We start from the raw sequence: 93,325 nt of genomic DNA, 5'->3' as shown, positions 1-93,325 counted from the left end.
CCGTTCTCCTGATCGGAAAGATAATCTTCGATTAACGCTAAGGGATCCATGGCCCTGTTTCTCCTTTGTCCAAATCTAGGTTGGATCCAGGGCCAATTCAATTTTACAGAACTTTCGTTACGCTACCGGTCGCGGCACTGGATCAGCACCTGACCATTTCCATCCAGGGACGGCTTACCCAAACCGACCTGTTTCAGACCCTGGTAGGGATGGCCGCGAGGCAGCAATCGGTTCACTCGATCGCCGGGTTTTTGGAGCATGTACCCTGTGAGACGTCATTTCGCTATCATCTCAAAAAACAGGATATGGATGATCTGGAGCAGAAGAGCACTGCTATCCTCACCCACCTTGTGCACCACGTCCTGAAACCCGGGAACGCGTATCAGTTCGCGATCGACTCCACCAACGATCCCTACTACGGAGCAACCTCCGGCGAGAATGAATCCTACATTGTGAGAAGTAAACGCAAGCAATCGACGAACGAGTTCTACTCCTATGTCACCCTCTATGTGACTACCAGCGACCGGCAGCTGACGCTGGCCATGTACCCGGTGCGGCAGGGGATCTCAAAGGTTGGGTACATCGCCCGGTGCCTCAACCAGATCGCCGAACTCGGGCTCAAGGTCGAAGTACTCTGTCTTGATCGGGAGTTCTCTACCCGGAAGGTCTTCGGGTTTCTGACCCAGGTACAGGTACCGTTCATCGTCCCCGTCAGGAAACATGGCAACCGCATGAAAGAGCTGCTGCAAGGGACGCAGTCCCGGTATGCCGAGTACCGGATGAGAGCCAAACCGCCGCTTTTCCTGACGGTTGCCATTGCCGTGAAGTATGCGAAGGGAAGACGAGGGAAGCGCGGTATCGAGAATCTGGGCTACGTTGTCGGCGGTATTGCCTGGCATCCGCTCTGGGTGCATCGGACCTACCGATCACGGTCCTCGATCGAATCATCCTACCGGATGCGGAATCGGGTGAAACCGAGGACGAGCACGAGGAACCCGGTGATCCGGTACCTTTATGCCATTATCTCCTTCCTCTCGAAGAATATCTGGATCGCTCTCTTGTGGAGGTATTTCTCGCCGGTGAAGCAAGGGCCGAGAACTAGCGATATGCGCGCCTTCCGGTTCGATTACTTCATTGTCATAATCTGGGAAGTTATCCGGGCATCGATGGGAATGGTGAAGGGAATTCCCATCCTACGGCACCCGGTTTAGAGGAAGGGTGGCGGAACAAAGTCAAACAGAAGAAGAGGTGAGGGGAATTTAGCGAAGTACTGGTGCGACATGTAAAGCTGTATTGCGGATTGCGGAACGCCATGCCTTCCTTTCGGCATGACTCCCATGACATGCACCCCTGGTAACGGCGGTATGTGAAGCTCATGGGACAATGTGATGACCTCTGGGAGCCTTCCCGGGATAAATTGCTAGAGTAAGGATGCTATGGAGAAGCAGACGCTGAACCACCGTATGGGTGTGCGACAAGAAGCTGAAATATGGATTGCGTAATGCTATCCTCTCCGTTCGGGATATCCCTACCGTAGCATGCACTTCTGGTAACGGGAGTGGGTGAAGCCTGCGGGACAACGTGGAGACCCCCGGGAGTCTGACCCAGACAATCTGCCAGGGAAAGGATGTCATGGAGAAGCAAACGCTGAATTCATTGAAAGGGTCGTTAGGTGGAACAGGCGAAACCAGACTGCGCCTGAACCAAAATGGTATGGAATAGGGTTATACTGGATATCCTTACGGTATAACGAACGGACGGACGATTCCCGGCCTAGAGATGCCTCCTAAAACACCCATAATTACCCATATTTCGGAACTTGGAAACCCGCATGCAACCCTCGAATGAGGTATGGAGGCCGTGAGGTCAACAGATGGTGCAGGCGGAACAGGATATCCCAAAAAGCGAATGCCTGCCTGTAATGGGCAGGATAGGGACATCTGTCCCGACCTGAAAGGGTGCAGACTTACTCCTGGCGCTTCACGGCAACGAAGGGAGGTATACCTGGGAAAGTATGTCATTCAACGACGCCGACCGGCGAGAAGCATGCCGACAAGGTATTGTTAACAGGCTACAGACCCGGACTGCAAAGGCAATATACGAAGTCCTTCGCATATTGCCGCCCGAAGCTTGGGTTGTGAAGTGCTTGAACGGAGTGCGGTGAAAGTCGCACGCTCCGTTCTGAGAAGGAGGCGTGGGAGTAATCCTACGCCCCTATTCGACAGTCCACAGATCATCGTCTATTTCTCAGAATGCTATGACCCTGTTTTTTATTTGAAAGGGACATAGAATTTTAGGACCACCTCTTTGATACTCTGTCGGTTACCTCTCCTACCTACCTACTAGACCATTTCATCTTACTTTGCGGGTTCTGGCGTGGATCACCAACCGCTCGCGTGAGGCAATGGTGCCCATGCAACGACCATGAGGCTACGCTTTCCTGGCTCCCCGGGCAGTGGACCGTGGTGGGAATCGCCCTGGGGGGTGGGGACAGGGGAGGGGGAGACCCCCTCCCCGCACAAACCGGACCCGGAGCACGGTTGAATAGAGCAGGGGAGCCTCCCCATCGCCAACCCGGGATGTCTTCGTGGAAAATTTAGGTGAAATGCTCTACTACCTACCTACCTACCTACCTACCTACCTACCTACCTACCTACCTACCTACCGGTGATGAAGAAGAGCATCCGCCGATAAACCCCACCTTTCAGGCAGATTTTAGTTATTCTCTCATCTATCTGGTGATCGCAATCTCACATGGACTTTAATGTTTATTTGAAGAATTTTGATTTTTTGTAAAAAATAACAGAACAAGGGCGAATATGATAAACACCGACAGGATGGCGGCGACCGCAGCCCGCCAGGTTGTGGTGTCGTGGAATTCCCTGATCCCGATAATACAGAGGACCAGACTCCAGACAATCCCGATGAGAGGCAAGATCGGGATCCCATGGATGAAGATAGGGAGCCAACCAAGGAGCACGAGGGGAGTGGCACTATATGCCACGGCTTTGACTGTTTCTTCCCAACCATTCCCGCCGATGAGGCGACCGACGACGAAGTGGACGAGCACGGAGGCGATGCCGAGAACGATGAACCAGCCTACGGCCATGTAGATGATCAGAGTGATACCTGAGGTGAGGTGAGTCTCAAGGGGAATACCATAATAGTAGAGGTCGGCGATGAGCGCGGCCATTATCAGCAGTCCAAGTATGATAAGATCGATACTGACGATGAAGAGAAAGTAAGTGAGCGCCTTACCGATGTTGTCCTCCTTTGCATCCCTGAACGTCTCTATCGGATTTATGATGATTCCTTTAAGTCTTCCAACAATTGCCACGGGATCGACCTTCCGTCATCACTGCGATCTCATTTCTGCTGTAAAACGGTTGAATCCCGCCTGCCAGGCAGATCAATTCTTTTCCAAACATTAAATGCGGAGATGGCATATTTTTTCCCTCAGTATAATCCTAGATAGTTCACATGGCAATATAAATTTTAGGATTTTTATCCAGACCTCCTTGTGTCCAGTTAAACATTCAGGCTCTTCCGAGGCGTTATTATCTAAAAATATTCTTTTTTACAGTATATTCGGGGAATGAACCTATCATAATTACGCAGGTATCCATATCCGGAGGGAACCAGTGAGTGCTTCAAGCAACAGGGGAATTCCTCTATGAGTCATCCAAAAACATCCCAATAGTTGGAGACCTGGAGGGTTGCACGGATAATGGTCAGATATGATTCCCTCACAACAGATCTGAAGCACCGTCAGTTACACAGAAGACTCCTCTTGCACCTGCTCTTGATTAGTCGCCTAGCGAGGCAATGCCCAATAGATGTTTTTCTTCCTCTCACCCCTAACGGGCTTTATCTCCCACTTCCATCATGCCTCCCTCATAAGTGTCCGGCTCTAAATCCCCAACGTTTAAATACGGGTGCTCCCAATTATTTGCGGTGAAACCCACTATGAGTGATTGTTTTATTTGTTGAACCGATCCGCTTTTTTGACACTACCTTACGGGACGGGGAACAGACACCGGGTGTCTCTCTCACGCCGGCCGAGAAACTTGAGATTGCAACGCACCTCGCCGACGTCGGCGTCCACGTGATTGAAGCCGGCTCAGCAGCCGCATCCGTCGGAGAGCGTGAATCCATCCGCTCGATAGCCGACGCCGGACTTGCCGCCGAGTGCTGCACCTACGTCCGGGCTCTACCCGGGGACATCGACCTTGCCGCCGATGCCGGTGCCGACTCCGTCCACCTCGTCGTCCCGGTGAGCGATCTCCACATCGGCAAGAAGCTTCGCAAAACCCGCGAGCAGGTCTCTCAAATGGCCTGGAGCGCCGTCGAGTACGCCAAGAGCCGCGGCCTCATCGTCGAACTCTCGGGAGAAGACGCGTCACGCGCCGACCAGGCGTTCCTCGGGGAGGTCTTCCGGGAAGGAGTGGAGCGGGGAGCCGACCGGCTCTGCTTCTGCGACACCGTCGGTCTCCTCACGCCCGAGCGGGCGGCCGCGATCATACCGCCGCTCCTCTTCGCCCCGTTTTCCATCCACTGCCACGACGACCTCGGGTTCGGGCTCGCGACCACCGTCGCCGCCCTCCGGGCGGGGGCGACCTGTGCCCACGTCACCGTCAACGGCCTCGGGGAACGGGCGGGAAACACGTCCCTCGAAGAACTGGTGATGTCGCTCGAGGTGCTCTACGGGGTCGATACCGGGATCAGGACCGAAGAACTCTACCCGCTCTCGACCCACGTCGCCCGGCTGACCGGGGTGCCGCTCGCGACCAACAAGCCGATCGTCGGCGAGATGGCCTTCACCCACGAGAGCGGGATCCACGCTCACGGGGTGATGCGGGACACGAGCACCTACGAGCCGCTCCGGCCGGAGCGGGTGGGGCGGAAGCGCCGGATCGTCCTCGGGAAGCACTCGGGATCGGCGGCGGTCGAGGCCGCGCTCCACGACATGGGGTATGTGCCGGACGCGGCGCAGCTCAAGGAGATCGTCGACCGGATCAAACGTCTCGGGGATGCCGGGATGCGGATAACCGACGCCGACATCATGGCGATCGCCGATACCGTCATGGAGATCGAGTTTGCGCCCTGTATCGAACTGCGCCAGTTCACCATCGTCTCGGGGAGCAACGCGATCCCGACCGCCTCGGTTACGATGCTCGTCCGCGGCGACGAGATCACCGGCGCCGCAGTCGGGACCGGGCCGGTGGATGCGGCGATCCGCGCGCTCCAGCGATCGGTCGCGGACGTCGGGAGCGTGCAGCTCGATGAATACAGCGTCGATGCCATAACCGGCGGCACGGATGCCCTCGTTGACGTATCGGTGAAGCTCAGCAGGAACGGGAAGACCGTGACCTCGCGGGGCGCCCGGACCGACATCATCATGGCAAGCGTCGAAGCAGTTATCGCCGGGATGAACAGATTACTCAGGGAAGAGCATGAAGACCGGAGCCAGGACTCTCATTGAAGCGCTGCAGCGAGAAGGGGTGGATACCATATTCGGCTACCCCGGCGGCGTGGTGTTGCCGATCTACGATGAACTCTACGACTCGTCGATCCGGCACATACTGGTAAGGCATGAGCAGGCAGCGGCGCACGCGGCCGACGGATACGCGCGTGCAAGCGGCCGCGTAGGCGTATGCCTTGCCACCTCCGGCCCCGGCGCGTGCAACCTGGTCACGGGGATCGCGACGGCCTACATGGACTCTATCCCCGTCGTGGCGCTCACCGGCCAGGTGCCGACCGGCCTCCTCGGGAACGACGCGTTCCAGGAGTCGGACATCACCGGGATCACGATGCCGGTCACCAAGCACAACTATCTGGTGAAGGACGCTGCCGATATCGATCGCGTGGTGCAGGAGGCGTTCTACGTCGCCCGAACCGGCCGGCCCGGCCCGGTGCTGGTCGATCTCCCCAAAGACGTCAGCACGGGCCGGGTGTTGGAGAAAACGCCCGTCCCGGAGACGGTCTCCCTCCGGGGCTACCAGCCCACCTACCAGGGGCACGTCCGCCAGATCGATAAGGCACTCGACCTGATCGCGAAAGCCGAGCGGCCGCTCGTCTACGCCGGCGGCGGGGTGGTCCTCTCGGGAGCGTCGGCTGAACTCCTGGAGTTTATCGAGACCGCCGCCGTCCCGGTGACAACGACCCTGATGGGGCTCGGCGCCGTCCCCGGCGACCACCCGCTCAACCTCGGGATGCTCGGGATGCACGGCACCCAGTCCGCGAACTATGCGGTGACGGAGTGCGATCTCCTGATCGCCGTCGGCGTCCGGTTCGATGACCGGGTCACCGGAAAGATCGAGACGTTCGCGCCGAACGCCGCGGTCATCCACATCGATATCGACCCGGCGGAGATCGGGAAGAACAAGGTGGTCGACGTCCCGATCGTGGGCGACGTGAGAGCGGTGCTCCAGGCGCTTTTATCCCGGATGCAGAAGCGCGGCGACACGACGAGCTGGGTTTCCCGGATCAACGCCTGGAAGGCGCAGTACCCGCTCGGTTACCGCGACGACGACCATCTCCGTCCGCAGTACGTCGTGGAGCAGCTCTCCGATCTCCTGAAAGGCGAGGGGATCGTCGTGAGCGAGGTCGGCCAGAACCAGATGTGGACCGCGCTCTACTACTGCTTCAAAAAACCCCGGACCTGGATCACCTCAGGCGGCCTCGGGACGATGGGCTACGGGTTTCCGGCGGCCATCGGCGCACACTACGCCCGGCCCGACCTCCCGGTCGTCGACATCGCCGGCGACGGGAGTTTCCAGATGAACATCCAGGAGCTCGGGACGGTGGCGCAGTATAACATCCCCGTCAAGGTCGTGATCTTGAACAACATGTACCTCGGGATGGTGCGGCAGTGGCAGGAGCTCTTCTACGACCGCCGCTACTCCTACACGGAGCTGCCGCCGGTGGACTTCGTCAAGATCGCGAACGCTTACGGGGTCGAAGGGCTCATGGTCGACGAGAAGGCCGGCGTGCGGGAGGCGCTCGAGACCGCCCTCGGCACGGACGGGCCGTTCGTTCTGGACTTCCGGGTCGAGCGGGAGGAGAACGTCTTCCCGATGGTCCCTGCCGGTGCCGCCATCAACGAGATGATCGGGGTGCGGCAGCCATGAAACCGCATACCCTGAGCGTTCTCGTCGAGAACCGGGCGGGTGTCCTGAGCCGGGTCGCCGGGATGTTCTCGCGGCGGGGGTTCAACATCGAGAGCCTGGCCGTCGGGACCTGCGAGGAGCCGAACATGAGCCGGATCACCATCGTGGTGAACGGCGACGACGGCGTCATCGAGCAGGTGATGAAGCAGACCAACAAGCTCATCGACGTCATCAAGGTCTCGGACCTGACGAAGCGGGAGAGCGTGGAGCGGGAACTCGCCCTCATCAAGGTTGCCGCCGAGACCGGCCCGGTCCGCGCCGAGATCCTCCAGATCGCCGATATCTTCCGTGCCCAGGTCGTGGACGTCGGGTCGAAGACCCTGGTGCTCCAGGTGACCGGGGATACGGAGAAGATCGACGCCCTGGAGAAACTCCTGCGCCAGTACGGCATCAAGGAATTCGTCCGCACAGGAAAGATCGCGCTCCTCCGGGGTGCAAAGACCGTAAAGAGTTCCAAATAATTCTTTTTCCGGCGCAAGGCGCCGATTGCGTCATCGGGACGACAACCCGGCCGATCGCGTTATCACCTACGACATTCCACCTTAACACAGCATGTTCTTTGGATTGCCGTTCCATACAGGAATCATCGTGGGCGGAGCAGTCGCTCTGGTCGTCGTGCTGCTCGCCCTCTGGGGGCTCCGGTTTAAGGAGGCCCCGTAATGGCAGAGATACTGACACTCGCGCTGGTCGGACTCTACTTCGTCTTTCTCGTCGGCATTGGGAGCTGGGCATCGAAGAAGATTCACAGCACTGAAGACTATATGCTCGCCGGGCGATCGCTCGGGTTCTGGGTCTTCACGATCCTGGTCGTCTGCTCGATCTGCAGCGGGATGACCCTGCTCGGCGTGAGCGGATTCGGCTATACATCCGGCTGGCCGGGGATCTGGGAGCAGATCTTTGTCCCGCTCGCGGCCGCGTTCTGCATCATCTTTTTTGGGGTGAAGCTGAACGCCATCGGGAAGGAACGGGGCTACCTGACCGTCCAGGACTACCTCGCCGAACGGTTCGAGAGCCCGCGAGCGCTCAGGGGTCTCTCGGCAATCTCCGGGATCGTTGTCTCGCTGGTCTACCTGGTCGGGCAGTATGCCGCGATCAGCATCGTTCTCGTCTGGCTCTTCGGCATTCCTCACTGGCAGGCGCTCCTCATCGCCGGGGTCATCATCACGGCCTACACGGTCGTCGGCGGTCTCTACGCCGTCTCCTGGACGACCCTCTTTCACGGCGGGATCCTGATCATCGGCGTCCTCCTGATGGCCCCGGCCGTCGTCATGAGTGCCGGCGGGATCGAGCATATCAACACCGTCCTTGCCGGGGTTGACCCGAACTTTGTCGAGCCCTGGTTCCCGAGCCCGGCCTACGCATCATACGCCTACGCGACGCCGGAGTTCCTGGTCTCGTTCGGCATCCTCCTGATGGTAGGCCTCGCCTGCGCGCCGCACGTCGTCAACAACGTCCTTGCCGCAAAAGAGGCCCGGTTCTTCAAGTGGGCGCCCCTTGTGGCGTTCATCATCTACGCGGTCATCATGTTCCTCGTCAAGTTCACCGGGTTTGCCGTCCGCTCGCTCGTCGAGGAAGGAAAACTGGTGCTCCCGGACGCCGTCAACGCCCAGGACTTCGCCTTCATCGTCGGCGTCGAACACGCGATGCCGAACGTGGCGCTCTGGGCGTTCTTCGCGGTGATCGTCCTCGCGGCGGTGATGTCGACGACCGATCGGCTGATGCTCACCATCGGGACCTCGTTTGCATGGGACGTCTACAAGAACATCCTCCGCCCTTCGGCGCCCGATAAGGAGGTACTCCTCGTCTCGAAGGTCGCGATCATCCTCGGCGCCGGCAGCACGCTCCTCCTCGCCATCAACCCGCCGGAGATGCTGGCGTGGCTGATCTGGATGGGTATCGGGGTGATGCTTGCGACGTTTGCGGTTCCGCTGCTCGCCGGACTCTACTGGCGCGGCGCGACGAAAGAGGGAGCGATCGCGAGCATGGCGGTCGGGCTCGTCTCAGCCGTGGGCTTCGGCTACTGGCACCAGTTCGTAGGAGGGCTCCCCATGCATTTCAGTTTCTTTGCGCTCGCGCTTTCGCTCGCTGCCCTGGTTGTCGTCAGCCTCATGACCGCCAAAAACTCCGAGGCCGTGCTTGACGGCACCCGGACCGGCTGGTTCATCCAGCCACCTGGTCGGTCTTCGCGGGCCGGGAGCCCGGGGGAGACCTGGCTCGTCGACCAGGACCCGCACCGCCCGGAGTGACGGGGGGAGCGTCCCCTGATCTCCGCGGTCAATTTTTGTCGTTGGATATACTACTCCCCGGACTCCGGTAACTCGATACCCGTCTCCGGGCACCCGATCCCGAACGCCTTTGCGTAGTTCCTGTTTGCCTGCTCGAAGGCCGAGAGATCTCCGCCGAAGAAGTCTGAGCCTGCAGACCTCCGCTTGATGTCCGCAAGGTAGGTGACGACATGGAGGGGAAGGGGAGGGAGCGAAGCGGCCGGGTTGAACGGGAGGCCGTCATGCAGCCGGTACCAGTGCCGGGCCTGCAGGGGTCGCGGCATCGATGAACGGAACTCTTCCGGCCGGATTTCGTCGCCGGCCTCCGCAAGGTAGGCGATCCCGAAGATGTACTCGAAGATGTCCAGAGATTCGTAGAAGGCGTAGCGGTTCGGGAAGAGGCCCTGCAGTATGGCGTACAGGGCGAGGTACGGGTAGTCCCGGTAGGAGGCATCGCTCCCGAACCGGTCCTGCGCGAGATCGGTGAGCCAGCCCGGGTTAAAGCCAAGGACGTTTGCGATGTTGACGAGATCGTAGATGGGGACGGTCTCCTGGAGCGTCCCGCCGTAACGATACCTCTTCGGTCTCCGGATGATCGCTTCGAGCATGTTGAAGTGCCTGGCGCGGGCGGCGGCGATGCCGGAGGCGTAGATCGCGAGGAGGGCCGGGTAGTACCGCAACAGAAGGAGCCCCCTGGTGTAACCCTGGTCTGTCCTGGGTTCGGTATTCTGGAACCCGGCAATCTCGGGCGCGACGGGAGGGATGTTGATCAGCCGCACGAGCATGTCGGTGACGAGGTCGGTGGAGGTGTCGTTGTAGTGCGCCACCGTGGCGACCATCGCGGCCAGCGGTGCGGCGGTATCTTCGAGATCCCGGAGCATCGCCTGGTAATTTTCTTTGCTGTTGGTGCCGGCGGACTGGCGCCGCTGCCGGGCCGCGATGGACTCAAGAACGCGATCCGTCTCTTCATGGATGAGATCGGCGAGGACAAGTTCGGGCCGCTGCTCCCGCAGGATGCGCTTGACCTTCTGCACCGCGGTCGAGACGCTCATCGGCTCTTTGTGGTCGTAACGGCGCAGAACTTCGATGCGGGAGTGGAGTTCGGCGAAGAACTCATCCGCAGAGGTGATCTCGATCTCTGAGGGGTGGAGCGTCTCTGCAACCGCTGCCGGGATGGGGGTGGAGCCCTTGCGCCGGCACCAGATGGTCGAGTACCTCCGGACTCGTTCTCTGTCATGCTCTTCCCCGGCAAGAATCCTCACGAGCCCGGTATCGTCCTTTGCCGACCAGCCGCAGATGATCAGCCCGTACTCCGAGATGATCCTGTGCAGGTAGTCCTTGATGTTCGGGTCGTAGTCCTTGAGGTCCTCGGGGGTCATCCGCAGGTCGGTGCTCGGGTAGTCGCCGTTCACTTTGACGATCCGGCACCGGTCGGGAAAGACGGACATCATCTCCGGGTCGCTCAGTTCCGTGATCACCACCGGCTGGATCCCCTGGTCCAGGAGCGCCCGCTCCATGAGGTTGTCGAAGTTCGTGGTGACGATGAGGCCGATCAGCCCTTCTTTCACCATCACTGCGATCGTCCGGTGGGCGGGTGTCGGGCCGGGGGCGATCCGCTTCCCTTCCTCGTCTGCGATGGTGAAGTAACCGTCGAGGATCGCCTCTTCATCACCGTCGCGGGCCTTCAACATCTTGAAAAGGCCGGGGAACGTCGGTTCTCCGCGGTAGCGCCGCCGGTACCAGTCCAGGGTATCCCCGTCGATCCGCTCTACCGAGACGGCGGCAATCCTCTGGATCAGGCCTCTTGTGATCTCCCTGCCGGTGGGGAGTTTCCCTCCTGATATGCCCGAACCCAGGAGCAGGGCATAGCGTTTCGGCGATGAGGCGACGGCGAACGCGACCGGGATGACATCGTCGGAGATCACGGTATCTTCCTACGTTACCTTCTCCGGTGACCGGCATAAGGTGTTCCCCTGCTGTGATCGCTTGCGGCGAACCGACCGCTTTCTGCCGATGGTGGCCGGATGCGGGTCCGGGCGCTCATCCCCGGGATAACATTTATTGGCTCGATGGCAGTGTAACCAACAGGGCATGAACCCGGGAACCGACATCCATACCCTCCTTGTCCAGAAGCGGGACGAAATCCTTTCTCTCGCCCCTCTTCTCCGGGCGAGAAATGTCCGGGTTTTTGGGTCGGTGGCAACGAAGCCCGGGCGGACAGCGATATCGATCTCCTGATGACCTCGAACCCGACCGGAGTCTTCTCGATGTAGGGGGGGTCTTGCCATGGATCTCTCTCGATCGTCCGGTCGACGTCGTGACAGAAACGGGGCTCCGGGAACGTATCCGGTCAAGGGTCCTGCAGGAAACGCGGCCCTTATGAGACGATCGTGAACGGGTACTGGATATCATCGAAGCCATCGAACGGATCCAAAGAGTGTCGGGCCGGGGCCGTGAGTATTTCTACAACGACGAAATGGCGCAAGTCTGGGTCATTCACCACCTCCAGATCATCGGGGAAGCGGCTGCACGCCTCTCACCGGATCTTTGATGCGCTTCTCCCGGGGTTCCCTGGAAGTAGATCGTCGGCCTTCGGGACGTTCTGACCCATGCATACTTCCACATGCCCCTCGGTGAATTGTGGGCGGGTGTGGACCGTGATATCCCCGCGCTCAGGGAGGCTATTCTGACTCTTTTCTCTGCCTCCTCAGACGGGGAAGTTCCGGTTAGTGCCCCCCGCCTGCCTCATCCACGGGCACCATAAAGCAAGGGGCCGCACCAGGCGTGCCAGTTAATAAGTTGGGACTGATCTATTCGTTTCGCAGTTTTCGCGACACATCAATATTTCCGATAGACGTTACTCCGGTTTCCGACCTCGATCACGGTGATGGTCATCACCCCGTTCTCGATGGCGAGAATGATCCGGTACGGCCCCACACGATGAGAATACAGCGGGCTACTCTGGTGTCCTTTCAGTTTTTTGACATGTAAATGGGGAAACGGTTCTTCCGCGAGAGCCGTTAATTCATCTTTCGTTGTCCATCGGACTTCGGGAGATGTTTCAGATCACGTTCCGCTCCGTGGGTGAATTCGATCCGCCAGATCATTCCAGGCCCAGTTCCTGAGCGATCTCCTCAAGCGAGCGGCAGCGACCGGCCCGCATGTCTGCAAGCCCTTCCTCGATACGCTGCAGCGTCTCTTCGGAGAGCGGTTCCGGATCGAATAATACGTCCATGATGCGGTTAAGCGTCTCGTCATCGCTCTCCTGAGGGTGGGCTTTCAGGGCGTCCAGACGGGACTTGGTCTCCGGTTGAACCTGGATCGTCGTGGACTAAACCATAGGTTCATGAGGAGTATAAGGATTTTGGGTCGCATTACACAGAGCACCCCGGCGATCGCGGAGGCCATCCGGAACGTTCCGGTCCATGCATACTTCCGCGTGGATCTCGGGTAGAACCCTTCGCGGATCCGGCAGCACATACGCCGTATCGCCGGACAAGATCTCCACGGCAAAGAGCCGGGCTGCGGTGAATGTCGAACTGGTCCTGCTGTACCGGCATATCGGCGGCCGAATCCTGAGGGATATCCTCCGGGAACAACGTGCTGCCCACGGGAGAAAGATAGTCTCGACAGTGTCGAGGGAATTGGTAGCAGAATACGGACCGGGATACAGTGGCAAAAATCTCCGGCGGATGATCAGGTTTTCCACCCGGTTCCATCTCAAGAACCCTGATGATATCCGGGCTGCTAACAACCGGAAGCTCTGGCAACGGAATGCACCTGGAGTTCTGTCTGCGTCAGAATTGTGATCTGTTCTTCCGGTTCGAGTTCATCCTCGAAATACAAAAGCACGGCTTCTTCGATGTTCTTGAGGAGTTCTTCAAAGTCTCTCCCATCGGTGAAGATGCTATGCCCGATTGCGTGAGCAGACCAGCACCCGTCTTCATAGACCGTTTCAAATCGGATGATGATGATGTGAACTCCCGGACGAGTATGGAACTTGAGGAATAATGATTTTTGTTGTAGTTATTTTGCGGGGGTGAAGGGGGCGGGGCGGCACGTCCAAAAATCGGTAGGGAGGCGATCAGGAACCTGGAACGTGGTCGAACGCGACCCGCCGGCGCTGAAGGAACAACTCTTGCCCTTGATCCGGAAGTAACGGCTTGTATAGGCAGGGTTGCCAGTACACAGCTCACGTTACAGGAGAGGATCTAACGCTGCCCGACCACACGCTTCATATCCTATAATGGCCTATAGGCACCTACATGTCCGCCACTACCGTCTGGATCACACTGGCGAACAAAGACCGCCTGGAGGGTCTTAAACGGCACCCAAAGGAGTCCTATAACGACGTTATCGGCCGCCTGCTCGACATGGCCGTCGATGAAGAGCCCCTCTCGGAGGAGGCCATCCGGGGTATCGAGGAAGCCCTGGAGGACATCAAGGCCGGCCGGCTCTACTCCGAGGACGATATCAAAAAGGAGTTTGGTGTAGAGGAATGACCTACACGGTCACCTACACCGCCCGGGCACGGCGGGATCTCCAGAAGCTTCCTCCCGAAGCGGCCCGCCGGATAATCCGCTCGGTCGCCGGGATCCGGGAGGACTCCTATCGGCATGTCCGGAAACTGGCCGGGTTTTCCGGAACGCCCGTCTACCGGCTCCGGGAAGGCCGGTACCGGGTTGTTCTCACGATCGAGGATGAACGCCTCCTGATTCTCGTACTGGAGGCGGGAAACCGGAGCAGCATCTACCGGTAGGAAGGCGATCAGGGAACATAACCGTTCCCGGTCTTCTGCTGTCTATGGAACGGTGCGGTAAGAGGCCGTGCCTCCGGGATAAGATTTATAGGTCTGGTGGCGATGTATTTACTATTGGAGCTATGAACCCGGGAACCGACATCTATACCCAACTCACCCGGAGACGGGACGAAATTCTCACCCTCGCGCACCGGAGGGGGGCAAAAAACGTCCGGGTCTTCGGGTCCGTGGCGCGGAAGGAAGCCCGGGAAGACAGTGATCTCGATATCCTGATCGATCTGGATCCCGACCGGAGTCTTCTCGACGTGGGAGGCCTTGCTATGGACCTTTCCCTCCTGCTCGACCGTCCGGTCGATGTCGTGACAGAAGCGGGACTCCGGGAGCGGATCCGCTCAAGGGTCCTGCGGGAAGCGCGGGCTCTATGAGAGACGATCCTTGAGCGGGTACTGGATATTCTCGAAGCGATTGAGCGGATTGAACGGGTGTCGGTGCGGGGCCGAGAGTTTTTCTACGATGACGAAATGGCACAAGTCTGGGTGATCCACCACCTCCAGATCATCGGGGAAGCCGTACGGGGGATCTCTTCGGAATTCAGAACCGCGAACCCGGACATTCCGTGGTCAGACATCATCGGGATGAGAAACGTTCTCATCCACCACTATTTCGGGATCGACCGGGATGCGGTCTGGAATGTGGTCGAACACGATCTTCCGGCGCTGAAAAGCCAACTCCAGTCCCTGGTCCGGGAATAGCGGCCACTTCGAGAGCGATTCCCGGCTATCGATGACCGGGCATCACCCGGATCATCGACATCAGTCCGCTCATCCGGGTCATGGTTCATAGGCATTCGTCCGGTGATAGAAAAGGTGCTACTACGCATAAATTACGCATCATTACGCACGGATCACGCAGATACCATCCAGAATCATAGTGAGTTCCTGAGCGAGGCGAGGACGTAGTGCGTGTCCCGTTTTGATCTGCCCCGCCGCTCAAGTATGCGCTTTTCGACGAGGTCATTTAAGTCGTTCAGTGCGGTTCTTGCAGCAACGGCGTTGAGTCTCTGATACCGATTGTTGGTGATAGTGTCGTGTTCCTTGAGGAAGGAGACCGCGGCAAGCTGCCGCTCGTTCAGCCCGAGCGTCTGCATGAACTCTTTGGTGAAGGGGTCCTTACGCATGACAGGGGTGAACCCGAGGGGCGTGCTGATGATCTCAGGTGAGGGCAGGCTCACCGCCTCCAGGGCTTTGATGAATCGGTAGGAAGACGGCCCGGGGCGACTGGCCGGGCGTTAGATCGTACGCCTCCGACTTACGCGGATACCGCGCATCGCGACGCACGGACCCATCCGGGCCCGGAAATTCCCCCTCCCGTGCCGCACCCCGGGAGCGCCGCCGGGGGCCTGTATTATACGCCGGAGCCGATGAATTTGTATTTTCTCCAGAACCGCATTTCCGGCCCGTTTGTTCTTTTCAACAACTCCTTTATGCCATGAAAGATCCTTTCGCAGAGGCGCTGATGGCGATATTAAATCGTTCCGGAAAGAATCACTACGATATATCTATATATAATTGGAAAGTAGGTTGTTTCATCGACCGACATCCCCATCGGGGCACAGAGTCGGAAGAGGTGTATGATGAACTTCAAGCAGAATGAAGAAGCAGTATCGCCGGTGATCGGCGTTATCCTCATGGTCGCCATCACGGTGATCCTCGCCGCGGTTATTGCGGCGTTTGTGTTTGGGATGACCGGGAACGTGCAGACGACGAAGACAGTTGCAGTTACTGCACATGTTAATGATGGCCAATACCTTGTGGTAACCTTCCAGGGTGGTGCTGATGCTGGTTCTGTGAAGAACTTGACACTGATGATAAACGGTAATGAAACACCAGCAGCGACTCTTGGCAACGAGACAGTACCGCCTAAGATTGGCGCATCCAATAATAGTACTGAAAAAATTATTCCTGGAGATTGTCACGCAGTAGTTGTGGCAACGTTCAAGGACGGTTCATCCCAGGTCGTCCTGGAGCGGAACTTCTAAAACTACCTTTTTTCGGGCCAGAATTACCTTCCCAATGCGTTGCAACAAATAAACCCTAACTGCACAGTCGATTTTCTACGGTGAGAGTTCCCATTCGACATTCTCCTCACAACCCCCACCCATTGATCACCAGTAGAACATATCGCTGGTGACGCCTGGATTAAATGAAAATTGTTCACCAGAGCCGAACACCTTCCCGTAAAAACCAACAAAATCATACCAGCGGTCTTTTTAGTCCGCCAGCCAAGGATCTACCAAACACCCATCCAAAAGGAGATATCAGAATGCCCATAACCACAAGATCCCTCCTCCCCGCTCTCCTCACCGCCACCCTCCTCCTCCCGGCGAACATCTACGTCATCGGCGGTGCCGTCGGCGCCGGCCTCCGTTTCCCCCTGTTCTTGTACCAGGATACCACCTACGGCGCCTCCCTGATTCCGGTCTGGCGGGAGATCTTCTATGTCACATCCGGCACCATTGGCGGCCGGTCGGCCATCTCCATCCTTCTCTGGGTTCTCGGCACCGCCTTCCTCATCGCCGCAGTCGTTTACTTCGCCGTCAAGCGGGAGGATTGCTACGAAGTGTTCAGAAAACCGCTCGCCCTCCTCGTCGCCGGGGGTGCCGTCGCCTACCTCCTCTCCTGCGTCGCCCAGTACGGCCCCACCCTCCAAGGCCCGGCGGGGTTCGCCGTCCCGGTCGGCGTGCCGCTTATCCTCGCTGTAGCATGGTATGTCATGAAGGTGGAGGACGACGATGAACCGGAGTATGAGGGAGAAGAGGAAGAATACGAGGACGAAAGGGAAGGGGAACAGTAATCATCTCTTTCTGTGGGTTGAATCCCCTTTTTGTTCGTTCTCGCTGCTTGCTATAATTTACACTAACGGTGTTCACACACCTTTCAGTCATTTATACCTGAACACGGCTTTCGAGGGAATATCGCGATTGGGGGTGGGGCTGACGGGGAGGGGGGAGCATCCCCCTCCCCTGTCTCTACCCCGTAAGACTAACTTGTGACCCCCACCCCGCCCGGCCTCCGGCCTCCTCCCCCGCCCCGGGGGCGGGGGCAGTGCGTGGCGATGGCCCCACGGTCCACTGTACGGGGCCAGCCTATAATTCAAAACAGTGCACGCACCGCACTCATTGGGCGGAATCCCACACCGGAAAAATAGTAACCAAACCCTCAAACCTCCCCACGACCACAACCCGCACCGGATCCGGGACGACACGCACCTCAAACGCCCCGGGCCGGGTCCGCCGCGTTCTTCCAGGTCTCGCCGCTCTCGTTCTTCGCCCTCCTCCTCGCCGCGGCGGCCGGGTATGCCCTCATCCGCCGGAGGCCAACCGGGATCGACTCACGGGACGCACGGCTCCTCGCCTTCTTCGCCCTCGCCGCCGTCCTGGTGGTGCTCACCTACGCCCGGTCCATCCCCGGGATGCCGGCAAGCCCCGGGATCGTCCCCGACATGCGCTACCTCTCCCCGGCCTATCTTCCCATGCTCGTCATCGGGGTCTACGCCCTCAAGCACGCCGGGATGGACGGCGACGGGGTGCGGGAGTCCCTCAAAACCCTCTTCTGGCTCGCGGTCATCGACCTCCCGCTCATCTTCGTCGTCCTCCAGGTCATCGCCGGCCGGAACCTCGGCGGGCAGGTGACGTTCCTCACGTACCTCACCTACCTCTTCCTCGCCGGGACCGCGGCGCTCTATGTCGCCGTGCTCGCCCGCCGGGCCTCCCCACGCCTCCTCGCCTACGCCGTCCCGGTGCTGATGCTCTTTCCGCTCGCGTGGGAACTCGTCGTCGACTTCCGGTTCGCCACCGGCTGCTGGGAGGGCTACCACTTCTGGATACCGGTGGTGGAGTATATCTGGTACATCCAGTACGCGATCTTCCCGCTGTGAGAACAGGGGGTTGGCATTCTCAGGTTCGCCGTTCCCGTCGGGATGCCGCTCATCCTCGCCGTCGCGGGGTACGTCGTGACGGCGGAGGAGGACGATGAATCGGGGTATCCTCCCACGGTCCACTGTACGGGGCTAGTCTATAATTCAAAACCGTTCACGCACCGCACTCATTGAGCGGAATCCCACACCGGAAAAATAGTAGCCAAACCCTCAAACCACCCTATCAAACAATATCCACGGCTCGCTATCCTCAAACCTCCCCCACGACCACAACCCGCGCCGCGGCCGGGACGGTGCGCACTTCCACCGCCCTGGCCCGGAGATCGAGCGTGAAGTTCTCGTCCTCCGGACCCGTCCCGCCGATCCGGCACGGGATCTCTGACACCCGGTCCGGGCCGATTTTGGGATTCGAGTACCTGTCATGGGCCGACTACCATCTGCACCCCTGGCTTTTGTCTCCCAAAACACGCAGCGATCCCCCGACACGGGTCGGCCTGCCGGGCCGGGTCGCCGTGAACCGATATGAGCACACCCAGTTTTTTAGTCATAGAGAGAGGGGACAGGGGCCTTTGCCCTAAATCATTAAATGGTACCTGTGCATCATAAGGGGTACGAACCCGGTTGGCGGCGTTGTACTGAGCCTTTTAACCCGGTCCTTGCGGGAGGGACGAAGTTCCGGCATTGAACGCCCCGACCGTGGTGTTGACACGATGAGGGAGACGAGCATACTCGGCGAAACGGATATCCGGGTCCTCCTCCTTCGGCAGGGAGTTGCTTTCCGGCCACAGGCCGGCGGCGATGACCGGCATCAGCGATTCGGCAACCGCAGGCGCATCCCGATACCCCGGGGGGTTCGCCCGGTGACAATGTTTGAGTAACAGACGGTAGATGAGAGAACACCATGCCGGCGATACAATGTCCCCGAGAGAGAGGCGGACGCACGCTTATTGCCATAATCATCGTGATAACAGCCGTTTGCGCCGTTGTGCTGGCATTGCATTTTCAGCCGTGGAAACCGGCTCCGTCCGGCCCACCGGTGCCGGCAATACCGACTCCCGCGGTGCCGACAGTGACAGGACCCACCATCATCGTCGCAGCGAGCGACAGCAGTGCGGCATCGAAAGACGGAGCAGATTATGTCTGTGACGGTATCGACGATCAATATGAAATTCAGGCTGCGATCGATGCCCTCCCCGCCAGCGGCGGGACCGTCCAGCTGACGGAAGGAACGTTCAACTGTGCCGGAAGCGTTCTGCCCGGGTCATATACGACCCTGAAAGGGCGGGGTGATGAGTCTACCCACCTGATTTTTACAAATAACGGCCTGATCTGGATGAAAAACGACTCTATTGCGCTGGAAAGTTTCCGGGCAACCGGATCCGGCTATTCAGGGAAATCGGCACATATGGGTGTGATCTATATCACTGCAAGCCATATGTGGATCAAAGACGTCACGGCCACGGCTGACAGGTCCATCCAGGCTGTGTTTTACGTGCAGTCCATCGAAGGCTATGACAGGGATATCGAGTACATTGCGTTCATCGGCTGTGTGGCCGATAGTCCCGGAACGTACGGATTTCTTCATAGTTCGCAGGATACCGAGTACAAGGTACACAGATACGTCCAGTATACCGATTGCAGGGCGATCGACTGCGGCCGAGATTCCAGATTCAATAACTGGGTCACAGGATTCGACTTTGCGGAGCTCAACGACATCGAGAGCCTGCGGGTGAACCGGTGCATCGCCGAAGGCAGCTGGGAATCGGGGTTTCACCTCGAATGGGCCCCCACCAAGAACGACATCGTTTTCTCCGACTGTATCAGCAGAAACAACGGCCAGAAACCCTACCCCGACTATTACGACACAAGCGGCGAGTACTACTTCGGTGCCGGCTACATGGCACCGCGGGGCTCGTACACGTTCAACAACTGCACCGCGGAAGGGAACAGCGCCTACGGGTTCTTCTTCAGTTACCCTGACGGCGTCTACCTCTACGACTGCACGGACCTTGAGACGGGCCGGGGGAAGACCGACTACTCGCAGGTGAAACCGACGTCGTTCTTCATCGTACAGTCGTTATTGACGGATGCCAACCCCTCGATCGTCATGGAGAACTGTGAAAGCATCGAATCTTTCGGATACGGTCTGCACATTGCGCTGATGGATCACGTACGGATCAACAACTTCCGGTTGACTGATCCGGCCGGGATCGACGGCAGGGGCGCTGTGGTGGGGGGTTCACCGCGAGGAGCGTTATTTGTGGATTCCAGCATCGATATCCATGCGACGGGGGATCGAGTCTCTACTCTGATATACGCGATGGGCAACAGGAATGTCGTATACTCCGGGCAGATAAATTCAAACGCGGTGCAGCCATTTGTTATCGACGGATACGGGACCAGTAATGTACGGGTACAGAATATGCAGATTTTACCGGTTGGCTCAACGGGCATAACGTTGACACGGGATGTGCCCGAGGGTGCAGTAACGATCGTGAAGTCATGACACATATCGGTAGACACGAGAATCGCCCGCTGAGTATGGAGAGCTTCCGCTTGTACCGCATCCGCACTCCTCCTCTCCACTCTCCGGCAGCAAAAGGCCTCCGGGTTCGATACGTCCTGATCGCTCCTGTCGTCCGGGATCCGGTTTCAGGGCGTATTCCGCCTGTTTCGGCTGACGGCCTTTTCATCGGCCGGGGATAGAGCCGTTCGACACCTGCGGGCACGGTGTCCGGCGGCGCTGTTTACGGACACGCGATCGCCCCCGGATCCTTTCTGCGATTTAAAGGCATCAAATGAATATCGGGCTGCACAAAGTCTTCATTTTGCACACCGGTAGTCCCTTCGGACAACCATACGGCCGCGTGCGAGTTCGCGTTGTCTATGTTCATAGTTTAAATAGCAGGATAAATATGCTATTTTTATATTAAAAACGTAATTTAATTGTATTTTAGATTTAGCACATTTTTAATCAATCTGATTAAAAATATCTCTGATTATATATCTCTAATGAATTTAAATATTATTATATATCTCAATTTTCTGATACTGGGTATCGCCCGAACGAGGTGACTTAGTGATAGTCAAAAGAACAACGAGGCTAATTATTGCAGTATTCCTGGTATTCGGCATGGTGCCGTTTGTCGGAGCACTTGAGCCCGGCACGGCCACAGTAACCGTGGCTGCAAGTGATAGCACCAGCGCAGCGAAGGCTCAGGCCGACTATGTCTGTGACGGATCAAACGATCAGGCGGAGATCCAGAACGCCATCAACGCCCTCCCCGCCAGCGGCGGAACCGTCCAGCTGACGGAAGGGACGTTCAACTGTGCCGGAAGCGTTCTGCCTAAGGCGCATACGACCCTCTCCGGCCAGGGCGACGATAAGACCTTTATCCGGTTCACGAACGACGGGATTCTCCGGGTCGATACCGAATACGTGACGCTGGAGAACTTCCACGTCGAAGGCACCGGCTACAGCGCATCGCGCGACTTCGGCGTGGTGTACATCCGTGCAGGGCACAACGCTGTCCGGGACGTCACCGGCACCGCTGACCGGACCATCCAGGGGCTCTTCTATGTGCGCTCCGTCGGTCTCGGCAACAAGAACATCGAGGACATCGAGTTCACCCGGGTGGTTGCGGACAGTCCCGGAACCTACGGGTTTCTCCACAGTTCATGGGGCACCGACTACAAGGTGCACAAGAACGTACGGTATACCGACTGCAGGGCAATCGACTGCGGTCGATACAGCGCCTACAACCCCTGGGTTACCGGATTCGACTTTGCGGAGCTCAACGACATCGAGAACCTGCGGGTGACCCGGTGCGTCGCCGAAGGCACGCTTGAGTCCGGGTTCCACTTCGAGTACGGTCCAACCAAGAAGGATATCGTTCTCACCGACTGCATCAGCAGAAACAACGGCCAGAAGCCGTTCCCGAAGACCTACAGCCTGGGCGGCGAGGACTATTTCGGTTCCGGTTACTACGCGCCTAAGGGCTCGTACACGTTCAACAACTGCACCGCAGAAGGGAACAGCGCCTACGGGTTCTTCTTCAGTTACCCCGACGGCGTCCACCTCTACGACTGCACGGACTTCGAGACGGGCCGGGGGAAGACCGACTACTCGGCGGTGAAACCGACATCGTTCTTCATCGTACAGTCGCAGTTGACGAACGCCAACCCCTCGATAGTCATGGAGGACTGCGCGAGCATCAACTCCCACGGTCGCGGTCTCTACGCAACGCTTGTTGACTACGTACAGATCAAGAACTTCACGATGACCAACCCCGGAGGCATCGACGGTGTCGGCGCTCTGATAGGAGACCCGGCACTGGGAGTGGGTTTCGTCTCTTCAAACCTCGACATCCATGCCTCAGGGAACAGCGCGTCCAGACTTGTCACGGTGAACAGTGCTTCCAACTCGAAATTCACCGGGAGCATTGTATCCGATGTGGCGACGCCGTTCACCGTAGCGGGAGGAGGAACCAACAACGTCGTCGTTGAAGGCATCAAGACGGTTTCGAATACACTTCCGGTGGGTTCGTCGGGAATCACGACGAGCAGCGTCAACTCGGGAGCAGTCAGGATCACCGACTGTACGGTCGTAAAGCCCGGCAGCGCTCCGCTCCCGACGCCGGTCCCCACCACGCCGGCTCCCTCCGGGAAGCCGGACCTCGTGGTGACCGACATCTCCTGGACGCCGACAAACCCGGCCTCCGGTGATGCGGTGACGATGAAGGCCACGATCAAGAACCAGGGCGACGCCCCGACGCCTGCGGGCGCGAAACACGGCGTCCTCTTCACGTTCGATGACGGCGCGGCAGGCCCCGGCATCTGGTCCGATGCCCACACGGCATCGATTGCCCCCGGGTCCTGGGTCACCGTGACCGCGAACGGCGGCTCAAGCGGTGCAACCTGGAAGGCCGTCGAGGGCGCCCACACCGTGAAGGCGCACGTCGACGACGTCAACAGGATTGCGGAGTCGAACGATGCGAACAACGTTCGCACCGAACAGATCACGGTCTCGAAGACCGCGTCGGGGTCTACCCCGACCCCCACCCCCACCACGCCGGCTCCCTCCGGGAAGCCCGACCTCGTGGTGACCGGCATCTCCTGGACGCCGGCGAACCCGGCCTCCGGTGATGCGGTGACGATGAAGGCCACGATCAAGAACCAGGGTACCGCCCCGACGCCTGCGGGCACGAAACACGGCGTCCTCTTCACGTTCGACGACGGCGCCGCCGGGCCCGGCGTCTGGTCCGACACTTACACTTCGGCCATCGCCCCGGGCGCATCGGTCACGCTGACCGCGAACGGCGGCTCAAGCGGTGCAACCTGGAAAGCCGCCGACGGCACGCACACCGTGAAGGCGCACGTCGACGACGTCAACCGGATCGCCGAGAGCGTTGAGGACAACAACGTCATGAGCAAGGAGATCGTCGTCGGAAGCCTGCCGGTTCCCGTCAGGGGCGACCTGAACGGAGACGGCAACGTTGACTGGGCCGACGTGACGATTGCCGCCGAGATGGCGCAGAAAACCACTCCGTCCGACCCCGCTGCCGACGTTAATGGAGACGGCACTGTGGACTGGAAGGACGTTGCCCTGCTCACCGATTTCTTCTTCGGCAGGACCTCTTCTCTCTAAAGCGTCTACCTGGAGGAGTGGTTAATCCCTCCCCTCCTCCCGGTTTTGCCACAGGTGCCGCCCCGTAACACCTGTACAGTACGTGGTCATATTGGTTATGGACGGGTTTTTTCCACCTGAGCCGGGGATGCCCGGATCCGTCGCCAGTAACGGCCTATTCTCTTTTGGGCTACGGCGACACCGCACTTCGCGCCTGTCGCAGAACAGGAGGATGCGTGGATATGCCAGCCGTTCTGGATCCTTTTTTGCCGGAATAGACCCATCGATACGGCGATACCGGTGCAGGAGAGCCGTCAGGACGGATAATTTGATATACGCGATACATCCATTGGGGGGGTAATGCACGCGTTCCCAAAAAGCCCCGTTGAGCTGAAAACCTATCTTGTAGACCCCCTGTACAGGAATACGTTTTTCATCATCATCACATCAATCTCAAGCGCAGGCTTTGGTTTCGTCTTCTGGATGCTTGCAGCACGATTCTACCCGCAAGAAGACGTAGGAGTTGCGACGGCCCTTATCTCATCCATGGGGATGCTGATCCTCTTATCGAAGCTCGGATTCGATCAATCGATCATACGGTTTTTTCCGACACGGGATAAATCCAGAGTCCTCGGGACGGCAATAATCGTCACGACACTATTCGGGTTTGTCCTGGGAGTCCTGTTCATAGCTACGGTGGATATCTGGTCGCCCGGGTTGCACCAGGTCAAGGACTATGCGCTCCTCTACATCGCCTTTCTGATAGCCAATTCCGTAACGGCCTTCATCGGTGCAGCATTCATTGCACTGCGGAAATCCGAATTCTACTTTCTCCAGAGCCTCCTTTTCGGTTCAAGGCTCCTTATTCTCATTCCTCTGGTCTTTCTCGGAGCACTTGGAATCTTCAGTTCGCTGGGTCTTTCATTCATCATTGCCCTCATAGTTTCGGTCTTCTTACTCTACAGGTCCGGGATTCGTCTATCCGGCGTTGATAGGGAATTTTTGCTCGATTCGTTCCGCTTTTCCGCCGGGAACTACGTTTCCGGGTTGTTCATTGCGGCTCCGAGCACGATCCTCCCCATCCTTGTGTTGAACATTCTCGGTGCGGAACAAGCCGCTCAGTACTTCATTGCGTATGCGATTGTCATGTTCCTGTTCCTCATACCCACGTCTTTCACGACATCGCTCTTTGTCGAGGGGAGCCACGGCGGAGCACTGAAGAGAAACGTACTGAAATCGCTCGCCGGAATTTTTGCGCTCCTCGTTCCGGCGGTTGTGGCCCTCTTCTTATTCGGAGAGTATATCCTCGGTTTGATCGGTCCGGATTATGTAGCAGGGCTCGAATTAGTCAAGGTCCTGGCGATTTCAAGTTTTTTCTTCTCGTTTTCGGAAGTATTTATTGCAATCAAGAAAGTTCAGTACGGGTTGAAGAGTCTGATCGTTATCAGCGCCATCATCTTCATCCTGCTTCTGGGATCCAGTTACTTTTTGATGCTGCAATTCGGGATCCTCGGCGTGGGGTATGCATGGATCCTGACATACGCGTTGATCGGCATCGTTGTCGTGCTGTCCATGGTCAGACGGTACGTTCTGTGATTCACCCTCCCACGCACATTTTCGGACGTCAGGGGTGAACGCCAATCCCGGGACGGCAGCAGCATGGAGGAAGTGTCACCCGTTCAGGTAGATCTCGCTCTGATGGTTTGAATACACCTTGTTGTTGCGGTTGATCGCGGGATATATCTCTTCGATGCTCCAGTAATCATAATACTCCTCAGGACCGCTTGCGGAACGCTCGACGATGTTATATGTCCCCAGATAGGTATATGCGCCCCAAACCGGTTTGAAATCCGTTTTGGGCAAAAAGGGGGGGTTCCTCGCGATGTTGCCGTAAGATGTCAATACATTATCTTTCCGTGTTCTATCCGCATAGACGATCGAACCGTCCTCCATGTACTCACCCAGCCAGCGGGCACCAAAAACGTCCTGCTCCGGTATGAACGTTCCATAGAAGACATTTTTCGGTGTATCGCCTCCGTATTTCGTGATCGAATCCTGGCTCAGCGCGATGGACGACGGCTGATCGTTGGCGCACTCGTAGACCCAACCCGTACTGAAGAGGAACAGCAGTGAGAAGAGAACCGAGATCAGTACCAGCGGTGTTCGTCCCGCGAGCCATCCGCTCCGGAGTTTACTGATATATGTTCCCGGCACTGTAAGTATGCTGATGCCGCCGATAACGCAGAGCGGGGAGAGGAAGATGAGCACAATCTGGTAGAGTCTTGAGGTGTTGAGTGTGCTGGAGAAGTTCGGCACGAGGACGCCCGCAACTCCGAAAAGGAGTGCAATAAAAGAGAACGCAACGTATTCTCTTGAAAAATCGATGTTGGTGCACCGGAAACAGATGGTGATGAACCCGACGACGATGAGTGCCAGAGTTATAAGGTGGAGGCCCTTGGCGACGGTATGCAGGGGCGATTGAGGAGTACTGATGAGGAGATCCAGTCCTTCGGTTTCCTCGGGGTTCAGCAGGTCCACAAAGATCGTATTCCCGATGTGATCGATGATCGAGACGATCGTATCAAAGGAGGTCCCTCCCGCGACGAACATATACCACCCTAGTGTAAACCCGGTAAAGAAGAGGACATGGGCGAGGGTTATCGTCCTGCCGCCGTCTCTGTTCACGGAGTCTCCGCCTGACGAATTTTCCCCTGCTTTTCGCGAACGTTTGAGAATAGTATCGCCGCGGGTTGCGGCGACTGAGGAGAGAGTCACGTACAGCCAGACCGCGATGAGGGAGAGCAGATAGATATATGATGTTCCGTAATGCGAGACAGCCAGAGAGGCACCGAATACAGCAAATAACGCGAAATGTGTTCTTCTGGGAATATTTCTCGCGACCATCAGCATGAGGAGGAGGACAAGAAAGAGTTCTGCAATCTCCTGACGCGCCAGAGAGGCCATCTCCGCGTAAAATATGATGAACGAGACGAAGAAGAAGCATGCAAGGAAAGCGCTCTTTGCCTCCACCTGCCTTCGGAAAACATGATACAGCCCCAGGGGCACAAGGGCGAAGATGATGGGGTAGACTGATTTGAATACCCAGGTCAGGTCCAGTCCCGTGATATACGAGTAGATCGGAGCCAGCAGGACGACGGAGAGCATTGCGTTCACGTTTCCGGGACTAGTGGAGTCCCAGAATGCGTTGTCCATAACGAGGTTTGCAAGGAATGTCTCATAATGAATATCGTACCCCCAGAGATACGGGGATACGAGCGATGTGTGAAGCAACAGCGAGACGGAGATGGATAAGATTGCCAGTGGGTATAACGCTTCCGGGATCACCCGGTCAAATCCAATCAGTACGGGTATAACCGCGATGAACGCGATCACCAGCATGAGAAGTCCGTTGCTGTGATACTGGTTTACAAAATAAGTCCCGATGATTGTCAGCACCGGCACCAGGTACAGGAGAAGCGCAGGTCTTGAGAGAACCATCCCCGTATCGATATAGCCCGGTTCGACGGGTTTTTTATCTCTGACGAGGCTGAGCAAGAGCAGGATTGATGTCATGACATTGATCGTCATCAGGGTTGAACCGGATGACAGCGGCCGGGAGATCCCAACTAGGGGATAAAGCGCACTCATGAGCAATCCGGTGAACATGAGGATTGCTATACTCAATCCAACTGCATAGAGAAGCGTCTCGATGGTGCTTAGATGATGTATCCTCATGATTCTGAGGACGATTATACCCGGAACGAATGAGAAAAAGGCAAATTCCAGGATCGCCTGCAGAACCAGGATATGCGAGTTCATACTTCCGAGGAGTTGTATAACCAGCAGCCCCAGCTGGAACCCCAGGATCGCAATGAAATAACTCCGGATCTTCCAGTCGTTTAGCGTAATGGGGTTTCGGATCTGCATGACATCATCTATGCGAAGCCGGTATGACGGGCACCTGACTCCGAAACCAGCGTCCGGTACAGGTCTTCCAGGTTCCCTCCGATTATTCGCCAGTCATATTTCTCTTCGGCCAGTGCTCGAGCATTATCTCCAATCCTCTTCCGTTCGTCTTTATGTTCGATCAGATACCTGATCCCCGCTATGAACTCTTCGTCGATGTCGTCGACGATGATCGCATGCTCATAATGCTCAGCATCGATCCCTTCGATTCCTTTCTTCGTGGTCACAATGGGGAGACAGGCGCTCATATAATCGAATATCTTCAGTCTCGTTCCTCCTCCGCTTCTCAGAGGTACGATGGCGATATCCGCGCCGGCGATATTCTGGATATCGCTGATGAATCCAAGCGACCTGACGTTTGCTTCTTCAAACTCCGGAACCTGCGTCCCACCGATGACAAATGATACATCCGGGTATGTATCGGCAAAACGAGGGGCGATATACGATTGAATAAGATCAAACCCTTCCCGGTTCGGCGGATGCCTGTAGAGGCCGTGGAAGAATACGGCAACATCCGTGGGGTGCAGCCCCATCTCTTCACGAATCTTATCTCTTGCTCCGTCAGACATCCTCGAACGAATGGTGCAACCCGAAGGAATGACGCTGATTGTCCCGTCTTTGAGATGATACCTCCTCCTGAACGTAGCTGCATCATTGTCGCTCACGGCGGTGATGTGGTCGAAGAGGTATTTGCAGGAGACCCTCTCCAGTAGGTTCGTATAGGCGGGTATGAGTTTTCGCTCCATCGGAGAGTAGTGGTTATGGTTCGCGAAGGTCTGTTGAATGAAATCGGATTCAACATTGTGAGCGTCGTACACTATTTTTATCTTCCTGCGCGTAAGGAAACCGAGTATCCTGGCCGCCAATGCTCCACTGGGATGGGTGATCTGGATGAGATCAATCTCTTCGTCCCTGATGATCCGTGCCGCCTTACGGATGAAATCGGGATTGCTGTCCCTGAATATGGATAGTTTCCTACGGAACGCCTCGATATCATGATAGGTGTATACCTGCGCGACATCGTCATCGCTCTCATCATACAGGTGAGTCGGTTCAAGCACAACGATGCGGTTATTTGCGGCCTGGCATTTGACGAGGTTGCAAAACCTGTTCTGGCCCCCACTCTGGGGTTTTGACAACCCGACGGTTGTCGGGATTGCCAGTATGTTCATAGGCACTTCCGGTATTCCTGTTCGAGTTTTTTCACGACCCGGTCCCATGTCAGATTCTTTCGAACGAACTCCTGTCCTCGCTGAATCATTTTTCTCCCTTCCCCGGGATTTTCAAGGCAAAATGCCATTTTTTCCGCCAGATCCGCACAGTCCCCATACCGTACAGTCAGGCCGCAGTCGCCTTCCCTGATGAGCTCTCCGCTGCCGTTGCCGTCTGTGACAATCACCGGGGTTCCGCTTATGATCGCCTCGAACGGAACAAGCCCGAATATCTCATACTTTCCCGGATAGACGAGCAGATCGGCATCCTGGTAGGCAGAGCCGACGTCATCGATATAGCCGACAAACCGTACCCGATCCTGAATTCCGAGAGCCCGCACTCTCTCCTCGAGTTCCCGTTTGTAACCCCATTCCGGCCCGACAATGACCAGGATGGCATCTGTTTGCTCCTGTACCAGCCGGTGAAACGCTTCTATCAGAAAATCAATTCCCTTGATTCTATCGATTCTGCCCAGGTATAGAACGAGGCTGCTTCCGTTCTCTATCCCGCAAAACTTCCGGAATTCCCCTTTGCTCCTGGCGGTAACGCACCTCTCGAAACTGATGCCGTTGGGAATGACGGCGATCTTATCCTCATGAATGCCCATCAGTATATTCTGTTCCTTTTCCATGCTGTTCATGACAATCAGTCTTGATGCGGAATCTAAAATGGCGGATCCAAAGATAAAATCAAAGATATTTTTCACCCTTGCCTTACCCAGAGTTCTATTTTTCGGGAGCGACCCATGCGGTTGCAGAACGTATGGAACACCGTATTCCCTGGCATAGTGACTTACCATGGCCGCAAGGAGTGTTCTGTGCTCGTGGATGTGAATTATATCGTAATTCTGTAGATCCCGGTGTGCAACGAACGGTAAGTAGTACGGGACTATGGGCAGCGCTGCGCCCGGAAAATACTTCCGTAAATTTTCAAAATAGTAAACCTTCATCCCATCGACATTGAGGGGTCTGTTCGTGGGAAGCCCGGTCGGATAGGTGCTCCGATTCGTCGTATATACCGTGACGTCGTGGCCTGCTCTCTGGAGACGCTTTGAGATCTCATATGCCGCACGTGCCACACCCCCGGACTCCCAGCTCGGCTTGAAGAACGGTGTCACCTGTAGAATCTTCATACACGATCACGAACCTGCTGCTTGAGCCGTTGTCTGATTATTCCCGCGCACCTGTTCCGGCGGAATGGGGTGAGATGCCGGACCCCGCATTCGGCGAGGGATGTGAACCCATGCTCTCCGATGCGGTACGGGCAGGCTGCAAGGGTGCCGGTGAGTGCCTCCTCACCATTTGTAGTAAGCCGGTGTTTCCGGCTCCGGCTGACGGCGTCGGAGAAGACCACCTCCTGGTCCCCGGAAAGCCGATCGCTCCGGTGAGGTTCTTCACGCACCCTCTCAGACGGATTTTTCGCGTTGTTTGTCCAGAGAGGGATATCCCCAATGTCCTGCAGCCGTATCGACGTCATCCGACATCCTCTGTAGGGTAGACACTGTTCAACCACCGGCACCCTGTGCCTGAATGCCAGGGAGGCTTACACACCGTATCGATCGAGCAAAACTCCATCAGGTGAGCATAGCGCCGAATATCACTCCCCCCCAGGTATTGAGTTCCAGCATGGAACTCATATCATATAATACTTTGCTCGCGATATTCAACCATTAGTGTAGATGCATGAATACATGCAACTTCTTGAGGGTTTGATTGGTAAACAGAACGGCCTGCGACAGAAGCTATGATCGACCTTCATCTCCCCCCCGGTAGGGTGTGCTCCGGTCGAATGCTAACCATTTTACCCGTATGGGAAAAGTTCCGCAGAAAATCAGCAGCATTTCTGCAGACGTTGCCGGAAATATTGTCGGGATGAAAACGACTTCGTCTCTCACTCGCGCCTTGACCGGGAAAAGGAGCCGGGCAGGCGCGATGCATCCGCCCGCTGCTTACATGAACGCCCCGACAAATCCGCGACGACGCCGTGGTGTGGGTCGCCCGGCTGGGGAACCGGCGGGACCTTGCCGCGATGCGCTGACCGGCAGGGCACCTGGTCCTTCTGCGATAGTTATAATAAAAAACTCGGGGTCATAACAGTCCAGGGGAGAATCTATGTGGCCACCAGCCCCTCCACCTTCCGGCAGAAGGTGGCCCATGGCAGGCCTCCCAGAACATCCCTGCGGCCCTATAGACACATAAGAGATCCCTGTTTTTATTATAAAAATTTAAGAATAAATCACCGTAAAAGATATATATTTATACCGCTATCCACCCATTCACCGGCTACCATATGACCGGGTCTTAAATCGGAATTCGCTCTCCGTCTGCCGGACGCCCCGGCGAGCACCTGCGTTAGCCAGCCTGTTTGCGCTACCGGCAGGTCTGCGCCGCCGTCTCGCGGACAGGGAGCGATTGTCAAGGGGGAAAGAAATGAAAAAACATGCATATTTGGTGCTATTGTGCGCAGTCGTCACCATCGGACTGTTGATCCCGCCGGCTGCGGCGGTAGAGCCTGCGCCGGGGGAGGATCTCTATTCTCCCTTCAACGAAGCGCAGGAATGGCCTGATATCGACGGCAACCTGATCGTCTGGGAAGACGACAGGCACGATAACAAGGATATCTACTTTGGGACGGTAGACAAATTCAGGGCAGATCCATATCGGGGTATGCAGTATTCTTCCTATACCGGCGAGAGGATAACCGACGACCCCGCCTCGCAGGAGAGGCCGTCCATCTCGGGAAACTACATCGTCTGGCAGGACTATCGGCACGGGAACTGGGACATCTACCTCTATGACCGTTCTACAGGCATTGAGACACAGCTCACAACCGACACGGGCAAGCAGTGGCTGCCGATCGTCCGCGGGAACTACGTTGCCTGGTACGACGACAGCAGCGGCGATACCAACATCGTCCTCTACGACATCGCCGCCGGCAGCGTGAAAGACGTCATCGAGTGCGACGCGAAGATGACGATCCCCGGAGGGGACATCGACACCGAGTTCAAGCCCGCACTCTCGGAGAAGTACGTCGCCTGGGTCGAAGAGGCGGGTGAGAGGATCCGGTATTACTCCATCAATGACGGCGAGATAAAAGGGGCAGTATCCACGGGCACGGCGATTCAGTCCTGGCCCTCGCTCTACGGGAGCGTCGTAGCCTGGGAGGATAACCGGCACGGGAACCCCGACATCTACATGACCGATCTCGACGACCCGTCCGGCGGGGAGCAGAGGATCACCTCCGACAGCGCCGACCAGGTTGCGCCGGCAATCAGCGGGAGCATCATCGTCTGGGAGGACAAGCGGGTTCCGGCGCGGAGCATCTTCATGTACGACCTCTCCGCCGAGAAAGAAATGTCTGTTGTTCTGTCCGAAGACAAAGATGACGAACATCTCTACCCCGCCGTCAGCGGAAACACGATCGTCTGGCAGAGAGGCCGTGAATCGGACTCGAACCTCTACATATTCGTCTACGAACCGGGAGCACCGGTCGAACCGATCCTCGATCGTGTCACGGTCACACCGGACACGGCCACGCTGGAGATCGACGGCACCGAACAGTTCACCGCGACCGCCTTCGACCAGTTCGGAGAAGAGATGGCCGGCGCCGAGTTCGCCTGGGCATGCAGCAACACGACCGTCGGAACCATCGATGACACCGGCTTCTTCACTGCCCATGCGGCGGGCACGACGGACGTCACCGCAACTGCCGAAGACATCGCCGGAACCGCGACCGTCACCGTCACTGCTGATGAGCCCGAAGAACCGGTGCTTGATAGCATCGAGGTCGAACCGGAAACGGTCACCCTGGAGATCGACGGCACACAGCAGTTCGCGGCAACTGCCCTTGACCAGTTCGAAGAAGAGATGACCGGCATTGCGTTCAACTGGTCGTGCGACAACGAGACCGTCGGCGAGATCGACACGGACGGCATCTTCACCGCTCTTGCCGCGGGCACCGCGACCATCACTGCAACCGCCGAAGACATCACCGGAACCGCGACCGTCACGGTCACGGATGAAGAACCGGCCGCAACTGAAATCACGATCGAACCGCCCGAGGCCACGCTTGATGTCAACGAGACGGTGACGTTCGAAGCGACCGTCCGTGACCAGTTCGGTGGCGAAGTGCCCGGCGTTTCGGTCACCTGGTCGTGCGACAACGAGACCGTCGGAGCCATCAATGAGTCCAGCGGCTTCTTCACTGCCCATGCAGCGGGCACCGCGACCGTCACCGCAACAGCGGGCGACCTCTCCGAAACCGCGACCATCACCGTCACCGCTGATGAGCCCGAAGAACCGGTGCTCGAACGCATCGAGGTCGAACCGGACACGGCCACCCTGGATGTCGGCGACACAGAACAGTTCGCGGCAATTGCCTTTGACGAGAACGGCCTTGAGATGACCGGCGTCGAGTTCGCCTGGTCATGTGACAACGAGACCATCGGAACCGTCGATGATACCGGCCTCTTCTCCGCCCTTGCCTCAGGCACCGCGACCGTCACCGCGTCGGCGGGAGATGTCTCCGGAACCGCGACCGTCACCGTTAACGCAGATGAACCGGAAGAGCCGGTCCTGACAAGGATCACGCTCACACCGCCCGGAGCCACCCTGGACGTCGAGGATGTCCAGAGGTTCATGGTAACGGGCTACGACCAGGACGACAACGTCATGCCCGCCGGTGAGATCGACTGGGCATGCAGCAACGAAGCCGTCGGAACTGTCGATGAGGACGGATGCTTCACCGCCCTTGCCGCGGGCACGGCGACCGTAACCGCAACGGCAGGAAACTGCTCTGCGGAAGCAACCATCACCGTCAACGAATGGCCGGCGCTCGCGAAGATCGCGGTCGTGCCGTCCGAGGTCAGCCTTGAGAGCGGCAACGACCTGGAGTTCGAAGCCGTCGCGTTCGACCGCTTCGGCAACATCGTCGAGGACGCCGTGATCACCTGGGAGTGCAACGATGAGAGCGTCGGCACCATCGATGAGTGCGGCGTCTTCACCGCCCTTGATTGCGGCACGGCGACCATCACCGCATGCGGAGACGGTGCCGAAGGAACCGCAACCGTCACCGTGAACTGCGGCGGCCCGGTTCTCTCCAGCATCGTCGTCACCCCGGCGGCAATCACGCTCGCCACCGGCGACACCGCAACGTTCACCGCGACCGCCCTCGATCAGGACGGCTGCGAGATGTCGGACGTCGAGATCGACTGGGAGTGCAGCGACGAGGACGTCGGCACCATTGATCTCTGCAGCGGCGCCTTCTCCGCCCTTGGCTGCGGCACGGCGACCGTCACTGCATCGGTAGGCGGCGTCACCACGACGGCGGACGTAGAGGTCATCGATCGCTCGGGGGCCGCGATATCCCCGTCGGTGATCATCCTGAACTGCGAGGACGAGTGGCAGTTCACCGTGTATGGTCAACAGGATAATGCAGGCTCTATCATAGACTGGTCGTGCGCCGACCCGGGTGTCGGCGAGATCACCGGTAACGGCCTCTTCACCGCACAAGGCGAAGGCAGCACATCCGTCACCGCAACGATCGACGGGGTCGACGAGGTCGAACCTGCGACGGTGACCGTCCAGTCTGCGGCGTCGCCGGAGGTTGCGCGGATCGTGGTCAGCCCGTCCGACTTCTACATCCCCGCAGGCCACAACCTGACGCTCACCGCGTTCGACCGGCACGGATACCCGATGGACGGCGAAGTGACCTGGGAGAGCACCGATGAGAACGTCGGCACCATCGACGAGTGCGGCATCTTCACCGCGCTCTGTGACGGCGAGGTGCGGCTCATCGCATCGGCTGACGGAGTCTGTGGCTCCGCCTGCGTGACCGTTCTGCCCTCGCTCCCGGTCCCGGCCTGTGTCGAGGTCGAACCGGCCACGGCCACACTCGCGCCCGGAGAAACCCGGGAGTTCACGGCCACCGTATTCGACCAGTGCGACGACGTAATGGACTGGGTCAGGGTCTGGTGGTCGTGTTCCGACGATGATGTCGGCACGATCGACCGGGCCGGCCTCTTCGCGGCGTTCATGGAAGGGTCTGCGGACGTGAAGGCCTGTGCCGGTGGCATGGAGGGAACGGCGGCGGTCACCATCACGACAGAGCCCGCGACCGACCCCACGCCCGACCCTACACCGGATCCCACACAGACCCCGACTAAACCCGGGTCGACCAAACGCGCCTCGAGCAGCGGCGGCAGCGCTGACCCCACCTTCTTCGCAGGGATCTGCGAGAACCTGAAGAGCGGCGAGACGCACACCTTCTCGGGTATCGACGTCACGTCGATCGGCAGCGTCGCTATCACGGCTGCAAACAACATCCCGAAGATGCTGGTGGTCGTGAAGGAGACGGCGCTGTCCAACCAGGCGGAGCCTCCCGGCGGCAACACCTACGAATACATCGAGATCGCCCTCTCGTGGGTGAACCAAAACGACATCAGCGGCGCGGCGTTGACCTTCACCGTCCCGGCGAAGTGGCTCGAGGAGCACGACATGCTCCCGGAGGACGTCAGGCTCATGCGCTACGTCAACGGTGGCTGGCAGATCCTGGAGACCGAGGTCGTCGATGAAGAGAACGGGAAGTACCGCTTCCGGGCAACCACCCCCGGATTCTCCACCTTTGCCATCGCCGCGGCGCCGGAGAACGTGACCGTGACGCCGACCGCCACACCCGATGAGACGAACGTCACGGCCACGGTAACCGCGACCGAAGACGTAACGACGGAGCCGACCACTGCCGCGCCGACGACGACACCTGCGGCACCGCTCGTCTACGCGCCCCTCCTTGCACCGCTAGCCTTCTTCCTCTGGGCGAGGAAGAGGCGCTGAACCCTAACCTTTTTTTTTTATGCGGCGCCGGGGGCGGTGTCCGATACGTGCCTTCGCGCTTCTTCCACGAAATCTGTAAGAAAAAGAAGTGGGGGGGGCTGCATCGCGATGCAGCCGGTTCAATGGTCTTACCGCGTCAATACTCTGCCTGACCACCCATGGGGGCTTCTCCTCCAATCAGGGTCTCTTCTTCCATGCCTGGAGGCGTCTCTTCTTCCATGCCTGGAGGCGTCTCTTCTTCCATCGGAGTCTCGATCTCCATCGGGGTCTCGGTCTCCATTGGAGTCTCTTCTCCCATCGGGGTCTGCTGGGTGCCGTCTCCCTCCGGCATTGTGCATCCCGCGGCCAGTATGCCTGCGCCCAGGATGAGGAGCACTGCCAGAAGGACTGTGATATACCTCATGGAAGGGGGGCATCACGCACATGTTACTTATAACTTGCCCACCCGTTTGGGCCGCTGCCGTCAGAAGCCCCGGTCCGGGCAGAGACCCCACCCGGAACGCGGTAAGAGGGAGAACGCCCTGTAAAACCATCACTCCACGATGAAGTCGCCGGTCATCTGCTGTGGATGGACGTCGCACCGGAAGAAGTAGGTACCGGGCTCATCCGGCGCCGTGAAGGTGTAGGTCGCCTGGGCCGGGCCGGTGATGGTCTCGCCCACGAAGATCTCCTCGACCGCCGAGGCATTCGTGTAGACCGCGATGTTGTGCGGGATCCCGTCATCCCTGTTCTCGAAGGTTATCGTCACGTTCGCCCCCGCAGGCGCCGTGATGGTGCTCGTATCAAAGGCCAGGTTATCGGCGGCAACGGTGAAGGTCACACCCGGGCCGTCCGTTGCGGACGTCGGCGTCGTTGTATCGTTTTCCGTCTCCGTGGCGGTCGGGGTGACGTCTCCGCCGGGCTGGGTGCATCCCGCTGCAAGCGAACCGGCGCTCACGACGAGGAGCGCCACAAGAAGGACTGCATTGGGCTTCATGGCGGGGAACTCATCTCCATCATAGTTATACCTTCCCTGCCCCGTGCACCCCGAGAACAGGAGTGAACTACCCCGCCCTGAAGGGCGGGGCTTCCTGCTTCATGGACAATACTTGCATCACAGAGATGTGATGTAGAGGTATCATCTCCACAGCACGGGAAATCGAAGATTTCCCTGGCTGGGAAATGCTCTGCATTTCCACAGGCTCAAAGGGCTGTTCCATCCCTACGCGGTGGATATTCACCGCAGCATTGTAATCTCTATCGGCAACAAACCCACAGTATGGGCATTCGTGGACTCTCTCGGAGAGACTTTTCTTCACGATGCTTCCGCAGTTCGAGCACATCTGTGTCGTGTCGCGGGGATCGATCTGGATGACGGTCGTACCAGCACTTTCAGCCTTGTACGCGAGGTAAGAATAGAATCGTCCCCATGAAGCATCGTGAATACTCCTGCGAAGCCCGCGAGATTTATCCTTCTCTTTGAGATACTTGATATTCAGGTCTTCAACGCAGATCGTTGCATAGGTGTCAACGTACTGGCGGGAGAGTTTGTGCAGGAAATCGTTCTTCTGGTTCGTGATGTGCTCATAAACCTTCTCCAGCCTGTATTTTGCCTTTTTCCAGTTCTGCGAAAGTCGCTTCTTCCGGGCAATGCTTTGCTGTAACTTCTTGATTCGGTCAAGCGAGCGCTCATAGAACCGAGGATTCTCAATCACTGTACCGTCGCTATCAACTACAAACGAGTTCAAACCAACATCAATGCCAACCGAACGCCCTTCCCGCTTTGATGCAGACACTGTCTGCTCTGCCTGAACGATCACATACCATCTATCACCGGAACGGGTGATCAAGACACCCTTCACGTCTCCTGAGTAAGGTCGGTGCATTCTGAACGGAATTGCTCCGATCTTTGAGAAAGTGATCGTGCTGTATTCACGGTTGATCTTGAACCCCGACTGGTTATAGTTGAGCGTTCGGTACCGGGATGCGCTCTTGAACCGGAGTTTGCCGATCTTCCGCCCTTTCTTCTTTGTCTGCGACAGGGCACGCAGGTTACTCCAGAGGGTGTAGTTCACCATCTGAAGTACTTTGGAGTACACGTCCTTCAGAAACGGGTTCTCCTCTTTTAGCGTGACGATCCGCGCCTGCATTCCTCGCATCGTCGGAGCGACCCCGGCCTCTCGTGCGGTAGTACACTCTTCGAGGAGGGTGTTGTAGAGCCACCGACAGGTATCGAGTGCAGTATTCAGCCGCGTCCTGGTAATTGCATCTGGATATGCTCGATACTTGTAGGAAATGAGCATGGACAACAAGAGAGTTAATCTGAAATAAGATATACTTGATCCGTGCGGGGTGAACGTGAAGAAGGGCGGCTCCGCTTTCATCCCCACCCTGAACGGTGGGGACTTCCCGCTCCGCCCCTTCACCCCCACAGGTTAAATGAGAGGGCGCCGTATCTCCGGCCATGATACGTATAAAGAGGATCTATGCGATACCCTCAGAAGACGACGGCACCCGGGTTCTCGTCGACCGGATATGGCCGAGGGGCATCTCGAAAGAGAAGGCGTCGCTCGACCGGTGGGAGAAGGAACTCGCACCGTCGGGCGAACTGCGGCGATGGTTCGGGCACGACCCGGCGAAGTGGGAGGAGTTTCTCCGGCGCTACCGGGCAGAACTCGCGGGAAAAGAGGAAGAACTCGCCCGGCTCAGGCAGGAGGCGGTGGAGGAGACCGTCACGCTCCTCTACGCCGCGAGAGACGAGACCCACAACAACGCCGCGGCCCTGAAACGGTATATCGAGGAGGAATAACCCGCACCGATACCTTCTTTATGCCTCGATCCAGTTCCTCTCCCCATGACCATGGAGAGCGACAGGATATCCTACCACGACTCGGTGAGAACCGTCTACGAGCGGCTCAAAGCGGACGGCATGTCGAACGTCTGGGACCGCTACGAGGCGCAGGGTCTCGGAAGAGATCCCGACAAGCGGTGCGCCTACTGCCAGGCGGGAGCACGGTGCGACTTCTGTTCGAACGGCCCCTGCCGGGCGGACGCCTCCCGGAACTGGCGGGGCGTCTGCGGGATCAATGCCGACGGCATGGCGATGCGGATGATGCTTCTCCGGAACGTCATGGGTGCGTCGAACTACCACTTCCACGCGGCGCAGGCCGTCCGCACCCTCCGGGCGACCGCGGAGGGAAAGACCCCGTTCTCGATCGCGGAGCCGGAGAAACTCAGGACGTTTGCCGGGCGGCTCGGGATCGATACCGGCGGGAGCGACGCCGAGGTCGCGCTCCGGCTCTGCGACTTCGTAGAGGAGGACTTCCACCGGTTCACCCACGAGCCGAGCCGGATCGTGGAGCGGCTCGCTCCGGAGGAGCGCAAAGAGACCTGGAAGCGGCTCAACCTCTTCCCGGGCGGGATCTACGGGGAGGCGATCGTCGATACCGCCTCGACGCTCACGAACGTCGACGGCTGGTTCGCGAGCCACGCCATGCGGGCGATGCGCCTCGGTGTCGCGATGGCCTACCAGAGCCAGATCGTCCTCGAGTACATCCAGGACATCCTCTACGGCATCCCCCGCCCGCACCCGATGCGGGTCGACCTCGGGGTGCTCGACCCCGACTACGTCAACATCCTCCCGAACGGTCACGAACCCTTCCTCGGGTTTGCCCTCATCGACCTCGCCCGCACCGGCGAGTGGCAGCAGAAGGCGAAGGATGCGGGGGCGAAGGGCCTTCGGATCATCGCGAACATCGAGACCGGACAGGAACTGATCCAGCGCCGGGAGATGGACGACGTCTTCTACGGCTACACCGGCAACTGGATCATGCAGGAGGCGGTCCTTGCCACCGGGGCGGTGGACGTCTTTGCCGCCGATATGAACTGTTCGCTCCCGCTCGACCCCCTCTACGCCGAGAAGTACCACTTCAAACTGATCCCCGTGAGCGAGGTCGTGGTCTTCGAGGGCGGGACGGAGCGGCTCGATTACGTCCCGGAGGAGGCAAAAGAGCAGGCGGCGACCCTCCTGCAGATGGGGATCGAGAACTTCAAGGAGCGGCACGACACGATTGAACCGATCCGGGGTCTTCCCGTGCGGGAGGCGGTGGTCGGGTTCGCCACGGAGAGCATCGTCGACGCGCTCGGCGGGAGCCTCGACCCGCTGCTCGGTGCCATCAAGGACGGCACCATCCGGGGCGTCGTGGGGCTCGTCTCCTGCACCACGCTGCGCGACACCGGGCAGGACGTCCACACCGTCGCGGTCGCGGAGAACCTGATCGCCCGCGACGTCTTGGTGCTCGGGATGGGGTGCGGGGTCGCGGCCCTCCAGGTCGCCGGGCTCTGCTCACCGGAGGCGAAGGAGAAGGCCGGGCCGGGGCTGAAAGGGCTCTGCACGGCGCTCGGCGTACCGCCGGTGCTCGGGTTCGGGACCTGCACCGACACCGGCAGGTGCGCCGACCTCCTTCTCGCGGTCTCCGAGGCCCTCGGCGGCGTTCCCCTCCCCGACCTCCCGGTCGCCGTCGCCGCCCCGGAGTACATGGAGCAGAAAGCGACGATCGATGCCCTCTTCGCGCTCGCGCTCGGCCTCTACACCTACGTCAACCCGATCCCGACCGTGACCGGGGGGCCGGACCTCGTCAAACTCCTGACCGAGGACCTGCCCGGCATCACCGGCGGGGTGCTCCACGTCGAGACGGACGCAAAAGCGGCAACGGATGGGATCCTGGAGCACATCGAGGGGAAGCGGGCGAAACTGGGGTTATGAGGGGGTCATACCCCTCAGCACCGTGGGCCGGGCCGGTCAGGTGGGAGATGCGGTCCCCCAATCGGCCGTATGGGAGTGCCTGAACGGGTGTACCCCGCGGAGTGACACCACGCTTTTCCCTCCCGACGGCGATGGCTGGATTGTATCCGGCGCATCCGAAACTGCCGGAGAGGTGAAAACGAGCATGGAAAACGGACCCAGAGGAGCAATCCTCCAGAGAGATAAAACGTCCTACGCGATCGTGCCGAGAACCCCCGCGGGGATCGTCAGCCCGGAGCACCTGGAGAGCATCGTCAAGGTCGTCAGGCGCTACGAGATCCCCGTCATCAAGATGACGTCGGGACAGCGGATGGTGCTCGTCGGGATCAAAGAAGAGGACGTCGAGAGCATCTGGAACGAACTCGGGATGACCGTCGGGCAGGCGACCGCGCCCTGCGTCCACTACGTCCAGGCATGTCCCGGGACGGTGACCTGCAAATACGGCAAACAGGACTCCCTGGGCCTCGGGCTCGAGGTCGAGGATCTCTACCAGGAGATGGATCTGCCAGCAAAACTCAAGATGGGCGTCTCGGGATGCCCCCGGTGCTGCGGCGAGAGTTACCTCCGCGACATCGGGCTCATGGGGAACGCGAAAGGCTGGACGGTCATCTTCGGCGGTAACTCCGGCGGCCGCCCCCGGATCGGCGACGTCGCCGCAAAAGACCTCACGAAAGATCAGGCCCTCGACCTGGTCCGCCGTCTGCTTGAGTACTACCGGGCCAACGCCAAACCGGGAGAGCGGACCGCACGGTTCCTCGAGCGGGTCGGGTTTGACGCCGTCAAAAATGACGTCCTGACCTTCGCCCCCTACATACCGCTCGACTCCGCCTGATCAGGGGGCCGCGGAAGGGGGCCGCCGATGCAGTCGGCGTTCGCGATCATCCGGTTGACGAACTGTCTCTGGACGCAGGCGATGAACGGCAGGGTGATCACGACGGCGTTCCGGACCCCATCCTGGCGGTAGACGATCATGCAGACGCGGTCGTCGGCGATGAAGATGTAATCGAGCAGGAACGCCGACCCGTCCACCGGGATGGGGCCGCAGTAGATCTTCTCGAAGATGTTCTCCTGGAAGAAGGTGCAGAAAGGCTTCGGGACGTAGAGGGACGCGTCCCCGAGCGGCTTCTTGATCCCGCGCTTCCCGTTCGGGAGGAGGACGCTCACGGGACGCTCCCTCGATGTATCGGCAATCAGGCGGGCGAACTCGCCGATCTCCCGGTAGTCCAGGCAGACGACGGCGAGGTCGCGGGCGACGCCGCCGGCAAGCGACTCCGCGTGGCGCCGGATGCTCCACTCCCCCTGCACATACCAGATCGGCGAGTTCTTCGCCCGGGCGTCGAGCGAGAGGGCGTCGAGACCCTGCACCGCCGCCGTCGCCGCGGCGTCCACGGCGCTCTTCAGGTGGTGGATGACGACCGCGGGCTCGGCCGGGATGTAGAGATAGGGGTTCCCCCGCCGGACGGTGATGAAACCCCGTGCGGCAAGCCCTTCGGCGATGTCGTAGACCCTCGGCCGGGGGACTCCGCTCGCCTCGTGGACCTGGCGGGCGCTCCCCTCGCCGATCCCGACGAGGGCCGCGTAAACCCGGGCTTCGTACTCCGTCAATCCGAGGGCCGTCAGGTTCCTGACAAGACCGTTCATTGTTGTTACTATGAAAGTTACATCAAGATTAAACCTCTCCGCATCGCATCTTCTTATGTAAACTCTGGTGAGACCATGCGGCTGGAGACGATACTGAACCGTATTCTGCGGCTCATCGGCCGGGAAGGCCGCGAGACGCCCGGGGCCGGCCCCCGCGACGCCTGCTCCTTCATCATCGACCCCTTTGATGATGAAGGCGAGGCCGGGGACGGGCAGTCGGTATCGGTGGCGGCGATCAGGAGAGCGTGCCGGCGAATGCAGGAGGCAGCGACGAAGAGGGACCTCCTCTGCGTCATCGCCGACGAGATGAAGGCGTTCGACCTGCACGACCTTGAGATGATGCACGCCCGGTTCGAGCGGAAGGTTGCCGGCCTCCCGGAGGACTATCGCGACCGGCTCCTCGAGAGCGTCAGAGAGGAGATCTTCGGGGCACACCACCAGCTGGTCCTCCTCTCCCGGAACGGCGGCGGATCCGACGACCCACCGGACCCGGCACTCGGCGCCTACTGCGCCATGGTGGCGGAGGCCTGCACCGAGAAGGCGCGGGAGAAGGACCCGAAGTTCCTCTACCTGAAGTACCTCCTCTCCGCGTTCACCATGTTTGTTGTGGAAGAACCCGCACATCCCGTCGGCACCCCGTTTCCCGGAGGGCAGATCGTCGACGAGTGGGAGGGGGCCTATCTCTGCCCGGTCAGGGACAAGGCCGACGACGTATCGTATGCTCTCTGCCCCTACTGTCCGGCGGTCCAGAGCGATGAGCCGACCTTCCCGGAGATGCGGGCCCGTCGCCATGAGCGGCGGCGGCGGGAGAGCCTCGCGAACTACTGGACGAATTATAAGGGATGAATGCGATACAACAGACTGGAGATGGATGATATGAAGATTGTTGATGTAGCACAGGAACCGATCGGCAAGAATCCGCATAACGTCGACGCCCGGAAGGTCTACGACACCGAGCACGCGAACGCGGTCGTGATCACGCTTGCGCCGGGAGAGTCGTTAAAGAAGCACATAACCCCGGTGGACGTCTTCTTCTACGTCCTCGAGGGGACGGGAATCGTCGAGATCGGCGACGAGCGTGCGGAGGTCGGCAAGGACCACCTGGTCGACAGCCCGGCAAAGATACCGCACCGCTTGATGAACGAGAGCGACGGCACTTTCCGGGTGCTGGTGGTGAAGGTCCCGCGCCCGACGACCGGGACGCGGCTGCTGTGAAGATACATGGTCGTTGAGTCGATCCCGAAGGCCGCAGGGTTCATCTACGGCATCATCGCGTTTGCCGCCCTCGCATGGCTCTGGTACTCGGGCCGGTTCACCCGGCGCCGTGCGCTGCCGTTCCTCGCAGCCTCGGTGTTCTTCGGGTTCCTGGTCTTTGCGCCGGTCTTCCCCTACCAGTTCCAGCTCCTCGTCCTCCGGGACGCGGCGGCGCTCGGCTCGCCGCTCCCGATGGCAATCGTGGCGCTTCTCGCCTTTATCGCCCTCACCCTCGTATTCGGCCGGATCATCTGCGGGCAGGTCTGCCCCGCGGGGGCCGTCCAGGAACTCATGTATCTCGTGCCGGTGAAGAAGCACGGCCGCGCCGAAAGCCGTGTCCCGACGGCGGTCCGGGTGGGCGTCTTCGTCGTCTTCCTCGCGGCGGGGTTCGGGCTCTCGGTGAACCTTCTTGCGCTCCTGGGCCTCCCGGCCTTCTTCAATCTCACGGTCGCGAGTGTCTCGTTCTTCGTCTTCCTCGGGATCGTCCTCCTCTCCGCCGTCGTCTACCGGCCGTTCTGCCGCTACGTCTGCCCCTACGGCGCACTGCTCGCCCCCGCGGCGTCAAGGGCCGCCTACCGGCTCCGGCGGACGGACGCCTGCATCGACTGCCGGAAGTGCGAGCGGGCGTGCCCGACCGGGGCGGCGACACCGGGCGCCGGAGCCGGGGAGTGCTACCTCTGCGGCCGGTGCACGGAGGCCTGCCTGGTGGACGGGGCGCTCGTATACGGCCGGGGGAGATGAGAAGAGTAGATAAGCGAAGGATGTCAGAGTAAAGAAGAGGTTGGTATACCATGGCTAAAGAGAATCGTACAGAGTTGCGGGGGAAGGTTCTCCGGCTGGCGGATCTCGTCGCCTACCAGGACGGAACCGTGGCAAGCAGGATGATCATCAACAAGCCGGTAGGGAGCATCACCCTGTTTTCGTTCGACGAGGATGAGGGGCTCTCGGAGCACACCGCACCCTACGATGCGGTGGTGACGATCCTGGACGGGGAGTGCGAGGTCTGGGTTGCGGGGGAGACGCACCAGATGAAGGAAGGAGAGACGATCGTCTTCCCGGCGAACGTCCCCCACGCTCTCTCGGCCATAACCCGGTTCAAGATGTCGCTTACGATGATACGGGAGTGAGAGCGTGACGAACGAGAAGGAAGGCGATTACTGCACCGTCTGCGGCGGGGTCCGGCCGGACGCGATCAAGATCCGGACGATCCTCGTGGACGGGAAGGAGACCGGTGTCAACCAGCTCGACTTCATCATCGACGGGGTGCGGGACCTGCACCTCGCGGACGACGCCGCGATTCGCGCCGAACTCCTCAAGAGAGCGGGGGAGTTCAACTTCATCCCGACAAAGAAGAGGGAAGCCTACGGCGACGCCCTGATGCGGGAGTATACGGGAACGCAGGCGTGAGCGGCCGCCGCCACTCCCTCGGCCAAAACATTTCTCTTCTCACCGGGTTTTTTCCCGGATACCGATCCTGTCCGAACGCACAACCGCAAAAAAAAAAGGTTAGGCGCTGATGGCAGCCAGTCTGCCATCTTCGCCCACGAACAGCCAGTAACCCTCGGTCGGGAAGAGTTCCTGATCATCCGTCTGGTTGTTGACGATCGCCTGCCGGTAACTCTGGCTCTCCGCATCGTAACCGACGACGTAGACCCAGATGTCTTCCACCGACCTGAGCGCTTCGTCCGCACTGCTCTCCGTCAGGTCGGAGTAGCCGATGGCGTTCCAGCCAGGACTGAGCGTCTTCAGTGCGGGTGCCCTCACCGGGTCAGTGCTGAGCATCAGCTCCACGGTCGTCTCCTCGGTCGAGTAGACCCAGTATCCTTCAAGGACCACCAGGGTCTCGTTCTCGCCCAGGGGCTCGAAGCCGCCCGCCGGGGTGTGGGTGTAGAACGACCGCCCGTCGGTGTCGACGTCCGCAAAGACCGACGCTGCGGTATCGTTGCCCGCAGAGAGCGGCCTCGGGATAGAGACGAAGTTCCAGCCTTCATAGAGCTGGATATCCATGGTCTCCTCCGGCGTCGGCGGTGTCGGCTCAGGAGTCACATTCACCGGTGGGGTCGGCTCAGGCGTCACGTTGACCGGCGGCGTCGGCTCAGGCGTCACGTTGACCGGCGGCGTCGGCTCAGGCGTCACGTTGACCGGCGGTGTCGGCTCGGGTGTCACGTTCACCGGTGGTGTCGGCTCGGGTGTCACGTTGACCGGCGGCGTCGGCTCGGGTGTCACGTTGACCGGCGGCGTCGGCTCGGGTGTCACGTTGACCGGCGGTGTCGGCTCGGGTGTCACCGGCGGGGTCGGTGTCGGGATCGGGGTGTCCGGCGGGATCAGGACACCATCGATCACGTAGACCACGATGTTGGTCGTGATCTGGATCTGGGTCACAACAACGAAGTTGTTGATGGTCAGCTGGCCGTCGTCGGTGAGCGAAACGTTAACCTCCGATCCTTCGACGGTCGGCAGGGAGATCTGCCCGTCGGTCGCGTTCTCGCAGAGCTGCACGAGCTCCTCGATCGTGTAATCACCCTGGATAACGTGGTAGCCGAGGATGTCGTTTAAGAGCATCGTGTCGCCCATGATCACCGAGAGCGTCTGGTTGCCCAGCCCGGCGAACGCCTCGTTGGTCGGAGCGCATATCACGTAACTCCCGTTCTCTTCGAGTTCCTCACCGATAGTGGAGTTGTTCACCGCTTCAACGAACGTCGTCAGGTTCTCCTCGTCCGCAAGTTCCGTGATAATCAGTTCGGTGATGTTCGCTTCGGGCGGCGGCGTCGGCTCAGGCGTCACGTTGACCGGCGGTGTCGGCTCAGGTGTCACGTTCACCGGCGGCGTCGGCTCAGGCGTCACGTTCACCGGCGGCGTCGGCTCAGGCGTCACGTTCACCGGCGGCGTCGGCTCAGGCGTCACATTCACCGGCGGCGTCGGCTCGGGCGTCACGTTCACCGGCGGTGTCGGCTCGGGTGTCACGTTCACCGGCGGTGTCGGCTCGGGTGTCACGTTCACCGGCGGTGTCGGCTCGGGTGTCACGTTGACCGGCGGTGTCGGCTCAGGCGTCACGTTCACCGGCGGTGTCGGCTCAGGTGTCACGTTCACCGGCGGTGTCGGCTCGGGTGTCACGTTCACTTCTTCTTCAGTGGCCGTCACGTTGACCGTATCGGCGGCCAGCGGAATGATCGGCGTGTGGTCGTTGTTGACCAGCTGGACCGAGAGGTTGTGCTCGCCCGCCGTCACATTCTCCCAGGTATAGGAAGTGTTCACGGAGACGACATACTCGCCGGTCTCCGGGATGGCGGGTTCGCTCTCGTTCATCGACACCGGGGCGTCCAGGTAGTAGTGCAGGTGGCCTTCGCCCGGCGCGTTCGCCTGCCCGGTCGGTTCCACCAGCGTGAAGTTCATAACGTCAACGCTCACCGTGACGTTTCCGGCAGTAACGTTGGCGCCCTCCATGGGCTCAACGATGCTGACATTCGCTTCGGCGGCCGGCGTCGGCTCAGGTGTCACGTTCACCGGCGGCGTCGGCTCAGGAGTCACAACCGCCTCAAGAACGGTCACGTCCACCGTCAGGGTATACGTGGCGTTCTCCAGGGTGTGCGACGGCGGGCCATAGGAGTAGGTCAGGTTGTCCCCATCGGAGAGGTTCGTCACCGCGGCCCCTGTCGTGCCCTCCTCGCCGTTCACCCAGTATGTCCAGTTGTACGGCGTCTCGTTCACCAACTCGTTCTCAATATCCATGATCGATACAATGCTGAGGTTCCCCTCTTCAGGAGGCAGGTCTTCTATAACCAGGTAATCGAATGCTCCAAGAATCGAGGCGACGTCAAGTGCTCCAAGCACGCTGGTCTGCGGCACCTCGTACGTCTCGGTACTGTTCAGCGGTGTAACGTTCACAGTCTCATCAGGGTTCAGTTCGACAGGCCCTCCTCCAATCGAGACTGCTACACTTGCAGCAGAGATTGATAGGAGAAGGACGATGCACAAACCGAACAATACAGGTCGTCTCATACATATCCCCCCTTGCGAGCAGAGGAATGAGCAGAGTAATATAAAAATATTGCGATAATAACGTTCAAATCTCCTTATGAAAAAATCGCGCTCTACATCGGGGCGATTCTTTTCACACTTCCACCACATGCCAGCATCATCCAATCGCAGCGAGGAGAAAGAGAAAAACCTCTAGAACGTCTCCAATGCATGTTTAGAACGCTCCAGGGCCCGGCATGCCGTCCTGACTGACGGGAGGTATAACCCGGCAGTCTCCGCAGGATGTTCTGCGGACAAAAAAGATGAAGAGGTGTTGCAGCCCGGACAGGGGCAGGCCGGCGGCACTTGCCGCCCTCTACCGTGCCTTACATCACTGTACGACGCCTACCATGCCGCTCTGGTTCTCGGCCATCTCCTCGGTCGGAGTCTCCTCGCCCGCCGTCTCCTCGGCCGCTGTCAGGTTCACACCCGGAGGCACCAGCACCTGATCGATGATGTGAATCACACCGTTTGTTGTGTTGATGTCCGCCATGGTGACGGTGGCGTTCTCGACCATGACTTCGCCGTCGGTCGTGGAGACGTTCAGGTCCTCACCGGCAAGCGTCGTGAGCGTGCTCATGTTCTCGCCCGCGGTCTCGTTCTCACCGCCAAGAAGCCCGCTGAAGATGTCAAGCACCCCGCCTTCGGACTCATTTCCGGCAGTCTGGTTCTGCTCTCCGGTCTGGTTGCCGGCCATGCTGGTGATGTTCTCCGCAGTGTACTCTCCATCGACGACATGGTACTCGAGAACCATCGTCAGGTTGTCGGTCTCGTTCATGAGCTGGTTCACGGTATCGTTCCCGAGGGCGTCAAACGCCTCGTTGCTCGGGGCAAAGACCGTATACGGCCCCTCGCCGTTCAGGGTATCATAAAGCCCCGCCACGTTGACCGCTTCGGCCAGCCTTGTCAGGTTCTCGTCCTGCTCAATGTAGGCGGCGATCGTCATATCCTCCGTCTGGTTATCCATCTGTTCGGTCTCGCCCATAGGCGTCGCCGTTGCATTCTCGTCCCCGATTACCGCCGCTGTTACGGCAAACGGCATCGCAAGAAGAGCAAGAATGCATGCGCATAGAGTTATCCATCGTCTCATACTACCATCCCCCCTTGGGAGAGGGGGGAGATATGCACTGAATTATATAAATCTTGCTATATTAGTAGTAATAATCCCGATGGTCAAAAAGGCACCTTTGAGATATTTTTCCGACACGCCGGGTACCCGATCCCGACCGCCCGGGAAGGCCCGCTTATGGTGATACGGGAGACGGAGGGCCTTCCCGGCTATATCAGGCCCTACAGCCGCACCAGAACAGCCTTCTCCTCTGTGTACTCGTCGAGCGCCCGGCTGCCGTTCTCCCTGCCGATGCCGCTCGCCTTCGTCCCCCCAAACGGCACCTCCGGCGGAATCTTCAGGTGCTGGTTGACCCAGACGATCCCCGCCTCAAGTTCTTCCGTCGCCCGGGCGATCGCGTCCGCGTTCCGGGTCCACACCGACGCCCCGAGCCCGTAACGGGAGTTGTTCGCGAGTTCGAGCGCCTCGTCGAGATCGGAGACGGCGGCGATCGGCAGCACCGGGCCGAAGACCTCCTCGGAGAAGAGGACGGAGTCGTGCGGAACACCGGCAACGAGCGTCGGCAGGAAGAAGAGGCCGCGTTCGTACCGTTCCCCTTCGAGCACCCGCCCCCCCGCGACGATCTCCCCTTCGTCCCGCTCCCGGGCGGCATCAACGACATCAACAACCCTTTTCAGGCCATCCCGGTTGTTCAGCGGCCCCATCCCGACACCGCGGTTCATGCCGTTCCCGACCACGATCCTCTCGACCCTCGCCGTCAGTTGCCGGACAAACTCGTGCGCGATCGCGTCGAAGACGTAGAGCCTCTTCACCGCCGTGCAGACCTGGCCGCAGTTGTAGTAACGTCCCCGGATGACCCCCTCGACCGCCGCTCCGATATCGGCGTCGTCCGCGACGATCATCGGATCGCTCCCCCCGAGTTCCAGCGTCAGCCGCTTCATCGTGGAGGCGGCGTCAAGGGCGACCTGGCGCCCGGTTCCGGCCTCCCCGGTGAACGAGACCTTCCGGATTGCCGGGTTCCTCGCGATCTCCCGGCCGACCGTCTCCCCCGGCCCGGTGACGACGTTCAGGACACCCGGCGGAAGGCCCGCCTCCCCGAGGATCTCCGCGAGTCTCATGCACGTCAGCGGCGCGGTCCGGGCGGGCTTCAAGACCATCGTGTTCCCTGCCGCGAGAGCCGCTCCTATCTTCCAGCCCATGATGATCGCCGGCATGTTCCAGGGGATGATCGCGCCGCAGATGCCGAGCGGGCGTCTCATGACCGTAACCCGGCCATAGCCCCTGAGGTTCGCGAACTCGCCCCGAAGCGCCGCCGAGATGCCGTGGTAGTACTCGAGGATGTTTGCGAACCCGTTGATCTCGTCGACCGCCTCGCGGATGGGTTTGCCCTGTTCGGCGGTCAGGAGCGCCGCAAGATCGGTGTTTCTCCGCCGGACCTCCTCCGCGGCGAAGAAGAGGATCTTCGCGCGATCTCTCGGGTTTTTCGCGGCCCAGTCGGGAAACGCCTCCCCGGCGGCCTCGATGGCGGACAGGACATCATCCTCGCCGCCGAGCGGCGCTTCATCGACCACGTCGCCCGTTGCGGGGTTGTGCACCGAAAACATCCTGCCGGAGACCGAATCGCGCCGCTCGCCGTCGATCAGCATCTTCATGAGTGATCCTATGGAAGGGGGTAGTAATATGCGCTCCGTCACCCGCGATACTCGCACCGGCACCTGCCGATGGGGACGGCCACCACCACCGCCATCCCGGCCAGCAGGAGGAATGCGGCCAGGAACCCGGTCCCTCCGGCAACCAGCCCGGCAAGGGCGGAGAGGAACGTGAACCCGGCGTAGGTTGCGGTGTTGAAGAGCCCGGTCATCACGCCCTGCTCGATCCTTGTCTCCGCGAGGAACGCGAGAGCCGCGACGATGAACACGCCCGACAGGGCCCCGATGGCGGGAAAAGCATAGGGCGTGAAGTAGCCCGCCAGAACCGCCACCGCCATCAGGAGCGAGGCGGCCCGGATGGTCGGGGCAGGACGGAGGGCGAGACGGGGGGTGACAAGCAGGGCAATAATCGTCGCGATGTTGATCGTCGCCAGCTGCAGGGCGAGCACCGATGAGTCGTTCCCGGTGTACTCGGGGTAGACGGCCGCCACCGCCCCGGTCATCCCCACGAGGACGACCGCTGCGGCAAAGAGCCAGAAGTAGTTCCGCACGATCCCAACAAAATCCGCTTTCGCAAAACCCACACGCTCGCTCTCCCGGACGATAAAACTCATTGCAGCCGCGGGGACCGTAAGCGCCGTAAAGAGAGCGATCCCCGCAAGGTGGCTGCCGAAGAGGGCATCGAGCCAGCCCGTCGCGAGGAGCCCCACGACCAGCCCGAGGTTCAAGGCCGCCATGACGTAGCCGCTGAGTTGCCCGGCCGGGGGCTGGGAGTTCGCCCACGCGAGAGCCGCCGAGAGAAAGAGCCCGGCCCCGATCCCCTCGACCACCCGGAAGATGAGGAGCGGCAGGTCTGAAGGAAAGAGCAGAATGAGAATGCCGCTTGCAAGAGTCAGGAGAAGCCCGGTGCGGATGAGGGGGACGCTCCCTATCCGGTCGCTTGCAAGCCCCGCCGGCAGCACCGCGACAAACGCGCCCAAAAAGTATGCGGAGTAGACCACGCCCTGCAGTGCCGCCCCCTCGGCAAAATCGGGAAGCACCGGGACGACGGCGTTCGAGAGCGCCATCACCACGAATACCCCGAGGAGGATGGGGAGTTTTTGCAGCATCCCTAGATCATGCGGTATGTCTCGAGGTTCATGGGGGAATGCGTCTCGATACGGTGCCGCTTGTAGATAGAACTCGCAAGGTCGATGGTCTTGTTCTCGTCGCCGTGGATGGTGAAGATCTTCTCCGGGCGCGGCTGAAGGTGAGCGACGTAGTTCATCAACTGTTTGCGGTCGGAGTGGCCGGAGAACCCGTCGCTCGTCGCGATCTCGAGGTTGATCACGATCGTCTCGCGCCAGCCGAGCGGGATCTCGCGCCACCCCTTCTGGATGCGCCGTCCGAGCGTCCCGTCCGCCTGGTAGCCGACGAAGATGAGCGAGTTGCGCTCGTCGGGGCCGAGAGCCTTGAGGTACTCCATCACCGGCCCGCCGTTTAACATACCGCTCGTCGTGATGATGACACAGGGGTCGCCCGTTATCACCTTCTCGCGGATAGCCGGCGAGTCCACCTGGACGAACGCCTCCGAGAGGAAGGGGTTCAGCCCTTCGCGGAAGATCTGGTTTCTGAGATCGTTGTTGAGGTACTCCGGGTAGGTTGTGTGGATCGCCGTCGCTTCCTTGATCATACCGTCGAGGTAGATCTTGACCGGCGGGATCTTCTGCCGCCGGATACCCTCCTCGAGGGCGAGCATGACCTCCTGCGACCGCCCGACGGCGAACGCGGGAATGATCACCTTGCCCCCCCGCTTGATCGTCGTCGAGACCGTCTCGTAGAGTTTGTCCTCCGCCTCTTTCCTCTGGGGCTGGATATCGTTCGACCCGCCGTAGGTGCTCTCCATGAAGAGCGCTTCAAGTCGGGGGAAGGACGAGACCGCCGGGGAGAACAGCCGTGACTTCTGGTAATTGAAGTCGCCGGTGAACGCGATGTTGTAGAGCCCCTCGCCGATATGGAAGTGCGCGATGGCCGACCCGAGGATATGCCCCGCGTTGTGGAAGGTGAGTTTGACGTCGGGGGCGATATCGGTCACGCTGCCGTAGTTGAGGGTGATGGAGTGTTGCATGTAGGTCCGCACCTCGTTCGAGGTGTAGGGGATCCTGTCCGTCTCCTTTCTGACGACGTCCAGGTAGTCGAGCTGGAGCATCGTCGAGAGATCTCTCGTCGGAGCCGTCGAGTAGACCGGCCCCTCATAGCCATACTTGTAGAGGAGAGGGACGAGGGCGCAGTGGTCGAGGTGCGCGTGGGTGAGCACCACTGCATCAAGCGTGTTGAGCGGGTAGATCTCGGGCACATAGAGGTATGGCGTCCCGTTCGTGGTGCTGCCCGGCTTTTCGCCGCAGTCGACCAGGATCTTACTCTCTGGCGTCGAGATCAGGAACGCAGCGCGGCCGACCTCGCGGCAGCACCCGAGCGTCGTGACCCGCAGCCACTGGTCTTTGCTCGTGACCTCGCGGTGGATACGACGGCCGATCGTACGCAGAAACGCTTTGCGCTCGTCCCTCACCGAGCGGAGGTAGGTGCGGATCTGCTTCACCGTCGAGCTCTCGATGGGCGGCGTCCGGACAACTTTCGGCGTCCAGCCGATCTGCTTCGTGATCTCCCGGAGGGTTACCCCGTTCTTGCCGATGACCACGCCGGGCTTCTCCGCCTCGATCAGGACTTCGCCGGTCTCCGGGTCGAAGAAGAAGTCGGTGATCCCTGCATTCTCCGGGACGACTGCCCGGATCTCCTGGGCTGCCCGTTCGGGATCTTCGAGGATATTCGGGCGCACGACGATGCGCTTCCGCAAGTCGCGTGCCAGTATTTTTATCAAGTCCGCCTGGTCGGCAAACTGTTTCGGATCATCGGTGTAGATGACGAGCTCGGGACCTTCAAACTCGACGTTTGAGATCGTTATCCCGCTGGGAACAATCTTATTGATCTGCTCCTTAAGCTCCTGGAGTTTCTCTTCGATAACCATTAAAATCGTCCTAAAAAATATCAGGGTGTTGAGCGGGCTGCTGACGGTCTCTGCAACCCGGTCTCGATGTGTTCTTCGTATTTGTCCTTCGTGATAACGACCACCATGATATCCTCGCCGGATGCGGAATCACGGCGCATCGCCGATCTGACGGCACGGACGGCGAGATCTTTCGCCTTGTCCTCCTTCATGCCGGCCCGGTACTGGTCTTCGAGCACACCGTAGGCGAACGGTGATCCCGAGCCGGTGGCGACGATATCCTCTTCCTTGGTCGCCCCGCCCATGGCGTCGACGGAGTAGACGCTCGGCCCCTCGTCGTCGAACCCGCCCATCAGGAGCTGGACGTAGTAGGGATAGTAACGGTTCTGGTTCAAGTAGTTCGAGAGCAGGGTCGATGCGGCACCCACAGACATCGTCTTGCCGCGGCGCATCTCAAAGAGGTTGCACTCGACCTGCAGGATCCGAACGAGCTGCTGTGCGTCGCCGACGCCACCGGCGGTGGTCAGACCGATTCTCGGCGTGATCTGGTAAATCTTCTTCGCACGCTTGCTTGCGATCATGTTCCCCATCGTCGCTCGCATCTCCGTTGCAAGAACCACGCCGCCATCGAAGATCAATCCTACGGTAGTTGTACCTTTCATTATTTCCTGGGAAGTATCAAGCATTGAAGCACCCCTAAAACCATTAAAACGCCTTATCTCGCTCAAAAGCGGTTAAGCGTATAGCGATATCATAAAACATAAATTTATCGTCGTACCGGGTCACGGCACGACAGGGATAGGCATCTGTATATTATATGAATGTTGCCCCTTAATTCTTTCGCAGGGCCTGCTGCTGGTCAGGCAGCAGCACTTTGATCAACTCACGGTCGAAGAGCATGGCGACAAGCCGCTTGTTCCCGTTGACCACCGGGAGCTGGTCGACCCGGGCCCGCCGCATCTTCAGTGCGCATTCGCCGACCTCGGCATTCAGGGGGACGGCGAGGACGTTCTTGACCATCGCGTTCTTCACGGGGATCGGAAGGAGCTGGATCTTGGAAATGCCGTAGCTGATGGTGTGCATGTCCCTGATGCTCTCCCACGTCCACTCGTCGTCGTCTGTGCCGTTCGAGAAGTCGCTGACCTCGACACCATCCTCGATGCGGGAATGCCTGATGAGATCCCGCTCCGATATGATTCCGGTGAGCGTGCCGTCCTCCATCAGGACAGGGATGGCATCGTAACCCGAGATCTCGAGGATCCTCCCGACGAGTGAGAGGGGTGTCTCCTCCCAGAGAGCGTAGGTCTTGCTGACGTAGTTCTCCTTGATGGGAAGGGAAATGCGGAGCTGGGCGATGGCGCCGATGAGGTCGGCCACGCTGATCAGTCCGACCATCGTCCCGTTCTCTATGACGGGGAGCCTCCTGATGTTGTGGCGCACCATCAACTGCGCCGCCTCCGAGATGGGGGCGTCCGGCCGGATAGCGACAGGATCGGGTGTCATCAGGAGCCCGAGCTGGGTCTCTTCCGCTTTGCGGAGGAGATCTTTTCGGGTGATGATACCGACGAGCTCGCCGTCCTTCAGGACAGGGACGCCGCTGATGCCGGTGCGTTTCAGGATACGCAGGACATCGTCCCGGTTCCCGGGGATCTCGACGCAGACGACGTCGGTTATCATGAAGTCCCGGACGAGCATCTGTTGCAGAGCGGTTATGATCTCACCACCGTTGTCGTAACAGGACTGTTTTGCACCACGTAGTCGGTCACGCTCCCGAGCAGGAGCCGATCGACACCGCTCTTCCCGTAGGAACCGAGTAGAATGAGATCGGCACCCAGCTCTTCGGCAAGAGAGATGATCTGGGACCCCGCGTGCCCCTGCCGCAGATGCGTGGTCAGTGAAACTCCCGCCGCATCCGCTTTCTTACGAGCCATTTCAAGAACGTCCTCGCCTTCCTTTTGCAAAACACTGTAGATTATCTCGAGTGTGTTGTCCATGGGAAGGGAAGAAAATAGCCCGGATTCAACCACATATACAACGTGAACTTCGGCTTTCCAGACGCTGGCCTCACCGAGGGCTGTCTCAAATGCCCGGTTAGCCGGTTCTGAGCCGTCTATAGCGACGAGTATCTTACGGAACATACACACCACGCAGAACAGACACTTCTTATCTGATTTCTATTGCATGGTTAAAACTGTTTGGCAAATAGATGAAGAATCTAGCCGTTTCACAATAGTTGTCTGGATGTCTTTGCTGAAAGAAATATTGTTTCTTAGCGGATTTATGACCAGGAAATTCGCTTTCTGCCCTTCCTCAAGGTACCCGGATACCCCCGCAAACCCGGCCCCCGACACCGCGGCGCGGAGGATCTCGTCGGGACGCGCGCGGTATACGGTCGCGGCAAACGCCATCTCCTGAAGCATATCGGGCTGAACGAACATCACGTTGTCTGTTCCGAGGTAGAGCCTGCCCCCTAGGTCGAGGATGCGTGCGATAGGCGGGTGGACCGCCGACGTCGCGACCCCGAGCAGCCAGTTTGATCTCGGGCAGACGGCGACGGGGATATCCATGTCGACGATCCGGCGGAGTTGCGCATCCGTCGCGTGGGTGCAGTGGACGAGCAGGTCGGGCTCGAACGCGAGCGCGTCGTCGACGTCGTCGGGTTTCCTCTCCCCGGCGTGGAAGGCGACGAGTTTCCCCGCGGCCCGGGCGTTCCTGACGATCTCTTCGGCGTTTCCCACGTCGTGAACGCTGCTGATACCCGCCCCGTCGCTCACCTCTTCGCCGCCTTCACGGCCGAGGATGATCGGCCGGCAGTCAAGCCCGGCCGCTGCCTCGCGGAGCGCCGCGACCCCGTCGGCGCCACCTTCGCGGAAGTCGGCAAACCCGGTCGTCCCGGTCGCGAGCATCGCAATGATGCTCGCACGCATCCCACGGACGAGTTCGGCCTGCGAGGTCGCTGCGAGGATCCGGTGTTTCAGGCCGTTCGGGGGTTTGACGAGGTCGGCAAGGCTGCCCCGGGCGGGGAGATCCATCGCGACGGTGTCGCCGAGATGCGTGTGGGCGTTGAAGAAGGCTGGCACGATCCACCTCTCGGGCGTCCGGGGGGCGGGCTCTATCGAGGTGACGATCCCCCCCGAGACGGTGATGGTGACGTCTTCTTCCCGGAGGTCTTCGCCGAGGAGCGCACGGCCGATGACGACGTAGGGTTTGGCTTCCCGCATAGCTGATCCTCTGTTTTATATATTGCAAGGGAGAATATTCTGGTATGGCGAAGAAATCTGGCGGAAGACTGGTATCCTCTGCCGGCCTGGTCAATTACTACGACAGCGACGATCACCGGGCCATCCATATCAGCCCGGTAGCCGTTATCGTGATGACCATCGTGACCGGAGTGGCAGTCTTTGTTCTCAATGCCCTCTTCTAATCCTTTTTGTTCTCCTTCAAAGCAGTCCTGACGATATCTTCCGCGGGCGTGAAGTAGACGTTATCGTGCCCGTTCCAGGTCCGGCAGTTCCGGAATACCACCGCAGGCACGCCCTGGTGGCTCTCGCCCATGACGAAGTTCGCGAAGGCCGCGATCTCGTCGACGACCGCTTCTTCGGTGATCTCGAGGACGTGGCCGAAAAGGTCGGTGTCGCCCCGGTAGTCGTCGATGCCCGTCATGCCCGCCCAGCCGATGGCGATGCCGGTCTGGCCGCGCCGGAACGCCCGGCCGCAGGTGTCGGTGACGATAACCCGGACGTTCTTGCCGGTGATGCGGCGGATAGCGTCCCGGATCTCGCCGGCAGCCACCATGGGGTCGGGAGGGAGGATGATCAGCCGGCCGTCTTCGACGTTGCTGTGGTCGACGCCCGCCCGGACGCCGATATGACCGGACGGCAGTTCGCAGAGGATGAACGGGTGTTCGAGCAGGATGTCGGTGGACGAGTCCAGCACCGCCTGTACGAAGCGCGGGTCTTCCTTCGTCTTTTCCGCGATCCGCACGGCGTCCGCACCGGGGACGATGGCAGCGAGGTCACGGGTGAAGCCCTTCGCTTTCGAGTAGACGGACGAGGCGACGACGAGGATATCCCCGTCCTCGAACGCGACCTTCTCGCAGATCAGGGCGGGAAGGTCGTCTCCTTTCTGGAACAGAGGGAGATCCCGAACACCGATTACCTGGATATCCATTGAACTCACGGATCAGTGGTCGTCTCCGATTGCAGAAAAATGCTCGGGTTTCTTTTGCCAGAGGCTCCGCTGGATTATGGGGATTATTTCCGGTTCCGGGTGGGTGTGGGGGATGGGGAGGCACGGAGTTTGAGCACCGGCAGATGTGGGTTGTGACGGGCCATAGGGCTGGAGCAGGAGCACCAAAGGTGCGGGTTGCGCAGGATGGGATGATGGGGGTTCGAGAAGACCAAGGGCCTTCGCTGTGCGGTAAACTGGATGAGCGGATGCAAGGAAAAAGCCCGGTAGAGTGGACCGTGGTGGCTGCGCACCTTCGGTGCTCGTGCTCCCGCCCTTCGGCCAGTCACATATCGCCACTGGGGGAGGGCTGACGGGGAGTGCGACGGTTCGTAGAACCGGAGCTCGACCACCATCAGGTGGGGAGTGCGAGCGAAGCGAGCTTGAGCACCGATAGGTGCGGAGGGAGCATCCCCCCTCCCCTGTCTCCTCAAACCAGATGCCTCTCCTCAAAAGCCCCCCACCGCCCGCGCTTCGCGCTCCTCCCGCCCCCCCGGGGGCGGGCAATGCATGGCGATAGCCGGTGGGAAACCGCGCACGATTCTTCCCAGAATCTCCCCATGCAGTGGACAGTGAGGATATTGCCATTGGGGGAACGACGCTCCGGAGAACGACCGTCCGCAGGATGCGATGGCCCGCAGGGCCGGAGCTTGAGAAACCCGAAGGGTTTCGGACGGGAGTTTGAGAAGCCATCAGGCTTCGAGGAGCCGAGTTCGAGCACCGAAGGTGCGAAGAGGGGCTGACGGGGAGTGCGATGGTTCGGAGCGCGACTGCTGTCCTGGCGGGAGCGTGAGCACCGAAGGTGCGAAGAACCGGAGCTCGACCACCGTCAGGTGGGAGGGGGGGCATGCCCCCCTCCCCTGTCTCCAGCTCGCAAAGAGCTGCACTATTCGTCAGCCACCCCCCACCGCCCCCCCTCGTTCACCCGCAGGACAACCCCACGTCCTCCCTCAGCCGGAACTCCGGTTCGAACGAGCCGATCAGGTCGAGGTACTGCTCGACGGTGCGGGTGAAGAGGAAGTTCTCCCGCACTCTCTCGCGCGCCGCGTTGCCCATCCGGTCGCGGAGATCGCGGTCGCGGAGCAGCCGGACGATCCGGTCCGCCGCCTCGTCGACGGATGAGACCAGAAACCCGCTCTTCCCATCCTCAATCTGCTGGCGGATGCCGCCGACGTTCCCGCCGATCACCGCGGCGCCCTTCCACATCGCCTCCGATACCGTCAGCCCGAACCCTTCACGGATGGACTTCTGGAGAACGACCGCCGCACGCCGCTGGAGCGCGTTCACGAGCGCTCCGTCCTGGACGCTTTTGACGATGATCCGCTCGTTCCTGTGGGCAAGGAGTGACCGGTAGACCTCCGCGCCCTCCGGATCGTCGGTTGCGACGTTCCCGACGAGAACCAGGGTGCACTCCTCCTCCTTCCTGGCCTTCTGGAACGCCCGGATGACCCCTTCGGGATCCTTCCAGCGGTCGAACCGGGAGATCTGCACGACGAGAGGAAGATCGGTCGGGACGCCGTAATGCTCGAGGCGCTCGTCGACGGCGCTCTCCGAGAGTTCCTTGTTCACGATGGAGAAGGGATCGATCCCGGGCGTGAAGAAGACCTGCGGTTTTCCGAGATCCCGCCGGTACTCGCCGCAGGAGAGGACGACGGCGTCGTACTTCTCGATGAACGGGGCGAGGTAGTTCCAGACCTTTCGGTTCGGTGATGTGAGGTCGAGGTGGCAGCGCCACACCCAGGGGCTCTTCTTCCGGTAATGGGTGATCAGCGGGAGCGGCTGCGGGTCGTGGATGAAGACCACGTCGTGGTCGAGGTGATTTCGTATGGCGTTCTCGTGAATGACGCTCTCGTAGATCTCCTTCTTGCGGCCGGTCATGTTGATCGGCGCTCCCTGCAGCGCGTTATGAAACTTCTTCGTCACGCTGAAGAAGTCCGGGGGGCCGTGGACGACGCGCCACCCGGTCTGTATCCCGAGGCTGTTCATCAGGAGGGTCAGGGACGCGAGGATCTGCGAGACCCCGCCGCCGTAGTAGGTGGAGTTCATGTGCATGACGTGCATGTCACGGAGCGGCCGTGCTTTCTCTTTAATGCGGCGCACGGCCTCTTTGCCGATGTACCGCTCATAGTCGTCGATCGTGTGGATTGCGCTCATCCTGATCGCACCTCCCATTCTCGCGATCGTTCTTATGCGTAACGGCGGGGAAGCCCCGCCGCTCCCGGCGCCGTACCCTGCAGAACCGCCGGACGGACGCGGAGGGGAGGCGCGTTCCATACCTATATATGCTCCCGGCATAATGCTGACCGCCCGCCGCCGCCCGAACTGCGGGCCGTGCGGGCAGAAGGAGGCTGGACGTATGGAGCATGGGCCGGGTGCATATGGCCTGCCGGGCAGGCACGGGTCGTTCTGGATGGAGACTACCGCGGCGGAGACGCCGCATCCCCCGCTGCCGGGGAATCTGGAGACCGACGTGGCGGTCGTGGGCGGCGGCATCACCGGGATCACCACCGCCGTCCTGCTCAAACGGGCCGGTTACGCGGTCACCCTGCTCGAGGGGAACCGGATCTGTCAGGGGGTGACCGGGCACACGACGGCGAAGGTCACCTCGCTCCACCGGCTGATCTACAAGGATCTCATCGACCGGTTCGGGGGCAGGCCGGCGCAGCAGTACGCCGAAGCGAACCAGGCGGCGATCGAGACGATAGCGTCTTTCGTGCGGGAGTACGGCATCGCCTGCGACTTCGCGAGAAAACCGGCCTGCACCTACGCTGAGACGGAAGAGGCCCGGGAGAAGGTCGCGGACGAGGCGGACGCGGCACGGAGTCTCGGGCTCCCGGCCGCGTTCACGGAGGAGATTCCGTTGCCGGCCCGGAGTTACGGCGCGGTGGTCTTCGAGAACCAGGCGCAGTTCCACCCGGTGAAGTACCTCCTGCACCTGGCTTCGCTGATTCCCGGCGACGGGAGCCGGATCTACGAAAATACCCGGGCGCTCGAGGTGCAGGACGGCGGAGGGCGGTGCACGGTCAGGACGGCGTCGGGAACGGTCACGGCAGATACCGTGGTTCTCGCGACCCACTACCCCTTCTACGATGCTCCCGGGTTCTACTTCGCCCGGATGGAGCCGTCGCGCTCCTACGCGCTCGGCGTCCGGCTTGACGAGCCCTTCCCCGAGGGGATGTTCATCAACGCCGACGGCCCCGCCCACTCCTGGCGGTCGCAGCCTGCCGGCGACGGCGGCGAACTCGTCATCGTCGGCGGCATGGAGCACCGGACCGGCGAGGACGTGGACACGCGGAGGCACTACCGCGACCTCGAGGCCTACGCCCGGTCGGTCTACCCGCTCCGGTCCGTGGACTACCGGTGGTCGGCGCAGGACTACATCACCGTCGACGGCGTCCCCTACATCGGCCCGCTCGCCGACGGCCACGAGAACGTCTACATCGCGACCGGGTTTCGGAAGTGGGGGATGACCAACGGCACCGCGGCCGCAACGATCATCACGGAGATGATCCGGGGCGGCTCGAACCCCTGGGCAGAGGTCTATGCCCCCGACCGGTTCAAACCGGCGGCATCGGCCCGGCGGTTCCTCGTCCACAACATCGAGGTCGCCGAGAAGTACATCGGCGGCGCGATATCCCGGCCGGCCGGCGATCTCGCGGACGTCGCAACCGGCGAGGGGAGGATCCTGATGATCGAGGGCAAGAAGGCCGGCGTCTTCCGCGACCGGGAAGGAAGGGTTCACGCGGTCAACCCCACCTGCACGCACCTCGGGTGCGTCGCAGCGTGGAACAGCGCCGAAGAGACCTGGGACTGCCCCTGCCACGGCTCCCGGTTCGATGCCGACGGGAAGGTGATCCACGGGCCGGCGGTGAAGGATCTCAAGCCGAGGGGAGGTTGAGAGGATTAGAGGGAACTGAGATGTGACGGACGAGTTGTCCAGAACATGATCTTCTAGAGAGGGTGAGAGGAGAGACCTCACCCGCGCCGGTGGCACTCATATGTGACCTTCGGGTTTGCTTGGCACGGATTTCGTGGGAATATCCCCCTAGGGGAGGGGCTGACGGGGAGTGCGATGGGCGGAACGCCCGGAGCTCGACCACCGTCAGGTGGGGAGGGGGGCTCACCCCCCTCCCCTGTCCCCACCCCCCATGGGGATACTCCCACGGTCCACTGTACCGGGCTTTTTCCCCGTTTCGGCCACTATAAGACGTGCAACGGCGAGCCATTTCATGTACCTTCGTATGAAGCAGCGGTGTATGATTGGGATAAACTCACGTGAAGACTCGAAAGATGCGAAAACTATGACGGGAAGGAATGTGTGAGACTTGCAGAATTTCGATGACTATCGACACCAGATCTAAGCACCAAAAGAAGACCGGATGGATAATTATATATCCGCCCGCCCGTACAACTCCCATTAATCATGTACCTCGTCATCCGCTGTCCGGGCTGCAAAACCTTCAGCTACGTCGACCGTTATCAGCGCTGGAGGCTCTGCCCGATGTGCGGCGAGGCGATCAACGTCCAGCGGGCGCCGGTCTACCTGGACGTCGACGACTTTTTAGATGCAGAACAGGTCGTGGAGCAGCTCGAGTCGTACCTACACCAGACGGGGAAAAAAGATCTTACGGAACAGGACATCCGCCAGCTCAGGGCGCAGTATGCCCGGTGGGTGAAGAACCGGGCCTGACCGGTCACCAAAGACGCCCGCAGCCCGGGCAGAGCATGCTCACTCTTCTTCCGCAGTGCGGGCAGTAAAGACCCGTACGCTCGTTGTTCTCCAGCGGCCTCCCGCACCGTTTGCAGTGGATCGGGGCCTCGAACCCACACTCGTGCCTGACCATCAGTCCAGATATTCGTAGCCCTTCACAAAAAGGTTTCCTTTCCCGCGGTTCGCAAGATCGCCGGCAAACTGGATAAGCGTGCGTCCTTCGTGCTGTACCGTCCCGATCTTTTTGAAGGTGGGGAGCATCCCCCGCGCGGTGCCGTAGACGTAGCAGGAGCCGCCCTTCATGTTCGCGGCCGGACGGCTGCAGTCCCCGTCGACGACGAGCGTGCCGCCGCGCATCTCCGCCCCGGGCATATCCCCGGCATCGCCGTGCACGACCACCGTGCCGCCCGCGAGGCTCTCCGCGAGGAAATCTCCGGTGTGGCCGAAGACCTCCACGGTGCCCCCTTTCATGCCCTTCCGGCCGCCACGGTATCCTGAAGCGCAGTAATCGGCGGCATCGCCCCGACAGATGATGGTTCCTCCTGCCATCTCCCGGCCGAGCCAGCCGTCAGCGTTCCCGTGGATCTCGATCGTCCCGCCGCTCATGAAGTTGCCGCAGTGCATCCCGATGCCGCCGAGGACGGTGATCTTTCCTCCGTCCATGTACTCGCCGACTCTCTTCAACCGGAACGTCTCTCCCGAGAGGACGACCTCGACGCCCTCCGCCCGATCGGCCTCGCCCTCCACCGAGACCGAGAAGACCTCGTCGAGCCGGAGCTCCCGGTTCCCCCGCCAGACCAGGAGATCGGTGCCGGCAAGGAAGTTCTTCGGGACGATCGACTCCGCCTCGATCGGGATAAATCCCTTCGCCGCGGGCTTCATCGCGAGCGTGACCTTCATAGATCCGCCTCCGTCTCGATACACCGGTTCCGGGCCAGGTACTCCTCCTGGACCGGGTAGTTGCTCATCCGGACGGTGTAGTAGCGGTCGAACTTCTCGATGAAGTCCGGATCTTTCCCCATATCGTAGTTCTCCGGAACCTTTGGTTTGACCCAGAACGTGGCGTTGGTTCCGTGAACCAGGCAGTCGCCCCGCCGGGCAACGACCCTGCCCCGCTTGATCGTGTACTCCGTCCGGCTGAACCCGTCGATCACCTTCTGGTACTCGGCCGACGGATCGACCTCATCGATCTTAAGAGGATAGATGGCGACGTCCGCATCGGCGCCTGGAGCGAGATGCCCTTTCCCGAGATCCTGGATCCCGAGCGCCCTCGCCTGGCCGGCCCGGGTCATCACCGCGATCTCGTACCAGTCCAGTTCGCGCTCGATCGCCGGGAGAGGCACCCGTGCTTCGGTATCGGGATGGATCGTGGCGAACTCGGCGTCGCGGTACTTCTTGCTCATCAGAAGGCCGATGATCTCGGGGTATTTAACGAACGGCGCACCGTTCGGGTTGTCCGTCGTGAGCAGGCACTGCCAGGGGCTCTTCGTGAGGAGCGCGAGCTCAAGCCCGATCGCCCACATGATCGAGTTGACCAGGTTCTTGCGCCGGTAGATGACCGGGATGATCCCCGAACCCGTCTCGAGCTCCACATCGTGGTTGCTCCACTTCTCGTGGTGGAGGCGGTAGAGGTTGAACTCCATCGGCCCGTCGGCGGTCATCGTCGTCGTCCGCCCGAACATCACCTGCCCCATGTCCATGACGATCTGCGGGCGCATGTCGACGTACCGCGCAATCGGCTCGCTCTTCGAGCAAAAATCCTTCCACCCCGAACCGCCGTAGGCGTGGAACTGGACGTGGGTTGCATACAGCGTCTGCCGTTTCTCGTTCAGGTCCGGGATGAGGCCGAAAGTGCCGAGCGTGCAGGAGTAGTTCCCGGGCGTCCCGAGATTGTTGCAGTGGAGGTGGACGGAGTGCGGGAGGTGGAGGAGTTCGTTCGCCTCGACGACCGACCGGATGATCTCCGCGGGCGTCACCTCAAAGTAGGGCACCGGATCGCGGATGCAGGAGACGTTCTTGCCCCACTGCCAGGCCTCGGTGCCGCCGGGATTCGTGAGTTTGATGCCGAACCCCTTCACGGCCGAAAGTGTCCAGGCGATGATGGCGGCGACCCGTTTTATGTCACCGTCGTGGATCGCCTCCATGATCCCCCAGTTCCCGTCGAAGAGGGTGTTCGCCATCGTGTCCTGCAGCGGCGTGTAGGTGAACTCTTCGTGGGTGTGGCGGGCCTCGAGCGGCGCCATCGCGCCCTCGAGAAGGGTGGTGTAGCCCATCACGCTGTAGCGGTAGCTGTTGCCGTAGGTGGTCGGGACGCTGTAGCCGGACGTGGCGTGCAGCGGTCCGCGGCGGGGCGTCCTCCCCGCCCGCATATCCTCGGGGCTCATATACCGCCCGAAGTTCACCTTCGTTCCGCAGATATGGGTGTGCGAATCGACCCCTCCCGGCATCGTGAGCATGCCGCGGGCGTCGATCACCTCCGCCGCATCGCTCACCTCCTCGACGATCTTCCCGTCGCGGATGGCGATATCCATCACTTCGGCGTTGATCCCCCGGAGAGGGTCGATCACGCAGGCGTTCTTCACCAGGAGTTCGGTCATTGTTCCAGCACCTCCTGCATCCGGGCGTACATCCGGGCGAGGACCTCCTCGTCGGAGAGGTAATCGGTAGAGAGAACCTTCCTCGTCCGGATGGGCACCCCGTCCATCCGGTATGCCGTTCCTTCCGCGTCGATCCCGGTCACCGCGACCGGGATCTGGACGTTGCAGAACGCGGTGGTGGCGTTCGGGTAGGGGTCGAGCTGGACGACCGGGATATCGGCCAGGTGTTCGAGACACTTCCGCGGGAAGTGGGCGGCCGGGTCACTCCCGACGATCAGCGCCGCGTCGCACTCTTTCCGGGCCAGGATATCCACCGCCGTCGTCTCCCCCGGATTATAGAACGCGATCCCCCGCGAGAAGTCGATCCCGAACGGGTAGCCGGTCATCCAGGTGTTCACTTCGTTCGAACCGTAGACGTTGTAGTGGCCCCGCATCGCTGAGATGGTGAACTTCGTGTGCCGGCTCAGCTCCGAGACGAGTTCGATGGCGTTCCTGATGTTCTTGTACTTCCCCTGCGTCATCGTGAGCCCGAGCCCGAAGTAGACCGCCCCAAACTTCGCGTTCATGCAGAGGTTCGCCACCCGGACGAGCTGCTCGCGGGTGACGCCCGCAACCGTCCGCGGGATCGTATCCGCCTTCCCCTGAACGATCGCCCGGAGCGCCGAGAGAACCGCATAGTCCCCGCCGGGCCTGATCTGGACGAACTCGTCGGCGATGTTCGCGGTCTCGGTCTTCCTGACGTCGATGACGATCACCTTCCGGTCGCGGAAGGCGTTCTCGAGGAAGAACCCTTCCGCATACCGCGTGTATCGCGAGAGGTGGCGGGGATGGGCGTCGATTGGGTTCGATCCCCAGTAGATGACGAGATCCGCCCGGTTCTTCACCACCCCGAGCGTGCATCCCGGGTGCCCGACCTCCTGGATGGCGAGGATCGAGGGGCCGTGGCAGACCGAGGAGGTGTTGTCGATGACACCCCGGATGAGTTCGGCCATATGCACCCCCACGCACTGCGCCTCCCCGTGGGTGCCGCTCCACCCGTAGAGGAGCGGCCGTTCGGCCTCGAGAAGCACATCGGCGGCGTAGCGGACGGCCTCGTCGTAGGTGATATCCTTCCACCGATCCCCGTCGCGCAGGATCGGGTTCTTCATCCTCTTCTCGCCCATGAACTTCGTCGTCCCGAGCTCGCAGGCATTCGTCACGGCGACCACTCTGCCCTCCTCGACTTCCACCTCGATATCGTCGCAGAGGCATCCACAGAACGGACAGACCGCGTCCTTAACGATCATAAGCAAGGCCTCCCAGGTCTTCCATCAGCTCGTGGACCAGTTTCGGCTCTTCGTCGGTCGGTTCGATCTCCACCTTGTGGGACTTGAAGTCCGGCATCCCGGTGGAGCGGGTGCCGGCGGCAACGATGTGGTTTGCGTAGGGCCCGTAGGGGACGAAGACGGTGCCCATCTCCACTTCCGGCGACGCCGCCGCCCGCATGACGACCTCTCCGCACGCCCCGGTCACCCTGACGGTATCCCTGTCATCAAGCCCGAGTTCCATCATATCGAACTCGTGCATGAAGCAGGTCGAGGTCTCGGCCGCGTATTCGGCGGAGGTCTTGTTCTCGACGGTCACGCCCTGGTTCACCGTCCGCCCGGTGAGCATGAGAAACGTCATGCCTCCGCCTCCTCAAGGTGCACCCCTTCCACCATGCGGGCAACCCGGATCGCGCGGTTCGGGCAGTTCTCCTCGCAGGTCTTGCACCCCGTGCACTTCTCCTCGTGGAGGATTCGCACCCGGCCGCCCTCGATCCGCATGATCACCTCGTCGCTCGCGGACGTCCCGGTCCCCGCGAGCTGGGGATCGATCTGCCGGTTGACCGGGCAGGAGACGCAACAGTTCCCGCACCGCATGCAGAGGTTGTCGTCGACCTCCAGGTGGTACCACGAGGCGAACGTCGTCCTGTCGTGACCGGTGAGGTCGAGGATCCGGCCGCTTGAAAGGACGCCCTCGGGGCACGCCTCCACACAGAGACCGCACCGGATGCAGTGGCCGGGGTAGACCTCCGGCTCCCATTCGTCCTTCTTGCGGAGGACCGCGATCGCTCCGGGTGCGGGGCAGATCATCATGCAGGAGAAGCACCCCGTGCACTCCTTGCCGGTCAGGGCTGGATAATCCTTGAAGTAGGTGGGGGTCTCGAGCGGCGCGGTCTTTACCGAGAAGAACTTCCGGATCCATTCCGGCCGGAGGAACTCCCGCACGTAGTAGATGAACGATCGCACCCCTTCACCTCTCGTTGCATGCGACGCAGGGGTCGCTGCTGATGAACGTCGACGTCACGTCGGCGATCGACGTGGCACCCTTGATCATCGTGTGGGCGCAGGCCTCGATGTTCATGATTGACGGCGTCCTGATTGCTATATCAACCACCCTGCCGTATTCGTCGGTCTTTATGGTGTAGGTCAGCTCGCCCCGGGGAGCTTCGCCGGCATACGAGGTCTCCCCCGCTTTGCAGAGGCCGCCACCCCGGATGGGGCCTTCGGGAAGGGTTTCTATACACTTGCGGATCAGGTCGATGCTCTGGAAAACCTCCTGGAACCTGACCATGTTCCGGGCGAAGTTGTCGCCCTCTGTCCGGGTAATCTGGGTAAATCCGAGCGCCCGGTAGGTCGGGTGGCGGAGACGGAGGTCGGAGTCCTCGACACCGCTCGCTCGGGCGGTGGGCCCGACGGTGTGGGCGCGGATCGCCTCCTCATGGCTCATGAACCCGATCCCCTTGCTCCGAAGCGCAATCAGCGGGCCGGTCTCGAAGATCCGGACGTACCGCTTCATCTCCTCCTCTACCTTCACGAGGTCGGCGAGCATCGCTGCGGCGTCTTCCGGCAGGAGGTCGAACCGAACCCCTCCCGGGATCATGTAAGCGGTGTTAATCCTCGAACCCGTGATCCGCTCCAGGTTGTCGAGCACTATCTCCCGGGTATTCAGGAGATACATCGCGAGCGTCTCGTGCTCGATCGTGTAGCAGTAGGAGAAGTTCGCGATGAGATGACTTGCCATCCTGTCGAGTTCGTTGACGACGACCCGGAGGTAGGCCGCCCGCGGCGGAACCGCGATATCACTGATCTCTTCCATCGTCTCGATGAAGACCATGTTGTGGATGACCGAGCAGATGCCGCAGACCCGTTCGGCGAGGAACATCACCTCTTGCCAGGGCCGGCCGCGCATGATCCGCTCAATCCCCTTCTTCATGTAACCGAGTTCCATCTCGGTCTTGAGCACCCGCTCGCCCGCCGTCTCACACTTGAGGCGGACGGGCTCCTTCCAGCAGGGGTGCATCGGGCCAAGCGGGATGGATACGTCGACGCTCTTCTTCATAACTGTTTTTCCTCGTAATCCTTGTATATCAGCGGCGCGACCGAGAGTATGGCGTTTAAGATCTCCGTCGGGCGGGGCGGGCAGCCCGGCACCTGTGCGGCTATGGGTATGTACTTCTCGACGGGCGGGCTCGTCAAGGTACCCCTACGGGCATAGACGCACCCCGATATCGGGCAGTTCCCGATGGCAACGGCCACTTTCGGCTCCGGGATCTTGTCCCAGATGTCGCGGAGCTTGTCTACCCACTGTGGGGTGACCGAGCCGATCACCAGGAGGACGTCGGCCTCCCGGGGGTTGTTGTGGACGTAGATCCCGTACTGCTCGATGTCGTAGCGCGGCGCGAGGCAGGCGAGCACCTCGATGTCGCAGCCGTTGCACGACCCGACGTCGACATAAGCGACGTGGATCGACCTCGACCGGACGGCGTTCTTGATATCCTGGAGGATGCTCATGAGAGGACCGCCTCCCGGATCCGTTCTTTTCCTCTCGCGATCGCGTCATTGAAGGGCATATCCTGTGTCATCGCTGTTGTATCCGCATAGATTGTCTGCATTGTTTCTGTATCAACGAGGGGTATGAACCGGGTGAAGAGTTCGTACCCGAGTTCTTCCGCCAGAGGATCGCCGTCGTCCGCGTGCTGCAGTCCCATCTCCCACCGCGACCCGAGGTTCTCGAGCAGGGACATATCGAGCCGGCGGATCAGCACCATGCGCAGCTTTGCATTGCTCACCCCGAGATGCTGTGCAATCGCCCGGACGGTCTCGTCGTGCCGTGTGCTTGTCAGGATATTGTACTTCATCTGCCGGAGGTCTTTTTCATAAAGGAACTTCATGCAAGCACCCCCGCTGCGTTCGCCGCCGCGTAGGTGAGGAATCCGAGCACCATCACCCAGAGCAGCGCCGTCTCGTAGCGTTTCAGGGCGAGTTCGTCGTGCATCCAGGTGAGGGCCGCGACGACGGCAAGCAGGACGACTCCCGCCAGTGCCTGGCCGGCCAGGCTCCCGTCCTGCACAACCTGGACGAGGAATATCGCTATGTAAAAGGCCGCTCCTGCCGTGATCAGTAGCCGTAACGCGTTCATCCCATGATCACCCCGAGAATGATGATGTAGATGACGAGCGCGCCCGTCACCAGGCTCTGCACCGTCACGGTGTCGTAGGGCGAGAGCATGGGCGTGACGGCGCAGACGAACGAGAGCGATACCAGGACGATGAGCATCGCGAGCAGCGTCAGGGCAAGCGGCAGCGAGCCGATGAAGATGAGGACAAACGCGTAGAGGAGCACGTAGGTCTTGAGGGCGTACGCCACCTCGAGCGCGGCGCGCCAGACCCCGAAGTGCTCGGTCATGTTCCCGCTCACGATCTCCTTCGCCTCGATGATCGAGAAGGGGCCGTAGTGCATCTTGGAGAGGATCACGAGATACATCGCCACGGCCGCCGGGAACGCGATGATGAGGAGCGGGCCGTGAACCTCCTGGTAGGCCGCGATATCCGCGATCGAGAGCGAGTGGGTGAAGAAGTAGATCGCGACGACGGTGACGAGGAGCGGCAGCTCCGACGCTGCCGAGATAACCGACCGTATAGCCCCGAACTTCGTGTACGGCGAGCCCGTCGAGAGCCCCATCCCGTGCTCCACGATCTTATGAAGAAGGTAGACCGCAAAGAGGAGGAGGATGCTCCCTCCCGAGAGGAGGAGGAAGAGGGCTGCGCTCCAGATGCCGATCGCCACGACGACGATCCCGATGAAGAGCGCATGGCTGGCTGTCTTCGGTATCCAGGTCTCCTTGAAGGAGAACTTCAGGGTGTGCAGGATCTCCTGCCAGATCGGCGGCCCCGGCCGCCCCTGGATTCTCGCGATGACTTTCCGGTGTATGCCGTGGAAGAGCAGGCCGATGAAGGTGGCAAAGAGCAGGTATTCGATCATGTCAGTATCCTATGAACGGGATATCTTCTTCTCCGGGTTTTGCGTTCCACCACAGTGCGATGAAGATGACGAAGGCAGGGAACATGACGACCGCGACGAGTTCGGCAGCCCATACCGGGAGGTATCCGAGAGCGGCAAGCAGCCCGGTCGCTGCTGAGATGCCCGCCGCGGCAAGCCCGACAATCAGTGCAGTCTGTTTCTTCATAGTTCATCACATCGATAGGACGATCTCTATTACGCGCAGGAAGAGGAGGAGCGAACTGACGTGGACCATCAGGACGAACGGCGCTCCCTGCGCCCTCGTGATCTCCGCCTTTGCAATGTAAAACGGCGCCATGCCCTCTCCCATGACGCCGAGCACCAGGAACGCCTTCGCGAAGAGGGGGACCGCCACCGCGCCGGTGAAGAGTTCCCACATGCTCAGCGTGCCGGTGCTGGCGAGGACGATCGCTGCACCCCCAAAAAGCGGGACCGTGGCGAGCATCACGACAATGCCATACTGGAACGCAGCGTTCAGGACGTGCCGGTTCCGGTAGGCCGCAACGATGCCGATGTTCGTGATCCCCACCAGCGAAGCGAAGAGGGTGAAGTTGAAGACGTCTCCGGTCACCATCGCCCCGAGCGTGGCGAGCCCGCAGGCGATCGCCATGAACCGCTGGAACCGCAGGAGGTTCGCCTCGACCTCTTTCGTGTAGTAGGCGTCGCCGCCGAACGCGAAGTCCACCTGCCGCTCCGGGCGGCTTACGATGGCGAGCACCGTGAAGATGAGGGCGAAGACGAAAAGCGCCGCGGTGTAGGGGCTGAAGTAGGCGACGATGTCGCCGAACTCCAGCACGAAGAGTTCCGGCCCGCCGATGTTCGTCGTGGGGAGATCAAACATCCGGACCACCTCCGCGCATCGTCCCGACGAGGGACATCTTTGCCATCACCTTGATGAGGATCGCGCCTCCGGCGATCATCACCGCGAAGAACCAGTATCCAGGAAGGAACATGAAGATGAAGAACGCTCCTATCCAGAACGCCCACGCGTAGCCGCTCACGGTCTCGATCAGTTCAAACTGCTCGATGTGCCCCCGGCACATGAAGTAGAAAACCGCGCCGACCGCGGCGATCACGCCGCCGGTGAATCCCGAGAGGACGATGCCGTAGGCGACCAGAATCAGCGCGAGGATGCCCGGAGCACTGTCCATCACCTCGATCCGGAACGGCGGTTCCTGTGGTGCCCGGAGCCCTTCTTTCGCGATGTAAACCTCCGAGACGGCCATCAGTTCGGATATCCCGACAACGAGCCCCGGGAGGATGAGCGCCTCGGCGAGGTCGGTGGCGACGAGCGCGATCAGGACGAGGGCGAGGATCTCCGCGAGGTCGGTGAGGAGGATCCGGTGCAGGTCGTCCTTCTCCCGGACGAGGGCGGTAAACCCGATGATGATCGCGGCCGCGAAGACGACCAGGCCGACCGGGTAGGCAATCTCCATCAGTCATCCCTCCTGAAGAGGTAACTCGCGATCCCGAACGCCACGAAGAGGATGCTCGTCTCGACGACGGTATCCAGCCCCCGGGTATTGTAGAGGATCTCGTCGAGGATGCCGCCCGGGTGAGCGACGATCGTTGTCCCCATATGGTGGGTGGTGTCGGCGAGCCACTGGCTGAACGGTGTCAGGTAAGCGGTCACGTAACCGGCGTAGGGTGAGTTTTCCGGGTACTGCGCCTTCACGGGGGTCGTCCCGAAGGGCACGCCGCCCCGGTCGTAGGGGTCGAGGGTGCTCGCGGGGTCGAGGGTCTTTTCGTAGAGCTGGTCGTCCTGGTAGGCGATGAACGGCAGGGTGACGAGGCCGAGCACGACGACGACGATTGCAAGGAGCGCATACAGCGCGGTGAGGTTCTCGACCCGTGAGATTATCGCTGATATCCGGGTGATGATCGACTGGTTCGGCGTCATGGTGCGGCCTCCTTGCGTTCGATGGCCCGGACGAGGACAAAGGTCGAGATCGCCGTAACCCCGATGAACGTCAGCAGGGCGAGCATCTCGTCGTAAGCGAGCATGATCAGGAGGAGGCCGAACGCGGGGATCTCGAGGCTGATCAGCCTCCCGAGGTAGGTCATCGGGCGCGGGAACCCGGCGGCGATCACCCCGACGATGAGGATGATGCAACCGAGGACGAACTCAGGCGTCATGGGCATCCCTCCTGCAGATCAGCAGTATGATGATCGTGGTGACGGGGACAATCAGGCTGACGGCGATGAGGACGTCCAGGTAGCCGCGGGCGGCGATAAACGGCGCGATGCCGCCGAAGATGATCCCGACGGCGATCAGCTTGCCGAAACGGTCCCGCTGGAGGTGGGCACTCACCGCCCCGATGAGCGCCACGGCCGCGAAGAGGATCACGAGAATGTCATCCACGCCGCTCACCCCCCGCATACGTGCTCGCTATGGCGTTCGCCTCAAGCGTCGAGCCGACGAAGTAGGCCGCGGCCGCGACGAGGGCGAGCGGGTGGTCGAGCAGCAGGACGATTGCTCCCGCGACGGCGAAGTTCATGACGTTCACGTAGGGGAGCTTTCTCCCCGTGTTCTTCTCGACGGTGGCCCTGATCGCGGCAAAGACCGCAATCGCGGCCACGAGATAGAGCGCGATCACTGCCGAACCCTCCAGAGTCGTGCAAGAAGCCGGCTCGCGTGGGCGTGGGAGAGCCCCTGGATGGTGAGGATGGCGATCACCATCCCCGCGATGAAGTCCGTTGCGGCGAACCCGACCTGGGTGAAGCCGTAGACGACGAACGTGGCGAGAACCGCGCCGGTGGTTCCGGCGTAGCCGGGGTCGTGGCAGATGCGGTTGCCGATGAAGACAAGCGCGGCTGCGACGAGCCCGCCGGGGATTCCGGCGACGTAGACGCCGCAGGCGGCAAGGAGCGTCCCTGCCGAGGCGTCGGGGGAGCAGACGATGTTCCCCATCATGGTGCCGCCACTAAGAGCGCCGCCGCCGGCCTCGATATCCCGTGCGATGGCAGAAGCTCCGCTGACACCCCCCGCTTCCGGCAACCGGAAGAACACATCGACGGTTACGAAGAGTATCCAGCTGACGATCGCTGCCGCCAGAATATGGAGGAGTTGGCCCAGCATTTTATTTCAACTAAAGGAAAATACGGTCAATCTATTCAATAAAGGTTTTGTTGTTAACATTTCAGGCGTTATTTTACCGAAATGCGCCTCAGGCGCGCCTCCGGCATGACAGCCTCCGGTTAGTTTTGTATGTTATGTAATGTATATTGCGCAGCATATATTTTTCTGCGAATATGTGTGGGCTCTTTTTGCGTCTCAGATTGCGGATCATAGAAGATGCAGGGGTTTTTTTGGGATCGAGGGTTGGTGCGGGCGGTACCGCAGTTCCCGCACCCGGGGCGGCGGGCCCGCGCACCGGGCGGCGGGGAGCAATTATAATGTTCCGGGCACCGATACTATATGCAGGCGGGGGTTGCCGAGCCTGGTCAAAGGCGCTGGATTTAGGGTCCAGTCTCGAAGGAGTTCAAGGGTTCGAATCCCTTCCCCCGCATACTCACAATTCTGCATCCCCGAGATCGGGGATTACTGTACTACGCGACCCGGATGACGGTCTACGGGGCCGGCGGGGTGGTGGCGGTGCGGCTGCAAGGAAAACGCGATGGACAACGTTATCGCGTGAACTACCCCGCCCTAAAGGGCGGGGCTTCCTGCTTCATCCCCCCTCCCAACGGAAGTGAGTCCACAGGCCCTTCGGCGCGTTCCGCACCTGTCATACACCGACAAGATTCTGCTCTTGCACGGCAAACTTCTTGATATTGATCGCTGCGTTAATATCTCGATCGTGGACGGTACCGCAATCGGGGCACGTCCATTCCCGATCCGAGAGTTTCAGATCCCGGTTTATGTATCCGCAGCAGTTGCAAATTTTTGAAGATGGATCGAATTGCCCGATCTTCAGGAGAGTCTTCCCATATTTCCGGCATTTGTAGTCCAGCATTGTGAAGAAGGTGCTCCACGATACATCGTTGATGCTCCGTGCCAGTTTATGGTTCTTCTGCATTCCAGCAACGTTTAACGATTCTACTGCGATGGCTTGGTTCTCGCTCACAACTTGATAGGAAAGTTTGTGTAGGAAATCGTTGCGCTGATTTGCTACCTTCTCATGGCATCTTGCAAGGTTCAGGATCGCCTTCTGCCGGTTCTTCGATCCTTTTATCTTCCGGGACACCCGCCGCTGCAATACCTTCAGACGCTGGAGAGAGTCTTTCAGGTACCGGGGATTCTCAATCTTCTCGCCAGTCGAGAAGGTTGCAAAGTCTGGCAAGCCAACATCGATCCCGATCGTCGTTTCAGATGTGAATGGTACCGGAGTCGGTTCAACCCATTCGTCATCAACTAAAATGCTGATGAACCACTTTCCGGTCGATGTCACCGAAACCGTTGCATATTTCATCTTCCCGGCGAACACACGATGCAACTTCGTCTTAACGTCACCGATCTTCGGCAGTTTGACCCGGTTAGACTCAAACTCTACACGGTAGTGTTGTGGTACCTGAAACGACTGTACCGGATTTTTCTTCGACTTGAACTTCGGAAATCCCTTCTTCTCACGGAAGAACCGAGTGAAGGCATTATCAAGATTCCGGTTCGCGTACTGGAGCGACTGTGAGTTGACGTCGGCTAACCACGGATACTCCGTCTTGAGTGTGGGAAGTTGGCTGTTCAGATCGAAACATGATAACCGTTGTCCGTTCTGCTCATACGCTCGGATCTTTTGTTCCAATGAGTGGTTGTACACAAACCGACAAGCGTGGATATGTCTCATGAGCAGTTGGATCTGCGCTTGAGTTGGATACATCCGATACTTGTAGGCTTGCAACATTACAAACATTGATCACACTTACAGTGATAAATGTGTTCCTATAATCGTATGGCGAAGGGGCTCCGCTTTCATCCCCGGCCTAAAGACCGGGGTCTTCCCGCTCCGCCCCTTCAACCCCGCGAGATAAAGATTCTGGTTTCAAAAAGAGCTGAAGGAGATGGAAGCACGCCGGCAGTCGGGACGTCACGGGGAGCGTCGGGGCTGATCGCCGGCTACCAGCAGGGGAACCGAACTGTCCACCGGCTCACACGGAGTGGTGCAGGCCGTCTAAGAGGGGGCACAGGACCACCCCGGTGCAGGGAACACGGTACAACGAGCACCTCACGGCTTTCGGAACGAAACCATCCAGAACTTCCCATCCCAGAGGTCCCTGGTCGTAACATCGAACATACCGTCTGGGATGAGCCCGATGGGAGGATCATAGACCCCCGGTTCTGGTTCCGGCATAAGCGGGCCAAAGAAGGTCGATTGCTCTTTGAATTTCACCGATTCATCAGCGACATACAGGTTCGCACCGGGTTTTGCGACACGAATCATCTCATGGATAGCCGTTCTCTTGTCATTAAATACATTGATGCTGCCGATGTGAAATACCACGTCAAAGAGTTCGTCGTTAAACGGGAGCGCTTCTGCGTTTCCCTGGACCAGCCCCACATCGATTCCCCACTTCCCGATGTTTTTTCTGCACTTATTCAACTGCCCGTATGTGATGTCGTTTCCGAAAAAACGGCCCTCCACCCCATGTTCATACAGGTTTCGGATTTGCTGACCGGTTCCAACAGAGGTCTCCAGGACACGATCGCCGGACTCAACCTCCATGATCCCGGCAATCTCATCCAGCCACTGCTGGACATTCCAGACATTGAATGTGTAAATAAGGTCATAAACAAGACTAAAAAGGTCGTAATTTCTCTGCTGCGTCCTGTTCCACCCGAAGACATCGTCTTTGCGGAGGATCACCGGTATCCCGTTCCTGACCGCGAAGCGCTCGCTTGTTACCGTATCTATCATCGCATCGCCTTCAAAGGCAAGCGGATTTCCGGTAGCAGGGTTCTGCAGCAGGGTCAGCAGTTCATCCTGTCTGGTTTGTGCAACGCACATGATACATCCCTCAGGAGTGCCTTAAGAAAAAGCTGAGCCGAATTAGCCCGCCAATGCGCGGCCGGTTTGTTCAGGCGGTTCAAATGCATATAGTGGCGGAGTACGGCACATCACCATATAATGTGTTCGATCTGTCCGGGAAAGCACCAGCGGAGTCACGGCACTGCCCGACGAAGATCGGTGTCCGGAGACGGAGAAAACCGGGATCGGTTTCCAGCTGAACCACGAGTCTGCGAAACCCCCTCACGCCAGTTCGTGCTTCCGGAGGAACTCCCTGACTTGCCGCGACTCGATCCAGCCCTGGTCGAGTTTCACGATATAACTGTTGATCCGGTCGACCTGCTCCCGGATCCTCCCCGTAGTCGCCCCTTCGTCGAGCAGCTCGCTCATCCCGAGGATCACCTGGAGCGGCTGGCGGATATGGTCGCCGAGGATTGCGAACTGCTCGATGTTCCGTTCGATCTGCTCAAACGCATGCTGCCGGAGTTGTTCGTTCTGTTTCCGCTCGGTGATGTCCCTGCCGACCACGTGCACCCCGATCACCGACCGGTCGCGGACGATCGGGGACTCGTTCAGTTCGAGGTAGGCCACCGACCCGTCTTTGCGGCGGAACTCGACCTCGAGCCCCTCGACCGGCTCGCCCCGGTCAATCTTCGTTCGCCCCTCCTCCCAGGCGGGGAGCGACGAGGGGGCGACGAAGTTCCGGCACTTATTGCCGATGAGTTCTTCGGGCGTGTAGCCGAGGATTCGGTTCACCGCCGGGGAGATGTAGGCGATCCCGCCCTCGTTGTAGGAGGTGTAGATCATATCGAAACTCTGCTGCATGATCTCCCGGAACTGCGACTCGCTCCTTTCGAGGAACTCCCGCGCCTGGAACCGCTCCATCGTTCTTCCGAGCCGCCCGGCGACGGTATCGATCAGCGCCCGCTCTTCGGCGAGGAACGGGCCTTCGTCCTCCTCGCCCCTCTCGCGAAGATAGCAGACATCCACCACGCCGACCCTCTCGCCGTGGACAACAATCGGGGATACCTGCCGCCAGGGCGTCTCCCGGAACCCCTCCGTCCTATAATCGCACCCGAACGCCCTGATCCTCGCGACCGCGTCCTCCGGGTACTGCCACCCGGAAGGGAGCAACTGAACGACCTCGTGAAAGATCGCGTCAAGCGTGATCTCCGGCTGCTCGATGATGCGGGATACCGCATACAGCGCCGAGAGCTCGTTCACCCGGTTGTTCAGGTCGTGCGTCAGGCTTCGCAGGGCATCTTCCGTCTGCTTGCGCTCGGTGATATCCCTCGCGATCACCGCGATCCGGCTGACGCCGCCGCGTGCATCCCTCACGGGGTAGAGGACGGCGTCATACAGCCGCCCATCCCGGCAGTCCTCGAACCGTGCGGGCCTGCCCGTCCCGGCAACCTCGCGGAAGCGGGCCGCGCAGATCTCCGGCAGGTTCGGCGAGAAGAACTCCTGCACATTTATGCCGACGAGTTCCTCCCGACTCCGCGCAAACAGCCGGGTCGCCATTTCATTGGCGTCGATGATCCGGCCATCCATATCGACGAGAACGATAACCTCGTCGGGAGCGTCGAGGAGGGCACGCGCCGTCGCCTCGCTCTCGCGGAGAGCGCATTCGGTGCGCTTCCGGTCGGTGATGTCGTAGAGTTGCTCGACGATGAACGCCAATTCGCCCTTCTCATTGAAGATCGGGCTCGAGCGGCACTCCAGGTACCGCCCGAGTTCGGGCACGAACTTCTCCACGACCTCCCGCTTCCTGCTCGCGACCGCAAGCTCCGTCGCGCAGACCGGGCAGGGCGCCGTCCTCCCGATGAGGTTGTAGCACTTCTGCCCCGCCACCTCCTCCGGCGTCATCCCGAGCATCTCGTAGCCGGCGCGGTTGTAGCGCAGGATCGTCCTGTCCGGCAGCTGGACGCCGACGATATCGCCGAGGTTCTCAAAGAGCCCCTCGAGCAGGGTGTTCGCCTCCGCGAGGCGGCGGCGGGTCTGCTCCTCTCCGGTGACGTCCTGCCAGGAGACGGTAGCACCGGAAACGGCCCCGTCCATGATGATCGGCGAGGCGGATACGACGACGTGAAGATCCTCACCGCCGGGACTGTGGACGGTGTACCGGCAGGAGGTGAGCCTCTCTCCCCTGAGCGCCCGGTGCCCGGGGAGATCGCCGGGCGGAACCGGTTCGCCGCCGGGGTGGCTGAGCGAGACGTCGCGCCCTCCGAGGAGCGCCCGGGCTATCCGGTTCTCCTCGCCCGGGTCCGCCGCGACCACCCTGCCGTCGGCGTCGTAGACGATCCCCTGCCTGCCGACGGCGGCAAGAAGTGCATCGCGTTCCAACTCTGCACGGGCGGCACGGACGGCGAGTTCGTGGTTTTTGCTGAGCAGGGCCTCGATCCCCGCCGTCAGCCTCTCCCGCGACCGGCAGTCGAGGACGGGAGCAGCGTCCTGCAGTAGTTCCAGAAGATCCGCCGGGGATTGTTCTTGCAGCTTCTCCATATCTCACTCCAGAAACTGTTCCGGCACCCGGATGCGTGCCCGCCCGGCGGATCCCGATCGGTTGCAGGCCTCTTGGGCTTCGCCGGGCAGACGACGCTTCCCGGGGGGTTTGATGGGCACGGTGCGGATACGAACCGCCACCCGCCGGGACGAATGATACAGACATTAGTATAATTTTAATCTGATAAAATGGGTTGGTACCACAATCCTTCACCTGGGGTTGAGAGGGGGTGGGCACAACCGCGGCAGATGACCACAATATAGATAGCCGATACGCGTACCTCCGTGGTGCGGCTAGCGATCTCGTCGAGCCGCACCGGGTGCGAGAATGCACCGTCACAAAAACCGCTTCTTCCCGGAACCTGGAAGAAAGATGCTGCCGGCGGCACACAGCCAGTTCGCGATCATAGCGCCCGATATCGGGCTCATCTTCCTCTTCATCGCGCTGGTGTCGTGCTCCCCGTTCCTGGTCGCCCTCTGGTACGGCGAAGAGAGCATCCTTTTCCCCATGGCCTCGGCGCCGGCGGGGTTCGGCATCGTCGGAGTCTGGCTTGCCGGCATCCCGAAGGCGGAGGGAGAGGCACGCCTCTCCGTCGCCCTCTCGGCGGTCGCGCTGATCTGGCTAGCCGCCGCCCTGATCGGGGCGCTGCCGTATACATTCGGCCTCAACCTCCCCTATACCGACAGCGTCTTCGAAGCGATGTCGGGCTGGACGGGAACGGGGTTCTCCCTCCTCCCGTCGGTCGACGCTACGCCGAAGACGATCCTCTTCTGGCGGTCGCTGACCCAGTGGATGGGCGGACTCGGGATCGTCGCGTTCACCATCGCTCTCGCGGGCAGATCGGGCCTGACCCGGTTCCGGCTCTACCGCTCGGAAGGGCGGTCCGAGACGTTCATGCCGGGCGTCGTGACCACGGCCGTCGAGATGTGGCGGATATACCTGGTGCTCACCGCCCTCGGCATCGGGCTCGTCCTCCTCTCGGGCATACCCCTCTGGGACGCCGTGAACATCGTCATGACGGCGATATCGACCGGCGGATTCGCGGTGCATTCGGCCGGCATCCTCTACTACGACAGCCCGCTGCTCGAGATGCTCGTCGTCCCGGTCATGATCGCCGGGGCGCTGCCGTTCAAACTCTACTTCCTGCTCTACTACAAAAAGAGGTTCCAGTTCTTCTCCGACCGGCAGGCGATCCTTCTCTTCGCGCTCATCTTTGCCGGGTGCGCCGCCGTCACCCTCGACCTCGCGTTCATCTCGGCCCTCCCCCCCGTCGAAGCGCTCCGGGAGGGGATCTTCATGACCGTGAGCGGCATCACCTGCACCGGGTTCCAGAACGCCGACCCGCGGAGTTGGTACGGCTCGACGGTGATGATTCTCACCGCGCTGATGCTCGTCGGCGGGTCGGCCGGGAGCACCGCCGGCGGTATCAAACTCGGCCGGGTCATCCTCGGCCTCGAGATGCTCCGGTGGTGGTTTAAGAGGCTGCATACCGGCTGGCGGACGATCACCCCGCTCCGGCACGACGGGCGGCCGATCCTCGAACACCTCCCGGAGTACGAGGTCTCAAAGAGCATGCTTGTCGTCGTGCTCTTCGTCCTGACGGTCGCAATCGCCACCCTCCTCCTGCTCCACCTCGCCCCGCAGGACGGATTCGACTCCGCCGACATCATCTTCGAGGTCGTCTCCGCGGTCTCAAGCGTCGGGCTCAGCACCGGGTTCGTGAACCCCGGGATCTCACCTGCGGCAAAATGGCTCTTCATCATCGTCATGTGGGCGGGGAGGCTCGAGATCGTGCCGGTCCTCGCCCTGGTCTTCGGGGCGGCGCGGAGGCTGTAGATTGCGAGGTTTCATGCAGTCTGCCCTCTCAGGCGTTCGCAATAGCGGGGGGAGGAGATCGCTGAGACAAGAGAATAATTGGCGATGAGTTGCCCCTCTCAGGCGTTCGCAATAGCGGGGGGAGGAGATCGAGCAGTGTAACCAAAAAAAAGAATAGGGTATGCCGGCGGTTCAGTTCTTCTTAGCCTTGTCCTGAACCTTCTCCGCCTTCTTCTCCAGCTTCTTATCCTGGACCTTCTTGCCCTTTGCCATGACACACCTCCCTCCTGAGGTGAGATAGATCTGATGTTATCCGGGAGAGATATGGATTTTATAGCCTGAATGTCCTTTTAGAAAGGATCTGGACAAAATTTGGGGTTTTCCCCCGAAATCCGGGCTGCAGCGGGAGAGGGGGTCGCACCGGAGTGCCCTATGCTCCGCGCCCGGCAGCGGAGAGTATGTAGAGTGCGACGAGAGTGAGCGCCCCCACCACCTGGACGCCGATCACGAGGGGCACGACCGGGATCGCGCCGGCAATCGCGAAGCCTCCGGGTATCGGACCGATATCGGCCGGTGTCCCTGCAGGTGCCGAGCCGGGTTCGGCGAGCCAGTCGCAGAAGAGCATTGCCCCGACCGCAAGCATGGCGACCGCCATGAGTATGAAGATGAACAGCCCGAGTACCTCGGTTTTTCGTAGCGTTCTTCCTGCAACGCGCATCGATACCATCTTTGCACCTCTGCTCTCATGCATCTTCTTCACCCCGTATCCCCCGTCCGGCGGTTACGGTTCCGGACCTGGGCATACTCTTGATTGCCGTAACGGGAGACCCCGGTAGATCCGGGGTCTCTCCGTTTGCCGGCGTAGAATTGTTGAAGCGCCGGCACCTGGTCGCCGGGCACAATTCTACATGATTGAACATGATAATATTGTGGGACAGTCTATATATTTAATAGTTTGCTCCGCCCCGTCCAACGCATCCGGAGCGCTGGATTCCCGCGAATCGGAACATCTACCCGGGGTTTCGGCACCTGGTACTGCGGGGTGAATCGCCGGCGGGGAGGAGTGGCCCTCTCGCGGGGCAAATTTGCCGCAGGAGAGGGTGCTACGGGAAGGATGTAAAGTACACCAAGATATTTATCCGTTTCCCTCCAACGAATATGAGAATGGCCCGCATTTACCTCGGCAAGATCCTGCTTCGCTGGTGCGACGCATGCCATGCCCCCGTGCTCTCCGGGGTCTGCGCCTGCGGTGCCCCCACCCGTCCGGTCGCCGTCACGCCGCCGGGAGACGCCCGGCCCGCGTTCCCCGACGACATCGAGCGGATCAACCGCATATTCCATGAACATTTCGGGGCGCCGCTGATACCGGAGGGGCACATCGCGCTCTTAAACAAGGTTCCTGCCGACGACCGCATGGACGAGATCGTCCTCGGCGGGGCGGTCGTGGGCGCGATCCGCTACTTCCCGGACGAGCGCCGCTGGGAGCCCCTCCCGCGCCCGGCCGCCGCGAGTTACCTGAAGCCGACGAAGCGGTATGTCGTCGTCGACGACGGCGCGATCCCGTCCATCCGTGAGTCCGGGGCAAGCGTCCTCGCACCGGGCCTCGTCTCGATCGATCCTGCCGTCGCCGAAGGCGACGAGGTCTTCATCCTGACGAAGGCCGGCGAGTGCGTCGGTGTCGGCAGGGCAAAGGTCGACGCCGCGACCGCCGGGACGATGAAGCGGGGAGTCATCGTCAGGACGCGAAAAAACGTTCAGTCGGTCTGTGTTCCTGGAGAAGCGACGTGGGAAGATGCCGTCAGGGCAAACGAGCCGGTTCTCGCGGATTATGAGGCGAGAAGCATCCGGTTCATCCGCGAGGTCGCGGAGCAGAACCCGCAGAGGCCCACGGTCTCCTACTCCGGCGGCAAGGACAGCCTCGCGACCCTGCTCGTCGTCTTAAAAGCGCTCGGGCCGGTGCCGCTCCTCTTTGCGGACACGGGGTTCGAGTTCCCGGAGACCTGCGAGAACGTGGACGCGGTGGCCGAACGTTACGGGCTCGAAGTCTTCAGGATCTGCGACGAAGAGGCGTTCTGGAAGACATTCGAGGAGAACGGCCCGCCGGCCGTCGACAACCGCTGGTGCTGCACGGTCTGCAAACTCCACCCGGTCGGCCGCCTGATCGACGAGAACTGGGGAGAATGCCTCTCGTTCATCGGGCAGCGGAAGTACGAGTCGGTAAGGCGGATGCAGAGCCGGCGGGTCTGGAAGAACTCCCATGTCCCGCAGCAACTCTCGGCGGCCCCCATCCAGCAGTGGACGGCGATGCACGTCTGGCTCTACATCTTACGCGAGAAGGCGCCCTACAACCCCCTCTACGAGCGGGGGCTCGACCGCATCGGGTGTTTCATGTGCCCTTCGAGCGACCTTGCGACGTTTGCAATCATCGGGGAGTCGCACCCCGAACTCCTGGAGATGTGGAACGGGAACCTCGCCCGGTGGCAGGAGGAGCGGGGGCTTCCCGGCGACTGGATCGAGCGCGGGCTCTGGCGGAAACGGGGAGACGCAGATGAAGAAGAGGATAGTTATAATTGATTACGGCCTCGGCAACCTGCGAAGCGTTCTCCGGGGTCTCGAGCGGGCGGGAGCGGCACCGGCGGTCACGGCTGACCCGGAGGAAATAGCGTCCGCCGACGGCATCGTCCTCCCCGGCGTAGGGGCGTTCCGGGACGGGATGGAGATGCTCGGCGGCCTCGCAGGGACCGTTCTTTCCGCCGCGAACGAGACGCCGCTCCTCGGGATCTGCCTCGGGATGCAGATGCTCATGGACTCAAGCGAAGAGCACGGCATCCACCGGGGGCTCGGCCTCGTGCCGGGCGATGTGAAGCGGTTCGTCCCGGCCGGCGGGGAGAAGGTTCCCCACATGGGCTGGAACACCATCAATATCGATCCCGAAAACCCGCTCTTTGACGGGCTTCACGAGGAGGAGTACGTCTACTTCGTCCACTCCTACTACGCGGCTGCCGCACCGACGAACACCATCGCGAGCACCACCTACATCCATCCCTTCGCCTCGGCGGTCAACGCCGGGTTCACCTACGGCGTCCAGTTCCACCCGGAAAAGAGCAGTGCGGTGGGGCTGAAGATTCTTGAGAATTTTATCGAGCGGGTTTGCTAGGGGGTTTCCGCTTTTTTAACCCTGATGGGGTGGTGCGGTTGTTTGGTGAGCGGTGCAGCGGGGGTTGGCGTCGTACGTGACGGTAATTGAGTTTCGGTTCGGACAGATCACCGGCACTCACATCGGGGGCACTCATGTGTGCGCTTTGGGTGCGCCCCGGACACGGATTCCGAGGGGATATCGCCATTGGGGGTGGGGCTGACGGGGAGGGGGGAGCATCCCCCCTCCCCTGTCTCTACCTGTAAGCGTACAAACCCCACCCCACCCGGCCTCCGGCCTCCTCAGTCGCCCCAGAGGGGCAGGGGCAGTGCGTGCGATGTCCCCACCGTCCACTGCGCTGTGATATGTTCCTCAATTCAGCCGCTCTGCTTGCCACACCTCGCGGTGTCCGAACTCCCTTGAGTCAGTCTATACGATGCGAGCCTGCACACCATCAAACCCATAAAAAAAACAGAGGGAACCCCGCTCAGCTCCCATTATTGCTCTTCTGCAGTTCCTGCTCCCGCAGCACATTCCTCTGGATCTTGCCGGATATCGTCTTCGGGAGCGACTCCACGAACTCGATCGCTCTCGGGTACTTGTACGGGGCGGTGGTGTTCCGGACATGGGCCTGGAGTTCCTTGACCAGCGATTCGGAGGGCTGATATCCGGGCTTTAAGACGATGAACGCCTTGACGACCATCCCGCGGATGAGGTCAGGCGACCCGACGACCGCCGATTCCTGCACGGCCGGGTGCTCCATGAGGGCACTCTCGACCTCGAACGGCCCGATCCGGTAGCCGGACGACTTGATGACATCGTCGCTCCTTCCGATGAACCAGAAGTAGCCGTCCTCGTCCATACGTGCCTTGTCGCCGGTGTAGTAATACCCGTTCTGGAACGACTCCTGGTTCGCCTCGGGGTTGTCCAGGTACTCCACGAAGAGCCCGGCCGGTCGGGGGTCGAGTTTGACCGCGATCCGCCCTTCCTCACCGCGGCCGACCGGGTTGCCGTCGTCGTCGTGGAGCTCGATCTGCCAGCCCGGAGCGGGTCTCCCCATGGACCCGGGTTTATGCTGCATGCACGGGAACGTCGCGATGCAGCAAACGGTCTCCGTCTGGCCGTATCCCTCGTAGATGGTCTGCTCGGTGCCGTCCTCCCAGACGCGGATCACTTCGGGGTTGAGCGGTTCCCCGGCGCTGCAGCAGTGCCGCAGGTCACGGAAGTCGAACTTGTCAAGGTCGGCGAGGATCAGCATCCGGTAGACTGTTGGCGGTGCGCAGAACGTGGTCACCTCATACCTCTCCAGCAGCGGCAGGAGTTCGGTCGCGCCGAACTTCCCCCGGATATCGTAGACGAAAATACAGGATCCGGCGATCCACTGGCCGAATATCTTGCCCCAGGCGCACTTCGCCCACCCGGTGTCCGAAAACGTCAGGTGCAGGTCGTTCTCCGTGACGTCCTGCCAGAGCGAGGCGGTGATGATGTGCCCGAGCGGGTAACTCTGGTTGTGCAGCACCATCTTGGCCTCGCCGGTGGTGCCCGAGGTGAAGTAGATCAGCATCGGGTCGGTCGATCTCGTCTTCTTCGCGACCGGCATGCTGACCGTGTGGTGCGATACCGGTGCGGGGTACTCGAGCTCGTGCGGGTAGCTCGCCCAGCCCTCCCGCTCCCCGTCCGCGAGGAAGAGGGTGTCGAGCAGCGGGCAGGCGTCGGCGACCTCGTCGACCTTCTCGGCGTTCTCGGCGTTCGTGATGATCATCCGGAACTTGCCGGCCTGCACGCGGTATTTGATGTCTTTCGGGGTCAGCATCGTCGGGCAGGGGCAGAAGACCGCACCAAGTTTGATGAGCGCAACAACAAAGATCCACCATTCCGGGATCCGCGGGAGCATCAGCATGACCCGGTCGCCTTTCTTGATGCCGTACTTGAGGAGGATGTTCGCGGCACCGTTGGAGAGATACCGAAGATCACGGAAAGTGTACTTCCGCTCGTTTCCTTCCTGGTCAACCCAGATCATCGCCAGTTTGTTCCGGTCGGTCTCGGCCCACCGGTCGATGACGTCGTAGCCGAAGTTAAAATATTCAGGGACATCGATCCTGAAGTTGGCACAGGCGGCCTCGTAGTCGGTCATGTTCGGCTCCCGGACGTTTGCGGGCTGTACCCCCGCCGGAACCGCGGTCTGGACGCCTTTCGCGGACGCACCGTTGAGGTACTTCGTGCAGAGGTCGTTGAGCCATTCCGACCGGGACATGCCCTGGTATTCACGTATCCTGTCGATCGCTTTCACGAGGTCGTCATCCATCGTGATCGAGTATCGCACCATGCAGTATAGGTTTGTGGTGCAACATATCACCTTTTTGATTCTTGACGCACCGAAGACTGATCAGCTGCCCCTATTGTGGTGCGTCAGGGCGGAAGGCCTGCCGTGGGGCGCACCAATACTGCGCACCGCCATGTTCAAATAGGGAGGGGGATACACCCGGGCTGCATATGGCAGAGCAGACCATCCTTGTCACGGGCTCGACCGACGGTATCGGGAAGGCGGCCGCACACGCGTTCTCCCGCCAGGGCCACCGCGTGCTGCTCCACGGCAGAGACCCTGAGAAAGGCCAGAGCGTCCTCGCGGAACTGGAGGCCGCCACCGGCTCTGACCTGCTCGATCTCTTCATCACCGACCTTTCGGTGCAGGAACGGGTCAGAAATCTCGCGGAGGAGATTACCGGGACGTACGACCGGCTCGACGTTCTCGTCAACAACGCCGGGGTCTTTATGCCGGAGCGTGAGGTCGCTCCCGGTGGGATCGAGACGACGTTCGCCGTGAACTTTCTTTCACAGTTCCTGCTCACCCACGAACTCCTTCCGCTTCTCATGAGAAGCGCCCCGGCACGGATCGTCAACGTCGCGTCGATCGCTCACCGGAGCGTGGGGTCGATCGACTGGAGAAACCTCCCGGGATTCCCGAACTACGATCCCTACGATGTCTACGCTGTATCGAAAGTAGGCGTCATCGCCTTCACTGCTCAGCTCGCCCGGATGCTCGAGGGGACAGGGGTGACGGCGAACTCCCTCCACCCGGGGGTGATCAACACAAAACTCCTCCGGGCCTACACCCGCGGCGGGAACGAAGGCGGTTCGCCGGAACATGGGGCGGAGGTGGAGACGTACCTCGCAACCTCCCCCGACACCGGGACGATGAACGGCGGATACTTCGAGGAGACCCGGTGGACCCAACCGTCGTCTCTCGCCCTCGATCAAGCGGTTCAGGAGCGGTTCTGGGAGACGGGAAGCAGCCTTACCGGGGCGGTGCAGTGGGCCGACCCGAAAGCATATCCCCGATGAAGGAGAGCAGGCACCCGCCTGGAGGGAGAGTAACATGACAAAGCGCAGCATAAAGGGCGAAGAGAAAGAGGAAACAAAGGAGTACTGGTGCGAGATCTGCGGGGCGGCCTGCGACGAGATCACCGAAGAGAACTACCCTGACCTCGAGAAAGCCCGGACACTCTGCCCGGACTGTAAAAAATCCTACGACGAGTCCTGCAGGATCAGGTGACGGGAAGGGGAGATCACTTCCCGGCCTTCAATTCCTCCATTATCCCCCATAGCCGTGCCGATAGAACTCGCTATGCCGTGCTCCATTTCCTCACCCGCGACATCCCGCGAGAACGGCCGGGCGTCCCGTCAGGCCTCTGAGCCGGGGCAGAAGCCAGAACAGGTCGGCACCCGACCTCAGGCCACGCTGCCCAATGTTATATGCCAGATTTGCCGGAGAGGAGATGCGTTTCGGTCGGGCCCGGTGTACCGAGCCGCAACGATTCGACGGAGTGGAGATGATGTCACACGTTCTGCTTGAAAAACTCAAGGAGTCGCTGCGATCGGTTCTGCCGATCTTCGGCATCGTCTTACTGCTCCATCTAACCCTGGCTCCCATGCCCCCGGGGACGCTGATGCTCTTTGCAACAGGCGCCGTTATGCTCATTGTCGGCATGAGTGCCTTCACGCTTGGTGCTGATGTGGCCGTGATGCCGATGGGGGAGTTGATAGGTTCAAAACTGACCGAATCTCGCAACGTCCGGCTGATCATCCTCACCTGTTTCATGCTGGGGGCGGTCTTAACGGTCGCAGAGCCTGACCTGCAGGTACTGAGCCGGCAGATCGCCGCCGTGCCCGATCCCATTTTTGTGACCACGGTGGCCTTCGGTGTGGGTATCTTTCTGGTCCTCGCCGTGCTCCGGATCCTCTTCCAGGTCCGGCTATCGTATATGTTCGTCGTCCTGTACTCCCTGGTCCTTATCCTGGCCACGCTCACCGGGCTGGACTATCTGGCCGTAGCCTTTGATTCGAGCGGGGTTACTGTAGGCGCCATCACCGTGCCCTTTATCCTTGCAATGGGGGCCGGCATCTCAGCGGTCCGCGGGGAGAAGAGGTCTGAAGACAGCTTCGGGCTCACCGCCATCTGTTCAATTGGGCCGATTCTCGCGGTCCTGATAATGGGTTTGTTCTTTGACCCCGCCGGTACCGGCCACGCCTCTGAATCCGCCGCCACGGTGAGCGGCACGGCAGAACTCGCGAGCCTGTATGCCGGAGGGCTGTTCCAGTTCTTCGGGGAAGTCTCGCTGATTCTGCTACCCATCGTGGTAATCTTTGGGATATACCAGGTGGTGCGCCTGAAACTCCCCAGAACCCAGTTGATCCGGATCGGCGTGGGGATCGTCTACATCCTCTTCGGGCTGACGGTCTTTCTGACCGGAGTGAACATAGGTTTCGTACCTGCCGGAACATACCTGGGCCATGCCCTCTCGTCTCTGCCGTACAACTGGATCCTGGTCCCGCTCGGTGCCGTCATCGGCTTTTTCATCGTTGCTGCGGAACCCCCTGTGCAGATCCTCGTCAACCAGATCGATGAGATCACTCACGGCGCGATCTCACGCCGGATCATGATGCTGGGCCTCTCTGTAAGCGTAGGAGTCGCGCTGATGCTCGTCATGGTTCGCGTCCTGACTGGCATTGAGATCTGGCTGTTCCTGTTGCCGGGCTATGCTGTTGCCCTGGCACTGACATTATTTGCGCCCCAGATCTTCATTGCAATCGCGTTTGATTCCGGTGGCATTGCCGCAGGCACCATGGTGGTCGCATTCCTGCTTCCGTTTACCATGGGGGTTTCCGAAGCTCTGGGCGGCAACGTGTTGACCGAAGCCTTCGGGATCATTGCCGTGGTGGCCATGGTGCCGCTGATCACCGTGCAGGTGATGGGGTTGTTCTACAGGATGAAGGTGCGGCGGGCCAGAGCCACGGCGAAGAGGGCAACCTTTGATATAGAGGATGTAGAAATCATCGACCTGTGAGAAACGGGGACGGGAATGCTGGATGAGACCTCAGCGGGCGGGCCGTTGGTGGTGATGATCACCATCTTCGACCGTGAGCTGGATGAAACGATAATGAACCTCTTTAAGGGTGAGAGTGGGACATTCAATCTCCTGACCCGGGGAAGGGGCACGGCGGATTCAAGAATTATGAGTTATCTGGGGTTGGGCGAGACCGAGAAGACGATCCTCATCAGCACGATGCCCCCGGAATCGTCAAACAGTCTGCTTGCGAAGATACGCGACGAACTGAGACTGGAAAGGCCCGGTCGCGGCATCGCCTTTACAGTGCCCATGGGGAGCGTCTGCGGTGCAAGAACAGTGGATTACCTGCGGGGCTCGTCGCGGGGAGGGGAGGGCAGACGATCCATGGAACTGAGTATGCGTCACGATCTGGTCATAGCGGTTGCAAACCAGGGTTTCTCGGACGTTGTGATGGAGGCGGCGAAGAGCGCGAACGCTACGGGAGGGACCATCATCCCGGCACGCGGTATCGATTTCGAGAACATGGAGGAGTTCTTTGGGGCGCCCATCCTGCCCGAGAAGGATCTGATCCTGATTCTCACCGGGAGCGAGTCAAAGTGCGGCATCATGGAAGCGATCGCCACCCGGGCAGGGCCGCATACCGATGCCGGAGCCATCGTCTTCTCTCTGCCGGTAAACGGCGTGGCCGGGGTGCCCCCGGAGTAGCGGAGGCGGTCACAACCGGATGCGGTGGAGCAGATCGCCGTGCGAGACCGACATCTGCCGGCGCTTCATGTCGCGCCAGACGGCACGCTGGCGATACAGCCAGAAGTCCAGGTCGTCCGGATCGTCGGCGTGGAGCACCGTATGCGCCTCAAGGACCGCGCCCCTACCAGGGGATCTCGTCGAAGATGACGATGTCGTAGCGCCCCATGAGGCTCCATCGCTGAAGTTTCACTCGAAGTCGTATCTGAGTGTATGCATTTGCGGGAAGCGCCGTGACGGCCGGCCCTGACGGGCGGGGTTGCCGGCGCCGGATGCGATCGCCGGCAACCCCCACAAATTCCCGCCGGAATCACTTCCCGCCTTTCTTCAACTCCTCGATCATCTCCTCGACTTCTTCGTAGCCGTGCTGGTAGAACTCCTCTTCGCCGGGCTCAATCTCCCGGAGAAGTCGCAGGAACTCTCCTGCATGCTCTTTCTCCTCGTCCGCGATATCGCGCATCACCTTCTGGACCAGCGGATCGTCGGTCGATTCTGCGATCTGGTTGTAGAACTGGATCGCCTCATACTCGGCGGCGATCGAGAACCGGATTGTCCGGATGAGTTCTCCCCTGTCCAGTTTGCGTTCCATACGGTTCCCGGAGAACGGTTGGGCAAATTCGGGCATGTCAGATGACCTCCGGGGGGCTCATGGGAAGAGGCGTTATTTATAGATTGGGCAGGCTGGCGACCCTTTCACGCGACCTTCGCGATCCTCCCCTCCGGCTCCATCTCCACCGGCTCTGAAAGGGACTCCATGTACGCGACCAGTGCGTCGATGTCGAACGGTCCGTTGACGATATCCGTTCCGTTCTCAAAGACGGTATACCGGTCACCGCCGGTCGCGAGGAAATCGACCATCGCTGCCGTATACCTCGCGTTCGGGTCGAGCGCGGTGCCGTTCACTCTGACCTCGACGATCCTGTGGCCCACGGGCTTTCTCTCGTCGAAAGAGTACGTTAACCCCGATACGGCGAGGTTGTGAGGCGGCAGCGGGGCCTCCCACTGCCGTTCCAGCGCGTCCCGGACCTGTTCTCCCGTCAGGGCCATCGAGAACACGGTCGAAGAGAACGGCTGCACCGCATAAAGGTCGCCCCAGGTGACGTTCCCTTTCGCGATCTCCGCCCGGAGTGAGCCGGTGGTAATGAACGCGATATCGGCGTTCATCGCTGCCCGCTGGCCGTCGGCAACGAGGTTGCCGAGCGCGGATTCGCCGGCGTCGGTCTGTGACCGCGTGATCTCTGCAGACGTAGTCGTTATAACCCGGCCTGTCAGCGGTTCGACCGCCACTTCGCAGGCCTCAAGCAGTGACAGCGTCTCCGGGTCGGGTCTGATGCCGTTTTTGTACGCCGGGACGATCCGCGCCGACGCACGGGTGACATCGCCGGTGATGGGATCGATGACGATCTCGACGTCGGAAAACGCCCTGCTGTAACTGTACGCCTGTGTCACCAGCACCGGATTTCCGCCGGCGTTCTCCAGGTAGGCGTTGGTGAAGAGATGGGTGTGGCCGGAGAGGACGACGTCCACGTCTGCATCAAGGCCGGCGACGATCCCGGCGACCCTGCCGGTGACGTTCTCCCCCTCCCGAGTCGGGCCGTCGTAGGGCTCCTGCTCTCCGCCCTCGTGGAGGAGGACGACGATCGCATGCACGCCCTGCTGCTGGATCTCAGGGACGTAGCGGTTGATCGACTCGGTCTCGTCTTCGAAGAGGACTTCCTCGATGTTGATCGCCTTCTGGATCGAGGGCGTCTCGATGGTCGTGGCACCGATGAACGCGATCTTTGCGCCGCCGGCGTCGCGGATGGTGTAGGGGGCGGCGAGAAGGGTGCCGTTCGACTTCCAGACCACGTTCGAGGAGACATATTCCGCTGCCGCGCCCGGGTAGGGATCCGCCAGGTGGGTGATGGCCGTCTTGCCGTTCCCGCCGCGAACCATCCGCAACAGCTCGTCCATTCCCCGGTCGAACTCGTGGTTGCCGAAGGTCGCGATCATCTCCGGGCAGTCGCCCGCGAGGCTGTTGAAGAAGAGCACGGCGGGTTCGTCCAGCAGCAGCCCGGACTCGGGCGGCGACGCCCCGACGACGTCCCCGGGGAGCGCGATGAACGTGGCCGCCTCACCTGCATCATCCGTCGCGCATTTGAGGTACGACGCAAGCACCGGCGCGCTTCCGGCCGGCTCGCCGTTGAGGTTCTGCCCATTGGGCAGTTGTCCGTGGAAGTCGTTGACCGCGAGGATCTTGACGTGCACCGGTTCGGGGTCCGGGGAGAAGTATCCAGAGAGTGCGATGGGGGTGAGAACGACGATCAGGAATACAAGTAACCCGATGATCGCCTGCCGTCGAGGCGATCTGCTGCGTGTGGATGAACCGGGTAGCACGAAAAAAGGTCTTTCCGGACGGCATAAATACCAGCCGGAACAGGTCCTGGCGGGGACGAGGAAACAGGGCTGTTATGCCGCCGGATGGGATCACACCCGGCCCGGCGCGGCGGGTGCTGTCCCGCGGTCTGTGGTTCGGGAGAGCCGCTCAGCCGTCCCGGGGGAGGATCTCCTTGACGGTGATCGCGTAGGTGATCGTCTCTCCCGCAAGGGGGTGGTTCGCGTCGACGGTGATCCTCTTCTCGTCCACGTCGAGGACGGTCACCAGGCAGGATTTCCCCAGCACCCTGACCCTGATGAACTCCCCGACTACCGGTTCGTGGTCGAGTTTCAGCCTCGTGCGTTTTATCGTGACCACGAGCCGCTTGCGGTACTTCCCGTAGGCCTTCTCCGGGGGCAGCGCCACGGTCACCGTCTCGCCCGGCTCTTTCCCGATCAGCGCCTCCTCGAAGAGGGGATTGATCTGGTTCGCCCCGAGGGTGACCCGGGCCGGCTCGCCCGACCGGGTGTCCTCGAAGACCTCGCCGTCGGGACGGGTGCTGGTGAAGTGCAGGAGCAGGGTATCGCCGTCTCGTATGGGTGCCATAGGTGCCTGATCGGTTTGTCGGGCGGGGGTTTAATTCATTGTAATTGTAATGGATTCCCGGGGAATGTCCCGGACCCTGTTAAAACACCTTATTGGAGAAGTCTCGTCCTGGCAGAGGCATTTTAGGACGACCTTGGATACCGGGCAACCAGGTCTTGATGATGACCGGTTATCCAGCTGACCTTGCGAATCGAGATTTTTTCCACGCTGTGCTTGCAGGCGACTTCAACCTCTCTCGGTCAAGGCGCAAACTGTTAGGGAAGCGTTTTTTTTCTTTTTCCGAGATATTTACAGCGTTTTTTGCCGAAATAGTGTTAATTCTCCGGGATATTCATCCATGATTCACGAGACGTCCCTCATCTTTGAAAACGAAGGTATTTCCGCACCCGATACGTCAAGCCTCCCGAAAAATTGCTAACAATTCCGTTTTTTGAGATCTGAGTATGTGAAACGCTCAAGGGACGGAAAGAATGACGTATAATCGTGATCTGCGCTGTTATTCCAATCGAATGGCAAATCAACTGGCAGAAACGGAAAAGGGGAAAACAAAACTCTTTTGTGCGGTAAGTAAGATAGCGGAATGGGTCAAATCCTGGCCTTTTTGAGCAAACGGCCATTGGCAAGAAACTGCCTGATCACCCGGATGTGATTGTATGTTCTTGAAACAAAAAAATGCCTTATTAATTGTTGGTCTTCTCTTCATGGTGAGATCAGAAAAACGTGGAGGGATAGAGGTGATCCTATAATTATAAGTCCCCTCGGATAAAACTGGGGATCATGGCATTCCGGGAAATTGACGATGATCTCTGGGAGATTGTTCAGAAATACCTCCCCCCAACAAAGCCGCACATCGGTCGA

91 protein-coding genes, 1 tRNA gene and 1 pseudogene are annotated in these 93,325 nt (G+C 60.3%); 39 read left to right on the top strand and 54 right to left on the bottom strand.

Going from position 1 to position 93,325, the window contains the following annotated elements; translation table 11 throughout:
- Positions 1–65: 65 nt before the first annotated feature.
- Complete coding sequence (locus tag FGW20_RS09850) at positions 66–1,211, top strand: ISH3 family transposase (protein ID WP_367617943.1); 1,146 nt, start codon at positions 66–68, stop codon at positions 1,209–1,211.
- 1,550 nt (positions 1,212–2,761) lie between these two features.
- Here FGW20_RS09850 and FGW20_RS09845 read toward each other — a convergent pair.
- The gene (locus FGW20_RS09845) at positions 2,762–3,337 is read right to left on the bottom strand and encodes a YIP1 family protein (RefSeq protein ID WP_301677915.1); all 576 of its coding nucleotides are present in this window, start codon (positions 3,335–3,337) and stop codon (positions 2,762–2,764) included.
- 633 nt (positions 3,338–3,970) lie between these two features.
- Between FGW20_RS09845 and FGW20_RS09840 the strand changes: the two genes are divergently transcribed.
- The 4 genes from FGW20_RS09840 (at position 3,971) to FGW20_RS09825 (ending at position 9,415) form a co-directional block, all read left to right on the top strand.
- Positions 3,971–5,482, top strand: coding sequence for a 2-isopropylmalate synthase (locus FGW20_RS09840; RefSeq protein ID WP_301677914.1), 1,512 nt, complete (start codon positions 3,971–3,973; stop codon positions 5,480–5,482).
- Entirely contained in the window at positions 5,454–7,130 is a 1,677-nt protein-coding gene (ilvB, locus tag FGW20_RS09835) for a biosynthetic-type acetolactate synthase large subunit (RefSeq protein ID WP_301677913.1), read from the top strand. Before FGW20_RS09840 ends, ilvB begins: the two co-directional genes overlap by 29 nt.
- A complete protein-coding gene (gene ilvN, locus FGW20_RS09830; RefSeq protein ID WP_301677912.1) occupies positions 7,127–7,630 on the top strand; it encodes an acetolactate synthase small subunit in 504 nt (167 codons plus the stop codon). The genes ilvB and ilvN overlap by 4 nt, the downstream gene beginning before the upstream one ends.
- A gap of 198 nt (positions 7,631–7,828) precedes the next feature.
- Entirely contained in the window at positions 7,829–9,415 is a 1,587-nt protein-coding gene (locus tag FGW20_RS09825) for a sodium:solute symporter family protein (protein WP_301677911.1), read from the top strand.
- 50 nt (positions 9,416–9,465) lie between these two features.
- On the opposite strand, the gene FGW20_RS09820 is transcribed toward FGW20_RS09825, so the two are convergent.
- Positions 9,466–11,358 (bottom strand): SIR2 family protein, encoded by a 1,893-nt coding sequence (locus FGW20_RS09820; protein ID WP_301677910.1) that lies wholly within the window; start codon positions 11,356–11,358, stop codon positions 9,466–9,468.
- Between the two features lie 166 nt (positions 11,359–11,524).
- Between FGW20_RS09820 and FGW20_RS09815 the strand changes: the two genes are divergently transcribed.
- Together FGW20_RS09815 and FGW20_RS13370 are read left to right on the top strand one after the other, a co-directional pair.
- Positions 11,525–11,671 carry a hypothetical protein gene (locus FGW20_RS09815; RefSeq protein ID WP_301677909.1) on the top strand — a complete coding sequence of 49 codons (147 nt, stop codon included), beginning with the start codon at positions 11,525–11,527 and terminating at the stop codon, positions 11,669–11,671.
- Positions 11,672–11,834: 163 nt separating this feature from the next.
- Positions 11,835–12,197, top strand: a pseudogene (locus FGW20_RS13370) (HepT-like ribonuclease domain-containing protein).
- Between the two features lie 74 nt (positions 12,198–12,271).
- Here the strand turns inward: FGW20_RS13370 and FGW20_RS13365 are convergent.
- Both FGW20_RS13365 and FGW20_RS13400 read right to left on the bottom strand, forming a co-directional pair.
- Positions 12,272–12,409 carry a type II toxin-antitoxin system RelE family toxin gene (locus tag FGW20_RS13365; protein WP_367617944.1) on the bottom strand — a complete coding sequence of 46 codons (138 nt, stop codon included), beginning with the start codon at positions 12,407–12,409 and terminating at the stop codon, positions 12,272–12,274.
- A 127-nt stretch (positions 12,410–12,536) separates the two neighbouring features.
- On the bottom strand, positions 12,537–12,755 hold the full coding sequence (locus tag FGW20_RS13400; RefSeq protein ID WP_301677917.1) for a DUF7557 family protein: 219 nt from the start codon (positions 12,753–12,755) through the stop codon (positions 12,537–12,539).
- Positions 12,756–12,858: 103 nt separating this feature from the next.
- Here FGW20_RS13400 and FGW20_RS13355 point away from each other — a divergent pair, with 103 nt between their 5' ends.
- The 6 genes from FGW20_RS13355 to FGW20_RS09775 all read left to right on the top strand — a co-directional run bounded on the left by FGW20_RS13355 (position 12,859) and on the right by FGW20_RS09775 (position 14,944).
- On the top strand, positions 12,859–13,242 hold the full coding sequence (locus tag FGW20_RS13355) for a DUF1016 N-terminal domain-containing protein (RefSeq protein WP_367617941.1): 384 nt from the start codon (positions 12,859–12,861) through the stop codon (positions 13,240–13,242).
- Positions 13,166–13,444, top strand: a complete 279-nt coding sequence (locus FGW20_RS09795) for a hypothetical protein (protein ID WP_301677908.1) — start codon at positions 13,166–13,168, stop codon at positions 13,442–13,444. Before FGW20_RS13355 ends, FGW20_RS09795 begins: the two co-directional genes overlap by 77 nt.
- Positions 13,445–13,698: 254 nt before the next feature.
- Positions 13,699–13,935 (top strand): DUF7557 family protein, encoded by a 237-nt coding sequence (locus FGW20_RS09790; protein ID WP_301677907.1) that lies wholly within the window; start codon positions 13,699–13,701, stop codon positions 13,933–13,935.
- The gene (locus tag FGW20_RS09785; protein WP_301677906.1) at positions 13,932–14,192 is read left to right on the top strand and encodes a type II toxin-antitoxin system RelE family toxin; all 261 of its coding nucleotides are present in this window, start codon (positions 13,932–13,934) and stop codon (positions 14,190–14,192) included. The genes FGW20_RS09790 and FGW20_RS09785 overlap by 4 nt, the downstream gene beginning before the upstream one ends.
- Before the next feature lie 122 nt (positions 14,193–14,314).
- On the top strand, positions 14,315–14,617 hold the full coding sequence (locus FGW20_RS09780; RefSeq protein ID WP_301677905.1) for a nucleotidyltransferase family protein: 303 nt from the start codon (positions 14,315–14,317) through the stop codon (positions 14,615–14,617).
- A gap of 57 nt (positions 14,618–14,674) precedes the next feature.
- Positions 14,675–14,944: a HepT-like ribonuclease domain-containing protein gene (locus FGW20_RS09775; protein ID WP_367617940.1), complete on the top strand. Its 270-nt coding sequence runs from the start codon at positions 14,675–14,677 to the stop codon at positions 14,942–14,944.
- 173 nt (positions 14,945–15,117) lie between these two features.
- On the opposite strand, the gene FGW20_RS09770 is transcribed toward FGW20_RS09775, so the two are convergent.
- Positions 15,118–15,423, bottom strand: coding sequence for a hypothetical protein (locus FGW20_RS09770; RefSeq protein ID WP_301677903.1), 306 nt, complete (start codon positions 15,421–15,423; stop codon positions 15,118–15,120).
- Positions 15,424–15,822: 399 nt separating this feature from the next.
- On the opposite strand from FGW20_RS09770, the gene FGW20_RS09765 reads away from it, so the two are divergent.
- A complete protein-coding gene (locus tag FGW20_RS09765; protein ID WP_301677902.1) occupies positions 15,823–16,230 on the top strand; it encodes a type IV pilin domain-containing protein in 408 nt (135 codons plus the stop codon).
- A 284-nt stretch (positions 16,231–16,514) separates the two neighbouring features.
- Positions 16,515–17,045 carry a hypothetical protein gene (locus FGW20_RS09760; RefSeq protein WP_301677901.1) on the top strand — a complete coding sequence of 177 codons (531 nt, stop codon included), beginning with the start codon at positions 16,515–16,517 and terminating at the stop codon, positions 17,043–17,045.
- Between the two features lie 416 nt (positions 17,046–17,461).
- Here the strand turns inward: FGW20_RS09760 and FGW20_RS09755 are convergent, their stop codons facing one another.
- Entirely contained in the window at positions 17,462–17,641 is a 180-nt protein-coding gene (locus FGW20_RS09755; protein ID WP_301677900.1) for a hypothetical protein, read from the bottom strand.
- Between FGW20_RS09755 and FGW20_RS09750 the strand changes: the two genes are divergently transcribed.
- Positions 17,634–18,128 (top strand): hypothetical protein, encoded by a 495-nt coding sequence (locus FGW20_RS09750; RefSeq protein ID WP_301677899.1) that lies wholly within the window; start codon positions 17,634–17,636, stop codon positions 18,126–18,128. The genes FGW20_RS09755 and FGW20_RS09750 overlap by 8 nt on opposite strands.
- Before the next feature lie 250 nt (positions 18,129–18,378).
- On the opposite strand, the gene FGW20_RS09745 is transcribed toward FGW20_RS09750, so the two are convergent.
- Positions 18,379–18,513 (bottom strand): hypothetical protein, encoded by a 135-nt coding sequence (locus tag FGW20_RS09745; RefSeq protein ID WP_255342101.1) that lies wholly within the window; start codon positions 18,511–18,513, stop codon positions 18,379–18,381.
- Positions 18,514–19,197: 684 nt separating this feature from the next.
- On the opposite strand from FGW20_RS09745, the gene FGW20_RS09740 reads away from it, so the two are divergent.
- From FGW20_RS09740 to FGW20_RS09730, 3 genes are all read left to right on the top strand, one after another.
- Positions 19,198–20,634: a right-handed parallel beta-helix repeat-containing protein gene (locus tag FGW20_RS09740; protein ID WP_301677898.1), complete on the top strand. Its 1,437-nt coding sequence runs from the start codon at positions 19,198–19,200 to the stop codon at positions 20,632–20,634.
- A gap of 627 nt (positions 20,635–21,261) precedes the next feature.
- The gene (locus FGW20_RS09735) at positions 21,262–23,775 is read left to right on the top strand and encodes a CARDB domain-containing protein (RefSeq protein WP_048115041.1); all 2,514 of its coding nucleotides are present in this window, start codon (positions 21,262–21,264) and stop codon (positions 23,773–23,775) included.
- A gap of 339 nt (positions 23,776–24,114) precedes the next feature.
- On the top strand, positions 24,115–25,350 hold the full coding sequence (locus FGW20_RS09730) for an oligosaccharide flippase family protein (protein WP_301677897.1): 1,236 nt from the start codon (positions 24,115–24,117) through the stop codon (positions 25,348–25,350).
- 75 nt (positions 25,351–25,425) lie between these two features.
- Here FGW20_RS09730 and FGW20_RS09725 read toward each other — a convergent pair whose 3' ends face one another.
- Genes FGW20_RS09725 through FGW20_RS09710 form a run of 4 tightly spaced genes read right to left on the bottom strand, consistent with a single transcriptional unit; the run spans position 25,426 to position 30,408 of the window.
- On the bottom strand, positions 25,426–27,681 hold the full coding sequence (locus FGW20_RS09725) for a DUF2206 domain-containing protein (RefSeq protein ID WP_301677896.1): 2,256 nt from the start codon (positions 27,679–27,681) through the stop codon (positions 25,426–25,428).
- Between the two features lie 8 nt (positions 27,682–27,689).
- The gene (locus FGW20_RS09720; protein WP_301677895.1) at positions 27,690–28,892 is read right to left on the bottom strand and encodes a glycosyltransferase family 4 protein; all 1,203 of its coding nucleotides are present in this window, start codon (positions 28,890–28,892) and stop codon (positions 27,690–27,692) included.
- Entirely contained in the window at positions 28,889–30,064 is a 1,176-nt protein-coding gene (locus FGW20_RS09715) for a glycosyltransferase family 4 protein (protein ID WP_301677894.1), read from the bottom strand. The genes FGW20_RS09720 and FGW20_RS09715 overlap by 4 nt, the downstream gene beginning before the upstream one ends.
- Positions 30,061–30,408: a hypothetical protein gene (locus tag FGW20_RS09710; protein WP_301677893.1), complete on the bottom strand. Its 348-nt coding sequence runs from the start codon at positions 30,406–30,408 to the stop codon at positions 30,061–30,063. Before FGW20_RS09710 ends, FGW20_RS09715 begins: the two co-directional genes overlap by 4 nt.
- A 953-nt stretch (positions 30,409–31,361) precedes the next feature.
- Here FGW20_RS09710 and FGW20_RS09705 point away from each other — a divergent pair.
- Positions 31,362–35,762 carry an Ig-like domain-containing protein gene (locus FGW20_RS09705; RefSeq protein ID WP_301677892.1) on the top strand — a complete coding sequence of 1,467 codons (4,401 nt, stop codon included), beginning with the start codon at positions 31,362–31,364 and terminating at the stop codon, positions 35,760–35,762.
- 136 nt (positions 35,763–35,898) lie between these two features.
- Here FGW20_RS09705 and FGW20_RS09700 read toward each other — a convergent pair whose 3' ends face one another.
- The 3 genes from FGW20_RS09700 to FGW20_RS09690 form a co-directional block, all read right to left on the bottom strand.
- Entirely contained in the window at positions 35,899–36,165 is a 267-nt protein-coding gene (locus tag FGW20_RS09700; RefSeq protein WP_301677891.1) for a hypothetical protein, read from the bottom strand.
- 129 nt (positions 36,166–36,294) lie between these two features.
- Entirely contained in the window at positions 36,295–36,738 is a 444-nt protein-coding gene (locus FGW20_RS09695; protein WP_301677890.1) for a cupredoxin domain-containing protein, read from the bottom strand.
- A 67-nt stretch (positions 36,739–36,805) separates the two neighbouring features.
- Positions 36,806–38,044 carry an RNA-guided endonuclease InsQ/TnpB family protein gene (locus FGW20_RS09690; RefSeq protein ID WP_301677889.1) on the bottom strand — a complete coding sequence of 413 codons (1,239 nt, stop codon included), beginning with the start codon at positions 38,042–38,044 and terminating at the stop codon, positions 36,806–36,808.
- 161 nt (positions 38,045–38,205) lie between these two features.
- Here FGW20_RS09690 and FGW20_RS09685 point away from each other — a divergent pair, with 161 nt between their 5' ends.
- The 3 genes from FGW20_RS09685 to FGW20_RS09675 all read left to right on the top strand — a co-directional run bounded on the left by FGW20_RS09685 (position 38,206) and on the right by FGW20_RS09675 (position 41,377).
- Complete coding sequence (locus tag FGW20_RS09685) at positions 38,206–38,550, top strand: DUF488 domain-containing protein (RefSeq protein WP_301677888.1); 345 nt, start codon at positions 38,206–38,208, stop codon at positions 38,548–38,550.
- Positions 38,551–38,595: 45 nt separating this feature from the next.
- Positions 38,596–40,506: an anaerobic carbon-monoxide dehydrogenase catalytic subunit gene (cooS, locus tag FGW20_RS09680; protein WP_301677887.1), complete on the top strand. Its 1,911-nt coding sequence runs from the start codon at positions 38,596–38,598 to the stop codon at positions 40,504–40,506.
- A 184-nt stretch (positions 40,507–40,690) separates the two neighbouring features.
- Entirely contained in the window at positions 40,691–41,377 is a 687-nt protein-coding gene (locus tag FGW20_RS09675) for a ferredoxin-like domain-containing protein (RefSeq protein WP_301677886.1), read from the top strand.
- Here FGW20_RS09675 and FGW20_RS09670 read toward each other — a convergent pair.
- Positions 41,353–42,186: a TrmB family transcriptional regulator gene (locus tag FGW20_RS09670; RefSeq protein ID WP_301677885.1), complete on the bottom strand. Its 834-nt coding sequence runs from the start codon at positions 42,184–42,186 to the stop codon at positions 41,353–41,355. The genes FGW20_RS09675 and FGW20_RS09670 overlap by 25 nt on opposite strands.
- 75 nt (positions 42,187–42,261) lie before the next feature.
- Between FGW20_RS09670 and FGW20_RS09665 the strand changes: the two genes are divergently transcribed.
- From FGW20_RS09665 to FGW20_RS09645, 5 genes are read left to right on the top strand one after another with little or no spacing between them, the layout of a single operon-like run.
- Entirely contained in the window at positions 42,262–43,032 is a 771-nt protein-coding gene (locus FGW20_RS09665; protein WP_301677884.1) for a DUF2115 domain-containing protein, read from the top strand.
- 30 nt (positions 43,033–43,062) lie between these two features.
- Complete coding sequence (locus tag FGW20_RS09660) at positions 43,063–43,401, top strand: cupin domain-containing protein (RefSeq protein ID WP_301677883.1); 339 nt, start codon at positions 43,063–43,065, stop codon at positions 43,399–43,401.
- Between the two features lie 6 nt (positions 43,402–43,407).
- Complete coding sequence (locus FGW20_RS09655; protein ID WP_301677882.1) at positions 43,408–44,181, top strand: 4Fe-4S binding protein; 774 nt, start codon at positions 43,408–43,410, stop codon at positions 44,179–44,181.
- 50 nt (positions 44,182–44,231) lie between these two features.
- On the top strand, positions 44,232–44,567 hold the full coding sequence (locus tag FGW20_RS09650; protein WP_301677881.1) for a cupin domain-containing protein: 336 nt from the start codon (positions 44,232–44,234) through the stop codon (positions 44,565–44,567).
- 4 nt (positions 44,568–44,571) lie between these two features.
- On the top strand, positions 44,572–44,847 hold the full coding sequence (locus tag FGW20_RS09645; protein ID WP_301677880.1) for an NAC family transcription factor: 276 nt from the start codon (positions 44,572–44,574) through the stop codon (positions 44,845–44,847).
- A gap of 99 nt (positions 44,848–44,946) precedes the next feature.
- Here the strand turns inward: FGW20_RS09645 and FGW20_RS09640 are convergent, their stop codons facing one another.
- The 9 genes from FGW20_RS09640 to FGW20_RS09600 form a co-directional block, all read right to left on the bottom strand.
- The gene (locus FGW20_RS09640; protein WP_301677879.1) at positions 44,947–47,325 is read right to left on the bottom strand and encodes a fasciclin domain-containing protein; all 2,379 of its coding nucleotides are present in this window, start codon (positions 47,323–47,325) and stop codon (positions 44,947–44,949) included.
- A gap of 463 nt (positions 47,326–47,788) precedes the next feature.
- Positions 47,789–48,499 (bottom strand): fasciclin domain-containing protein, encoded by a 711-nt coding sequence (locus FGW20_RS09635; protein ID WP_301677878.1) that lies wholly within the window; start codon positions 48,497–48,499, stop codon positions 47,789–47,791.
- Positions 48,500–48,747: 248 nt separating this feature from the next.
- Complete coding sequence (locus FGW20_RS09630; protein WP_301677877.1) at positions 48,748–50,178, bottom strand: aldehyde dehydrogenase family protein; 1,431 nt, start codon at positions 50,176–50,178, stop codon at positions 48,748–48,750.
- Between the two features lie 38 nt (positions 50,179–50,216).
- Complete coding sequence (locus FGW20_RS09625) at positions 50,217–51,284, bottom strand: MFS transporter (protein WP_301677876.1); 1,068 nt, start codon at positions 51,282–51,284, stop codon at positions 50,217–50,219.
- Between the two features lie 2 nt (positions 51,285–51,286).
- Positions 51,287–53,179, bottom strand: a complete 1,893-nt coding sequence (locus FGW20_RS09620; protein WP_301677875.1) for a beta-CASP ribonuclease aCPSF1 — start codon at positions 53,177–53,179, stop codon at positions 51,287–51,289.
- Positions 53,180–53,199: 20 nt separating this feature from the next.
- Positions 53,200–53,844 carry an archaeal proteasome endopeptidase complex subunit beta gene (gene psmB / locus FGW20_RS09615; RefSeq protein ID WP_301677874.1) on the bottom strand — a complete coding sequence of 215 codons (645 nt, stop codon included), beginning with the start codon at positions 53,842–53,844 and terminating at the stop codon, positions 53,200–53,202.
- A gap of 145 nt (positions 53,845–53,989) precedes the next feature.
- Positions 53,990–54,853: a CBS domain-containing protein gene (locus FGW20_RS09610; protein ID WP_301677873.1), complete on the bottom strand. Its 864-nt coding sequence runs from the start codon at positions 54,851–54,853 to the stop codon at positions 53,990–53,992.
- Between the two features lie 14 nt (positions 54,854–54,867).
- Entirely contained in the window at positions 54,868–55,296 is a 429-nt protein-coding gene (locus tag FGW20_RS09605; protein ID WP_301677872.1) for a universal stress protein, read from the bottom strand.
- Between the two features lie 36 nt (positions 55,297–55,332).
- A complete protein-coding gene (locus FGW20_RS09600; protein WP_301677871.1) occupies positions 55,333–56,379 on the bottom strand; it encodes an amidohydrolase family protein in 1,047 nt (348 codons plus the stop codon).
- A 44-nt stretch (positions 56,380–56,423) separates the two neighbouring features.
- On the opposite strand from FGW20_RS09600, the gene FGW20_RS09595 reads away from it, so the two are divergent.
- Positions 56,424–56,582 (top strand): preprotein translocase subunit Sec61beta, encoded by a 159-nt coding sequence (locus FGW20_RS09595; RefSeq protein WP_301677870.1) that lies wholly within the window; start codon positions 56,424–56,426, stop codon positions 56,580–56,582.
- On the opposite strand, the gene FGW20_RS09590 is transcribed toward FGW20_RS09595, so the two are convergent.
- Together FGW20_RS09590 and FGW20_RS09585 are read right to left on the bottom strand one after the other, a co-directional pair.
- The gene (locus FGW20_RS09590; protein ID WP_301677869.1) at positions 56,579–57,328 is read right to left on the bottom strand and encodes a coenzyme F420-0:L-glutamate ligase; all 750 of its coding nucleotides are present in this window, start codon (positions 57,326–57,328) and stop codon (positions 56,579–56,581) included. The genes FGW20_RS09595 and FGW20_RS09590 overlap by 4 nt on opposite strands.
- A 978-nt stretch (positions 57,329–58,306) precedes the next feature.
- Positions 58,307–59,539, bottom strand: a complete 1,233-nt coding sequence (locus FGW20_RS09585; protein WP_301677868.1) for a glycosyltransferase — start codon at positions 59,537–59,539, stop codon at positions 58,307–58,309.
- A gap of 142 nt (positions 59,540–59,681) precedes the next feature.
- Here FGW20_RS09585 and FGW20_RS09580 point away from each other — a divergent pair, with 142 nt between their 5' ends.
- A complete protein-coding gene (locus tag FGW20_RS09580; protein WP_301677867.1) occupies positions 59,682–61,283 on the top strand; it encodes an FAD-dependent oxidoreductase in 1,602 nt (533 codons plus the stop codon).
- Between the two features lie 525 nt (positions 61,284–61,808).
- A complete protein-coding gene (locus FGW20_RS09575) occupies positions 61,809–62,075 on the top strand; it encodes a DUF1922 domain-containing protein (protein WP_301677866.1) in 267 nt (88 codons plus the stop codon).
- A 4-nt stretch (positions 62,076–62,079) separates the two neighbouring features.
- On the opposite strand, the gene FGW20_RS09570 is transcribed toward FGW20_RS09575, so the two are convergent.
- Genes FGW20_RS09570 through ehaB form a run of 19 tightly spaced genes read right to left on the bottom strand, consistent with a single transcriptional unit; the run spans position 62,080 to position 73,096 of the window.
- Entirely contained in the window at positions 62,080–62,229 is a 150-nt protein-coding gene (locus tag FGW20_RS09570; protein WP_048063768.1) for a DNA helicase PriA, read from the bottom strand.
- Positions 62,229–62,996 (bottom strand): formylmethanofuran dehydrogenase subunit C, encoded by a 768-nt coding sequence (locus FGW20_RS09565; RefSeq protein WP_301677865.1) that lies wholly within the window; start codon positions 62,994–62,996, stop codon positions 62,229–62,231. The genes FGW20_RS09570 and FGW20_RS09565 overlap by 1 nt, the downstream gene beginning before the upstream one ends.
- The gene (locus FGW20_RS09560; protein ID WP_301677864.1) at positions 62,993–64,693 is read right to left on the bottom strand and encodes a formylmethanofuran dehydrogenase subunit A; all 1,701 of its coding nucleotides are present in this window, start codon (positions 64,691–64,693) and stop codon (positions 62,993–62,995) included. The genes FGW20_RS09565 and FGW20_RS09560 overlap by 4 nt, the downstream gene beginning before the upstream one ends.
- Positions 64,690–65,979, bottom strand: coding sequence for a formylmethanofuran dehydrogenase subunit B (locus tag FGW20_RS09555; RefSeq protein ID WP_301677863.1), 1,290 nt, complete (start codon positions 65,977–65,979; stop codon positions 64,690–64,692). The genes FGW20_RS09560 and FGW20_RS09555 overlap by 4 nt, the downstream gene beginning before the upstream one ends.
- A complete protein-coding gene (locus FGW20_RS09550; RefSeq protein ID WP_301677862.1) occupies positions 65,969–66,358 on the bottom strand; it encodes a molybdopterin dinucleotide binding domain-containing protein in 390 nt (129 codons plus the stop codon). Before FGW20_RS09550 ends, FGW20_RS09555 begins: the two co-directional genes overlap by 11 nt.
- On the bottom strand, positions 66,355–66,963 hold the full coding sequence (locus FGW20_RS09545) for a 4Fe-4S dicluster domain-containing protein (RefSeq protein ID WP_301677861.1): 609 nt from the start codon (positions 66,961–66,963) through the stop codon (positions 66,355–66,357). Before FGW20_RS09545 ends, FGW20_RS09550 begins: the two co-directional genes overlap by 4 nt.
- Positions 66,964–66,967: 4 nt before the next feature.
- Positions 66,968–68,056 (bottom strand): hydrogenase large subunit, encoded by a 1,089-nt coding sequence (locus FGW20_RS09540; protein WP_301677860.1) that lies wholly within the window; start codon positions 68,054–68,056, stop codon positions 66,968–66,970.
- The gene (locus FGW20_RS09535) at positions 68,053–68,508 is read right to left on the bottom strand and encodes an NADH-quinone oxidoreductase subunit B family protein (RefSeq protein WP_301677859.1); all 456 of its coding nucleotides are present in this window, start codon (positions 68,506–68,508) and stop codon (positions 68,053–68,055) included. Before FGW20_RS09535 ends, FGW20_RS09540 begins: the two co-directional genes overlap by 4 nt.
- Positions 68,505–68,888, bottom strand: a complete 384-nt coding sequence (locus FGW20_RS09530; RefSeq protein WP_301677858.1) for an EhaM family protein — start codon at positions 68,886–68,888, stop codon at positions 68,505–68,507. Before FGW20_RS09530 ends, FGW20_RS09535 begins: the two co-directional genes overlap by 4 nt.
- Positions 68,885–69,136: a hypothetical protein gene (locus FGW20_RS09525; protein ID WP_301677857.1), complete on the bottom strand. Its 252-nt coding sequence runs from the start codon at positions 69,134–69,136 to the stop codon at positions 68,885–68,887. Before FGW20_RS09525 ends, FGW20_RS09530 begins: the two co-directional genes overlap by 4 nt.
- A complete protein-coding gene (locus FGW20_RS09520; protein WP_301677856.1) occupies positions 69,133–69,978 on the bottom strand; it encodes a respiratory chain complex I subunit 1 family protein in 846 nt (281 codons plus the stop codon). The genes FGW20_RS09525 and FGW20_RS09520 overlap by 4 nt, the downstream gene beginning before the upstream one ends.
- A gap of 1 nt (position 69,979) precedes the next feature.
- A complete protein-coding gene (locus tag FGW20_RS09515; protein ID WP_301677855.1) occupies positions 69,980–70,183 on the bottom strand; it encodes a hypothetical protein in 204 nt (67 codons plus the stop codon).
- A gap of 6 nt (positions 70,184–70,189) precedes the next feature.
- The gene (locus FGW20_RS09510) at positions 70,190–70,858 is read right to left on the bottom strand and encodes a hypothetical protein (RefSeq protein ID WP_301677854.1); all 669 of its coding nucleotides are present in this window, start codon (positions 70,856–70,858) and stop codon (positions 70,190–70,192) included.
- Complete coding sequence (locus FGW20_RS09505; RefSeq protein ID WP_301677853.1) at positions 70,851–71,453, bottom strand: EhaG family protein; 603 nt, start codon at positions 71,451–71,453, stop codon at positions 70,851–70,853. The genes FGW20_RS09510 and FGW20_RS09505 overlap by 8 nt, the downstream gene beginning before the upstream one ends.
- Positions 71,453–71,917, bottom strand: coding sequence for an EhaF family protein (locus tag FGW20_RS09500; RefSeq protein ID WP_301677852.1), 465 nt, complete (start codon positions 71,915–71,917; stop codon positions 71,453–71,455). The genes FGW20_RS09505 and FGW20_RS09500 overlap by 1 nt, the downstream gene beginning before the upstream one ends.
- Complete coding sequence (locus tag FGW20_RS09495) at positions 71,914–72,153, bottom strand: EhaE family protein (RefSeq protein WP_301677851.1); 240 nt, start codon at positions 72,151–72,153, stop codon at positions 71,914–71,916. Before FGW20_RS09495 ends, FGW20_RS09500 begins: the two co-directional genes overlap by 4 nt.
- Positions 72,143–72,379: an EhaD family protein gene (locus FGW20_RS09490; RefSeq protein WP_301677850.1), complete on the bottom strand. Its 237-nt coding sequence runs from the start codon at positions 72,377–72,379 to the stop codon at positions 72,143–72,145. Before FGW20_RS09490 ends, FGW20_RS09495 begins: the two co-directional genes overlap by 11 nt.
- Entirely contained in the window at positions 72,372–72,614 is a 243-nt protein-coding gene (locus FGW20_RS09485; RefSeq protein ID WP_301677849.1) for an EhaC family protein, read from the bottom strand. Before FGW20_RS09485 ends, FGW20_RS09490 begins: the two co-directional genes overlap by 8 nt.
- The gene (ehaB, locus tag FGW20_RS09480; protein ID WP_301677848.1) at positions 72,611–73,096 is read right to left on the bottom strand and encodes a [NiFe]-hydrogenase-3-type subunit EhaB; all 486 of its coding nucleotides are present in this window, start codon (positions 73,094–73,096) and stop codon (positions 72,611–72,613) included. Before ehaB ends, FGW20_RS09485 begins: the two co-directional genes overlap by 4 nt.
- A 345-nt stretch (positions 73,097–73,441) precedes the next feature.
- Between ehaB and FGW20_RS09475 the strand changes: the two genes are divergently transcribed.
- Positions 73,442–73,526 (top strand) — tRNA-Leu (locus FGW20_RS09475).
- A 219-nt stretch (positions 73,527–73,745) separates the two neighbouring features.
- Here the strand turns inward: FGW20_RS09475 and tnpB are convergent.
- The 3 genes from tnpB to FGW20_RS09460 form a co-directional block, all read right to left on the bottom strand.
- Positions 73,746–74,858 carry an IS200/IS605 family element RNA-guided endonuclease TnpB gene (gene tnpB / locus FGW20_RS09470; protein WP_301677847.1) on the bottom strand — a complete coding sequence of 371 codons (1,113 nt, stop codon included), beginning with the start codon at positions 74,856–74,858 and terminating at the stop codon, positions 73,746–73,748.
- Between the two features lie 321 nt (positions 74,859–75,179).
- A complete protein-coding gene (locus FGW20_RS09465) occupies positions 75,180–75,959 on the bottom strand; it encodes a class I SAM-dependent methyltransferase (RefSeq protein ID WP_301677846.1) in 780 nt (259 codons plus the stop codon).
- Positions 75,960–76,202: 243 nt separating this feature from the next.
- Entirely contained in the window at positions 76,203–78,461 is a 2,259-nt protein-coding gene (locus FGW20_RS09460) for a PAS domain S-box protein (RefSeq protein ID WP_301677845.1), read from the bottom strand.
- Between the two features lie 328 nt (positions 78,462–78,789).
- Here FGW20_RS09460 and FGW20_RS09455 point away from each other — a divergent pair, with 328 nt between their 5' ends.
- Positions 78,790–80,298 (top strand): TrkH family potassium uptake protein, encoded by a 1,509-nt coding sequence (locus FGW20_RS09455; protein ID WP_301677844.1) that lies wholly within the window; start codon positions 78,790–78,792, stop codon positions 80,296–80,298.
- 409 nt (positions 80,299–80,707) lie between these two features.
- On the opposite strand, the gene FGW20_RS09450 is transcribed toward FGW20_RS09455, so the two are convergent.
- Positions 80,708–81,028: a Na(+)/H(+) antiporter subunit B gene (locus FGW20_RS09450; RefSeq protein WP_301677843.1), complete on the bottom strand. Its 321-nt coding sequence runs from the start codon at positions 81,026–81,028 to the stop codon at positions 80,708–80,710.
- Positions 81,029–81,441: 413 nt separating this feature from the next.
- Here FGW20_RS09450 and FGW20_RS09445 point away from each other — a divergent pair, with 413 nt between their 5' ends.
- Together FGW20_RS09445 and hisH are read left to right on the top strand one after the other, a co-directional pair.
- Positions 81,442–82,851 (top strand): phosphoadenosine phosphosulfate reductase domain-containing protein, encoded by a 1,410-nt coding sequence (locus tag FGW20_RS09445; RefSeq protein WP_301677842.1) that lies wholly within the window; start codon positions 81,442–81,444, stop codon positions 82,849–82,851.
- Positions 82,826–83,434 carry an imidazole glycerol phosphate synthase subunit HisH gene (gene hisH, locus FGW20_RS09440; RefSeq protein WP_301677841.1) on the top strand — a complete coding sequence of 203 codons (609 nt, stop codon included), beginning with the start codon at positions 82,826–82,828 and terminating at the stop codon, positions 83,432–83,434. The genes FGW20_RS09445 and hisH overlap by 26 nt, the downstream gene beginning before the upstream one ends.
- Positions 83,435–83,900: 466 nt before the next feature.
- Here the strand turns inward: hisH and FGW20_RS09435 are convergent, their stop codons facing one another.
- Positions 83,901–85,739 carry an AMP-binding protein gene (locus FGW20_RS09435; RefSeq protein ID WP_301677840.1) on the bottom strand — a complete coding sequence of 613 codons (1,839 nt, stop codon included), beginning with the start codon at positions 85,737–85,739 and terminating at the stop codon, positions 83,901–83,903.
- 167 nt (positions 85,740–85,906) lie between these two features.
- Here FGW20_RS09435 and FGW20_RS09430 point away from each other — a divergent pair, with 167 nt between their 5' ends.
- The 4 genes from FGW20_RS09430 (at position 85,907) to FGW20_RS09415 (ending at position 89,466) form a co-directional block, all read left to right on the top strand.
- Positions 85,907–86,755 carry an SDR family NAD(P)-dependent oxidoreductase gene (locus FGW20_RS09430; RefSeq protein ID WP_301677839.1) on the top strand — a complete coding sequence of 283 codons (849 nt, stop codon included), beginning with the start codon at positions 85,907–85,909 and terminating at the stop codon, positions 86,753–86,755.
- Between the two features lie 34 nt (positions 86,756–86,789).
- Complete coding sequence (locus tag FGW20_RS09425) at positions 86,790–86,966, top strand: hypothetical protein (RefSeq protein ID WP_301677838.1); 177 nt, start codon at positions 86,790–86,792, stop codon at positions 86,964–86,966.
- A 277-nt stretch (positions 86,967–87,243) separates the two neighbouring features.
- Entirely contained in the window at positions 87,244–88,758 is a 1,515-nt protein-coding gene (locus FGW20_RS09420) for a DUF1538 domain-containing protein (protein WP_301677837.1), read from the top strand.
- Positions 88,759–88,773: 15 nt separating this feature from the next.
- Positions 88,774–89,466: a hypothetical protein gene (locus FGW20_RS09415; protein WP_301677836.1), complete on the top strand. Its 693-nt coding sequence runs from the start codon at positions 88,774–88,776 to the stop codon at positions 89,464–89,466.
- Between the two features lie 9 nt (positions 89,467–89,475).
- Here the strand turns inward: FGW20_RS09415 and FGW20_RS09410 are convergent, their stop codons facing one another.
- The 4 genes from FGW20_RS09410 to FGW20_RS09395 all read right to left on the bottom strand — a co-directional run bounded on the left by FGW20_RS09410 (position 89,476) and on the right by FGW20_RS09395 (position 92,467).
- The gene (locus FGW20_RS09410) at positions 89,476–89,604 is read right to left on the bottom strand and encodes a hypothetical protein (RefSeq protein WP_301677835.1); all 129 of its coding nucleotides are present in this window, start codon (positions 89,602–89,604) and stop codon (positions 89,476–89,478) included.
- A gap of 211 nt (positions 89,605–89,815) precedes the next feature.
- Entirely contained in the window at positions 89,816–90,130 is a 315-nt protein-coding gene (encB, locus tag FGW20_RS09405) for an encapsulin nanocompartment ferritin-likeEncB family encapsulin nanocompartment ferritin-like cargo protein cargo protein (RefSeq protein ID WP_496197198.1), read from the bottom strand.
- A gap of 68 nt (positions 90,131–90,198) precedes the next feature.
- A complete protein-coding gene (locus FGW20_RS09400) occupies positions 90,199–91,881 on the bottom strand; it encodes a bifunctional metallophosphatase/5'-nucleotidase (protein ID WP_301677833.1) in 1,683 nt (560 codons plus the stop codon).
- A gap of 148 nt (positions 91,882–92,029) precedes the next feature.
- The gene (locus FGW20_RS09395; RefSeq protein ID WP_301677832.1) at positions 92,030–92,467 is read right to left on the bottom strand and encodes an FKBP-type peptidyl-prolyl cis-trans isomerase; all 438 of its coding nucleotides are present in this window, start codon (positions 92,465–92,467) and stop codon (positions 92,030–92,032) included.
- Positions 92,468–93,325 lie beyond the last annotated feature (858 nt).

The organism is Methanoculleus methanifontis (genome assembly GCF_030464365.1).
In the GTDB taxonomy this organism is placed as follows: domain Archaea; phylum Halobacteriota; class Methanomicrobia; order Methanomicrobiales; family Methanoculleaceae; genus Methanoculleus; species Methanoculleus methanifontis.
The sequence above is the reverse complement of the archived record's forward strand: the minus strand, read 5'-3'. Positions and strand labels throughout refer to the sequence as shown.

Excerpts from the sequence above, each read along its gene's own strand:
- ilvB (WP_301677913.1), top strand. The coding sequence starts at position 5,454 with ATGAAGACCGGAGCCAGGACTCTCATTGAAGCGCTGCAGCGAGAAGGG.
- ilvN (WP_301677912.1), top strand. The coding sequence starts at position 7,127 with ATGAAACCGCATACCCTGAGCGTTCTCGTCGAGAACCGGGCGGGTGTC.
- FGW20_RS09825 (WP_301677911.1), top strand. The coding sequence starts at position 7,829 with ATGGCAGAGATACTGACACTCGCGCTGGTCGGACTCTACTTCGTCTTT.
- FGW20_RS09815 (WP_301677909.1), top strand. The coding sequence starts at position 11,525 with ATGAACCCGGGAACCGACATCCATACCCTCCTTGTCCAGAAGCGGGAC.
- FGW20_RS13355 (WP_367617941.1), top strand. The coding sequence starts at position 12,859 with ATGCATACTTCCGCGTGGATCTCGGGTAGAACCCTTCGCGGATCCGGC.
- FGW20_RS09795 (WP_301677908.1), top strand. The coding sequence starts at position 13,166 with ATGATATCCGGGCTGCTAACAACCGGAAGCTCTGGCAACGGAATGCAC.
- FGW20_RS09790 (WP_301677907.1), top strand. The coding sequence starts at position 13,699 with ATGTCCGCCACTACCGTCTGGATCACACTGGCGAACAAAGACCGCCTG.
- FGW20_RS09785 (WP_301677906.1), top strand. The coding sequence starts at position 13,932 with ATGACCTACACGGTCACCTACACCGCCCGGGCACGGCGGGATCTCCAG.
- FGW20_RS09780 (WP_301677905.1), top strand. The coding sequence starts at position 14,315 with ATGAACCCGGGAACCGACATCTATACCCAACTCACCCGGAGACGGGAC.
- FGW20_RS09765 (WP_301677902.1), top strand. The coding sequence starts at position 15,823 with ATGATGAACTTCAAGCAGAATGAAGAAGCAGTATCGCCGGTGATCGGC.
- FGW20_RS09760 (WP_301677901.1), top strand. The coding sequence starts at position 16,515 with ATGCCCATAACCACAAGATCCCTCCTCCCCGCTCTCCTCACCGCCACC.
- FGW20_RS09735 (WP_048115041.1), top strand. The coding sequence starts at position 21,262 with ATGGTGCCGTTTGTCGGAGCACTTGAGCCCGGCACGGCCACAGTAACC.
- FGW20_RS09730 (WP_301677897.1), top strand. The coding sequence starts at position 24,115 with ATGCACGCGTTCCCAAAAAGCCCCGTTGAGCTGAAAACCTATCTTGTA.
- FGW20_RS09725 (WP_301677896.1), bottom strand. The coding sequence starts at position 27,681 with ATGCAGATCCGAAACCCCATTACGCTAAACGACTGGAAGATCCGGAGT.
- FGW20_RS09720 (WP_301677895.1), bottom strand. The coding sequence starts at position 28,892 with ATGAACATACTGGCAATCCCGACAACCGTCGGGTTGTCAAAACCCCAG.
- FGW20_RS09715 (WP_301677894.1), bottom strand. The coding sequence starts at position 30,064 with ATGAAGATTCTACAGGTGACACCGTTCTTCAAGCCGAGCTGGGAGTCC.
- FGW20_RS09710 (WP_301677893.1), bottom strand. The coding sequence starts at position 30,408 with ATGACGTCGATACGGCTGCAGGACATTGGGGATATCCCTCTCTGGACA.
- FGW20_RS09705 (WP_301677892.1), top strand. The coding sequence starts at position 31,362 with ATGAAAAAACATGCATATTTGGTGCTATTGTGCGCAGTCGTCACCATC.
- FGW20_RS09700 (WP_301677891.1), bottom strand. The coding sequence starts at position 36,165 with ATGAGGTATATCACAGTCCTTCTGGCAGTGCTCCTCATCCTGGGCGCA.
- FGW20_RS09695 (WP_301677890.1), bottom strand. The coding sequence starts at position 36,738 with ATGAAGCCCAATGCAGTCCTTCTTGTGGCGCTCCTCGTCGTGAGCGCC.
- FGW20_RS09690 (WP_301677889.1), bottom strand. The coding sequence starts at position 38,044 with ATGCTCATTTCCTACAAGTATCGAGCATATCCAGATGCAATTACCAGG.
- FGW20_RS09685 (WP_301677888.1), top strand. The coding sequence starts at position 38,206 with ATGATACGTATAAAGAGGATCTATGCGATACCCTCAGAAGACGACGGC.
- cooS (WP_301677887.1), top strand. The coding sequence starts at position 38,596 with ATGACCATGGAGAGCGACAGGATATCCTACCACGACTCGGTGAGAACC.
- FGW20_RS09675 (WP_301677886.1), top strand. The coding sequence starts at position 40,691 with ATGGAAAACGGACCCAGAGGAGCAATCCTCCAGAGAGATAAAACGTCC.
- FGW20_RS09670 (WP_301677885.1), bottom strand. The coding sequence starts at position 42,186 with ATGAACGGTCTTGTCAGGAACCTGACGGCCCTCGGATTGACGGAGTAC.
- FGW20_RS09665 (WP_301677884.1), top strand. The coding sequence starts at position 42,262 with ATGCGGCTGGAGACGATACTGAACCGTATTCTGCGGCTCATCGGCCGG.
- FGW20_RS09660 (WP_301677883.1), top strand. The coding sequence starts at position 43,063 with ATGAAGATTGTTGATGTAGCACAGGAACCGATCGGCAAGAATCCGCAT.
- FGW20_RS09655 (WP_301677882.1), top strand. The coding sequence starts at position 43,408 with ATGGTCGTTGAGTCGATCCCGAAGGCCGCAGGGTTCATCTACGGCATC.
- FGW20_RS09650 (WP_301677881.1), top strand. The coding sequence starts at position 44,232 with ATGGCTAAAGAGAATCGTACAGAGTTGCGGGGGAAGGTTCTCCGGCTG.
- FGW20_RS09635 (WP_301677878.1), bottom strand. The coding sequence starts at position 48,499 with ATGCCGTTTGCCGTAACAGCGGCGGTAATCGGGGACGAGAATGCAACG.
- FGW20_RS09630 (WP_301677877.1), bottom strand. The coding sequence starts at position 50,178 with ATGAAGATGCTGATCGACGGCGAGCGGCGCGATTCGGTCTCCGGCAGG.
- FGW20_RS09625 (WP_301677876.1), bottom strand. The coding sequence starts at position 51,284 with ATGCTGCAAAAACTCCCCATCCTCCTCGGGGTATTCGTGGTGATGGCG.
- FGW20_RS09620 (WP_301677875.1), bottom strand. The coding sequence starts at position 53,179 with ATGGTTATCGAAGAGAAACTCCAGGAGCTTAAGGAGCAGATCAATAAG.
- psmB (WP_301677874.1), bottom strand. The coding sequence starts at position 53,844 with ATGCTTGATACTTCCCAGGAAATAATGAAAGGTACAACTACCGTAGGA.
- FGW20_RS09610 (WP_301677873.1), bottom strand. The coding sequence starts at position 54,853 with ATGCTCGTCCGGGACTTCATGATAACCGACGTCGTCTGCGTCGAGATC.
- FGW20_RS09605 (WP_301677872.1), bottom strand. The coding sequence starts at position 55,296 with ATGTTCCGTAAGATACTCGTCGCTATAGACGGCTCAGAACCGGCTAAC.
- FGW20_RS09600 (WP_301677871.1), bottom strand. The coding sequence starts at position 56,379 with ATGCGGGAAGCCAAACCCTACGTCGTCATCGGCCGTGCGCTCCTCGGC.
- FGW20_RS09595 (WP_301677870.1), top strand. The coding sequence starts at position 56,424 with ATGGCGAAGAAATCTGGCGGAAGACTGGTATCCTCTGCCGGCCTGGTC.
- FGW20_RS09590 (WP_301677869.1), bottom strand. The coding sequence starts at position 57,328 with ATGGATATCCAGGTAATCGGTGTTCGGGATCTCCCTCTGTTCCAGAAA.
- FGW20_RS09585 (WP_301677868.1), bottom strand. The coding sequence starts at position 59,539 with ATGAGCGCAATCCACACGATCGACGACTATGAGCGGTACATCGGCAAA.
- FGW20_RS09580 (WP_301677867.1), top strand. The coding sequence starts at position 59,682 with ATGCTGACCGCCCGCCGCCGCCCGAACTGCGGGCCGTGCGGGCAGAAG.
- FGW20_RS09575 (WP_301677866.1), top strand. The coding sequence starts at position 61,809 with ATGTACCTCGTCATCCGCTGTCCGGGCTGCAAAACCTTCAGCTACGTC.
- FGW20_RS09570 (WP_048063768.1), bottom strand. The coding sequence starts at position 62,229 with ATGGTCAGGCACGAGTGTGGGTTCGAGGCCCCGATCCACTGCAAACGG.
- FGW20_RS09565 (WP_301677865.1), bottom strand. The coding sequence starts at position 62,996 with ATGAAGGTCACGCTCGCGATGAAGCCCGCGGCGAAGGGATTTATCCCG.
- FGW20_RS09560 (WP_301677864.1), bottom strand. The coding sequence starts at position 64,693 with ATGACCGAACTCCTGGTGAAGAACGCCTGCGTGATCGACCCTCTCCGG.
- FGW20_RS09555 (WP_301677863.1), bottom strand. The coding sequence starts at position 65,979 with ATGATCGTTAAGGACGCGGTCTGTCCGTTCTGTGGATGCCTCTGCGAC.
- FGW20_RS09550 (WP_301677862.1), bottom strand. The coding sequence starts at position 66,358 with ATGACGTTTCTCATGCTCACCGGGCGGACGGTGAACCAGGGCGTGACC.
- FGW20_RS09540 (WP_301677860.1), bottom strand. The coding sequence starts at position 68,056 with ATGAAGAAGAGCGTCGACGTATCCATCCCGCTTGGCCCGATGCACCCC.
- FGW20_RS09535 (WP_301677859.1), bottom strand. The coding sequence starts at position 68,508 with ATGAGCATCCTCCAGGATATCAAGAACGCCGTCCGGTCGAGGTCGATC.
- FGW20_RS09530 (WP_301677858.1), bottom strand. The coding sequence starts at position 68,888 with ATGAAGTTCCTTTATGAAAAAGACCTCCGGCAGATGAAGTACAATATC.
- FGW20_RS09525 (WP_301677857.1), bottom strand. The coding sequence starts at position 69,136 with ATGAACGCGTTACGGCTACTGATCACGGCAGGAGCGGCCTTTTACATA.
- FGW20_RS09520 (WP_301677856.1), bottom strand. The coding sequence starts at position 69,978 with ATGATCGAATACCTGCTCTTTGCCACCTTCATCGGCCTGCTCTTCCAC.
- FGW20_RS09515 (WP_301677855.1), bottom strand. The coding sequence starts at position 70,183 with ATGAAGAAACAGACTGCACTGATTGTCGGGCTTGCCGCGGCGGGCATC.
- FGW20_RS09510 (WP_301677854.1), bottom strand. The coding sequence starts at position 70,858 with ATGTTTGATCTCCCCACGACGAACATCGGCGGGCCGGAACTCTTCGTG.
- FGW20_RS09505 (WP_301677853.1), bottom strand. The coding sequence starts at position 71,453 with ATGGAGATTGCCTACCCGGTCGGCCTGGTCGTCTTCGCGGCCGCGATC.
- FGW20_RS09500 (WP_301677852.1), bottom strand. The coding sequence starts at position 71,917 with ATGACGCCGAACCAGTCGATCATCACCCGGATATCAGCGATAATCTCA.
- FGW20_RS09495 (WP_301677851.1), bottom strand. The coding sequence starts at position 72,153 with ATGACGCCTGAGTTCGTCCTCGGTTGCATCATCCTCATCGTCGGGGTG.
- ehaB (WP_301677848.1), bottom strand. The coding sequence starts at position 73,096 with ATGCTGGGCCAACTCCTCCATATTCTGGCGGCAGCGATCGTCAGCTGG.
- tnpB (WP_301677847.1), bottom strand. The coding sequence starts at position 74,858 with ATGTTGCAAGCCTACAAGTATCGGATGTATCCAACTCAAGCGCAGATC.
- FGW20_RS09465 (WP_301677846.1), bottom strand. The coding sequence starts at position 75,959 with ATGTGCGTTGCACAAACCAGACAGGATGAACTGCTGACCCTGCTGCAG.
- FGW20_RS09460 (WP_301677845.1), bottom strand. The coding sequence starts at position 78,461 with ATGGAGAAGCTGCAAGAACAATCCCCGGCGGATCTTCTGGAACTACTG.
- FGW20_RS09455 (WP_301677844.1), top strand. The coding sequence starts at position 78,790 with ATGCACCGTCACAAAAACCGCTTCTTCCCGGAACCTGGAAGAAAGATG.
- FGW20_RS09450 (WP_301677843.1), bottom strand. The coding sequence starts at position 81,028 with ATGCATGAGAGCAGAGGTGCAAAGATGGTATCGATGCGCGTTGCAGGA.
- FGW20_RS09445 (WP_301677842.1), top strand. The coding sequence starts at position 81,442 with ATGGCCCGCATTTACCTCGGCAAGATCCTGCTTCGCTGGTGCGACGCA.
- hisH (WP_301677841.1), top strand. The coding sequence starts at position 82,826 with ATGAAGAAGAGGATAGTTATAATTGATTACGGCCTCGGCAACCTGCGA.
- FGW20_RS09435 (WP_301677840.1), bottom strand. The coding sequence starts at position 85,739 with ATGGTGCGATACTCGATCACGATGGATGACGACCTCGTGAAAGCGATC.
- FGW20_RS09430 (WP_301677839.1), top strand. The coding sequence starts at position 85,907 with ATGGCAGAGCAGACCATCCTTGTCACGGGCTCGACCGACGGTATCGGG.
- FGW20_RS09425 (WP_301677838.1), top strand. The coding sequence starts at position 86,790 with ATGACAAAGCGCAGCATAAAGGGCGAAGAGAAAGAGGAAACAAAGGAG.
- FGW20_RS09420 (WP_301677837.1), top strand. The coding sequence starts at position 87,244 with ATGATGTCACACGTTCTGCTTGAAAAACTCAAGGAGTCGCTGCGATCG.
- FGW20_RS09415 (WP_301677836.1), top strand. The coding sequence starts at position 88,774 with ATGCTGGATGAGACCTCAGCGGGCGGGCCGTTGGTGGTGATGATCACC.
- encB (WP_496197198.1), bottom strand. The coding sequence starts at position 90,130 with ATGCCCGAATTTGCCCAACCGTTCTCCGGGAACCGTATGGAACGCAAA.
- FGW20_RS09395 (WP_301677832.1), bottom strand. The coding sequence starts at position 92,467 with ATGGCACCCATACGAGACGGCGATACCCTGCTCCTGCACTTCACCAGC.